This is a genomic window from Paucimonas lemoignei, assembly GCF_004342585.1.
GTDB classification, from domain to species: domain Bacteria; phylum Pseudomonadota; class Gammaproteobacteria; order Burkholderiales; family Burkholderiaceae_D; genus Paucimonas; species Paucimonas lemoignei.
On sequence record NZ_SLZQ01000005.1, the window covers coordinates 56827 to 172169 of the forward strand.

General features: G+C 59.0%; 102 protein-coding genes, 1 tRNA gene and 1 other RNA gene (1 of these 104 running past the window's edge). 35 read left to right on the forward strand and 69 right to left on the reverse strand.

Going from position 1 to position 115343, the window contains the following annotated elements; all coding sequences use genetic code 11:
- Positions 1–30 precede the first annotated feature (30 nt).
- From recQ to EDC30_RS09355, 4 genes are all read right to left on the reverse strand, one after another.
- On the reverse strand, positions 31–1875 hold the full coding sequence (gene recQ / locus EDC30_RS09340; RefSeq protein WP_132258565.1) for a DNA helicase RecQ: 1845 nt from the start codon (positions 1873–1875) through the stop codon (positions 31–33).
- Positions 1854–2699: an undecaprenyl-diphosphate phosphatase gene (locus EDC30_RS09345; protein ID WP_132258566.1), complete on the reverse strand. Its 846-nt coding sequence runs from the start codon at positions 2697–2699 to the stop codon at positions 1854–1856. The genes recQ and EDC30_RS09345 overlap by 22 nt, the downstream gene beginning before the upstream one ends.
- 94 nt (positions 2700–2793) lie before the next feature.
- Positions 2794–3345, reverse strand: a complete 552-nt coding sequence (locus EDC30_RS09350) for a DUF1439 domain-containing protein (RefSeq protein WP_132258567.1) — start codon at positions 3343–3345, stop codon at positions 2794–2796.
- A 20-nt stretch (positions 3346–3365) separates the two neighbouring features.
- Positions 3366–3629: a YkgJ family cysteine cluster protein gene (locus EDC30_RS09355; RefSeq protein WP_132258568.1), complete on the reverse strand. Its 264-nt coding sequence runs from the start codon at positions 3627–3629 to the stop codon at positions 3366–3368.
- Between the two features lie 170 nt (positions 3630–3799).
- On the opposite strand from EDC30_RS09355, the gene EDC30_RS09360 reads away from it, so the two are divergent.
- The 7 genes from EDC30_RS09360 to EDC30_RS09390 all read left to right on the forward strand — a co-directional run bounded on the left by EDC30_RS09360 (position 3800) and on the right by EDC30_RS09390 (position 12454).
- Complete coding sequence (locus tag EDC30_RS09360) at positions 3800–4798, forward strand: extracellular catalytic domain type 1 short-chain-length polyhydroxyalkanoate depolymerase (protein ID WP_165973784.1); 999 nt, start codon at positions 3800–3802, stop codon at positions 4796–4798.
- Positions 4799–4929: 131 nt separating this feature from the next.
- On the forward strand, positions 4930–5589 hold the full coding sequence (locus EDC30_RS09365) for a TetR/AcrR family transcriptional regulator (protein ID WP_132258798.1): 660 nt from the start codon (positions 4930–4932) through the stop codon (positions 5587–5589).
- Between the two features lie 5 nt (positions 5590–5594).
- Positions 5595–6809, forward strand: a complete 1215-nt coding sequence (locus EDC30_RS09370; protein ID WP_243656708.1) for an efflux RND transporter periplasmic adaptor subunit — start codon at positions 5595–5597, stop codon at positions 6807–6809.
- Positions 6810–6830: 21 nt separating this feature from the next.
- Positions 6831–10049 carry an efflux RND transporter permease subunit gene (locus tag EDC30_RS09375; RefSeq protein ID WP_132258571.1) on the forward strand — a complete coding sequence of 1073 codons (3219 nt, stop codon included), beginning with the start codon at positions 6831–6833 and terminating at the stop codon, positions 10047–10049.
- A gap of 59 nt (positions 10050–10108) precedes the next feature.
- Positions 10109–10774 (forward strand): protein-L-isoaspartate O-methyltransferase family protein, encoded by a 666-nt coding sequence (locus tag EDC30_RS09380; protein ID WP_132258572.1) that lies wholly within the window; start codon positions 10109–10111, stop codon positions 10772–10774.
- Between the two features lie 9 nt (positions 10775–10783).
- Positions 10784–11107: a rhodanese-like domain-containing protein gene (locus tag EDC30_RS09385; RefSeq protein WP_132258573.1), complete on the forward strand. Its 324-nt coding sequence runs from the start codon at positions 10784–10786 to the stop codon at positions 11105–11107.
- 39 nt (positions 11108–11146) lie between these two features.
- Positions 11147–12454: a TolC family outer membrane protein gene (locus tag EDC30_RS09390; protein WP_132258574.1), complete on the forward strand. Its 1308-nt coding sequence runs from the start codon at positions 11147–11149 to the stop codon at positions 12452–12454.
- A gap of 19 nt (positions 12455–12473) precedes the next feature.
- On the opposite strand, the gene EDC30_RS09395 is transcribed toward EDC30_RS09390, so the two are convergent.
- Positions 12474–13115: a TetR family transcriptional regulator gene (locus EDC30_RS09395; RefSeq protein WP_132258575.1), complete on the reverse strand. Its 642-nt coding sequence runs from the start codon at positions 13113–13115 to the stop codon at positions 12474–12476.
- A gap of 221 nt (positions 13116–13336) precedes the next feature.
- Between EDC30_RS09395 and EDC30_RS09400 the strand changes: the two genes are divergently transcribed.
- Genes EDC30_RS09400 through EDC30_RS09410 form a run of 3 tightly spaced genes read left to right on the forward strand, consistent with a single transcriptional unit; the run spans position 13337 to position 19121 of the window.
- Positions 13337–14539, forward strand: coding sequence for an efflux RND transporter periplasmic adaptor subunit (locus EDC30_RS09400; RefSeq protein ID WP_132258576.1), 1203 nt, complete (start codon positions 13337–13339; stop codon positions 14537–14539).
- Between the two features lie 23 nt (positions 14540–14562).
- Positions 14563–17715 (forward strand): efflux RND transporter permease subunit, encoded by a 3153-nt coding sequence (locus EDC30_RS09405; protein WP_132258577.1) that lies wholly within the window; start codon positions 14563–14565, stop codon positions 17713–17715.
- Positions 17712–19121, forward strand: a complete 1410-nt coding sequence (locus EDC30_RS09410; protein WP_132258578.1) for an efflux transporter outer membrane subunit — start codon at positions 17712–17714, stop codon at positions 19119–19121. The genes EDC30_RS09405 and EDC30_RS09410 overlap by 4 nt, the downstream gene beginning before the upstream one ends.
- A 46-nt stretch (positions 19122–19167) precedes the next feature.
- Here the strand turns inward: EDC30_RS09410 and waaA are convergent, their stop codons facing one another.
- From waaA to EDC30_RS09425, 3 genes are all read right to left on the reverse strand, one after another.
- Positions 19168–20439, reverse strand: coding sequence for a lipid IV(A) 3-deoxy-D-manno-octulosonic acid transferase (waaA, locus tag EDC30_RS09415; protein WP_132258579.1), 1272 nt, complete (start codon positions 20437–20439; stop codon positions 19168–19170).
- A gap of 144 nt (positions 20440–20583) precedes the next feature.
- The gene (locus EDC30_RS09420) at positions 20584–21960 is read right to left on the reverse strand and encodes a phosphomannomutase/phosphoglucomutase (protein WP_132258580.1); all 1377 of its coding nucleotides are present in this window, start codon (positions 21958–21960) and stop codon (positions 20584–20586) included.
- 26 nt (positions 21961–21986) lie between these two features.
- Entirely contained in the window at positions 21987–23915 is a 1929-nt protein-coding gene (locus EDC30_RS09425) for a polysaccharide biosynthesis protein (RefSeq protein ID WP_132258581.1), read from the reverse strand.
- 267 nt (positions 23916–24182) lie between these two features.
- Between EDC30_RS09425 and EDC30_RS09430 the strand changes: the two genes are divergently transcribed.
- Positions 24183–25004: a symmetrical bis(5'-nucleosyl)-tetraphosphatase gene (locus EDC30_RS09430; protein ID WP_132258582.1), complete on the forward strand. Its 822-nt coding sequence runs from the start codon at positions 24183–24185 to the stop codon at positions 25002–25004.
- 36 nt (positions 25005–25040) lie between these two features.
- On the opposite strand, the gene EDC30_RS09435 is transcribed toward EDC30_RS09430, so the two are convergent.
- The 12 genes from EDC30_RS09435 to EDC30_RS09495 form a co-directional block, all read right to left on the reverse strand.
- Positions 25041–25844, reverse strand: a complete 804-nt coding sequence (locus tag EDC30_RS09435; RefSeq protein ID WP_243656709.1) for a lysophospholipid acyltransferase family protein — start codon at positions 25842–25844, stop codon at positions 25041–25043.
- Positions 25816–27111, reverse strand: coding sequence for a dihydroorotase (locus EDC30_RS09440; protein ID WP_132258583.1), 1296 nt, complete (start codon positions 27109–27111; stop codon positions 25816–25818). The genes EDC30_RS09435 and EDC30_RS09440 overlap by 29 nt, the downstream gene beginning before the upstream one ends.
- 1 nt (position 27112) lies before the next feature.
- On the reverse strand, positions 27113–28075 hold the full coding sequence (locus EDC30_RS09445) for an aspartate carbamoyltransferase catalytic subunit (RefSeq protein WP_132258584.1): 963 nt from the start codon (positions 28073–28075) through the stop codon (positions 27113–27115).
- A complete protein-coding gene (gene pyrR / locus EDC30_RS09450; RefSeq protein ID WP_132258585.1) occupies positions 28068–28574 on the reverse strand; it encodes a bifunctional pyr operon transcriptional regulator/uracil phosphoribosyltransferase PyrR in 507 nt (168 codons plus the stop codon). Before pyrR ends, EDC30_RS09445 begins: the two co-directional genes overlap by 8 nt.
- The gene (ruvX, locus tag EDC30_RS09455; RefSeq protein WP_132258586.1) at positions 28561–28950 is read right to left on the reverse strand and encodes a Holliday junction resolvase RuvX; all 390 of its coding nucleotides are present in this window, start codon (positions 28948–28950) and stop codon (positions 28561–28563) included. Before ruvX ends, pyrR begins: the two co-directional genes overlap by 14 nt.
- 18 nt (positions 28951–28968) lie before the next feature.
- Positions 28969–29628: a YqgE/AlgH family protein gene (locus EDC30_RS09460; RefSeq protein WP_207907250.1), complete on the reverse strand. Its 660-nt coding sequence runs from the start codon at positions 29626–29628 to the stop codon at positions 28969–28971.
- Between the two features lie 116 nt (positions 29629–29744).
- On the reverse strand, positions 29745–35951 hold the full coding sequence (locus EDC30_RS19740; protein WP_243656710.1) for a FimL-related protein: 6207 nt from the start codon (positions 35949–35951) through the stop codon (positions 29745–29747).
- 111 nt (positions 35952–36062) lie between these two features.
- Entirely contained in the window at positions 36063–38372 is a 2310-nt protein-coding gene (locus EDC30_RS09475) for a methyl-accepting chemotaxis protein (protein ID WP_132258801.1), read from the reverse strand.
- A 58-nt stretch (positions 38373–38430) separates the two neighbouring features.
- Positions 38431–39006: a chemotaxis protein CheW gene (locus EDC30_RS09480; RefSeq protein ID WP_132258588.1), complete on the reverse strand. Its 576-nt coding sequence runs from the start codon at positions 39004–39006 to the stop codon at positions 38431–38433.
- A gap of 10 nt (positions 39007–39016) precedes the next feature.
- Positions 39017–39382, reverse strand: a complete 366-nt coding sequence (locus EDC30_RS09485) for a response regulator transcription factor (protein WP_132258589.1) — start codon at positions 39380–39382, stop codon at positions 39017–39019.
- 23 nt (positions 39383–39405) lie between these two features.
- Positions 39406–39807 (reverse strand): response regulator, encoded by a 402-nt coding sequence (locus EDC30_RS09490; RefSeq protein ID WP_132258590.1) that lies wholly within the window; start codon positions 39805–39807, stop codon positions 39406–39408.
- Positions 39808–39957: 150 nt separating this feature from the next.
- Positions 39958–40110, reverse strand: coding sequence for a rubredoxin (locus tag EDC30_RS09495; protein ID WP_132258802.1), 153 nt, complete (start codon positions 40108–40110; stop codon positions 39958–39960).
- Positions 40111–40205: 95 nt separating this feature from the next.
- Here EDC30_RS09495 and thiD point away from each other — a divergent pair, with 95 nt between their 5' ends.
- Together thiD and hemL are read left to right on the forward strand one after the other, a co-directional pair.
- Positions 40206–41060, forward strand: coding sequence for a bifunctional hydroxymethylpyrimidine kinase/phosphomethylpyrimidine kinase (gene thiD, locus EDC30_RS09500; protein WP_132258591.1), 855 nt, complete (start codon positions 40206–40208; stop codon positions 41058–41060).
- A 41-nt stretch (positions 41061–41101) separates the two neighbouring features.
- A complete protein-coding gene (hemL, locus tag EDC30_RS09505; RefSeq protein WP_132258592.1) occupies positions 41102–42385 on the forward strand; it encodes a glutamate-1-semialdehyde 2,1-aminomutase in 1284 nt (427 codons plus the stop codon).
- 109 nt (positions 42386–42494) lie between these two features.
- Here the strand turns inward: hemL and corA are convergent, their stop codons facing one another.
- From corA to mpl, 8 genes are all read right to left on the reverse strand, one after another.
- Positions 42495–43460, reverse strand: coding sequence for a magnesium/cobalt transporter CorA (gene corA / locus EDC30_RS09510; protein WP_132258593.1), 966 nt, complete (start codon positions 43458–43460; stop codon positions 42495–42497).
- A gap of 358 nt (positions 43461–43818) precedes the next feature.
- Positions 43819–44514, reverse strand: coding sequence for a monofunctional biosynthetic peptidoglycan transglycosylase (gene mtgA / locus EDC30_RS09515; protein WP_132258594.1), 696 nt, complete (start codon positions 44512–44514; stop codon positions 43819–43821).
- Positions 44511–45326, reverse strand: a complete 816-nt coding sequence (gene aroE / locus EDC30_RS09520; RefSeq protein WP_132258595.1) for a shikimate dehydrogenase — start codon at positions 45324–45326, stop codon at positions 44511–44513. The genes mtgA and aroE overlap by 4 nt, the downstream gene beginning before the upstream one ends.
- A gap of 40 nt (positions 45327–45366) precedes the next feature.
- Positions 45367–46254 (reverse strand): TonB family protein, encoded by an 888-nt coding sequence (locus EDC30_RS09525; protein WP_132258803.1) that lies wholly within the window; start codon positions 46252–46254, stop codon positions 45367–45369.
- Between the two features lie 64 nt (positions 46255–46318).
- Positions 46319–48403 (reverse strand): ribonuclease catalytic domain-containing protein, encoded by a 2085-nt coding sequence (locus EDC30_RS09530; RefSeq protein ID WP_132258596.1) that lies wholly within the window; start codon positions 48401–48403, stop codon positions 46319–46321.
- 8 nt (positions 48404–48411) lie between these two features.
- Entirely contained in the window at positions 48412–49083 is a 672-nt protein-coding gene (locus tag EDC30_RS09535) for a chorismate--pyruvate lyase family protein (protein WP_279389754.1), read from the reverse strand.
- Positions 49080–49664, reverse strand: coding sequence for a YqiA/YcfP family alpha/beta fold hydrolase (locus tag EDC30_RS09540; RefSeq protein ID WP_132258598.1), 585 nt, complete (start codon positions 49662–49664; stop codon positions 49080–49082). The genes EDC30_RS09535 and EDC30_RS09540 overlap by 4 nt, the downstream gene beginning before the upstream one ends.
- Positions 49665–51056, reverse strand: coding sequence for a UDP-N-acetylmuramate:L-alanyl-gamma-D-glutamyl-meso-diaminopimelate ligase (gene mpl, locus EDC30_RS09545; protein WP_132258599.1), 1392 nt, complete (start codon positions 51054–51056; stop codon positions 49665–49667).
- A gap of 69 nt (positions 51057–51125) precedes the next feature.
- On the opposite strand from mpl, the gene EDC30_RS09550 reads away from it, so the two are divergent.
- The 8 genes from EDC30_RS09550 (at position 51126) to EDC30_RS09585 (ending at position 58227) form a co-directional block, all read left to right on the forward strand.
- On the forward strand, positions 51126–51743 hold the full coding sequence (locus EDC30_RS09550; RefSeq protein ID WP_132258600.1) for a hypothetical protein: 618 nt from the start codon (positions 51126–51128) through the stop codon (positions 51741–51743).
- Positions 51740–52264, forward strand: coding sequence for a TlpA family protein disulfide reductase (locus EDC30_RS09555; RefSeq protein ID WP_132258601.1), 525 nt, complete (start codon positions 51740–51742; stop codon positions 52262–52264). Before EDC30_RS09550 ends, EDC30_RS09555 begins: the two co-directional genes overlap by 4 nt.
- Positions 52265–52342: 78 nt before the next feature.
- Positions 52343–52780, forward strand: a complete 438-nt coding sequence (aroQ, locus tag EDC30_RS09560; protein WP_132258602.1) for a type II 3-dehydroquinate dehydratase — start codon at positions 52343–52345, stop codon at positions 52778–52780.
- Positions 52781–52864: 84 nt separating this feature from the next.
- Complete coding sequence (gene accB, locus EDC30_RS09565) at positions 52865–53338, forward strand: acetyl-CoA carboxylase biotin carboxyl carrier protein (RefSeq protein ID WP_132258603.1); 474 nt, start codon at positions 52865–52867, stop codon at positions 53336–53338.
- Positions 53339–53371: 33 nt separating this feature from the next.
- Positions 53372–54751, forward strand: coding sequence for an acetyl-CoA carboxylase biotin carboxylase subunit (gene accC / locus EDC30_RS09570; protein WP_132258604.1), 1380 nt, complete (start codon positions 53372–53374; stop codon positions 54749–54751).
- Between the two features lie 2 nt (positions 54752–54753).
- The gene (prmA, locus tag EDC30_RS09575; RefSeq protein WP_132258605.1) at positions 54754–55704 is read left to right on the forward strand and encodes a 50S ribosomal protein L11 methyltransferase; all 951 of its coding nucleotides are present in this window, start codon (positions 54754–54756) and stop codon (positions 55702–55704) included.
- A 2-nt stretch (positions 55705–55706) separates the two neighbouring features.
- Positions 55707–57215, forward strand: a complete 1509-nt coding sequence (locus EDC30_RS09580; protein ID WP_132258606.1) for a DUF3426 domain-containing protein — start codon at positions 55707–55709, stop codon at positions 57213–57215.
- Positions 57216–57291: 76 nt separating this feature from the next.
- Positions 57292–58227: a carbohydrate kinase family protein gene (locus EDC30_RS09585; RefSeq protein ID WP_132258607.1), complete on the forward strand. Its 936-nt coding sequence runs from the start codon at positions 57292–57294 to the stop codon at positions 58225–58227.
- A gap of 86 nt (positions 58228–58313) precedes the next feature.
- Here EDC30_RS09585 and EDC30_RS09590 read toward each other — a convergent pair whose 3' ends face one another.
- The 10 genes from EDC30_RS09590 to EDC30_RS09635 form a co-directional block, all read right to left on the reverse strand.
- Entirely contained in the window at positions 58314–58631 is a 318-nt protein-coding gene (locus tag EDC30_RS09590; protein ID WP_243656713.1) for a DUF167 domain-containing protein, read from the reverse strand.
- Positions 58628–59170, reverse strand: a complete 543-nt coding sequence (locus tag EDC30_RS09595) for a YggT family protein (RefSeq protein ID WP_132258608.1) — start codon at positions 59168–59170, stop codon at positions 58628–58630. Before EDC30_RS09595 ends, EDC30_RS09590 begins: the two co-directional genes overlap by 4 nt.
- Positions 59171–59293: 123 nt before the next feature.
- Complete coding sequence (locus EDC30_RS09600; RefSeq protein ID WP_132258609.1) at positions 59294–59755, reverse strand: histone; 462 nt, start codon at positions 59753–59755, stop codon at positions 59294–59296.
- A gap of 499 nt (positions 59756–60254) precedes the next feature.
- Entirely contained in the window at positions 60255–61403 is a 1149-nt protein-coding gene (locus EDC30_RS09605) for a ribonucleotide-diphosphate reductase subunit beta (protein ID WP_132258610.1), read from the reverse strand.
- Between the two features lie 81 nt (positions 61404–61484).
- Entirely contained in the window at positions 61485–64364 is a 2880-nt protein-coding gene (locus tag EDC30_RS09610; RefSeq protein WP_424446912.1) for a ribonucleoside-diphosphate reductase subunit alpha, read from the reverse strand.
- 398 nt (positions 64365–64762) lie between these two features.
- A complete protein-coding gene (ampD, locus tag EDC30_RS09615) occupies positions 64763–65383 on the reverse strand; it encodes a 1,6-anhydro-N-acetylmuramyl-L-alanine amidase AmpD (protein ID WP_132258612.1) in 621 nt (206 codons plus the stop codon).
- Positions 65370–66863 carry a sigma-54-dependent transcriptional regulator gene (locus EDC30_RS09620; RefSeq protein WP_132258613.1) on the reverse strand — a complete coding sequence of 498 codons (1494 nt, stop codon included), beginning with the start codon at positions 66861–66863 and terminating at the stop codon, positions 65370–65372. Before EDC30_RS09620 ends, ampD begins: the two co-directional genes overlap by 14 nt.
- Before the next feature lie 21 nt (positions 66864–66884).
- Entirely contained in the window at positions 66885–68645 is a 1761-nt protein-coding gene (locus tag EDC30_RS09625) for a sensor histidine kinase (protein WP_243656714.1), read from the reverse strand.
- An 11-nt stretch (positions 68646–68656) separates the two neighbouring features.
- The gene (locus EDC30_RS09630) at positions 68657–68905 is read right to left on the reverse strand and encodes a PP0621 family protein (protein WP_132258614.1); all 249 of its coding nucleotides are present in this window, start codon (positions 68903–68905) and stop codon (positions 68657–68659) included.
- Positions 68902–69711: a cytochrome C assembly family protein gene (locus EDC30_RS09635; protein WP_132258615.1), complete on the reverse strand. Its 810-nt coding sequence runs from the start codon at positions 69709–69711 to the stop codon at positions 68902–68904. Before EDC30_RS09635 ends, EDC30_RS09630 begins: the two co-directional genes overlap by 4 nt.
- 154 nt (positions 69712–69865) lie before the next feature.
- On the opposite strand from EDC30_RS09635, the gene ffh reads away from it, so the two are divergent.
- Together ffh and EDC30_RS09645 are read left to right on the forward strand one after the other, a co-directional pair.
- Positions 69866–71233 (forward strand): signal recognition particle protein, encoded by a 1368-nt coding sequence (gene ffh, locus EDC30_RS09640; protein WP_132258616.1) that lies wholly within the window; start codon positions 69866–69868, stop codon positions 71231–71233.
- A 302-nt stretch (positions 71234–71535) separates the two neighbouring features.
- On the forward strand, positions 71536–72021 hold the full coding sequence (locus EDC30_RS09645; protein WP_132258617.1) for an SWIB/MDM2 domain-containing protein: 486 nt from the start codon (positions 71536–71538) through the stop codon (positions 72019–72021).
- Between the two features lie 65 nt (positions 72022–72086).
- On the opposite strand, the gene EDC30_RS09650 is transcribed toward EDC30_RS09645, so the two are convergent.
- The gene (locus tag EDC30_RS09650) at positions 72087–72692 is read right to left on the reverse strand and encodes a lytic transglycosylase domain-containing protein (protein WP_243656715.1); all 606 of its coding nucleotides are present in this window, start codon (positions 72690–72692) and stop codon (positions 72087–72089) included.
- Between the two features lie 73 nt (positions 72693–72765).
- On the reverse strand, positions 72766–74499 hold the full coding sequence (locus EDC30_RS09655; RefSeq protein WP_132258619.1) for a proline--tRNA ligase: 1734 nt from the start codon (positions 74497–74499) through the stop codon (positions 72766–72768).
- A gap of 197 nt (positions 74500–74696) precedes the next feature.
- Between EDC30_RS09655 and EDC30_RS09660 the strand changes: the two genes are divergently transcribed.
- Together EDC30_RS09660 and EDC30_RS09665 are read left to right on the forward strand one after the other, a co-directional pair.
- A complete protein-coding gene (locus EDC30_RS09660) occupies positions 74697–75287 on the forward strand; it encodes an RNA pyrophosphohydrolase (RefSeq protein ID WP_132258620.1) in 591 nt (196 codons plus the stop codon).
- 12 nt (positions 75288–75299) lie between these two features.
- On the forward strand, positions 75300–75896 hold the full coding sequence (locus tag EDC30_RS09665; RefSeq protein ID WP_132258621.1) for a CNP1-like family protein: 597 nt from the start codon (positions 75300–75302) through the stop codon (positions 75894–75896).
- 38 nt (positions 75897–75934) lie between these two features.
- On the opposite strand, the gene proB is transcribed toward EDC30_RS09665, so the two are convergent.
- From proB to rplU, 4 genes are all read right to left on the reverse strand, one after another.
- Positions 75935–77053 (reverse strand): glutamate 5-kinase, encoded by a 1119-nt coding sequence (proB, locus tag EDC30_RS09670; protein ID WP_132258622.1) that lies wholly within the window; start codon positions 77051–77053, stop codon positions 75935–75937.
- A 59-nt stretch (positions 77054–77112) separates the two neighbouring features.
- Positions 77113–78225, reverse strand: coding sequence for a GTPase ObgE (obgE, locus tag EDC30_RS09675; protein ID WP_132258623.1), 1113 nt, complete (start codon positions 78223–78225; stop codon positions 77113–77115).
- Between the two features lie 162 nt (positions 78226–78387).
- The gene (rpmA, locus tag EDC30_RS09680) at positions 78388–78645 is read right to left on the reverse strand and encodes a 50S ribosomal protein L27 (protein WP_132258624.1); all 258 of its coding nucleotides are present in this window, start codon (positions 78643–78645) and stop codon (positions 78388–78390) included.
- A 38-nt stretch (positions 78646–78683) separates the two neighbouring features.
- A complete protein-coding gene (gene rplU / locus EDC30_RS09685; RefSeq protein ID WP_132258625.1) occupies positions 78684–78995 on the reverse strand; it encodes a 50S ribosomal protein L21 in 312 nt (103 codons plus the stop codon).
- 236 nt (positions 78996–79231) lie between these two features.
- On the opposite strand from rplU, the gene ispB reads away from it, so the two are divergent.
- The 8 genes from ispB to yacG all read left to right on the forward strand — a co-directional run bounded on the left by ispB (position 79232) and on the right by yacG (position 86126).
- Positions 79232–80215 (forward strand): octaprenyl diphosphate synthase, encoded by a 984-nt coding sequence (gene ispB / locus EDC30_RS09690; protein ID WP_132258626.1) that lies wholly within the window; start codon positions 79232–79234, stop codon positions 80213–80215.
- A 41-nt stretch (positions 80216–80256) separates the two neighbouring features.
- Positions 80257–80333, forward strand: a tRNA-Pro gene (locus EDC30_RS09695).
- A gap of 290 nt (positions 80334–80623) precedes the next feature.
- The gene (gene pilB, locus EDC30_RS09700) at positions 80624–82354 is read left to right on the forward strand and encodes a type IV-A pilus assembly ATPase PilB (protein ID WP_132258627.1); all 1731 of its coding nucleotides are present in this window, start codon (positions 80624–80626) and stop codon (positions 82352–82354) included.
- Between the two features lie 17 nt (positions 82355–82371).
- A complete protein-coding gene (locus tag EDC30_RS09705) occupies positions 82372–83604 on the forward strand; it encodes a type II secretion system F family protein (protein ID WP_132258628.1) in 1233 nt (410 codons plus the stop codon).
- Positions 83604–84470: a prepilin peptidase gene (locus EDC30_RS09710; protein WP_132258629.1), complete on the forward strand. Its 867-nt coding sequence runs from the start codon at positions 83604–83606 to the stop codon at positions 84468–84470. Before EDC30_RS09705 ends, EDC30_RS09710 begins: the two co-directional genes overlap by 1 nt.
- 5 nt (positions 84471–84475) lie before the next feature.
- Positions 84476–85093: a dephospho-CoA kinase gene (gene coaE / locus EDC30_RS09715; RefSeq protein WP_132258630.1), complete on the forward strand. Its 618-nt coding sequence runs from the start codon at positions 84476–84478 to the stop codon at positions 85091–85093.
- Between the two features lie 86 nt (positions 85094–85179).
- A complete protein-coding gene (gene zapD, locus EDC30_RS09720; protein ID WP_132258631.1) occupies positions 85180–85935 on the forward strand; it encodes a cell division protein ZapD in 756 nt (251 codons plus the stop codon).
- A 14-nt stretch (positions 85936–85949) separates the two neighbouring features.
- A complete protein-coding gene (gene yacG / locus EDC30_RS09725) occupies positions 85950–86126 on the forward strand; it encodes a DNA gyrase inhibitor YacG (RefSeq protein WP_132258632.1) in 177 nt (58 codons plus the stop codon).
- 128 nt (positions 86127–86254) lie between these two features.
- Here the strand turns inward: yacG and EDC30_RS09730 are convergent, their stop codons facing one another.
- The 5 genes from EDC30_RS09730 to EDC30_RS09750 form a co-directional block, all read right to left on the reverse strand.
- The gene (locus tag EDC30_RS09730; protein WP_132258633.1) at positions 86255–86665 is read right to left on the reverse strand and encodes an NUDIX domain-containing protein; all 411 of its coding nucleotides are present in this window, start codon (positions 86663–86665) and stop codon (positions 86255–86257) included.
- Between the two features lie 19 nt (positions 86666–86684).
- Positions 86685–87551, reverse strand: coding sequence for an ATP-binding protein (locus EDC30_RS09735; RefSeq protein WP_132258634.1), 867 nt, complete (start codon positions 87549–87551; stop codon positions 86685–86687).
- Between the two features lie 16 nt (positions 87552–87567).
- A complete protein-coding gene (gene argJ, locus EDC30_RS09740) occupies positions 87568–88806 on the reverse strand; it encodes a bifunctional glutamate N-acetyltransferase/amino-acid acetyltransferase ArgJ (protein WP_132258635.1) in 1239 nt (412 codons plus the stop codon).
- Positions 88807–88915: 109 nt separating this feature from the next.
- Positions 88916–91681 carry a preprotein translocase subunit SecA gene (gene secA, locus EDC30_RS09745; RefSeq protein ID WP_132258636.1) on the reverse strand — a complete coding sequence of 922 codons (2766 nt, stop codon included), beginning with the start codon at positions 91679–91681 and terminating at the stop codon, positions 88916–88918.
- 214 nt (positions 91682–91895) lie between these two features.
- Positions 91896–92852 (reverse strand): M23 family metallopeptidase, encoded by a 957-nt coding sequence (locus EDC30_RS09750; protein ID WP_132258637.1) that lies wholly within the window; start codon positions 92850–92852, stop codon positions 91896–91898.
- Positions 92853–92901: 49 nt separating this feature from the next.
- Here EDC30_RS09750 and EDC30_RS09755 point away from each other — a divergent pair, with 49 nt between their 5' ends.
- On the forward strand, positions 92902–93408 hold the full coding sequence (locus EDC30_RS09755) for a DciA family protein (RefSeq protein WP_132258638.1): 507 nt from the start codon (positions 92902–92904) through the stop codon (positions 93406–93408).
- 118 nt (positions 93409–93526) lie between these two features.
- On the opposite strand, the gene lpxC is transcribed toward EDC30_RS09755, so the two are convergent.
- The 18 genes from lpxC to rnpB all read right to left on the reverse strand — a co-directional run bounded on the left by lpxC (position 93527) and on the right by rnpB (position 113157).
- Positions 93527–94462 (reverse strand): UDP-3-O-acyl-N-acetylglucosamine deacetylase, encoded by a 936-nt coding sequence (gene lpxC / locus EDC30_RS09760; protein ID WP_132258639.1) that lies wholly within the window; start codon positions 94460–94462, stop codon positions 93527–93529.
- 89 nt (positions 94463–94551) lie between these two features.
- On the reverse strand, positions 94552–95058 hold the full coding sequence (locus tag EDC30_RS09765; protein WP_132258640.1) for a peroxiredoxin: 507 nt from the start codon (positions 95056–95058) through the stop codon (positions 94552–94554).
- A 122-nt stretch (positions 95059–95180) separates the two neighbouring features.
- The gene (gene ftsZ / locus EDC30_RS09770) at positions 95181–96377 is read right to left on the reverse strand and encodes a cell division protein FtsZ (protein ID WP_132258641.1); all 1197 of its coding nucleotides are present in this window, start codon (positions 96375–96377) and stop codon (positions 95181–95183) included.
- Positions 96378–96524: 147 nt separating this feature from the next.
- Positions 96525–97757, reverse strand: a complete 1233-nt coding sequence (ftsA, locus tag EDC30_RS09775; protein WP_132258642.1) for a cell division protein FtsA — start codon at positions 97755–97757, stop codon at positions 96525–96527.
- A 1-nt stretch (position 97758) separates the two neighbouring features.
- On the reverse strand, positions 97759–98523 hold the full coding sequence (locus EDC30_RS09780; RefSeq protein ID WP_132258643.1) for a cell division protein FtsQ/DivIB: 765 nt from the start codon (positions 98521–98523) through the stop codon (positions 97759–97761).
- A gap of 18 nt (positions 98524–98541) precedes the next feature.
- Positions 98542–99528: a D-alanine--D-alanine ligase gene (locus EDC30_RS09785; protein ID WP_132258806.1), complete on the reverse strand. Its 987-nt coding sequence runs from the start codon at positions 99526–99528 to the stop codon at positions 98542–98544.
- Positions 99529–99549: 21 nt separating this feature from the next.
- Positions 99550–100950, reverse strand: a complete 1401-nt coding sequence (gene murC, locus EDC30_RS09790) for a UDP-N-acetylmuramate--L-alanine ligase (protein ID WP_132258644.1) — start codon at positions 100948–100950, stop codon at positions 99550–99552.
- Positions 100951–102030, reverse strand: a complete 1080-nt coding sequence (murG, locus tag EDC30_RS09795) for an undecaprenyldiphospho-muramoylpentapeptide beta-N-acetylglucosaminyltransferase (RefSeq protein WP_132258645.1) — start codon at positions 102028–102030, stop codon at positions 100951–100953.
- On the reverse strand, positions 102027–103232 hold the full coding sequence (gene ftsW, locus EDC30_RS09800) for a putative lipid II flippase FtsW (protein ID WP_132258646.1): 1206 nt from the start codon (positions 103230–103232) through the stop codon (positions 102027–102029). The genes murG and ftsW overlap by 4 nt, the downstream gene beginning before the upstream one ends.
- Positions 103229–104728 carry a UDP-N-acetylmuramoyl-L-alanine--D-glutamate ligase gene (gene murD / locus EDC30_RS09805; RefSeq protein ID WP_132258647.1) on the reverse strand — a complete coding sequence of 500 codons (1500 nt, stop codon included), beginning with the start codon at positions 104726–104728 and terminating at the stop codon, positions 103229–103231. The genes ftsW and murD overlap by 4 nt, the downstream gene beginning before the upstream one ends.
- A 19-nt stretch (positions 104729–104747) precedes the next feature.
- A complete protein-coding gene (gene mraY, locus EDC30_RS09810) occupies positions 104748–105917 on the reverse strand; it encodes a phospho-N-acetylmuramoyl-pentapeptide-transferase (protein WP_132258648.1) in 1170 nt (389 codons plus the stop codon).
- 83 nt (positions 105918–106000) lie between these two features.
- Complete coding sequence (locus EDC30_RS09815; protein WP_424446911.1) at positions 106001–107350, reverse strand: UDP-N-acetylmuramoyl-tripeptide--D-alanyl-D-alanine ligase; 1350 nt, start codon at positions 107348–107350, stop codon at positions 106001–106003.
- On the reverse strand, positions 107347–108891 hold the full coding sequence (locus EDC30_RS09820; protein ID WP_132258649.1) for a UDP-N-acetylmuramoyl-L-alanyl-D-glutamate--2,6-diaminopimelate ligase: 1545 nt from the start codon (positions 108889–108891) through the stop codon (positions 107347–107349). Before EDC30_RS09820 ends, EDC30_RS09815 begins: the two co-directional genes overlap by 4 nt.
- Positions 108891–110669 (reverse strand): peptidoglycan D,D-transpeptidase FtsI family protein, encoded by a 1779-nt coding sequence (locus EDC30_RS09825; protein ID WP_132258650.1) that lies wholly within the window; start codon positions 110667–110669, stop codon positions 108891–108893. The genes EDC30_RS09820 and EDC30_RS09825 overlap by 1 nt, the downstream gene beginning before the upstream one ends.
- Positions 110666–110938 carry a cell division protein FtsL gene (gene ftsL / locus EDC30_RS09830; protein WP_132258651.1) on the reverse strand — a complete coding sequence of 91 codons (273 nt, stop codon included), beginning with the start codon at positions 110936–110938 and terminating at the stop codon, positions 110666–110668. Before ftsL ends, EDC30_RS09825 begins: the two co-directional genes overlap by 4 nt.
- The gene (rsmH, locus tag EDC30_RS09835) at positions 110935–111903 is read right to left on the reverse strand and encodes a 16S rRNA (cytosine(1402)-N(4))-methyltransferase RsmH (protein ID WP_132258652.1); all 969 of its coding nucleotides are present in this window, start codon (positions 111901–111903) and stop codon (positions 110935–110937) included. Before rsmH ends, ftsL begins: the two co-directional genes overlap by 4 nt.
- A gap of 6 nt (positions 111904–111909) precedes the next feature.
- Positions 111910–112338, reverse strand: coding sequence for a division/cell wall cluster transcriptional repressor MraZ (mraZ, locus tag EDC30_RS09840; protein ID WP_132258653.1), 429 nt, complete (start codon positions 112336–112338; stop codon positions 111910–111912).
- Between the two features lie 463 nt (positions 112339–112801).
- An RNA gene (gene rnpB, locus EDC30_RS09845) (RNase P RNA component class A) lies at positions 112802–113157 on the reverse strand.
- A gap of 164 nt (positions 113158–113321) precedes the next feature.
- Here rnpB and cls point away from each other — a divergent pair.
- A complete protein-coding gene (cls, locus tag EDC30_RS09850) occupies positions 113322–114617 on the forward strand; it encodes a cardiolipin synthase (protein ID WP_132258654.1) in 1296 nt (431 codons plus the stop codon).
- 42 nt (positions 114618–114659) lie between these two features.
- Here cls and minE read toward each other — a convergent pair whose 3' ends face one another.
- Complete coding sequence (gene minE / locus EDC30_RS09855; protein ID WP_132258655.1) at positions 114660–114923, reverse strand: cell division topological specificity factor MinE; 264 nt, start codon at positions 114921–114923, stop codon at positions 114660–114662.
- Position 114924: 1 nt separating this feature from the next.
- On the reverse strand, positions 114925–115343 hold the 3' portion of the coding sequence (gene minD, locus EDC30_RS09860) for a septum site-determining protein MinD (protein WP_132258656.1). Its footprint extends 397 nt past the window's final position; only the last 419 of its 816 coding nucleotides appear in the window; the start codon falls outside the window, past its right edge; the stop codon is at positions 114925–114927.

Here is a 115343-nt window from a genome sequence, read left to right on the forward strand (position 1 = left end):
GATTGAGGCGAGGCCGGTAGATTAGCGATATCAAGCCAGCTCGGCCATCAGCGCAATGATTTCCGCGCCATAGGTTTCCAGCTTTTTCTCGCCCACGCCCGAGACATGGCGCAAATCATCCAGGGAAGACGGCTTGGCCTTGGCGATTTCGCGCATGGTGGCGTCATGGAAGATCACATAGGCGGGCACATTATGCTTGCGCGCCGTTTCGACGCGCCACCAGCGCAGCTTGTCGAAGACGGTCTGTTCCTCTGCCGACAGATCGCTTTCCACATAGCCTTTCGGCTTGACGGCTTTCTTGCGCTGGCTGACCGGTTTCTGGTATTCGCGCAGCCGGATCTTTTGTTCGCCACGCAGCACCGGCCGCGCCGCCTCGGTCAAGCGCAGGGCATTGAAGCCGTCATGGTCGACCGCCACCAACCCCAGGGCAATGGCCTGGCGCAGGATCGCCCGCCACTCCGCATCGCCGCGATCGGCGCCGATACCAAACACCGTAAGCTTCTCATGTTCCCATTGCTTGACCTTGTCGGATTCCACGCCGCGCAGCACATCCAGCACATGCATGGCGCCAAAGCGCTGCTCGACGCGATAGATCGTGGACAATAACTTCTGCACCGGCACGGTCGCATCGAACGACACCGGCGGCTGCAGGCACGTATCGCAATTGCCGCAAGCAGTCGCGCTCTGGCCGAAATACTCCAGCAACCGCACGCGCCGGCACGACAGCGTTTCACACAACCCGAGCATGGCATCGAGCTTGGCGCTCTGCACGCGCTTGAAGCTGTCGTCGGCTTCGGATTCCTCGATCATGCGGCGCTGCTGCACCACGTCCTGCAAGCCGTACGCCATCCAGGCATTGGCCGGGGCGCCATCGCGTCCGGCACGCCCGGTTTCCTGGTAATAGCCTTCGATACTTTTCGGCAGATCGAGGTGTGCGACGAAACGCACGTCCGGCTTGTCGATCCCCATGCCGAACGCGATGGTCGCCACCATGACGATGGCGTCTTCGCGTAAAAAACGGGATTGATTCGCGCTGCGTTTCGCGGTATCCATGCCAGCGTGATACGGCAAGGAATTGATGCCATGTGAATTCAGGAATTCCGCGACTTCCTCGACCTTCTTGCGCGACAGGCAATACACAATGCCGGCGTCGCCGCTATGCTCGCTTTCGATAAAGTCGAGCAACTGCTTGCGGGCGTTGGCTTTTTCAACGATCTGATAACGGATATTCGGACGATCGAACGACGAGACGAATTGCGCCGCATCCTGTAGCTGCAAACGCTCGATGATTTCCTGGCGCGTCAGCTGATCAGCAGTGGCCGTCAACGCGATGCGCGGCACATCAGGAAAGCGTTCATGCAATACCGATAGCCGGATGTATTCCGGGCGGAAGTCATGTCCCCATTGCGATACGCAATGCGCCTCATCGATGGCGAACAGGGCGATCTTCGTCGACTCGAGCAACTCCAGGCAACGCGAGGTCATCAGCCGTTCCGGCGCGACATACACCAGGTCCAGCTCACCTCGGCGTAGCCTGCGCTCGGTCTGCACCATTTCATCAAAACTTTGCGAGGAATTCAGGAAGGCGGCGCGCACGCCCAGTTCAGCCAGGGCATCGACCTGGTCCTGCATCAGCGCAATCAGGGGAGACACCACCACGCCGACTCCATCGCGCAGCAAGGCTGGAATCTGATAGCACAGCGACTTGCCGCCGCCGGTCGGCATCAGCACCAGGGCATCGCCGCCCAGCGCCACCTGCCTGACGATATCTTCTTGCTGTCCGCGAAATGCCGGATAGCCAAAAACGCTTTCAAGGACGTGCTGAGCGCGCGTCCCTATGTCATCCTGTTCCATCAATGCGACCAGTTCACCCATCCCTGGAATGCGGTTACCAGGATGATCACACCGAACACGATGCGATACCAGGCGAAGAAAGTGAAATCATGCGTGCTGATATAGCGCAGCAGCCAGCGCACGCACAGGAATGCCGATACCAGCGCAGCGAAGCCGCCGATGCCGAACAGCGGCAAGTCCGCCGCCGACAGAATTGCACGCTCCTTGTACAGCGAATACACGCCGGCGCCGAACAGAGTCGGCATTGCCAGGAAAAAGGAAAACTCCGTGGCAGCCTTGCGCGACATGCCGAATAACATGCCGCCGATGATGCTGGCGCCGGAACGGGATGTGCCCGGAATCAGCGCAAAAGCCTGCGCGCATCCCACCTTGAATGCATCCATCAAGCGCATGTCGTCCACCGTCTCGATACGTACCGCTACCGGATTGACGCGATGGCGACGCTCCACCCAAAGAATGACGAAAGCGCCGACGATGAAGGCAATGGCGACCGGAACCGGGTGAAACAATGCGGCGGTAATGGCCTTATGAAAGAGCAAAGCCAGAATGACCGCAGGAAGAAAGCCCACCAGTACGTTCAATGCCAATCTCTGTGCTTTCACGTCAGAGAATATGCCGGCCAGGACGTTTCCTATCCTGACCCGGTATTCCCACACCACGGCGAGCATGGCGCCCGACTGGATCGCAATCTCGAAGACCTTGGCCTTTTCGCTGCTGATATCGGTGCCGAAATCCAGCAGGCTGCCGGCCAGGATCAGGTGGCCGGTCGAGGAAATCGGCAGGAATTCCGTCAAGCCTTCGACGATGCCCATGATCAGGGCTTTCAGTGCGATCATTAAATCCATTATGGCGCGTAAAGAGTAGGTGAAAGGTCAACAAAAAACCCGCGGGAACATGCTGCGCGGGCTCTGGAGGAGGCCAGACAAGATCTGCAAGGCGCTATTTTACCGGCTCAAAGGTTACCACGAGTCCATTGCTCTGCGTATTGATTTTCGTGGGGAAGAAAGATGTGCCGCCATATCGAAAATCTTCCGGTTGAAAGGTGTACAAGGGCATGTTGCGAAAGACTTCTTCGGTTAGCAAACTACTGACCTTCGTGAGCTGGCGGGCATATTTGTCATCCAGGCCATTGATATTGAGAGATTCCACGCGCGGGTCGGTCAACACCACGGCATTTTTCGCCGGATCGACCGCCAGCACGCCAGACAGCGCAAAGTTGCCTTGCCAGCTACGCTTGAGCCAGGCCGGTGCGATGGAGGCATCGAAACTGGTGACCACGCGATTGCCGTTCGGCTGCAGGCTCAGACGCGGCGAGCTTAACTGAATATCGAACAGTTCCAGATAGCGACTATTGAAAGGAAAGCGTTTTTCCAGCGATGCCTGCAACTTCGACAGCGGCACGTCAACATCGCGCGGCCCCAGCATGCCGGCGCAGGCGGTCAGGAACAGCGCCAGCAGGATGGTAGAAAAACGGAAAAACAATCTTGTCATACACACCTCTCGGTACAGGTTCAGGCAGCGGTCAGGCGTTCAAGCCGAGTCAGGTAAATCATCGCCTGTTCCGTCGTCACGCCGCACATCTCGGCGGACGGCTGCAGACTGGAACAAACGGCCGGACGGCGCGGGTCGCCAAATATCCTGCAACGATTTTCCTCATCCAGCTGTACGCAGCGCACGCCGGCTGGCTTACCCGCGAGCATGCCGGGAATGGCCGAAGATATTGAGGGAGCGATGCAACAGGCGCCACACCCGCTGCGACAGGAAAATGCCTTCATGATAAAAAATGCGCGATACGGTGACAACAACGGTGACAAGTTGTTATCGCCGCGTACAATAGCGTTGCAAAATAAATAGCCAGATGCAGCAGGCCACTCGCATGTCGTGCCGCTGCAAGGCAGCGAGTACTATAACACCGGCTTCATGCAGCCTAGCGAGGCAACTACCCATGCTTATCCACTTACCGAACATTGTACGCGCGCTGCCGCTATTGCTGGCAAGCGCCAGTGCCCTTGCCGCTCCGCTCAGGGCAGGTAGCTGGAACGAAAGCGAGCAAACCTATGGCTTGTTTGGCGTGCGCATCTACATGCCGGAAGATAGCAAGCCCAAACCTGGCAAGCAGCGCGCGCTGATGGTGGTATTGCATGGCTGTGGTCAGACCGTCTATGGCGACATCGTGGACAAGCGCGCCGGCTGGGAAAAGGTCGCCGCGCAATATGGCATGGTCGTCGCTGCCCCGGACGTTCCCGAAACGAATACGCCGGGCTCGCGCCTGTATAAAGGTTGCTGGGACTGGTTTGGCACCCAGCATGAACGCGGCGGCCGCGACATCGGCCCGCTGGCAACCATGATCAAGGGCTTGCAGGAACGGCGCGACCTGAACGTCGACCCGAAACAGGTGTATGTCGTCGGTATGTCTTCCGGCGGTGCAGTCGCGCAAATCCTGGCATGCGCCTACCCCGAACTGGTTGCCGGCGTCGGCGTGCATTCAGCGCCGGCAATGGGATCGAATGTCATGGATGCGCGCACCACACCAAAAATCGCCGCTACGGAAATCGCCGACAATTGCCGACGCTACGCCGATAGCCAGCAACAGGCTTTCGCCACCCAGATCGCCAGCATCATTCACGGCAGCGAAGATCACATGGCACATCCGGCGCATGCCGAACGCAACCTGGAAGCGTTGCAAATCCTGTACAGGACGCAGCAGGAAGCCGGCGACATTGCCGAGACCAACGGCAGCAATGGCAAGCTGTACAAGGATGACAAGGGCCGCGTGCGCATGGCGCATATTCAAGTCGAAGGCATGGGCCATGCATTTTCTGCCGGTGATGGTGGCAGCGGCGGCGGAACTTTCGGCAACATGTTCCATGACTATACACATATCAATTACCCGGCCTGGGTAACGCGTTTCTTCTTCGATAACAATCTGCGTGTAAAGCGCTAGGCAAGTTGCAAAGACTCTCCAGGTCAGCGCTTGGCGGACTGGGCCCGGAAATTGATCTCGCACAGTAACTTGACGACTAGGCAAATGCCTACTACATTACTGACTCGTCAGTAAGTTACTCGTTTTTGATGATGCAATGCCCTTTGAAAAGCAAGCGCTGGGAGCGCCGCAAGGAAGCCCGTCCGCAAGAATTGCTGGCCGCGGCGCTTGATCTGTTTGTCGAGCGCGGCTTTGCCGCCACCCGCCTGGATGATGTCGCCGCACGCGCAGGCGTCTCCAAGGGCACCTTGTACTTGTATTTCGCTAACAAGGAAGAATTATTCAAGGCCGTCATTCGCGAAAACATGCTGCCGGCACTGGATGAAGCGGAAGACATCGTCAAGCAGCACAAGGGCGACAGCGCTTCCCTGTTCGAGGAAATCATGCTGGGCTGGTGGGAACGCATTGGCCTGACCAAAGTATCCGGCATTTCCAAGCTGATCATGGCCGAATCCGGCAATTTCCCCGAAGTGGCGCGCTTCTATTATGAAGAAGTGACTTCCCGCGTGCATGGCATGATTGTCAGCATGCTGGAACACGGCATCGCGCGCGGCGAATTCCGTCCGATCGATACCAAGGAAGCCATGCGCGTCGTGGTCGCGCCGATGGTCATGCTGATGATGTGGAACCAATCCTTCGGCGCCTGCAGCATGGAGCCGATTTCGCCGCAAAGCTACCTGCGCACTTATCTTGACATTGTCCTGCACGGCCTTCTGCGAGAGCCTGCCGTGTCCTCTTCTCCCCGCAAATGAACACTATGCTGAAACGTCGTACCGTCTGGATCGTGTTGCTGGTCGTCTTGCTAGGCGCCGGCTTTGGCATCACCGCCATGAAAAAACGGCAGACGCCCGCACCGGGAACGGCGGCGCATGCCGCGCAGAGCACGCCGGCCAAGGCGCCGCCGAGCCTGGAATTCCTGCCCAGCGACGTGACCCGCGTGCAAGCCGGCGAATTGCGCCAGATTCTGCAATTGTCGGGGGCGCTGCGTGCCGTCAATCAGGCGCAGGTCAAGGCCAAGGTTGCCGGCGAAGTCCGCGAAGTGATGGTGCGCGAAGGCGAAACCGTCAAAGCCGGACAGATCCTCGTGAAAATGGATGCCAGCGAATACCAGGCACGACTGGAACAGGCCAGGGGCAGCCTGGCAGCCGCGCGCGGCCAACTGGCGATTGCCACCAAGGCGCGCGACAATAACCGCGTGCTGGTTGCCAAAGGCTTCATTTCGCAAAATGCCTTCGACAACGCCGCCAGCCAGTACGATATCGCCCGCGCCAATGTCGAATCCGCACAGGGTGCGCTGGACGTGGCGCAAAAGGCACTGAACGATACGGTGATCCGTGCCCCCATCGATGGACTCGTCGCCAGCCGCTCGGTGCAACCAGGCGAGAAGGTGTCAACCGATAACCGCCTGCTGGACCTGGTCGACCTGCGCCAGATGGAACTGGAAGCGGCGGTGCCGACCGCCGATATCCTGCAGCTGCGTCCTGGACAGCCAGCCCAGGTGACTATCGAAGGTTTGCCGGCGCCGCTGACCGGCAAGATTGCCCGCATCAACCCGGCGACGCAATCCGGTTCGCGCTCCGTGCTGACGTATATCCAGGTCGAGAATCCGGAAGGTTTCCTGAAGGTCGGCATGTTCGGCCAGGCGCAAGTCACGCTGGCGAGCAAATCCGATGTGCTCAGCGTGCCGGGCACGGCCATCCAGGACCAGGGCGGCTCGCCGATCGTGTATGCCATCGATAACGGCACGCTCAAGCAGCAAGCGGTCAAGCTCGGCATGCGCGGACACGATGGCAAGGGCGAAGCGGTGGAAATTATCGACGGCCTCGCTTCCGGCACCGTCATCGTAAAAAGCAATCTCGGCAAGCTCCCCGCCGGCACCAGGGTTCGCATGATCCAGGCAGATGCCTCTGCGGCATCCTCGCCCGCCTCCAGCACTGCTGCCGCCGAGAATGCGGCGCAGGCGGCACGCTGATCTTCATGAAAGTCTGAACATATGTGGTTTACCCGCATTAGCATCGGCAACCCGGTCCTGGCCACCATGATGATGATGGCCTTCGTGGTGCTCGGCCTCTTCTCCTACAAGCGCCTGCCGGTGGACCAGTTCCCGGACGTGACATTTCCGGTGGTCGTGGTGCAGACCGACTATCCCGGCGCTTCGCCGGAAACGGTCGAGTCCGACGTCACCCGCAAGGTCGAGGAGGCGGTCAACACCATTAACGGCATCAACAGTCTGACCTCGCGCTCCTATGAAGGCTCGTCGGTGGTCATCATCGAATTCACCCTGACGGTCGACCCGGCCCAGGCGGCGCAGGATGTGCGCGAAAAGGTGGCGCTGGTCAAGGCGGCATTCCGCGATGAGGTCAAGGAACCGCGCGTGACGCGTTTCGACCCGGCGGACCGGCCGATCTATTCGGTCTCGGTTGCCAATGACGGCAGCGCCACAGCGCACAGCATGCGCGAGCTGACGGTGATTGCCGACCAGGTGGTCAAGAAGCGCCTGGAAAATGTCCGCGGCGTCGGCTCGGTGACGCTGGTCGGCGGCGTCATGCGCGAAATTAACATCTATATCAAGCCGACCGAAATGGAAGCGCTCGGCATCGGCGTCGACCAGGTGATCCAGGCCTTGCGCAATGAAAACCAGGAATTGCCTGCCGGCGCCGTGCGTACGCAAAGCAATGAAAACGTCGTGCAGATCCAGGGCCGCATCAAGGACCCGGCCGATTTCAACCGACTGATCGTCGCCCGCCGCGGCGGCCAGCCGGTATTGCTGTCGCAGATCGCCACCGTGGTGGATGGCCAGCAGGAGCAGGAAAGCCTGGCGCTCTATAACGGCCAGCGCACCCTGGCACTGGATATCCTCAAGGCGCAGGGCCAGAACACCATCGAAGTCACCGATGGTCTGGATGCCGCCATCAAGGAGCTCCAGCCAACGCTGAAGGCGCTCTACCCTGGCGTGAAGCTCGAAGTCATCAAGGATAGTTCGCGCCAGATTCGCACCGGCGTACAGAATGTGCGGCAGACGCTGTTCGAAGGCGCGATCCTGACCATTCTGATCGTGTTCCTGTTCCTGAACTCCTGGCGCTCGACCGTCATCACCGGCCTGACCCTGCCGGTGGCGCTGATCGGCACCTTCCTGTTCATGTACATGTTCGGCTTCACCATCAACATGATCACCCTGATGGCGCTGTCGCTGTGCGTGGGGCTGTTGATCGACGATGCGATCGTGGTGCGGGAAAACATCGTGCGTCACGCCGGCATGAAGGTCAACGGCCGCTACAAGAGCCACCGCACCGCTGCTCTCGAAGGCACTAAGGAAATCGGCCTGGCCGTGCTGGCGACAACCTTCTCGATCGTCGCTGTGTTCCTGCCGGTCGGCTTCATGGGCGGCATCATCGGGCGCTTCTTCCACCAGTTCGGCATTACCGTGACGGCGGCCGTGCTGATCTCGATGTTCGTCTCCTTCACGCTGGACCCGATGCTGTCTTCCATCTGGCCCGATCCCGCGGTGCATGGCCGCCAGGGTCCGCGCCGCGGCTGGTATGCGCACACCATCGGTCGCGTGCTGGAACAGTTCGAGCGTTTCGTGCAATGGCTGTCGGTAACGTATCAAAGCTTGCTGAAATGGTCACTCCGGCATCGCAAGGCCACACTGGCGATCGCCGCGGCCACCTTCTTCGGCGGTTTCCTGATTCCCGCTACCGGCCTGATCGGCTCGGAATTCGTGCCGCAGGCCGATTATTCGGAAACCGGCGTGACATATAACACGCCGGTTGGCTCCTCGCTGGAATTCACCGAGACCAAGGCGCGCCAGGTCGAAGCGGTTTTGCGCGAATTCCCGGAAGTGCGCGACCTCTACACGACTATCAACACCGGCGCCGCCCAGGGCAAAAACTACGTCACCACCTTTGTCCGCCTGAAGCCGCGCAGCGAGCGCACACGCAGCACGATCCAACTGGCGCAACCGTTGCGCCAGCGTCTCTCTCAGGTAGCCGGCATCACCGTCACCCACATCGGCTCGCTGGATGGCGTCGGCGGCGACAACAAGCAGATGCGCCTGTCCATTCTTGGGCCGGACCTGAACCAGCTGGCGCGGTTGTCCGAGCAAGTCCAGGACAAGATGCATGCGATTCCCGGCGTGGTCGACCTGGACTCCAGCCTGAAAGCGCAAAAGCCCACCATTTCGGTCGTGCCCCGGCGTGAAATCGGCGCCGACCTCGGCGTGGGCGTGGCACAGATCGGCATGGCGCTGCGCCCCTTGCTGGCAGGCGAAGCAGCCAGCAGCTGGCGCGCCCCAGATGATCAGAACTACGACGTCAACGTGCGCCTGGCGCCGGACGAGCGCCGCGATATCGACGACCTGTCGCGCCTGATGCTGGCCAGCAGCCAGACCAATGCCGACGGCACGCCGAAGATGGTGCCACTGCGCCAGGTGGCAGACATCACGCCATCGCTGGGCGCCAACCAGATCAACCGGCGCGATCTGAACCGTGAAGTCGAACTCTCCGCCAACGTGGTCGGCCGCTCGGCGGGACAAGCCAGCGCCGATGTCAAGGCGGTCCTGGATGCCATGGCTTGGCCGCCGGGCTATCGTTACCAGATCGGCGGCGCCACCAAGAGCATGAACGAATCCTTCGGCTATGCCCTGGCAGCGCTGTTACTGGCAGTGATCTTCATTTACATGATCCTGGCTTCGCAATTCGCCAGCTTCCTGCAGCCGATCGCCATCATGTCTTCGCTGCCGCTGACACTGATCGGCGTCTTCCTGGCACTGATGATGTTCCGCTCGACGCTGAACATGTTCTCCATCATCGGCTTCATCATGCTCATGGGCCTGGTGACCAAGAATGCCATCCTGCTGGTGGATTTTGCCAATCAGGCAAGAAAACAGGGCATGGAGCGCGGCGCCGCATTGCTGGAAGCGGCTCACGTCCGCCTGCGCCCGATCCTGATGACGACGCTGGCCATGGTGTTCGGCATGGTGCCGCTGGCTTTCGGCATGGCGGAGGGTTCCGAGCAGCGCGCGCCGATGGGCCAGGCTGTCATCGGCGGCATCATTACTTCGTCGCTGCTGACGCTGGTGGTGGTGCCGGTGATTTATACCTACCTGGACGATTTCACGGTCTGGGCCAAGGCCAGGCTGGGCATTCGCCAGAGCAGCGGCGCCGCCAGCCTGGAAGCCCTGCCGCAGTCGCGCCACGAGGACCCCATTTGATAGAATGAGAGGTTGTTTCAGCAAGCCCTAATTTTATTTTTTCGCAGTGAGCCAAAACCATGAACATTGAACAAGCCCGCTTTAACATGATTGAACAGCAGATCCGCCCCTGGGATGTGCTGGACCAGGAAGTCCTGGATACGCTGCTGGTCGTCAAGCGTGAAGATTTCGTGCCGGCCGATCACAAGAACCTGGCGTTCATGGATACCGAGATTCCCCTGCCGTGCGGGCAAAACATGTTCACCCCCAAGCTGGAGGCGCGCATCCTGCAGGAAGTCGCGCTCAAGAAGCATGAAAACGTGCTGGAAATCGGCACCGGCTCCGGCTACATGGCCGCACTGCTGGCACACAAGGCACGCCATGTCACCACCGTCGAGATCGAGCCGGAGTTGAAGGCACTGGCGGAAAAGAACCTGGCAGCCAACGGCATTACCAACGTCAAGGTGGAACTGGGCGACGGCGCTCGCGGCTGGGCCGGTTCCGGCAGCGATGCGGCGCCATATGACGTGATCGTCGTGTCGGGCGGCTTGCCGGTACTGCCGGAAAGCTTCCTGCAACAGATCAAGATCGGCGGCCGCATCCTGGCCATAGTCGGCTCGGCGCCGGTCATGTCGGCCGAACTGGTCACCCGCGTGTCCGACACGGCGTACAACACCGTCAAGCTGTTCGAAACCAACGTCAAGCCGCTGAAGAACGCGGTCGCTCCTTCGCAATTCCGCTTCTAGGACATCACTATGCAGCATCTCACCGCACCCGAATTGGCAGCCTGGCTGGCGGACGACTCGCGCGAAGCGCCGCTCCTGCTGGATGTGCGCGAACCCGATGAGTTCGCCTATTGCCATATCGAGGGTGCGGTGCCGATGCCGATGCAAACCGTACCGGCGCGAATGGGCGAACTGGATGACGAGGCCACCATCGTCTGCATCTGCCATCACGGCATGCGCAGCATGCAGGTTGCCCGTTTTCTCGAGCAGCATGGCTATGCCAACATCCTGAACCTGACCGGCGGCGTTCATGCCTGGGCGCAGCAGGTCGACCCCGAAATGCCCACGTATTAACCGGATTCGAAAGCCGGATCGCCCTACGGAGAACAAGTAATGCGCCCCACCCTGATTGCCTCGCTGCTCGCCGGCAGTTTCCTGTCATTGTCTGCCCATGCGCTCGACCTGCTGCAGGTCTATCAGCAGGCGCTCGCCAATGACCCGGTCTATACCAGCGCACGGGCCACGCTCGCGGCCGGCCAGGAACGGGAGACGCAAGGCCGCGCCGGCCTGCTGCCCACCATCGGAGCGTCCGGCAGCTATACCCGCAGCGAGATCGATTCGCCCGCCTTCGGGCGCAACGTGCGCACTAATAACTACGGCATTTCCCTTTCTCAGCCGCTGTTTCGCTGGGCGAACTGGGAACAGTACCAGCAAAGCAAACTGTCGGTAGCCGCCAGCGAAGCGCAATTCGCCCAGGCCCAGCAGGATTTGATCGTGCGCGTTTCGCAAGCCTACTTCGACGTGCTGGCCTCGCAGGATACGCTGACGTCGCTGCGGGCGCAAAAGACAGCCATCTCCGAACAGCTGGCCTCGGCCAAGCGCAATTTCGAGGTCGGCACCGCCACCATCACCGATACCCAGGAAGCGCAAGCCCGCTACGACCTCACGATCGCGCAGGAACTGGCGGCGCAAAACGACCTGGATATCAAGCGCAATGCGCTGCAGCAGATCATCGGCAAGCCGGCCGGTGACCTCGCAGGACTGCGCCCGGGCGTGCAAATCAATGCGCCGGCACCAGCCCAACTCGACCAGTGGGTGGAAAGCGCCGAAAAACAGAACTACAGCGTCATCGGCCAGCAACTGGCCCTGGAAATTGCCCATCGCGAGATCAGCCGCAATCGCGCCGGCCACTTGCCGACTGTCGACCTGGTGGCGTCCCGCACCCGCAACAACCAGAGCGTCAGCACCCTGACCACGCCAAGCGGCACGACCGACAGCACCAGCGTCGGCGTGCAATGGACCATTCCGATCTTTTCGGGTTTCGGTACCACCAGCCGGGTACGCGAAGCGATTGCCCTGGAAGACAAGGCTAGAAGCGACCTGGAAAACATCCGCCGCACCGCCGCCCAGTCCGCGCGCCAGGCTTATCTTGGCGTGACCAGCGGCCTGGCGCAGGTAAAGGCGCTGGAAGCGGCGGAACGCTCCAGCCAGCTGGCGCTGGAATCGAACCGCCTGGGCTACCAGGTAGGCGTTCGCATCAATATCGATGTGCTCAATGCGCAACAGCAGCTCTACACCACCCGCCAGAACCTGGCCAAGGCGCGCTATGACACCATCGTCAATGGCTTGCGGCTCAAGTCCGCCGCCGGCACGCTCAAGGAAGAGGACCTGGCAGCGGTCAACACCCTGTTGCAGCCTTAAATCTTCTTAAGTCTCTTCACTAACCTGCGCTGCGCCGCAATGACGGCGCTTGCTGCAGGCTATCCATGCAGGCATCAACCAGGCGCTGGGCATCTCGCGCCAAATCGAAGCTCTCCGGCGAGATCAGCCAATTACTGAGCAAACCGCGCCAGCTGGCGTGAAACAGGATGGCGGCCAGCTTCGTATCCAGGTCAGGCGACAGCTGGCCGTGCGCAACAGCGTTTTTGAGCGTGCGTTCGATATTGCGTGCGCCGGTATTCAGCGTATCCTGCTGCAGAGCGATGAATTCCTGGGCGGTATCGCTGTATTCGCAACGGTGAAACAGGATCGCGAACACCTTGCGCGCATGCGGGTTAACGGCAGTCTCGCGAAGAACGAACAGACAAGTTACCTGTAATTGGCCCAGAGGATCGTCGCCAGTGCCCTCCGCGCTTTCCCGCACCATTTCCACCATCGGCAGGCGCACCCGTTCACACATCGCGTTAAACAACTCCAGCTTGTTCTTGAAATGCCAGTAAATCGCGCCGCGCGTGACATTTGCCGCTTGGGCAATTTCCGCCAGCGAAGTGCGCGCCACGCCCTGCCGGTGAAAGACATCCTCCGCCGCATCGAGAATCCGGCTGCGCGTTTCCAGCGCTTCTGCTTTGGTTGCTCTTGCCATATCGTGTTAATTATCCGGAAACTGCATGCACAGGCAGCGCATTACAAGCTATATCGCAAGTTACAACAGCCGGGGAAAATTTACATACAACAGTGAATGTATATATATAATACCGCCAAGCCAGTCATTACCAAAATAGAATAACCGGCTCACTTCAGCAGCATTGTCACGCCGACCGGCGACCGTGCCCGGCGGCTTCATCATTTTTGTACGAGCTAGCCATGAATTCACTCGGCCGTTTCACCCCGTTCGCCATTCTTGCCGTCTCCGCCATGTTAAGCGCCTGTGTCGATCAGGCCGGTGCAGCCAAGGCTCCCGCTGCGCCTCCTCCCGCTGAAGTGGCCGTGCTTACCGTGGCGCCGCAGCGCGTGGCCCTCAGCACCGATCTGCCGGGCAGGCTGGAAGCGGCGCGCATTGCGCAAGTTCGTGCGCGCGTACCCGGTATCGTGCTGCAGCGAGCCTTTCATGAGGGCAGCGATGTCAAGGCTGGAGACGTACTGTTTCGCATCGACGATGCGCCATTCCAGGCGACTTTCCAGAGCGCCCAGGCAGCTCTGGCCAAGGCTGAAGCCAACCTCGCGCAAATCACCCTGAAGGCACAACGCTATGCCGCGCTGGTGGATACCAATGCCATCAGCAAGCAGGAATTTGATGACGTGACGGCGGCTCAAAAACAGGCTGCCGCCGATGTCGCCACCGCCAAGGCGGCACTGGCGACGGCACGCCTGAATCTCGGATACGCCACGGTGACGGCGCCGATTACCGGCCGTATCGGCCGTGCTCAGGTCACCGAAGGCGCGCTGGTCGGGCAAAACGAGGCCACGCCTCTGGCCACGATCCAGCAACTCGACCCGATTTACGTCAATCTGACCCAATCCAGTTCCGAAGTGCTGCAGCTGCGCCAGGCATTGGCAGCTGGCCAGTTGAAAAGCGTCGGCCGCGGCGAAGCCAAGGTGAGATTGCTGATGGAAGATGGCCGTCCCTATCCGCATCCGGGCAAACTGCTGTTTTCCGACATGACGGTGGATGAAAGCACCGGGGGAGTCATCGTGCGCGCCGTGTTTCCGAATCCCGACCGCCTGCTGATGCCGGGGCTGTTCGTGCGTGCGCAACTGGAACAGGCGGTCAGCGAAAACGCCATCGTGGTGCCGCAGCAAGCGGTGCAACGCGGCGCCGACGGCGCCAGCGTGATGGTGGTGGATCCCAACAACAATGTCGCCGTCAAGCCGGTCAAGGCCGACCGCAGCCAGGGTGATGCGTGGATCGTCAGCGAAGGATTGAAGCCGGGCGACCGCATCATCGTCGAAGGCGTGCAAAAAGTGAAGCCAGGGGCAACCGTCAAAGCCGTGACGTGGACGCCTGGAGATGCGGGCAAGGCCGCCAAGGATGGCAAGCCGGTCGCCTTGCAGGTTAAGGCCCAATAAAGCAACCGCACAGGAACCCCGTCATGGCAAAATTTTTTATCGACCGCCCGGTTTTCGCCTGGGTGATCGCGTTGTTCATCATGCTGGCCGGCCTGCTGTCGATCCGCGGCCTGCCGGTAGCGCAGTATCCGACCATTGCGCCGCCTTCGATCGTCATCACTGCCACGTATCCCGGCGCGACCGCGAAAATCCTGGACGAAAGCGTCACCAACATCATCGAGCAGGAAATGAACGGCGCCGATGGCTTGCAATACATCGAATCGGAAAGCCAGTCCAATGGCGTGGCCATGACCACGGTCACGTTCGTGCCGGGCACCAATCCTGATCTCGCCGCTGTCGACGTGCAAAACCGTATCAAGCGCGTCGAGCCCCGCCTGCCGCAGGCCGTTCTGCAGCAAGGCGTGCAGGTCAATAAGGCGCGCAGCAACATCCTGCTGTTCATTACCCTGACCACCACCGATGGCAGCCTTGACCCGGTTGCGCTGGGCGATTACCTGTCGCGCAATGTGCTCAACGAAATCAAGCGCGTGCCCGGCGTCGGCCAGGCGCAACTGTTCGGCACCGAGCGCGCCATGCGTGTCTGGGTTGATCCCGCTAAATTGGCTGGGCTGAAGCTGACGCCTGCCGATGTCACCAATGCCATCCGCGCGCAGAATGCGCAAGTTTCGGGCGGCACGCTGGGCGATCTGCCCAGCCCCGGCACGCAGCAAATCGCCGCCAGCGTCATCGTCAAAGGCCAGCTTGGCAGCGCCGAGGAATTCGGCAAGATCGTCCTGCGCGCCAATCCCGATGGCTCGGTGGTGCGGCTGGCTGACGTCGCCAAGATCGAGATCGGTGGACAGACTTACGCCACTTCGGCGCGCACCAACGCCAGCCCCAGCGCGGCGATCAGCGTACAGCTTTCGCCGACCGCCAATGCGCTTGGCACCGCCACGGCGATTCGCGCCAAGATGGAAGAGCTCAAGCGCTACTTCCCGGCCGGCATGAAGTACGAGATCCCTTACGACACCTCGCTGTTCGTCAAGATTTCTATTGAAGAAGTGGTCAAGACGCTCTTCGAAGCCGTGCTGCTGGTGTTTTTGGTGATGTACCTGTTCCTGCAGAATATCCGCTACACGCTGATCCCGACCATCGTCGTGCCGGTCGCGCTCTTGGGTACGCTGGCGACCATGCTGGCCTTCGGTTACTCGATCAATGTGCTGACCATGTTCGGCATGGTGCTGGCGATCGGCATCCTGGTCGACGATGCCATCGTGGTGGTGGAAAACGTCGAGCGCATCATGAGCGAGGAAGGCTTGTCGCCGCGCGATGCCACCCGCAAGGCCATGGGCCAGATCACCGGCGCCATCATTGGCATCACGCTGGTGCTGATCGCGGTGTTCATCCCGATGGCTTTCTTTGGCGGCGCGGTCGGCGCGATTTACCGGCAATTCTCGCTGTCGATGGTGGCATCGATGGTCTTTTCCGCGCTGATGGCGCTGACGCTGACGCCAGCTTTGTGCGCCACGCTGCTGAAGCCCATCGAGCCCGGACACCATCATGAAAAGAAAGGCTTCTTCGGCTGGTTCAACCGCCGTTTCCATAGCGCTTCCGTCGGCTACCAGGGCATGGTTGCGAAAATGCTCGGCAAATCGATGCGTTACATGGTGATCTATGCGGCAATCATCGGCTGCGTGGCGTTGATGTACTCCCGTCTGCCGTCATCCTTCCTCCCCAGTGAAGACCAGGGGTATGTGATGACGAACATCCAGCTGCCGCCTGGCGCCTCCACCGGCCGCACGTTGGAAGTGATCAAACAGGTAGAAGACTATTACATGAAGCAGCCCGCGGTAGACCATGTCATTGCGGTGCTCGGCTACAGCTTTTCGGGACGCGGCCAGAATGCCGGCCTGACTTTCGTGTCGCTGAAGGATTGGAAAGAACGCGGCCCGAACGACTCCGCACTTGCCATCGTTGAGCGCGCCAAGGGAGAGTTGTCGAAGATCCGCGACGCCATCATCTTTCCGGTCAATCCGCCGCCGATCCGCGAACTGGGCAATGCCTCCGGCTTTACCTTCCGCCTGCAAGACCGTGCCGGCCTCGGCCCGGACGCCTTGCTGGCCGCGCGCAACCAGCTCCTGCAACTGGCGGCCAACAGCACCGTGCTCAAGGGCGTGCGTCCCGAAGGCCTGGAGCATACGCCGCAGCTGCAACTGGACATCGATCGTGACAAGGCCAATGCGCTCGGCTTGAGCTTTGCCGATATCAACGCGACCATCTCGACCGCGATCGGCACCAGCTATGTCAACGACTTTCCGAACCAGGGACGCCAGCAACGCGTCATCGTCCAGGTCGATGCGCCGCAACGCCTGCAGCCGGAAGACTTGATGCGGCTGTACGTGCGCAACAATCGAGGCACGATGGTTCCGCTGTCATCCTTCGCCACTTCGCGCTGGACCACCGGACCGGTGCAGCTGGTGCGCTTCAACGGTTATCCGGCCTACCGCATCTCGGGTGAAGCCGCGCAAGGCCGCAGCACCGGCGAAGCGATGGAAGAAATGGAAAAACTGGCGGCGCAACTGCCGGCCGGTATCGGCTACGAGTGGACGGGCCAGTCTTTCGAAGAAAAAACTTCCGGCTCGCAAGCGCCGGCATTGTTCCTGCTGTCCTTGCTGGCGGTGTTCCTGGTGCTGGCCGCGCTCTATGAAAGCACGTCGATTCCGCTGGCGGTGATGCTGGTGGTGCCGCTCGGCATTCTCGGTTCGCTCCTGGGCGCGTCGATACGCGGCTTGCCCAACGATGTATATTTCAAGGTGGGCCTGATCGCCATCATCGGCTTGTCGGCCAAGAACGCTATTCTGATCATCGAATTTGCCAAGGATTTGCATGCCCAAGGCAAAGGCTTGATCGAAGCGACCCTTGAAGCGGCGCAACTGCGCTTCCGCCCGATTATCATGACTTCGCTGGCATTCATCCTCGGCGTCTTGCCCCTGGTGATCGCATCAGGGGCCGGTTCGGCCAGCCAGCGCGCCATCGGGACCGGCGTCATGGGCGGCATGATCACCGCGACGGTCCTGGCGGTGTTCCTGGTGCCTGTCTTCTTTGTCGTCGTCAGAAGAATTTTCAAGGGAAGCGAGCGGCAGCGCCGCATGTATGCCGCACACCTGGAAGAACAGAAGGAAGGAGAAGTTGTATGATCAAACCTGCCCTTTGCCTGCTCGCGGCAAGCCTGTTGGCGGGCTGCACGCTGGCGCCGCGCTACGAGCGCCCGGCAGCACCGGTAGCGGCAAGCTTCCCCGCCGACACCGCCGGCACAGCACGTAAAGCCAATGAACTGGGATGGCGCGAATTCTTTACGGATGCCCGCCTGCAGGCATTGATCGCCTCGGCGCTCGAAAACAACCGTGACTTGCGCACAGCCGCCCTGCGTATCGAAGAAGCGCGTGCGCTCTACAATATTCAGGCTGCAGATCTGCTCCCCAACCTGAACGGCGTGGTATCCGATTCGAATGCACGGATATCGACCTCGCAGTCTCCCGCTGGCGTATCGGCGGTCACGCGCAGTTACCAGGTCGGTCTCTCGCTAGCATCCTTCGAGCTGGACTTCTTCGGCCGTGTACAGAGTCTCAACGAGGCCTCGCTGGCGCAATACCTCTCCACGGAGGAAGCGCGCAAGGCTGCCCAGATCAGCCTGATCGCGGAAGTTGCCAAGGCTTACCTTGCCGAACGGGCGTTCGACGAGCAATATGCATTGGCCAAGAAGACGCTGGAAGGCCGGGAAGAAGCCTTCCGCCTGGCCAAGCAGCGCTTTGACGTCGGCGCTTCCTCCGCGCTTGATCTGCGCCTGAACGAAACCCTGGTCGGTTCGGCGCGCGTGGCACTGGCGACACTGGCCCGCCAGCGTGCGCAAGCCGGCAATGCGCTGGCACTTTTGGTTGGCAATCCGCGCACTAACCTGTCCGCAGCTCAGCCTCTGGAATCGCAAGGCATCGTGACGGAATTGCCTGCCGGTCTGCCGTCGGACTTGCTGACGCAGCGCCCGGATATCCGCGCCGCCGAACAACGCCTGCTGGCCGCCAACGCCAACATCGGCGCCGCGCGTGCTGCATTTTTCCCGCGCATTTCGCTGACTGCAGGGCTGGGCACCGCCAGCAATACCTTGTCGGGCTTGTTCGATGCCGGATCGCGCACCTGGTCCTTCGTACCGCAGCTGACCTTGCCTATTTTTGACGCAGGCCGCAACAGTGGCAACCTGGATCTGGCGCATGTCCGCAAGAACATCGCCATCGCCGACTATGAAAAATCCATCCAGGTGGCATTCCGCGAAGTGGCCGATGCGCTTGTCGCCCGCGGCACGCTGAACGAGCAGCTCGATGCGCAACAGGCCGTCACGGCTGCGCAGGCCGAACGCCTGAAACTGGCCGACCTGCGCTTTCAGAATGGCGTCGCCAATTCGCTGGAAGTGCTGGATGCGCAACGCGAGTTGTTCAGCGCGGAACAGACGCTGGTACAAACCCGGCTGCTGCGACTGACGAATGCCATCGACTTGTACCGCGCGCTTGGCGGCGGCTTGCTGGAAAACGCTGCAGTTGCTGCGAAATAGGCCTCAACCTGTCGCCTTAGTCATGGCGCCATCACGTTGCCGGCGATTATTTGATCAGCGGTTCGAGCAGCGCCATCGTCCTGGCAGTGGCGCCCCGGTGCTGCTCCGCAAAGGCCTTGGCCTTGGCACCCATGACGATGCGCTCTACATCCGAATGCAGCAGACGCGATGCCTGCTGCAGCATGGTTGCCGCATCGGGAATGCGGATGGCGGCGCCGGCATTCACCGCATCTTCGCTGATCATGAGGAAATTATGGGTGTGCGGACCGATCAGCACGGGCTTGCCAAGCGCACAGGCCTCGATAAGGTTCTGGCCGCCCAGCGGTAGCAGGCTACCGCCGATGAATGCCACGTCGCAGGCGGCATAGTAAGCGAACATCTCTCCCATCGAATCACCCAGCAATACCTGCACCTCAGGGCCGATCCAGTTCGTCCCCAGCTCCGAACGACGGCATAGCATCATGTTGCGCAGGGCAATCATGCGCGCCACCTCGTCGAAGCGCTGAGGATGGCGCGGCACAATGATGACCAGCACCTGCTGCATATCGCACTGCGCCATGGCATCCAGGATCAGCTGCTCTTCCCCCTCGCGCGTGCTGGCGCACAGCAGGACCGGGCGCGTGCCGATCTGGGCACGCAGCGCAGTACCGCGAATCAGAATTTCCGGAGGCGGCGTGACGTCAAACTTGATGCTGCCGGTGACATGGACGTTCGCTGCGCCCATCTGGCGCAAACGCGCCGCATCGGCCTCGGTTTGCGCAGCGATGCAGGCAAAACCCCTGGCTGCTTCTTCCATCAGGCTCGACAGGCGCTTCGCCCGTTTTAGAGAACGTTCAGACAGGCGCGCATTTATCAACGTGACTGGAACCTGCCGGGCAACGCATCCGGCAATCAGGTTGGGCCACACCTCGGTTTCCATCAGCATGCAAATGCGCGGCTGAAAATGCTTCAGAAAGCGACGTACCATCCAACCGGTGTCATACGGCGAAAAAGCCTGGATCACGCGACTACCATGCTTGCCAAACAAGGCCTTGCCGGTGGCACGCCCGGTCGGTGTCATATGGGTCAGCAAAATATCGGCGTCCGGATAGGCAGCCAGCAGGCTATCGATCAACGGTTCGGCAGCCCTGGTTTCACCGACGGAAACCGCATGCACCCACAACAGGCGGCGTTGCGAATCATGCCCGATATTGCCGTAAAAGCCGAGCCGCTCGGCAATGTGCTGCCGGTAGCCAGGCTCATAGCGGCCGCGCCAATACAGACGCAGCAGAACGAGCGGCAAGACAAGCCACCAGGCAAGCGTGTATAAGCGGCGCATCAATGGAAAAAGCGGCCTGCAGACCGCTTAGGAAAAGACCTTGCCGACGCGGCAAAGCCGATGGGGAAATGCATGCTTGTCATCGGCCTTATTATGCCGCCTGTCCGTTTGTTGCGCCCGGTTCCGGCGATTGCAGCTGACGCATCAGTATGGAAGCACAGCGTCGGGCTTGGCGCCGAGAATGACACGCTTGAACTCACCCTGAATGCGCTGCAAGGCTTCCAGCGACTCTGCTTCGAAACGCATCACGATCACCGGCGTGGTATTGGAAGAACGCGCCAATCCGAAACCGTCCGGGTATTCGACGCGCAAGCCATCGATCGTGATGACCTGATCGGCGCCGGGGAAGCGCGCCTCGCCTTGCAGCTTGCTGATCAGCGTGAAGTTTTCGCCTTCCTGCAATTTCAACTGCAGCTCCGGCGTCGACACCGATTGCGGCAAGGCATTCAGGATGGCGGAAGCATCCTTCTGCCGGCTCAGCAATTCCAGCAGGCGCGCACCGGCATACAAACCGTCGTCGAAGCCGTACCAGCGATCCTTGAAAAAGATGTGGCCGCTCATCTCGCCGCCCAGCGGTGCGCCGGTTTCGCGCATCTTGGCCTTGACCAGCGAGTGACCGGTCTTCCACATCAGCGGCTGGCCGCCGCGCTGGCTGATCCATGGCGCCAGATGGCGGGTGCATTTCACGTCATACAAAATCTGTTGCCCCGGATTGCGCGACAACACCTCTTCGGCAAACAGCATCAATTGCCGGTCCGGGTAAATGATTTGCCCATCCTTGGTCACGACACCCAGACGGTCGCCATCGCCATCGAAAGCCAGGCCGATTTCCGCATCGCCATCCTGCAGGCAGCGGATCAGGTCTTGCAGGTTTTCCGGATGGGCCGGGTCGGGATGATGATTGGGGAAATTGCCATCGACTTCGCAAAACAGTTCAGTGACTTCACAACCCATGGCGCGGAACAGATCGCCCGCGAAGGCGCCGGCCACGCCATTGCCGCAATCGACGGCGATCTTCATCGGCCGCGCCAGCTTGACGTCGCTGACGATCCGCTGCAGATAGGCATCCTTGAGATCATGCTGACGATAGTTGCCCTCACCCGTCGCGAACTCGCTCTTGACGATGGTTTGATACAGGGCCTGAATGGCGTCGCCATAAATGGCGTCACCAGCCAGCACCATCTTGAAACCGTTGTAATCGGGAGGGTTGTGGCTGCCGGTGACCATGATGCCGGAACGCGCATCCAGCACCTGCGTGCCGAAATACACCAGCGGCGTGGCCACCACGCCAAGGTCGATGACATTGATGCCCGTCGATTGCAATCCCTCGGCCAAGGCGCTGGCCAGTTCCGGCCCTGACAGGCGGCCGTCACGGCCGATCACGACAGTCGATTCACCCTTGGCGCGCACCGCGCTGCCGAATGCCTGGCCAATTTTTCTGGCGATGCCGGCATCCAGGGTTTTGCCAATGACGCCGCGAATATCGTATGCCTTGAAAATGCTTTGCGAGAGATTCACCATGTCGACTTTCGTTGAAGAGTATTAGGTCAGTGCAGCGTGGAGTTTACTGCCGATAGCGACACCTGATTTTGCGTACGCCAAATCAAGTCTTCGATACCGCATTGCGGCGTATAGCCCGGCACCATTTGCAACAACAACTCGCGCACGGCTTCGTGATCGTACTGGGCGCATGCCACCTCCAGTTTGGTGAGCAGTTCCTGCAGCAAGTTCCAGGGAATTTCCGCTTCCTGCGCGCGCATGATCAACGGATGTTCGGTGCCTTCGACATTCGAGCCGATCAACAGCTCTTCATACAGCTTTTCACCTGGCCGCAAGCCGACATGGCGAATTTCGATGGTGCCGTCCGGCGTCTCGTCGCTCTTGATTTCAAGGCCGCTCAGGTGCACCATGCGTCGCGCCATATCGATGATCTTGACCGGCTCGCCCATGTCGAGCACAAAGACATCGCCGCCTTCGCCCATGGAGCCCGCCTGCAGCACCAGTTGCGCCGCTTCCGGGATCGTCATGAAGTAACGGGTAATTTCCGGATGGGTCAAGGTAATCGGGCCGCCTGCCATGATCTGCTTGCGGAACAATGGCACCACCGATCCGGACGAACCCAGGACATTCCCAAACCGGACCATGCAGAAACGCGTGCCCTTTTGCTGGCGCGAGAAGGCTTGCATGATCAATTCCGCCAGCCGCTTGGTCGAGCCCATCACATTGGTCGGGCGCACGGCCTTGTCGGTCGATATCAACACAAAGCATTTCACGCCTGCTGCGACTGCGGCTTTCGCCATGCTCAGCGTGCCCAGCGCGTTGTTGCGGATGCCGTCGATCGGGTTAAATTCGACTAGCGGGACATGCTTGTATGCGGCGGCGTGATAAATCGTTTCGACGCCAAAATTGCGCATGATGCGCTCACACTTTTCCTGGTCGAGCACCGAGCCAAGGAAGGGCAACACTTCGATATCGAGATGCAGGCTTTTCCGCAAGCCCTGCAATTCCTGTTCGATCGAGTAGAGCGCGTATTCGGAAAGTTCAAACAAAACCAGCCGGCTAGGCTGCAGCTTGATGATTTGCCGGCACAACTCGGAACCGATCGAACCGCCTGCGCCACTTACCATGACGCTTTTGCCGGTAATGCACTTGGCAATCAGGTCGGGATTGGGCGCCACCGGATCGCGTCCCAGCAAATCCTCGATTTCGATTTCGCGCACATCTTCTACACGCGACGTCCCGGACATCAGACTTTCCATAGGCGGCATCACCCAGGTTTTGAGCTTCAGGGGCTCCAGCTTGTCGATGATGCGTCGCTGTTCTGCCTTGGATTGCGAAGGCATGGCCAGCACTACCCCGTCGATTTTTTTCTTGGCTACTAATGTCGCCAAATGATGGGTAGCGTAGACTTTCACCCCGCCAATGGTCGCACCTTGTAATTCATGCTTATCGTCCACGAATGCCACCGGCAGGTAATGTTGGCTAGCACGTAGCGCACCCAGCAACTGCATGCCGCCGCTACCAGCACCGTAGATTGCCACCCTGGGAATATCTGTTCCAACGGTGCTTGCATGAAGAAAGTAACTTCTCGCGACAAAGCGGCTGGCAACGACATATAAAATCGCTATCACCCAGTATATTCCTAGGGCTCCGCGTGAGATGCCGACATGATGCGTCATGGTTGCCAGTGCCGCCATAAGGATGACTGCAACACTAACTCCGCTTATAACGACATAGACAATCTTATGGTCGATAAAACGTACTACGGCACGGTAAAGCCCTATACGAATAAATATTGGAATTGAAATCGCAGGGGCAGCAACAAAGAGTGGAAAGTATTGTGCAAACAAGGTCGAGGTCATTCCCTCGTAGCGCAAGACGACTGCAACATAAAATGCCAATGGCAAAAACACCAGATCTGCCGCCACGGCGACCAATTTTTTGTAAAGCCGTGGTAATTCGAGAAACGATTTCATGCTGCAAAAACCATCTTATTATTTAAATTGCAATTTAAAAGCCAAGTAAGGGACTATACCATTCAGTCACAATTATTTCTCTACATACAAGGTAAATACCTGATCCTACGCAGAATATTTGCAACTGCGTTAATCAATGATGGCATTACAACTTGTTGAGAAATACGTTTCTGCCTAGAAGCAAGAATTCTAAAGGGAGTGCCGATACAAATCCATGCTCTCAGCAAGGTAGAATGCTTCAATCACCATCATTCCATCCGCTTCTTTATGCCCACATATGCCATCGGCGACCTGCAAGGATGCCGTCCAAGTCTGGATTTATTACTTGGAAAGATTGAGCAGGAAACACCTCAGGCTCGCCTGATTTTTGTGGGCGACCTTGTCAATCGCGGCCCGCAGTCTCTTGACACGCTACGCACCGTGCGGAACCTGGGAGACCGCGCCGTCGCCCTGCTGGGTAACCATGACCTGCACTTGCTGGCAGTGTCCCAAGGCATTCGCAAGGCGCATGGTAGCGACACGCTGGACGACATTCTGCATGCGCCGGATAGCAAAGAATGGATCGACTGGGTGCGCAGCCGCCCGCTGGTCCACATGGAAAATGAGCATTTGATGGTCCATGCCGGCGTGCTGCCGCAATGGACGGTGGAACAGACCCTGAGCCTGGCACAAGAAGTGGAAACTGTACTGCGCGGGCCGGACTGGGCTGACTTCCTGCGTGACATGTATGGCAACAAACCGGCCAAATGGGACGACAGCCTTACCGGCAGTGATCGGCTGCGCTGCATCGTCAATGCCCTCACCCGCATCCGGCACTGCACGTCAGACGGCGCAATGGAGTTGACCAACAAGGAAGCCTTTGGTCCGCACCTAGAAGGGTTTTTGCCCTGGTTCGCCTTGCCGGAGCGGCGCACGGCGGGCACGACGATTGTTTTCGGCCACTGGTCAACGCTGGGACTGGTGCTGCAGCCGAATCTGATCGGCCTGGATACCGGCTGCGTATGGGGCGGCAAATTGACGGCGCTGCGCCTGGAGGACCGCGCCACTATACAGGTGACTTGCCCACAATATCAGCGGCCCGGAGAATGACACACGCCTGGTCCAGCATGGCATGGCTACCAGCCGTCACGCGGCGCGACGCTCCGGCTCGATGGCAAGTTCCGACGCGATGGCATCTTGCGCCAGCTGTGCCAGCTCGCGCCTATGGCGGCCCGCCGTTTCGATAAGCGGCAACCTCACCAGCTCGGCACGGATCTTTTCACCTTTCAGTATGGTGAGCATGCTGTCGACGAAAGTCATGTCGCCAACGAAGGTAACAGAAGGATGGTAACGCCCATCCTGCCGCAGGTAGCGCAGCACGACTGGCTGAATCGGCACTTGCGCCTCGACCGCCGACTCGAACAGGTTGGAGTGAAAAGGCAATAGCTTGCCCTGTTCCGCTGTCGTTCCCTCGGGGAAGAAAGCCACTCGTTCGCCAGCCTGCAAGCGATGCACCAGCCCTTCATAAATGCGCCGGACGGCACGCAGATTGCCACGCTCGATAAAGATCGTGCCCGCCTTGTCGCATAGCCACCCGAGCAGGGGCCAGCCACGGATATCCGATTTGGCCACGAATTGGCAAGGCGTCCAGGAATTGATGACAAATATATCCAGCCACGAAATGTGATTGGCAACGACCAGCGCATGCACCGGCGCATCAGGCTTCGGATCGACCATCTCGACCTGCACTCGGCACAGGGCAAGCAGCTTGACCGACCAGCGGCGAATGAGGCGGCTACGGCCGGTTTCGCCGGCCAGGGAGAACAACAGCGCGCAAGTCAGCAATCCCGCCAACAGGTGCAGGCAGAGGCGCGCCAGCCTCAATGCCGTCATACGGCGACGCCCGATGATGCCGGCATGTTCAGACAGCGCCGCGTTCGAAAGCGACATGGCCGCCAACAATGGTGGCACGGACCTTCCCGGCGAGTTCATAGCCCAGGAAAGGCGTATGTTTTCCTTGGCTGGCGAGGGCCTTGGCTTCCACTTTCCAGCGCGCGTCGGGATCGAACAGGCAAATATCGGCTGCGCTTCCCACGCTCAGGCTGCCAGCTTTCAAGCCCGCCACCTTTGAGGCTTCGCTGGTGACCTTGCCGACCGCTCTGGACAATGCCTGGGAATCGGCGCCGCCGGCTTCCTGCACCCACTTCAGCGTCAGCGCCAGCAAGAGCTCCAGTCCCGTTGCACCCGGCGAAGCTTCACCGAAAGGCAGCATTTTTTCATCGTCATCGACAGGCGTATGGTCGGAGCAGATCGCATCGATGGTGCCGTCTGCCAGCGCCTGGCGAATCGCATCGCGGTCGCGCTGCGCGCGCAACGGCGGCGTCATGCGCGCATTCGGATCGAAGAAACCGATATCCATGTCGGTCAGATGCACGTGATGCACGCCGACGTCGCAAGTGATGGCCAGCCCTTCCTTCTTGGCCGCGCGCACCAGTTCCAGGCCCGCAGCGGACGACAGGCGGCACAGGTGCACGCGCGCGCCGGTCGAACGCATCAGCTCGAAAATCGTGTGCAAGGCCACTGTCTCGGCCATGACCGGCACGCCAGACAAGCCAAGACGCGAAGCAACGGCGCCGCTGTGCGCGATGCCGCCGCGCCCCAGGTGCGGATCCTGCGGACGCAGCCATACGGTATAGCCAAAAGTTTGCGCATACTGCAAGGCGCGCAGCAGCACCGTCGTGTCGAGGATCGGCTTTTCCGCCTGAGAGAAGCCGATGCAACCCGCTTCTGTCAGTTCGGCCATCTCGGTCAGCGCTTCGCCCTTCAGATCCATGGTCAGCGCGCCGAGGGGATAGACGTTTGCCTGATTGAGCAGGCGTGCGCGATGCTTGAGCATTTCCACCAGGCCCGGTTCATCCAGCACAGGATCGGTATCCGGCGGGCAGATCAGGCTGGTGACGCCACCCTGCACCGCCGCCTGCATTTCCGATTCCAGCGTAGCCTTGTATTCGTAGCCGGGTTCGCGCAGTCGCACGCTCAAATCCACCAGTCCCGGGAGTACCAGCAAGCCTTGCGCATCGATGGTGCGTTCGGCGGAAAAACCGGCAGGAGCGGAACCGATGCCGGCGATCTTGCCATCGGCGACATACACGTCTTGCTGCGCATCGATACCATTGGCCGGATCGATCACGCGGCCATTCTTGATATGGAGTTTCATACTAGTTATTACCTGCCAAAATACTCATTACCGCCATGCGCACCGCGATCCCGAAAGTCACCTGCGGCAGAATCACAGCCTGGCTGCCGTCGGCCACTGCCGATTCGATTTCCACGCCACGGTTCATCGGGCCCGGATGCATCACGATGGCATCGGGCTTGGCCAGCGCCAGGCGTTCGGTGGTGAGACCGTAGCTCTTGAAAAATTCCTGCGCCGACGGCAGCAAGGCGCCGCTCATCCGCTCGTTCTGCAGGCGCAGCATGATGATCACGTCCACGCCTTTCAAGCCTTCAGCCATGTCGGTGAACACCCGCACGCCCATCTGTTCCAGACCGCTCGGCAGCAGCGTGCGCGGACCAATCGCGTGGATTTCCGGCACGCCCAGCGTAGTCAGCGCATGGATGTCCGAGCGTGCCACGCGGCTGTGCAGGATGTCGCCGACGATGGCCACCGTCAGGTTGGAGAAATCCTTCTTGTAATGCCGGATGGTGTACATGTCCAGCAAGCCCTGCGTGGGATGCGCATGGCGGCCGTCACCGGCATTCACGACATGCACGTGATGCTGCCCACTGTCGTTCAAATGCTTGGCGATCAGATACGGCGCGCCGGACTGCGCATGGCGCACCACGAACATGTCGGCATGCATGGCCGACAGGTTGTCGATGGTATCCAGCAGCGATTCGCCCTTAGACGTGCTGGACGCGGCGATATTCAGGTTAATGACGTCGGCCGACAGGCGCTTGGAAGCGATCTCGAAGGTGGTGCGGGTGCGCGTGGAGTTCTCGAAGAAGAGATTGAACACGCTCTTGCCGCGCATGAGCGGCACCTTCTTGACTTCGCGGTCGCTGATGCTGACGAAGGAAGACGCAGTATCGAGGATGTGCGTGACGACGCTGCGCGGCAAGCCTTCGATGGTCAGCAGATGCTGCAGCTCGCCGTTTTTGTTAAGTTGCGGATTATGCATGTTTGATCGAAAGAGTGAAACTGCCGTCATCGGCGCGTTGCAGAAGCAGCGTTTCGCTGGCTTCGAGCTCGACGGTAGCGGCGATAAAATCTGCGGCGATGGGCAACTCGCGCCCGCCGCGGTCAACTAAGGCAGCCAGCACGATCCTGGCAGGCCGGCCATAGTCGAACAATTCATTGATGGCGGCGCGGGTCGTGCGACCGGTGTAGAGCACGTCATCGACCAGCAGGATCGTCGCGCCCTCTACCTCGAAAGGAATTTGCGTCGGCTTGACCGAAGCCGGCAAGCCCTTCTCGGCATAGTCGTCGCGATAAAAGGAAACATCGATAAAGCCGAGCCGGCCGTCGAGTTGCAGTTCCGCGGCCAGGCGCTCGGCCAGCCACGCACCGCCGGAGTAAATGCCTACCAGGGCCAGACGATCGGCGCTGCCAAGCGCAGCTTTTACCTTTTCGGCTAGCGCCCGGTACAAAGCTTCCGCATCCAGTTCAAGTTTCGCCATGTTGGTCAAAGTATTGTTGCAAAATAATTGCCGCAGCCTGGTCATCGATCCTGCTGCCGCGCTCGCTGCCGATAACCGACGACGAGTATCGCTCGTCCACCAGCACAGCCGGAATGCCGAAGCGCCCGTGAAGCTGGTTGGCGAAGCGCCGGCAACGCAGCGTCATCTCGTGTTCGGCGCCATCCGGGTGCAAAGGCAGACCGACGATGCAGCGCGCAGGACGCCATTGTTCTAGCAGGCTGGCAATCGCGGCGAACTTGCCATCATTGGTCGGCTCGTTAATGATCGTCAGCGGCTGTGCCTGCCTGATGAGCGTATTGCCGACCGCCACACCGATGCGCTTCAGGCCAAAGTCGAATCCAAGAATCGTTTCCACCGGGCGTACTCAAACTAGTCAGGCATGTCCTGCCACGCCGGCCAGCATTGCGGGATCAATCCCCAGCAATTTCATGGCGGCGGCAAAACGTCGATCGATCGGCACGTCGAAAACGATGCCCGGATCGGCCGGCACCGTCAACCAACCGTTGCGGGCGATTTCCTCTTCCAGTTGCCCAGCGCTCCAGCCGGCACAGCCAAGCGAGACCAGCATCTTTTCCGGCCCCTTGCCGGCAGCCGCCGCTTCCAGAATATCCTTGGAAGTCGTCAAGACGACGTCGTCTGCCACCCGCATGGTGGAAGAATAAGTGCCTGCCGGACTATGCAGCACAAAGCCGCGCTCCACCTGCACGGGGCCGCCGAACAGAACGGGACGTCCGCCACCGGCTTGCGGCGCAATATCGATTTCCAGCTCGATTCTTTCAAACAAGGTGTCCAGATCCATATCGGTCACCTTGTTGATAATCACCCCCAGTGCACCCTGGGCATTATGCTCGCAGAGATAAACGACCGCGCCACCGAATACCGGATCCAGCATGGAAGGCATCGCAATCAGGAAATGGTTCGCCAGATTCAATGCCGGAATCGTGCTTGCGTCAGCCATGGTGGAAGGGTTCGATATATCCTCGGAAATGCCGCTTTGCGGGGGAGTTGGTCGGGTCTTGCTGGGATTTGCCATAGTGCGCATTTTACCAGTTTTACCTGGCTGGCACGAAACTTCGCCGACGACATTCAGTCGATAAAAAACCCGCATGCCTTGCGGGATGCGGGTTTATCGGCTCAGGGGCTACGCGCTCAGCTGACCGAGGCTTCCTTGCTGATGAAGCCGGCGATCGACTTGAGCAAGTCGTCTTCCTGGTATGGCTTGCCGAGGTACTCGTTGACGCCCAGTTCCATCGCATAGTTGCGGTGCTTCGTCGCAGTACGCGAGGTGATCATGATGATCGGGATATGCCGCGTGCGCTCGTCGCCGCGAACGTTACGGGTCAGGTCGAAGCCATCCATGCGCGGCATTTCAATATCCACCAGCATCACGTCCGGCGTCACTGCCTGCAGCTGCTCCAGCGCATCGACGCCATCCTTGGCCAGCACCACCTGGTAACCTTCGCGCACCAGCAGACGTTGCGTCACGCGGCGCACGGTCAGCGAATCGTCGACCACCATGACGATATTTTGCGTGCGCAAGCCCTGTACCGCATCGGACTTCGGCGCCGACGGCTTACCAACCGCCATCTCTGCCACCGCCCCCATGTTTTCAGGAGCATCCGAGGGCACCAGGCGCGGCGCGCGGATATTTTCCTGCGCGGCACGCTGCGCCAGCGGCACCGGGTTCAGGATCAGCACGATATCGCCGGAACCGAGCACGGTAGCGCCGGCAACGCCGATCATCCGCGCCAGTTGCGGGCCGATGTTCTTCACGACCACTTCTCGGTTGCCGATCACTTCGTCGACGTGCAGGGCGACGCGGTCGCTGCCGCTCTTCATGATGACCAGCGGCGTGTATTGCTGCGCCACGGCGGTGGCATCGCGGTCGCCCAACAGGGTCGACAGGTAGTGCATCGGCACGCGCTGTCCCTGCCACATGACCGCGCCCTCGTTGTAAGCGGCGGTCAGCATGTTGGTCTTCAGCTGCTGCACTTGCTCGACCAGCACCGACGGCACGGCAAACACCTTGCCGCCAGTCGACAGCAAGACCACCTGCGTCACTGCCAGCGTCAGCGGCAGGTGAATGGTGAATTGGGCGCCCTTGCCCGGATCGGACTTGAGCGCCACCCGGCCACCCAGCGCGGCGGCTTCGGAACGCACCACGTCCATGCCGACGCCTCGGCCGGCCAGCTCGGTGACCGATTCGGCGGTCGAAAAGCCCGGGTGGAAAATCAGGTCAGTGATTTCGCTCTCGCTCATGCCATCGCTGAGCAAGCCTTGGGTCTGCGCTTTTTCACGGATACGGTCAACGTTCAAGCCCTGGCCGTCATCGGTGAACTGAATGACGACTTCGTTACCTTCCTGGCGGATTTCAATCAGCAGTTCGCCGATTTCATTCTTGCCCGAAGCGCGGCGCTTGTCCTTGGACTCGATGCCGTGGACGATCGCGTTACGCAGCAAGTGCTCGAACGGACCGGCCATGCGTTCTAGCACGCTGCGATCCAGTTCCACCGTGCCGCCGCGGATATCCAGGTTGACGCGCTTGTCGAGCTCCTTGGATGCCTGGCGCGTAACACGGAACAAACGCTCGGAAATGCTGGCGAACTGCACCATACGCACGCGCATCAGGTCCTGCTGCAGGTCACGCGTCAAACGCGCCTGCGAGACCAGGTCGTTGCTGGCGCTGTCAACCGTGCGCAGCAGGTTTTGCTGCACCGAGCTGACGTCGTTGACGCTTTCGGCCATCATGCGGGTCAATTCCTGCAGGCGGGTAAAGCGGTCGAATTCCAGCGGGTCGAAATCGCGCTCGCCGGTTTGAGACATGCGCGAGGAAATCTGCGACTCGGCCTGCATCTCGATCTCGCGCAGCTGAGTACGCAAGCGATTGATGTTTTCAGTCAGTTCCGCCAACGAGCCTCGCAGCGTGCCAACCTCGGTCTCCAGCTTGGAACGGGAGATCGACACTTCACCGGCCTGGTTGACGAGGCGGTCCAGAATGTCGGCACGAACACGCACCAGCGGAGCAGCCGCACCTGCAGCAACCGCCTTTTGCGCAACCGGCGCAGGTGTGGCGGCAAAACCGGCCGGTCGTGCAGGAATAATCGAGTTCAGCTCAACCAGCCTGGTCGGGCTGGCGGCCGGAGCGCCGGATTCGGCTGCCACAGCCACCTCCGCCGCCGGATCGATTGCCACCGGGCGCGCTGCGTCCGGATTCTGCAGCACTTCAAACAGCTGCAGGCCATAGTCGTAACGTGCCAGCAAATCATCCAGGGACTGCGCCGACGGCAGGCCGGCATGCATGATGGCTTCGATACGGGTTTCCAGTTCATGCATGTGCTGGCCAAGTTCCATCGCGCCGGCCATGCGGGCACTGCCCTTGACCGTATGCAGCAAACGGAGCAAAGCTTGCGGCAAACTTGTATCGACCGGAGTTTGCTGCCAGGCGCGCAGCTTCTCGCCCACCTCGGGCAACATGTCGCGGCCTTCTTCGAGGAATACCGGCAGCAGATCAGCGTCGAGCTCATCCTTGATGACAATCGCCGGCGCGACGGCATCGTTTTCAGCCGGCTTGGCGATGATATCGGCAGGCTGCGGTTCGAAGCTGCTTAATTCCGGCACCACCGGCATCGGCTCGACAGGCAATGAAGTCAGCTGTGGCGCTGCCTCGGGCACAATTTGCACTTCCGGTTCGGACGCCGCAATTCTTTCTGCCTGCGCTTCCTGCGCCTCCAGTTCGGCCAGGGTCGGCTCTACAGCTATTGGATCCAAAGCGTCGGCAACCGTCTCGACCGGCAGGTCGGCAGTGCGCGTCTCTATGGCCTGACGCAAGTCTGCCAGCGCCTGGACCATTTGCGGTTCATGCGCTGGCATCTCGCCCAGCGCGAACATTTGCAGCATGGCTTTCAACTGCTCGATGCTCGCTTCCAGGACGCCGAACTCTTCGTCGGACAGGAGAGTGGGCTTGCGTGACAGGCATTGCAAGGCCATTTCGAGACCATGCGCCACTTCCTGCAAGGCCTGGAAGCCGACTGTAGCCGAACTTCCTGCCAGCGAGTGGGCAGCGTGCACCGCCAGAATATTGACTTCCCGCTCCGGCTCATGGCGCCACTCGGCGATATCGTTGGCGAGCATACGCACCAGATCATCCGTCTCGGCCAGATAGATATTGTGCAACGGCACGCTGATTTCCAGGTCGCCGATGTACTTGACGCCGTCGTCGCGTGCAGCAAGCGGCGCCTGCATCGTGGGGAATTCGATGACTTCTGCTACCGGCGCCGGCTGCGGCAGTTCGAACTCCTCCAGCAGCAAGTCATTTTGCGGTTCTTCGGCGATACTTGCCGCCTCATTCTCCGGCAGGTCAATCGTCAGCTCAGGCATTTCCATCTGCGCGAGGGCTTCGTCGATGGCAAGCCCGTCAACAGCCTGAGCAGCGTTATCTTCAGTAAGCGCGTCGAATTCAACGGTTTCGATTACCGCACCGGCTTCGATCGGCTCAGCCGGTTCAAATGCCTGCAAGGCTTCGGTAAGTTCGATTGCACCGCCTGCATCGGTGGCTTCAATGACTTCATCGACCTGGGCAAACATGGTTTCTGCGGGCGCGACTTGATCCGCTGTCTCGTCTTCAAGCGGAGCAAGCGCTTCAACGTCGGCCAACTCGGGCGACTCATCCAGATAGTCCGCCGGCACAACAGCCTCGCCTACGATGACCTCCTCGGCGGCGTCATCTTCATTCGCCGGCGGCATCGTTGCATCGGCCGCGGCTTCCGCTGGCGGGACTGGCTCCGCAGCTACTTCTTCATAGCTGAAGGGCTCGCGATTCTTGACGCGCTCTGCTGCGGCAATCAGCGCATCTGGACGACGCGCCGACCTTCCCTGGGTCTGCAAATCCTCAACCCATACCGCCAGCAGTTCAGCCGCCTTTTCCAGCAAAGCATACAGCTGGGCGTCACCGCCGGCCCCATCTGCCAGGCGCAAGTTCATGACCTGCTCGATGCTCCACGCGGCTTCGCCGAAGGCGGTCAAGCCGACCATGCGTCCACTGCCTTTCAGCGTATGGAAAGAGCGGCGCAGCGTCGTCAAATGCTCCTGATTCTTTGGCTCATGCCGCGACAAGGGAATTGTGGAGTTGACGCAGGCAAGCACTTCTTCTGCCTCGAACAGGAAAATCTCCAGCAGCTCAGCATCCACTTCCTCATCCGAGGCTTCGGCAACCGGCACTGCTGTCGGGGTCGCCACCGGTTCCGAAACCGGTACGGCGTCGGCAGCAGCCGGCACGAGCGTTGCCAGCGCGTCTTCCGCAGTGGCATTTTCAAGCAAGTCCATGGCTGCGCGGGCGCGCTCGCCCGCTTCCGGATTGTCCACCAGCGCTGCAGCGAGTTGAACCTGCTCGAGCGATTCTTTCAGTTGTTCCTGGAGCCGGGTGTCAGTTGGCTCTGCTGAAAGACACCTCGCTAATTCTGCCGACTGCTTCTGGTGCAGCTCGAGCTCCTGTTCAACGGTAGGCAAAACCTCTTCAGCAGCTTCGCTTAACGCCGCCGGATCAGACACGTCTCCCTGATTTTCTTCCAGGGCTGGAACCACGACCACTTGCTCGCCGACGTCATCCTGCTCATCGCGTTCCAGCAATTTGGCGCAGAACATGCCTTTGTCCGCATCGAACGAGAAACGCTGCTTGGCACTTTCCGGCTGCAGCTGCAAGGTTTCGATAAAGAAGCTCAACGCACCGACATTCTGCGCCACGTGACGGAATGCCTCGACGTCTGGCGCGGAGTCTTCCGGGCTATCGATGAAGTTACGCACCGCTTCCTGGGTATGCTCGACGGCGCGCAAGGCGTCGTCCTGATCCAGGATCGCCAGCGCACCGCTGATCTGATGCAGGATCGGCTCGATCTGCGTGAGCGCGCTACGCTGTTCCGGCTCGCGGAAATAATCATCCAGCAGTTTTTCGACCTGGCGCAGGCTGTTCTGCATTTCGCCGCCCAGCGCAGCCATGGTCTGGCGCTGCTGCGCCTCGCGCGACATTTCATCGAACCAGGGGGCCGATTCGGTCGGCGTCTCGCCAGCCACAATGGACAACAGCCGCGCTGTCATGGCATCGGCACGCGTCGTAAAGTCTTCCGGCAAACGGCTGATATTGCCAAGCGCATTCTCGACGAACAACAGGCAAGTCGCCATTTCGAGGCCGAGCGCGCCGCCAGATTGCGACGTTGCCGCGGCATGACGCGCGATGCCGTTCAGTTCGCGCAGCAGCTTCAGCAAGGATGGCGAACCAAGCTTGCTGACCGTTTCAGTCAAGCCCTTCATTTCCGCGCCAAAAGCATCTGCCACGGCCGCATCGCCAGCGACAATACGGTTCCACAGGTTCTTGGCCTGATTCAGCCGGCTCTTTGCCAGCGCCAAGGCTTCGGTATCAATCTGGCCGTAACGCTTTTTATCGTAATCGACCGGCACCAAACCATCCAACTGGTAGGCGGCGCGCACTTGCGCTGCCCGCGGCGAAGGTTTTTCCACCCGGGCGATAAAGAACAAGGCATCGCGCAAGAGACGCTCGGCGATGCTGGCCGAGCCTTCGGAAAGCCGGCGAATTTGCAAGTTAATACGTGCAAACAGCTGCTTGACGTAGATTTCCTTCGGAATTTGTCCGGCCGCGACTGCTTCCGCGAGGGCGTGCAAAACCCACCAGAAAGCACGCGACTGCTGGTTGCTTTGCGTGCGTTCGACCTGCGCGACGATGTCGAGCATCGCACGGGCATTGGCAGCTTCCGAAGCCGGATCGTTCTTGCGCAGGAATGGCAGCAATGCCTTTTCAAAACGCTGGCGCAGGCCGACATAATCGATCGACTCCGAGAAAGCAGCGGCATCGATCGGCGGCAACTGGGGACGGATCGCCAGGTTGGGGAAGAACAAGTCAGCCGGATGAACACGCTCGGCGCCGCGTGCTTCCAGCAGCGATTTATAGTAGGGGAACAGGCGCACAGGCTGGTGCGATGCACCGGACAGCAGTTCTTCCAGATATTCGGTCAGCGCCTGATAGGCGTTTTCGATGACATGGGCGATATCGTCGCTCAGCTCGATCTGCCCCGATTCCAGGCGGTCGAGCAAGTCTTCCGTAGTTTCGGTGATGATGGCGACGCCATCGATGTCAACGATCTGCAATGCCCCGTGCGCCTGGTGCAAAAAGGTTTTAGCCTGGCGCAATGAAGTGGACCGGGCATCCGCGTCTTGCGCAACAGCTTCGAAGATCGCGGTCTTGGAGCGGCCCAACGCTTCGCGGATTTCTCCCATCACCCAGGACAGGGAACCGGCATCGAAGTTGTCTCGGGTGCCTTGCGGGGGGGCCGAAGAATGGGTGGTCATGACTACCTCGCGGAAATTCTTAAGTGGCGGGCCGGCCCGCCACCATGCATCACTAACGGCCCTGCCTCAGCAGGGCAACAAGTCTGGTCAGGCAGAGAGTGTGTCCCGCTGTCAGGCAGCCACACGGAATCGCGACACCGAGTTCTTGAGTTCTTCGGCCAGCCTGGTCAGCTCGCGAATCGACTCCGCAGTCTGCTGGGTACCAGCCTGGGTATGCTCGGTCACCGTCAGGATGTTCTGGATGCTCTGCGCCACGCCGTTGGCTGAAGTAGCCTGATGTTCCGTTGCGGCAGAGATGCCCTGAATCAGTTCTGCGAGCTGGTTCGACACGCGGCGAATATCGGACAGCGCGGTACCGGCAGCGTCGGAAAGCTTGGCACCTTCCACCACACCCTGCGTGGATTTTTCCATAGCGGCAACCGCATCGTGGGTATCGGTCTGAATGGTACGCACCAGCGCACCGATCTGCTTGGTCGCTTCAGCCGAGCGTTCCGCCAGTCGCTGCACCTCTTCCGCAACCACCGAGAAGCCGCGGCCCGCTTCGCCTGCGGACGCCGCCTGGATCGCTGCGTTCAGCGCCAGCACGTTGGTCTGTTCGGTAATGTCGGAAATCAGTTCGGTGATTTCACCAATCTCCTGCGAGGATTCGCCCAGGCGCTTGATTCGCTTGGAGGTTTCCTGGATCTGTTCGCGGATTTCATTCATGCCCTTGATGGCGTTTTCCACCGCACGTGCGCCTTCTTCCGCCGCCGTCACCGACTGGCGCGCAACTTCGGCGGATTCGTTCGCGGACCTGGAAACATCGGTAATCTGCGTCGCCATTTCCAGCACGGCCTGGCCGGTTTCCTGAATGTCGCGGGACTGCTTTTGCGACGCCACCAGCAATTCATCCGAAATGTTCTGCGCTTGCGTGGACGCGGTCGTAACCTGTTCTGCGGTATTGGTCACGCGGCCGACCAGGATGCGCAGCTCTTCCACGGTGTAGTTAACCGAGTCGGCGATCGCACCGGTGATGTCTTCCGACACCGTTGCCTGCACCGTCAAGTCACCGTCCGCCACTTCTTGCAGTTCGTTCATCAGTCGCAGAATCGCGGCCTGGTTCTGGTCGTTGGTGCGCTTGGCTTCCTCTTCCTGCATCTGCGCTTGCAGACGCTGGTTTTCCGCTTCCTTGCGCTGTTCTTCCGCTTCGCGGGTACGGTTGGCGGTATCCTGCAGCACGACCAGTGCCACGCCAACAGCGGCAACGAGGGCCAGGACCACGAACAGACCCATGGCGAAGAACGACACGCTGAACGAATTCTGGTCGGCGCGATAGGCTTCCTGCAGAGTCGTCAGGCTTTGCTTCAATGCCTCGTTCTCGCTAAAGATTTCCTGCTCCGCCTTCTTGGCAGCGACGAAGTTTTGCACGTTGCCGCGGATGCTGGCCACCGCCTTCTGGTATTCGCCAAAGACAGCCTGCAGTTCCTGCAGTTTTTCTCGGGTATCGGCATCACGAGCTGCGCCGAGACGCATCACTTCGCTACCGTTCAGCAATCCATCAATGATGTCGTGGAAAGTGTTGGTATCCTTACCCAGCTGGAATGCCGTTTCCGGGCTCATGCCTTGGGAGGTCAGGAAAGAGTTCGCGCTACGGGCCAAACGCTGGGTCAACATCACCAGCTGGCTGGCCGAAGAAATCTCACGCGCCGGCGCGCCGGCTTGGGCCTTGAGGGTAGCGATCTGTTCAGCCAGTTCCAGCATGTCCGGAGAAATGCTGTTCATTTTCTTCAGCGTGGTGCCGAAACCGGTCAGTTCAGCTTGCAGCTTCAGGATCGTGGAAGCCGATCCTTCAGTCTTGTCCCAGGCATGCAGGGTATCTTCCACCACGGTCTTCATCGCCTGGCCCGGCGCGCCGATGGTGCGTCCCTGATACTGGCCGCCATTGTTCAAGATATTCAAGTTGCTTTGCAGCGAGTCGCGGCTGTCACGCAACTGGCGGAAGGCTTCCGCATTACCTTGGATTGCATTTGGCGCCGCCTTACCGATACGCTGCGAGTGCATCAGCGCTTCTGCAGCAATTTGCGTCTGGGTCGCTGCCAGCGAAGTGCTGCGCGAATTGGCCCAGGCAAAAATCGCCGCCAGAACCAGCGACAGGCCGAGCACCAGCAGCAGGATACGCAACTGTTCCTGCAGCGGCATCGTGCCGATGAACGGCAGGCGGATGTTGCCGCTCTTTTGCAGCACGTCGCCGATGAAGGTTGCATCCGGATTGGGCGTGGACTGGTAGGTGTAGCTGGCCTTGGGCTCGGCCGCAGGCTGGCTGGCAGCATTACTCAGCGGCTTGTATTCGGCAATGTGCTCGTCAGACATATCGTCATCATGCCCGGCAGCTTCATCAACCTGCGCTGCTTTTTTGGATAAAAATGGTACCTTGAACGCCATTGCCATTACTGAGTCTCCTAAAATCCAGTTGTGCTGCCGCCGAGCCCGTAGCCCGGTCTTATAACCCTACATGCAAAAATTGCGCATCCTGCACAATCAGCGATAGATCGATTTCAGTCCATACCTGCGAGTCGCGATCGACATATTGGCGCGGCGCCCAGGGAGTCGCGGATTGCGCATCCTCTTCCTGGACACGCATTTCCGTGACATTTCGCAAGCCAAGCACGCGCGACACCAGAATCCCGCTGTTGAACGAAAGCGAAGGTGCAAACACCACGATCCTGCTCTCGCGGTCGACCGGCGTCACGCCCTGCCCCTGAAAGCGCGCCAGATCGATCACGCTGACCAAGCTACCGCGGACGTTGGTCAGACCGAGAAACCAGTCTTGCGTGAGCGGCACGCTGGTGATGCCGCCGACAGAAATGATTTCGCCGGCCTCATGCAAATTCAACAGGCACTGGCGCTGGCCGATCTGCACGCCGAGCTTGCTGGCGTACGGGCTGGCGTTGGTGCGCGCAGCCTGCATGCGCTCCACCAGCTGCGCCTGAAATTCACGCAAGCGGGTGCGGCGCGCCAGCAAGTCGGGCTTGGCGGCGGTCTTATCCGATACGAGGTCCGGGATAGGCTGGGTCATGTGCAGTCAATCAGCCGAGTGCGGCAATCTTCGACAGGAGTTCCTGCGGGTCGACCGGCTTGACCACGTAGTCGCGGGCGCCCTGGCGCAAGCCCCAGATGCGATCGGTTTCCTGATTTTTGCTGGTGCAGATGATGATCGGCACATCCTGGGTTTCCGGATCGCGAGCGATGGCGCGGGTTACCTGGAAGCCGTTCTGGCCCGGCATCACCACGTCCATCAGGATCAGGTGCGGCTTGTCCGCCTTGATCTTGACGATGGCTTCCTCACCGTTCTCGGCAGTCGAAACCGAAAAGCCGTTCTTGACCAGGATATCCGTCAGAAAGTAGCGCTCTGTCGGCGAATCATCCACGATAAGAATCTTTTTGATAGACATCTTCAACCTTTGTGTCAAAAAATTTACTTGGAAAGTGCTTGTGCGGTATGTTCGCGTACGGTCTTGAGCAGACTGTCCTTGGTAAATGGCTTGGTCAAATAAGCGTCCGACCCGACCATCGCGCCGCGCGCCCGGTCGAACAAACCATCCTTGGAAGACAGCATGATCACGGGCGTTGCGTGAAACTTCGCGCTTTTCTTGATGAGGGCGCAGGTTTGGTACCCGTCCAGCCTTGGCATCAGGATGTCGCAGAAAATCAGCGATGGCTTGTGATCATTCATTTTGGCCAGCGCATCAAAACCGTCTTCGGCAAGAACCACCTGATAGCCAGCCTGCCCCAGAAAAATTTCGGCGGATCGGCGAATCGTGCTGCTATCGTCAATCACCATAATCTTGATGCCGGCGTTGTCCTGCGGTGCTGTCATGGCGTCTTATTCTCTATAAATTTTGTCCAATATACGATCCCACTGTAACAAAAAGCAAGATGCTTTAGAACAACGTTTAACCAGAGTTTTCCTTGGCCGTGGTTTTTATACCAAAAATACTTGAATAAACCGCAACAATGTGCTTTTTGGTTAAATCACCACCATTTCGAAATCTTCCTTGCGCGCGCCGCATTCCGGGCAAGTCCAATTCATCGGCACGTCGGCCCAGCGGGTCCCCGGCGGAATGCCTTCGTCCGGCAAACCGGCGGCTTCGTCATACACCCAGCCGCAGATCAGGCACATCCAGGTTTGGAATTCTTCGTTCGATGTTACGTTACTCACTTTAACTGCCCTTCAATCAAGTAAAATGGAAAGTCGGATATCTTAATCTACTGGCCGTGCAAAACCAAACTTCCCCTCTCATCCTGAGCTTTAATGCCAGCGATCCGGTCGGTGCCGTCGGCCTGCAAGCGGATTTAGCCTCGTTTGCCGCCATGGGCTGCCATGGCCTGTCGGTCGTAACCTCGATTCTTATCGGCGACACGACCCGCGTCGAGGACGTGCAAGCCATCGATGCAGATACCGTGGCCGACCAGGCGCGCGTCGTGCTCGAAGACATGCCGGTGGCGGCATTCAAGGTCGGCGCCGTCGGCAGTGTCGAAAATGTCTCCGTCATTGCCGAAATCGCCTCGGATTACCCGGACATTCCGCTCGTGCTGGATCCTTTTCTTTCCGCTGTGCTCGATCAGGGCGAGGAAAGCGAGGATTTGCTGGTGGCCATCCGCGAACTGCTGATCCCGCAGACCACGCTGTTGTTGGCATCAACGGTCGAACTGGGACGCCTGGCCGAAACCTGGCGCGATCCCTCCACCGGCGACACCCTCACGGCGGACGCCATGCGCGTCATCGATTTGGGTTGCGAATACCTGTTCGTCACAGGGACACCGACCGATGTGCATGACGTTGCCAATACGCTGTTTTCCGATGCCGGCGTGGTACGCCAGGATAACTGGCAGCGCATTTCCGGATCGTTTGCCGGCGCCGGCAGCACTTTGTCGGCCACGATTGCCGCCCTGCTCGCCAATGGCCTGGAAATGCCGGAAGCGATTTTCGAGGCGCAGGAATTCACGATCGCCTCGCTTGCCAATGCTCACCGCCTGGGCATGGGCAAGCTGGTGCCAGACCGCTATTTCTGGACGCGCGAGCCGGATGAAAACACCGGTGAAGGCGCGGAAGGAAGCCCGGCGCAATAAGCCCACCGCATCAACCATTTCAGACATTCATTGACATACGCATGACTTCCAAAAACGATACCCTCATGGAGCGCGCACAGCGCACCACCCCCGGCGGCGTCAATTCTCCCGTACGCGCCTTCCGCTCGGTCGGCGGCACGCCGCGTTTCATCACCCATGCCGACGGACCCTATGTCTGGGACGCCGATGGCAAGCGCTATACGGATTATGTGGGCTCCTGGGGACCGGCAATCGTCGGCCACGCGCATCCTACCGTCGTCAAAGCCGTGCAGGAAGCGGCGGCGAAGGGCTTGAGCTTCGGCGCGCCGACCGAGGCTGAAATTGAAATGGCAGAGGAAATCTGCCGCTTGGTGCCGTCGATCGAGCAAGTGCGCCTGGTCTCGTCCGGCACCGAGGCCACCATGAGCGCGCTGCGACTGGCGCGCGGCGCCACCGGCCGCGATTTGATCGTCAAGTTCGAAGGCTGCTATCACGGCCATGCTGATTCCTTACTGGTGAAAGCCGGCAGCGGCCTGCTCACGTTCGGCAACCCGACGTCGGCAGGCGTGCCCGCCGACTTCGTTCAGCACACGCTGGTGCTCGAATATAACAATACGCAGCAACTGGAAGACGCCTTTGCCGAAATGGGCGATGACATCGCCTGCGTGATCGTCGAGCCGATCGCCGGCAACATGAACCTGGTGCGCGCCACGCCGGAATTTCTCAACACCATGCGCAAGCTCTGCTCCCAGTATGGCGCCGTGCTGATTTTCGACGAGGTCATGTCGGGCTTCCGCGCCGCGCTGCATGGCGCGCAATCGCTGTACGGCATTACGCCGGATATCACGGCGCTGGGCAAGGTGATTGGTGGTGGATTGCCGGTGGCGGCATTCGGCGGCAAGGTCGACATCATGAAGCACATGGCGCCTATCGGCCCCGTCTACCAGGCAGGCACCCTGTCCGGCAATCCGGTCGCCGTGGCTGCCGGCATGGCAACGCTGAAGCTGATCCAGGAGCCGGGCTTTTTCGAATCGCTGACGCGCCAGACCAGCCGCCTCGCGCAGGGCTTGAGCGCTGCCGCAGCCGAGGCTGGCGTCGGATTCTGCGCCGATTCCGTCGGCGGCATGTTCGGGATTTATTTCCTGGATCAGAAGCCCGACAGCTATGCCGCGATGATGCGCAGCGATATTCCGAAGTTCAACCGTTTCTTCCACGCGATGCTGGATGCCGGCCACTTCTTTGCGCCGGCCGCGTTCGAAGCGGGATTCGTATCGGGCGCCCACGATGATGCCATCGTTGATGAAACGGTAGAGGCCGCGCGCAAGGCGTTTGCGGCACTGGTCTAATCACGCCCCATTCGGCGCCGCACATCGGCGGCAAAAACGACAACACAGCCCGGCTGGCATCCTGAATCGATGCCAGCCGGGCTGTTTTTTGATGTGCGTGACTAGCCGCTTAGTTCAGCCAGCCGCGCCGCTTGAAATAGGCAAATGGCGCAATCGCGCTTGCCAGCATCAGTCCGAGTGCAAACGGATATCCCAGAGACCAATCCAGCTCCGGCAGGAACTTGAAGTTCATGCCGTAGATACTCGCGATCAGCGTCGGCGGCAGGAAGGCAACCGAGGCCACCGAGAAGATCTTGATGATCTTGTTCTGGTTGATGTTGATGAAACCGACGGTGGCATCCATCAGGAAGTTGATCTTATCGAACAGGAAGGCGGTGTGGCCATCCAGCGATTCGATATCGCGCAGGATTTGTCGCGCTTCGTCGAACTGCTCGGCATTGAGCAGGCGACCGCGCATCAGGAAGCTGACCGCGCGCCGGGTATCCATCATATTGCGGCGGATACGACCGTTCAAGTCTTCCTCATGGGCGATGGCATTCAGCGCAGAAGCTGCATCCTGGTCGGTGAAGCCTTTCTTCAGCACGCTGCGGCTGACGTCTTCCAGGCTTTGGTAGATGCCTTCCAGCGCGTCAGCAGAGTATTCTGCGTCAGTCGCATACAGGTCGAGCAGGACATCCTTGTAATCAGCAATCGAGCCGGGACGCGAGCGCGCGCGCAGACGCACCAGGCGGAACACCGGCAGATCATCCTCGTGCATGGAAAACAGCATGTTACGGGCCAGGATGAAGGCAACCGTGATGACGCGCGCCGGCCCTTCATCCTCGTCCAGCAGAAAGTCGGTGCGCAAGTGCAGATCGCCGTTTTCCGCTTCGTAGTAACGGGCTGACGCTTCGATATCCTTGACTTCGTCTTCGCCCGGCAGGATGACGCCATAGATGCTCTTGACCCAGGCGCGTTCTTCATCGGTCGGGTCGGTCAAATCGACCCACACCGGCGCCAGCTTCTCCAGATCGGCGCGGCTGTCGATATTGACCTGATTCAGGCGGCCGTTTTGCAATACGAATACATTGATCATGCACACTCCCGGCCGTTGGCGAAAAAGCCAACGACTTATCCTGCAGGCTAGCCTGCAAGTCAAATAACCCTGGGGAACGCGGCCGAGCATCGGCCTGGACGCGCCTCCCCGCGCAAGGAAATGCCTTTTCCGGCAATTCCAATGGCGAGAGGCGCTTAATGAACATCAGGTGAAGCGCCGTCTCGCCGACCAGCCGCTAGTTGTCGGCCAATCACTGAATATAGGACTACCCAAGTCGGGTCTCCAGAATACGAAAACAGCGCAAGTGTACGTTTAACGATCCCGGCAGGCAAGCACTCTCAGTAGTTATATGCGGCATTCTTCCTATATGTCAGTATCAGCGTACGGCCTGACAGCATCAAGGCAATTCAGCCGACCCCATGCGACGCAAAATCAGCCCTGCGCGACGGGTGAGATAGCCGGAATTGCGATGCTTGTCATAGAAACGCGGATTGGGCAGCATGACGGCCAGCCGCGCAGCCTGGCTTGCCGTCAGGTTGGCCGCGCTGGTGCCAAAATAATGGCGTGCAGCCGCTTCGGCGCCGAACACGCCTTCGCCCCACTCCACGACATTCAAGTAGATTTCAAAAATCCGTTCCTTGCTCATCCAGAATTCGAGCATGTAAGTGATGACGAATTCCTGAGCCTTGCGCAAATAGCTGCGCTCACCCGACAGGAAAAGGTTCTTGGCCAGCTGCTGCGTGATGGTCGAGCCGCCGGCCACGACCTTGCCTTTCTTGATGTTTTTTTCGTAGGCCTTTTGCAGGGCATCCCAATCCACGCCTTCATGCTCGGAAAAGTTCGCATCTTCGGAAGCGATGATGGCGCGCTTGAGATTGCGCGAAATTTGCGCATACGGCACCCACTTGTGCTTCAGCTTGAAGTTCGGGTTCTTTTCTTGCAGGATGTTTTGCTGCTGGCGCATGAAAGCGGTCGAGCCCGGGTTGAAATACACCCACCAGCCAATCTGCAGAAAAAAATATAGCTGCGCCAGCAGCACCAGCAGTATTGGCGCGGCGATGATCCAGAACAGCAGCTTGCGCGGCAACCTCATTGCGCCTGCAATTGCTGCCGCAGCGCCTGATACACCGAAGCTGTGGCGGGACGCACGCCGCGCCAGATGAAGAATGCCTCGGCGGCCTGCTCCACCAGCATGCCCAGCCCGTCACGCACGGCAGCACCCTGCTGCGCGGCGAAACGCATGAAGGCAGTTGGTTCTTTCCCGTACATCATGTCGTAGGCCAGTGTCTGCTTGCCGAATAGCGCGGGCGCCAGCGGCGGGATATCGCCGGCCAGGCTGGCCGACGTGGCATTGATGATCAGGTCGAATTCGCCCTGGATCTCATCGAAACTGCGAGCTTGGATACGGCCGCCGAATTGCGCGGCAAGCTCCTGCGCACGGGCAGCGGTACGATTGGAAACAACCAGCTCCGCCGGCGAATGCTCTAGAATCGGCAGGATGACGCCACGTGCAGCACCGCCTGCCCCCACCAGCAAGACCCGACGGTTGGCAATCGGTTGTCCTGCATTGGTGACGATATCGGTTACCAGGCCGATGCCATCGGTATTGTCGCCACGGATAAGGTCGTCATCGAAGACCAGGGTATTGACCGCGCCGGCCACCTGGGCACGCGCAGTCAGCTCGGTGGCCAAGTCATACGCTTCCAGCTTAAATGGCACCGTCACGTTGGCGCCCTTGCCGCCAGCCTGGATGAACTCCTGCACGCTCAGGGCAAAGCCATCGAGCGGAGCAAGAATGCGCTCATAGTGCAAATCCTGGCCTGTCTGGGCAGCAAAGCGGGCATGGATTTCCGGCGACTTGCTGTGGGCGATCGGATTGCCGAAGACGGCGTAGCGGTCTGTCATGGTTAGCTTCGATGAAAGTTGGAGCAACGCGGGATGATGATCAATTGCCTCGCAATTCCGTCTCGAGCGCTTCCTCTCGGGTGAACTTGAACCTGGTGTACACCACCCACACATCGTCCTTGTCGGTCGAACGCATGTTGTTGGGGAAGCGCGCAAATGGCGCGGCACGACGGACGATGCGCACCGCGGCCTCATCCAGCGCCCGGTTGCCGGAAGAATGCTCTACCTGCGGCCCACCCTCTTTTTCGTAAATGCTGCCATCCTGGAAAATCGGGATCGAGACCACCAGTTCGCCATACAGCTTCTTGCCATCCTTTTGCGGGAAATTCAGGGTGCCGATCTTTTCGATGCGCTGCTTGACCCCATCGTAGTACATGGCATACCCGACTTCCTGGGTGCTGGGGCTGATGCGGGTCTTGCGCGGACGACTGTTCTCATCCTGGATTCGCCGATTGATTTCGGCTTCCTGGCGCGCCAGCATGCGCGCGCTGTCGAACATATCGGCGCCGTTCGGCTGCGGCAGTTCGCGCGGCTTGACGGTTTCGGTGACTTGCGGGACGGCTAAGGGCGCCTTCTTGTGCATCTGCTCGAGCAGCTTGCGCTGCTGCTCTTCCAGCTCGACGATGCGCCGCTTGGCAGCCTTGGCATTTTCACCATCTTCGGATTTTTGCATGTCCGGCAAGGGCGAACTGGCTCGGCCGGCATCGGCATTGCCGCCGCCGTCGAGGTTGGCTTGCGCCAGCGCCTGGGCCTTGACCGGCTTCTTGTCATGCTTGGCATTGACCAGGATTACTTCGAGTCCGGGATCGGCCGGCTTGAGCTTGAATGCGTCCGGCGCGGTAAAACGCACTGCCAGCAGAGCGGCATGCAGGGCCACGGAAACGGTGACGGCAATGGTGAGCGGCAGGTTTTGCGATAAAGACTTCACACGCACACTGAAAGGCAATTGGAACAGGGATTTTACGATAAAGCCTGGCGATTCATGCCAGACTTTATCGATTGTCGCCTTGCGGCGCCAGATCTGTAGCTGAAGTGACACTATTCTGTCCATCGGCCGGCGACGGAGATTCAGAAGCTGTAGTCACTTCTGCATCAGCTTCCGCCTCCACGAGGGCTTCGGCAGGTTCATCCTGCACCGCTTCTTCGAGCACCTCTTCAGCCAAGGCAGCATCGGCCTGCACCTGCAGCACTTCCACCAGGCGCGCCTCGACGGACAGATCCACCTCATCCCAGCGCAGCAGATCCAATACCACCTGGCTGCCGCGCGGCGTGGCCGGCATGCCGGGCAAGCGAATGATCAAGGGAATATCGACGAGGCGCAGCACGTCATCCTTCAGCACCACGGCATTGACCCGCGTGGCCTTCTCCTGCCCCAGCCATCGCAAACACCAGTAACGCTCCATATTGGTCTGGAAATCGGCATAGCCCGCGTATGCCGCGTCGAACGCGGAAACGATGGCGAACAAATCGGCATCCTTGGGCTTGAACGGCGCAGCCAGCGGCGCGGCCACGCCATGCTCGACACAGGCCAGGATTTGCCACTGGTTGACGAGGTCGGTGTAGCGCCGCAGCGGCGAGGTGCTCCAGGCATACTGGTCCACGCCCAGGCCCTGGTGGGGCGCGGCATGAGTCAGCATACGCACCTGCATGCGCGCAGCCCAGCCGCCGTTGCCGCCGCCTTGTGCGCGATAAATGCCGGGCACGCCATGGTCATGCATCAGCTTGCCCCAGGTGCTATTCGCGAAAATCATCAGCTCGGCGACGATCTTGTCGAGCGGCGCGCCGCGCTTCCTGCGCAAGATCGTGACGATGTCGTTTTCGACATAGAAATTGAAATCGACGCGATTGGCCTGTTCAGGCTTCAGGCCGAAGCTTTCGCGCTTGGCCATGCGCCCTTTTTCCAACACCTGCGCCCATTGCCACAATAGCGAGAGTTCATGCTTGTAGGGATAGTCGCCGCTACCGGCTGCCAGCGCCTCTTCCGTGACCTGGTCATCGAGCTCGTTGTGACGCAGGTTGGCGGCAATCGGCACCAGTTCGGCGCGGGTTTCCGTGGACAGCACGCTCCAGTCGCCCGGGTCCAGCGTGGCATACAGCGATACGGCCGGGCGCGGCGCTCCTTCCGCGAGGGTAAAGGCATCGACGACTTCATCCGGCAGCATGGTAATTTTGTCACCGGGCATATACACCGTCGACATGCGCTGGCGGGCGATGGCTTCGATGGCATCGTTGCGCTGGATGCCCAACGCCGGCGCGGCGATATGAATACCGATCTTCAGCTTGCCATCTGCCAGCGCGGTGACCGACAAGGCATCGTCGATTTCCGTGGTCGTGACATCGTCGATGGAAAACGCCTGCACATCGGCAGTCGGCAACGACGACATGGCAGGAATCTGCACCGTCGGGAAGCCCGTGCCTTTCGGGAAATGCTCGAACAGGAAGCGGGAAAGATGCAAGTCCTTGGGCGAAGCAATGCCGCCAACGGACAGCATCAGCCTTGCCGGGCTGGTTTGCAGCTCGGCGCAGGCCGCTTCCAGGGCCTTGTATTCAATACTGTTCTTGTCCGGCTTGTAGAGCAGTTGCATGGCCAATGGCCGCATGGCTTCCGGCAAGCGCCCGGCCTTGAGTTCATCGACGTACTGTGCCTGCACCAGGGCCTGCTGTTTTTTCTTTTCGATGCCCGCCAGCGCCGCCTTCAGGGATGCTTCCGGCGCCGCCTTGTAGCGTCCCTTGCCCTTGCGGTAGAAGTACATCGGCGCGCCATGCAGCTTCATCAGCAAGCCGGCGGCTTCATGCGGCAACGGCGCATGGCCGAAGTATTCGGCGCCCAGCTCGGCGAATCCGAATTCATCCTGCCCTGCCACTTCCCACAGGAAGTCGAGATCGAGTTCATCACCCAGCACCTGCGCCTGCCGCATCAACTCCGCGGGATCGGGCGACGCAAACTGCAGCAGCACATCCTTGGCCTTGACCTTGGCGCGCTTGCCGCTTACCAGTTCGACCTGGTAAGCCTCGCCCTGTTGGGCAAGCACGGTGCCTGCCTTGAAATCGCCGGATTCTTCAAAAAATAAATTCATTGCGTGCTCTAATTATGGGTGGCGGCGAGTTCGCCAGTAGCCACCGGGGCTGGTATGGTAGGGCTGCTGGCCTTGCGCATTTCACGCAATATCTGGCCGGCATGCCGCAGGCTGTCCTGCAAAGGTGAGAGATGATTCAGCGCCGGCAGAAATACTTCCGTCACCAGCAACGTCCCGTTTCGCCGCCGGAACAGGCAGCGCCTCGCCAGTAGTGACTGAGGGAATTCGGTAACGCCAATAGCCGCGGCAGCACGCTGCCACAACGGGTGGCCGGCACGCAAGCGGGCATACATCAGCTCGCCGCGCTCGACTTGCGGATCGCAAAACAAAGTAAAACCCAGCGAACGCTCGCCCAGGTTGCCGAAAAATGGCCAGTCGTTGGCAGACGCATGAAGCGGCACGACGGTATGAGCGAACACGACTGGCGCACCATCGCAACGCAGCAAGACTTCACGCTCCTGCACGCCGATGCGACGCGTTAATTCCAGCTCGCGATATTCGTCGGCCAGCACCATGCCGCGCCGCTGATGCAGGCGTTGCACGCGGAATTGCCGGCAATGCGCCGCCAGCTTCACCGTCAACGACACGCGATCGGTGAGCCAATGACGCATATGCGCTGGCGGATTGACCCCATTGACATGTGAAACCCATGCTGCATGACTGCTTGCATGCAAGATCACTGACTGCCTCCGCCGGCGATGCCGCAAAACGCCAGCACGTCATCCATATAGTCGGCAAAGTCGGACAGTCCATGATCGCTGCCCTCGATGACATGTTGCCGCGCCGACGGGTAATGCGCCGTCATCTCGCGCCAGTCGAGCACTTCGTCACCGGTGGCGGCGATCAGAAAATAGCGCTGCGGCCGAGTGGTAGCCGACACCGCTAATGCCTGCAGCTCGGCGATGTATTCATGCTTGAATTCGAACGGCTCATCGGAATGGTATGCCGTGGTCACACCGACATAGCGCTCCAGATCGCGCGGCGGCTTGACCGCGGGATTGAGCAGCACCGCGCGGCAGCCGGTCTGCTCAGCCAGCCAGGTGGCGTAGAAGCCGCCCAGCGAGGAACCGATCAGGGTCAATTCTTGCGGCGGCACACCCTTGATCAATTGCTGCGCCAGTTCGATTGCCTGACGCGGCGAGGCTGGCAATTGCGGGCAGACATATTCATTACCGCGCCCGAGTTCGCGCAAACGCTCACCCAAAAGGCGCGCCTTGAACGATTGCGGGGACGAGCGGAAACCGTGCAGATACAGAATCATTTACTTTTGCGTTGCGGCCCCGAGGGCGTCCAGCAGTTTCTGATGCACGCCGCCGAACCCGCCATTACTCATGACCAGGATGTGGTCGCCGGGACGAGCGGCATACGAGACAGCCGCAACCAGTGTGCCCAGCTCGTCAAACGCTTGCGCCTTGGCGCCCAGCGGCGAGAGTGCCGCGCCCAGATCCCAGCCGAGCGCATCCTTGCCGCTGCCCTTGGCGCCGTAGCCGAAAACCAGGTCGGCGTCGGTCAGGCTGCCCGGCAAGGCATCCTTCATCGTGCCCAGCTTCATGGTATTCGAACGCGGCTCGAGCACGGCCAGAATACGTGCCCTGCCGACCTTCTTGCGCAAGCCCGCCACCGTGGTGGTGATCGCGGTGGGATGGTGCGCAAAGTCGTCGTAGACGGCGATATCGTTGACGGTGCCGCGCAATTCCATGCGCCGTTTGACATTCTCGAAACGTCCCAGCGATTCGATCGCCTGCGCCACCGGCACACCGACATGACGCGTGGCGGCGATCGCTGCCAGGCCATTCATGCGGTTATGCGCGCCGGACAGCTCCCAGCGCACCGTGCCGGCCTTCTCGCCCTTGAAGATCACATCGAAGCTGCCATCGGCATGTTCGGTCAGCGCCCAATCGTTTTGCGCATCATCGCCGAACCATTCCGCGTCGCTCCAGCAGCCGCGCTGAATCACACGCTTGAGCGATTCTTCATTGCCATTGACGACCACTCGACCAACACCGGGCACAGTGCGCACCAGATGGTGGAACTGGGTCTCGATGGCCGCCAGGTCCGGGAAAATATCGGCGTGGTCGTATTCGAGGTTGTTCAGAATGGCGGTCTTGGCGTGGTAATGGACGAACTTGCTGCGCTTGTCGAAAAATGCCGTATCGTATTCATCCGCTTCGATGACGAAAAACGGTGAAGCGGCATCCGCCCCACCAAGACGCGCGGAAATCCCGAAATTCATCGGCACGCCGCCGATCAAAAAGCCCGGGGCATAACCGGCATCTTCCAGAATCCACGCCAGCATGGAAGACGTCGTAGTCTTGCCGTGCGTACCCGCCACCGCCAGGACCCATTTGCCTTGCAGGATATGCTCGCCGATCCATTGCGGACCGGAGGTATAGGGCAGACCGCGGTTGAGGATTTCTTCCATCAGCGGATTGCCGCGCGAGACCACGTTACCGATGACAAACAGGTCCGGCTTCAGATTGATCTGCTCCGGCCCGAATCCCTCGATCAATTCGATTCCCTGAGCTTCGAGCTGGGTGCTCATTGGCGGATAAACGTTGGCGTCACAACCGGTTACCTTATGGCCGGCCTGTTTGGCCAGCACGGCGAGGCCTCCCATGAAGGTGCCGCAAATGCCGAGGATATGTATATGCATGTCGAAAACCAGTGAAAAACAAGATTCTACCCGAGCCGCGCCTTGCCATTGGTCGGGTATCATGTGGATATGGCTTCTCCATTCTCTTCTGATACCGAATTGCTGCGCGCGGAAATCGCCGCCGCCGCTGCCCGCCTGATTGCAGAAGACGGGCTTGATTACAATACGGCAAAACGTAAAGCTGCCAAGCAGATTCTTGGAAATAACAAGGTGCGAGGCGATATCTTGCCAGACAATGCCCAGCTTGAAGAAGAAGTCCGTGCGTATAACGCGATATTTTTTGGCGATACCCAGCCGGCCAGGCTATTACATCTGCGCCAGGTGGCATTGGCTTTGATGCAAGAGTTGGGACAATTCGGCCCCTACTTGACCGGCGCAGTATTGAATGGCACAGCCGGCGAACATTCCGACATTCACCTGCACTTATTTGTAGACAGTCCCAAAGACGTTGAAATATTCCTATTAAATAAAGGGGTGCAGTTCGAAGTGAGTGAAGCGCCGCATCCGGTCTCCCGCCGCGATCCCATTGAAACCCTGAGCTTCATGTGGCGGCGGGAAGGCGCGCACCTCACCTTGTATCCTGCTGAAGACATGCGACAAGTTAAAGCAGCAAGAGATGGCCGCATCATCGAGCGCGCCGATATCGAGGGCGTGATCGCCTTGCTGAATGAAAGTGAAAATCAATGAAAAAAGAAATCTGGCTGCTTGGGATCGTTGCTTTGGTTTGCGGGGCAATCGGTGTATTTGTCGGGCTTCACAAATGGCAAGATCCTTCTCCCCCTGCCGGAACATCGCACTACTTTTTTAACCAGGCTTTGCCGGACTTGGAGAATAACAACAAGAAACTGTCGGAATTTCAAGGCAAGCTGCTACTTGTTAACTTTTGGGCAACATGGTGTGCGCCGTGTGTAGAAGAGATGCCCGAATTGTCTGCGTTGCATGACTCGGCAGAATTCAAGAATTTGCAGGTTGTCGGCATAGGCATCGATTCGGCCAACAACATGAAGGAATTTGCCGGCAAATATAAGATTTCCTATCCTATATATGTAGCAGGCATGGCTGGAATCGATATGGCCAAGAAAATGGGAAATCAACAGGGTGGGTTGCCTTTCACGATCCTGTTTGCGCCGGACGGCAGTGTTAAAAAGACTTATCTTGGCCGCCTCAATATGGAAACAGTCCGCAAGGATCTCGCCTCTTTTTCCTGATTTGTGCTTTTCTTCTTGCCAATGCACGCCATTTAACGGCAAAATTCGCCCCACCTCGTCAAATGAAGTCATTATTTAATGGCAAAAAAGTTATTACTTCTTAATGGTCCCAACCTGAATCTGCTCGGTACTCGCGAGCCGGAGATTTATGGCTCGACTACTTTGACTGACGTGGAAAAGTTTGCGCAGGAAACTGCACAGAAAGCTGGTGCATCGCTGGTTTGCTTTCAAAGCAACCATGAGGGCGCACTGATTGATCGCATCCATGCTGCCCGCACCGAAGGAATTGATGCCATCGTTATCAATCCAGGCGGATTGACCCATACCAGTGTGGCCTTGCGCGACGCCTTGGCCGGAGTCGCGCTCCCCTTTGTGGAAGTTCATATCTCGAATATCCATCAACGGGAAGCATTCCGGCATCACTCTTTTCTTTCCGATATTGCCCGAGGCGTCATATGCGGCCTGGGTATCGACGGTTACAATGCGGCAATCGAATTTGCCGCCAAAAAGCTATAAGTTCCCTCATTTGTTGCCAAGTATCTTATAATCGCGACAATCTTGGGTTTTAAAATTTTGCAGAATTACGCTAAGGGATATGCCATGGACCTCAGAAAACTGAAAACCTTGATCGATTTGGTCGCTGAATCGGATATCGCCGAACTCGAAGTGACCGAAGGCGAAAGCAAGGTCCGCATCGTCAAATCAGGCGGCGCGCCGCAAAACCAGGTCGTGATGATGCAGCCGCAGGCGGCGCAATTCCCATCGTCCGCTCCGGCCAGCGCCCCCGTGGCAGCTGTGCCGGCCGCACCTGCAGCCGCTCCGGCCGCAGAAGAAATCCAGGGCCACGTCGTGAAGTCACCGATGGTCGGCACTTTCTACCGAGCTTCCTCCCCGGGCGCGGCACCGTTCGTGGATGTAGGTTCGTCCGTCAAGCAGGGCGACACCCTGTGCATCATCGAAGCCATGAAATTGCTGAACGAGATCGACGCCGAAGTCTCGGGCGTGGTCAAGCAAATTCTGGTCGAGAATGGTCAACCGGTTGAATTCGGCCAACCACTGTTCGTTATCGGCTAAGCCGCTGCTCCTTGATGCTCACCTCTGTTTACTATGTTTGAAAAAATCCTGATCGCCAATCGCGGCGAGATTGCCTTGCGCATCCAGCGCGCCTGCCGTGAAATGGGCATCAAAACCGTGGTCGTCCATTCGGAAGCCGACCGCGAAGCGAAGTACGTGAAACTGGCCGACGAATCCGTCTGTATCGGCCCCGCCCCTTCGCCGCAAAGTTACCTCAACATGCCGGCCATTATCAGCGCTGCTGAAGTGACCGATGCCGAAGCTATCCATCCCGGCTATGGCTTTTTGTCGGAAAACGCCGATTTCGCCGAGCGTGTCGAGCAATCCGGCTTTGTCTTCATCGGCCCGCGTCCGGATTCGATCCGCATGATGGGTGACAAGGTCACGGCCAAGCAGACCATGATCAAGGCCGGCGTGCCGTGCGTACCCGGCTCCGACGGCGCCTTGCCGGACGATCCGAAGGAAATCGTCCGCATCGCCCGCAAGATCGGCTATCCGGTCATTATTAAAGCGGCCGGCGGCGGCGGCGGACGCGGCATGCGCGTGGTGCATACCGAAGCCGCGCTGCTCAACGCCGTGACCATGACCAAGACCGAAGCCGGTGCTGCCTTTGGCAATCCGGAAGTCTACATGGAGAAATTCCTGGAAAATCCGCGCCACGTGGAAATTCAGATTCTCGCGGATGAATTCAAGAATGCGATCTGGCTGGGCGAACGCGATTGCTCGATGCAGCGCCGCCACCAGAAAGTGATCGAGGAAGCGCCCGCCCCGGGTATTCCGCGCAAGATCGTCGAGCGCATCGGCGAACGTTGCGCCGATGCCTGCCGCAAGATGGGTTACCGCGGTGCCGGCACCTTCGAGTTCCTGTATGAAAACGGCGAATTCTATTTCATTGAAATGAATACGCGCGTCCAGGTCGAGCATCCGGTCACCGAAATGATCACCGGCGTGGATATCGTGCAGGAACAGATCCGTATCGCTGCCGGCGAAAAGCTGCGTTACCGCCAGCGCGATATCGTTCTGAACGGCCATGCGATCGAATGCCGCATCAATGCGGAAGATCCGTTCAAGTTCATTCCGTCGCCCGGCCGCATCACCAACTGGCACGTTCCCGGCGGCCCCGGCATCCGTGTCGACTCTCATGTCTATGCCGGCTATTTCGTGCCGCCGAATTACGACTCGATGGTCGGCAAGGTGATCTCCTACGGCGCCACTCGCGATCAGGCGATCAAGCGCATGCAGATCGCCCTGTCGGAAATGGTGGTCGAGGGGATCCAGACCAATATCGCGCTGCACCGCGAACTGATGGTCGATGGCCGCTTCATTGAAGGCGGGACCAACATCCACTATCTTGAACATAAGCTGGCCAACAAGCCGGATTTGCCCAAGACTCCGGAAGCCAACAAGGCATAAGCATGAGCTGGACTGAAATCGTCATCGACGTTCCCCTCCATCAGGCTGAGGCCCTGTCCGACGCCCTGATGGAAGTCGGCGCGCTATCGGTGTCGGTGGAGGACGCCGACGAAGGCACGGACGCCGAACGCCCGCTGTTCGGCGAGCCCGGCATGGAACCGGAGCAAACCGCCTGGGAACATAGCCGGGTCGTGGCATTGGCGCCACTGGAAGCGGATCATGCCGCCCTGCTGGCGGAAGCACAGGCATTGTGCGAACCGCCCTTGCAAACGGCAAAACTCAATTACAGCCTGCGCTCGGTGGCCGACCAGGACTGGGTGCGGCTGACGCAATCGCAGTTCGAGCCTATTCATATCGGCAAGAATATCTGGGTCGTGCCGAGCTGGCACGATGCTCCCGATCCGAACGCGCTGGTATTGGAACTCGATCCCGGTCTCGCTTTCGGCACCGGCAGCCATCCCACGACTCGCTTGTGCATGGAGTGGCTGGAAACCCATGCGCCGGCCGGACAGTCGGTCCTCGACTATGGCTGCGGCTCCGGCATCCTGGCGCTGGTCGCCAAGAAACTTGGCGCGCGCGAAGTCGCCGGTGTCGATATCGATGCGCAAGCCATTGAGGCGGCCCGCCACAACAGTCAGCGCAACGGCTGCGAAATCGATTATTTCCTGCCGGACGACTTTACGACGGCGCACCCGCATACGACCTTCGATGTTGTGGTCGCCAACATCCTGTCCAGCCCGCTGAAGCTGCTGGCACCCATGCTGTGCGGACGCGTGACTCCGGGCGGCCGACTGGTGTTATCAGGCGTCCTGGCGCGGCAAGCCGATGAAGTTGCGGCAGCCTACGCTCCTTTCATGAAAATGGATGTCTGGGCCGAGCGCGAAGGCTGGGTTGCCCTTTCCGGCACCCTGCCCGATCAGCCGCCGACATCGGACGATGCCACGCGTGCCTGACGATGGCCCTCGCGACCCAGTGCCCGCACTGCCATACCACCTTCAGGGTCGCCCATGACCAGCTGAAGCTGCGTTCGGGCCTGGTACGCTGCGGCGCCTGCAAGCAAATATTCAACGGTATCGAAAACCTGGTGGCGCCGGATCAGGCAAGCCCGAGTGCGCCGCCATCCGCGCCCGTCAAACCCTCGGTAGCGCCGGCCGCGCCATCGCCGGCGGCACCTGTCAAACCAGATTCATCCCTGGCCTCATCAGCGGTTTCCAATGCGGTCACGGCTATTTCTCAAGAAGAAGCCGAGCCGGCCGAAACACCCAAGCCGCAGCCAAGTGAACGATCCGCTATCAATACGCTTGAGTTCGTGCCGGTCGATGATCCGGAAACGCAAACTCGTATCCTCGCATCGGAATCAAACCCCGGCCAAGCTCCGGCACGCGAACAAATAGCCGCAACGGAACCGCAAGCTATAGATGACGATCCGCTGACGCGCATGACGCTGGTGGATTTCAGCTTGTTTGAAGAGGATATCGAGAAGGAAGCCGAGCCCGAAATTTCGGAAGTCCCTCCTGCATCGCCCCCGTCGACGCAAGAGATCTGGCCGAATACCACGGAACTGGTCGAAGCGGAATCTGCCGAACCCCACGTGGACATCGAACCCGCCACGCCGGTCGAGCAGGACGCAGCGGATGCTTCCGCTCCTGAACCGGTCACCGAACCCATACCTGCCGCAGAACCCGAGCCGGCACTCGCAATCGACGCTCAGCCGCTGCCTGTTGCGGAAGAACCGGTTGAAGACGATACAGTTCCCAATACTCGGGTCGATGCAACGACGGCCATCATGGCGGACACTACGCCGCCGCAGGACATCGACACCGTCGCACCCGTTACGGCAGGAGTGGCACTTCCCGCCAGCGCGACTACAGAAGAAATACAGCCCCAAGAATACAGCGAAAGCGAAATTGAAGAGTCCTCTGCCGCCACGGAAGACGAAGAACCAAGCTTCGTCACCAGCGAAAGGCGTCGGCAGCGTCGCCGACGGGCCATGCACATATTCATGGCGGTTGCTTCGATCCTGCTCTTTGCTGCCGTGCTGTTCCAGGCCGCTTACGTCTTCCGCAACCAGCTCGCTGTACGTTTTCCGCAAACCAGGCCATTGCTTTCCCAGCTATGCAATGTAGCCGGATGCCAGGTGCAATTGCCAGCGCAAATTGACCAGGTTTCCATCGAGTCCAATGAATTGCAAATGGCTGCGGCGAACAAGAATGTGTTCATGCTCAGCCTGCTGTTACACAACCGTAGCTCGCTCCCGCAATCCTGGCCATACATCGAACTGACCTTGAACGACAAGGAAGGCAAAGCGCTCGTGCGCCGAGTCCTGACACCGAAAGAATATCTACCCGCAGACAAGAAGCTGGCGGATGGCATAGCCGCCCGTTCCGAACAGGCGGTCAACGTTTCCTTCGAGCTGAACCAATTGCAGGCTTCGGATTACCGGGTTTATCTGTTTTATCCCTGATGCGCGAAACAATGGCTGAATTGCCAGCCAGCGGGCGCAGAGCCGATACCATTCCCACATAGACTGGAACTCCTTTATGACATCACTGATTTGCGGCTCGCTCGCCTTCGACAGCATCATGCTGTTTGGCGGGCGCTTTTCCGAGGCACTCCTTGCCGACCAATTGCACCAAATTAACGTCTCATTCTTCGTGCCAGAAATGCGCCGCGAATTTGGCGGCTGCGCCGGGAATATCGCCTACAACCTGAAACTGTTGAATGGCGATCCGCTCATCATGGCCACGATCGGCAAGGATGGCGGCGTGTATCTGGAACGGCTGGAGGCATTGGGGATCAGCACTCGCGCAATCCGCACGGTCGACTCCACCTTTACCGCACAAGCCTTCATCACGACCGATAGCGGCAACAACCAGATCACTGCCTTTCACCCAGGCGCGATGACCATGTCGCACCTGAACAAGGTTGCGGAAGCCGGTCCCGTGAAGCTCGCCATTGTCGCCCCAGACGGACGCGACGGCATGCTGCAGCACGCTGCCGATTGCGTAGCGCTCGGCATTCCTTTCATTTTTGATCCGGGTCAGGGCTTGCCCATGTTTAATGGACAGGAACTGGAGCACTTCATCGACCTGGCCAGCTATGTGGCCGTGAATGATTACGAAGCAGCGCTGCTAATGGAGCGAACCGGCCTGACGCTGGCGCACATCACCCAGCGCGTGAATGCATTGATCGTCACCCGTGGCGAACTGGGAGCGGATATCTACGTCAAGGGTGAGCATATCGCCATTCCGCCGGTGCAGGCCGAAGCGGTAGCGGACCCTACGGGTTGTGGCGACGCATTCAGGGCCGGCATCCTGTATGGCCTGACCAATGGGCTCGATTGGCCGACCACTGGCCGCTTGGCGAGCCTCATGGGCGCCATCAAGATTGCCCATCAGGGCGGACAGAATCATGCCCCGAGCCGCGAAGAAATCGAAGAGCGCTTCGAACGGGCTTTCGGCTACCGCTTCTCATAAGCCTTGCCTTCTCAAGCCTGATTCGACCATCAGGCTCGCGCAATTGCACTGCGATTGGAGGAACGACGCGGACTCCTGCGCTTGCTTTAGTCAGGGGCGGCAAGCGCCAGCAGCGCTTTCAAGACACTGTCGGCTGTCATGGCAGGCGCGGCAATCTCCAGAAGCTTGCGCCTGGACGTCTGGCCATGCGCAACGCTGACAGCGCTCTTGGACAGTTTCAGCGCTTCAGCAACAAATTTGATCAGTGCCTCGTTCGCCTTGCCTTCGATCGGCTGTGCCTGCAGGCGAATCTTCAGCGCGTCACCATGCATGCCCGCGACGCCTGTGCGCTTCGCATTGGGCATGACTTGCACCTGCAGCCGGACGCACTTCTGTTCCGGCGTGCTCGCATCCTTGCGGCTCACATCATTCCCGGCAGGATTGCACTCACCACCCGCAAGCCAATCTGCAGCAGCAGCAGCGCCACCAGCGGACTGAGGTCGATATTGCCGATCAACGGCAGCACACGGCGCAGCGGCCGCAAGAGCGGCTCGGTCAGTGCACCGACAAATGGCGCCAGGGGTGCATGCGGATTGACCCAGCTGAAAATGACTTCAACGATGATCAAACCCATGAAGCCGTAAAAGATCCACTGGATAAACCGCAGCAAGGACAGCAGCAGCACTAGTTGCACCGACAGAGGGAAAAACAGCCAGACAGTAACGATTATCGACAGCAGCGCGATCAGAAACGCGCCCAGCAAGCTGGCCCAGTCGTACCCACCGGCACCTGGAACGATCCGCCGCAGCGGCTTGACCAGCCAATCGGATAATTTGAAAGTAAAGTGGGCGACCGACATAGGGGGCCGCACGCGCACCACCTGCATCCAGAACCGCAGCAGCAGCACCACAGCGAGCAAACCGGCAATAGTATCGACAATCAACGTGACTATGCTCTGCAGCACGGCAGCTCCTCCTTGATGAAATGCGTTCCAGTCAAAAGCGCGAAATAAAATCCCGCTGTAAAGCGCGAAGCCCTACAGCGGGATTGTGCCTGAACTTAATCAGGCTTCCAAGTCGGACTTGGATTACGGACGGGTGCCGGTCGGAAACGGCCAAGCTGCTGCCGGGTTCAGCACAGTCTTGACAGCAGGTGCTGCGGCTTTCTTCGCTGCCGGCTTTTTAGCGGCTGCTGCCTTCTTCGGTGCTGCGGCTTTCTTCGCTACCGGCTTCTTGGCGGCTGCTGCCTTCTTCGGTGCTGCGGCTTTCTTCGCTACCGGCTTCTTGGCGGCTGCTGCCTTCTTCGGTGCTGCGGCCTTCTTCGCTACCGGCTTCTTGGCGGCTGCTGCCTTCTTCGGTGCTGCGGCTTTCTTCGCTACCGGCTTCTTGGCGGCTGCTGCCTTCTTCGGTGCTGCGGCTTTCTTCGCTACCGGCTTCTTGGCGGCTGCTGCCTTCTTCGGTGCTGCGGCTTTTTTGGCTGCTGCAGGTTTAGCAGCTGCCTTCTTTGCAGCGGTCTTCTTCGCTGCGGTTTTTTTAGCGGCTGTTGCCATTTGTTTCTCCTTCACGTGATGGAAAATATCAAGCTACTTTGAAACCCGCATAATGCATCGCGATGCACCATGCGGATTATTCATCGGCACAAGCAAGCCTCTGCTTGCGCTAATGAATTCGGCACCAGCTGAACTGCTGCATCCCCTCACCTATGCAGCACTTCAGCCTTTTTGGTCGACTTCCAAGACACGTTTCACGCATCCTTGAGGCCGCGCCATTCACGACGCGGCGAACAGCCAAGCTGCTCCGACCTTAAAAAGACGCCGGCGATACGCCAGCGTCGGAATTCGACTTGAGAAGAATCGAACGAAATTCCAAAGAAAAAGCCGCCTTGCCCGGATTAACCGGGAAAAGCGGCATCGACAGATTAGCTCGATTCGTTCTTCGACTATTCATTAATTCGGGTAATGCCTTTCTGAGTTGCGGCCTTATTTTTATGTGACCGCTCTTTGCATTCTCTCCGCTTCAGCTTTGTTCGAGTACTCGGTATTGAACTTCTCAATCCCAGCTAAGGGCGCCACCGGTTTGATATTCGATTACGCGGGTCTCGAAAAAGTTTCGTTCCTTTTTCAAATCGATCATCTCGCTCATCCACGGGAAGGGATTTTCCTCCTGCGGGAACAACGCTTCGAGTCCGATCTGTTGCGCGCGACGATTCGCGATGAAGCGCAGATAACCCTTGAACATCGGTGCATTCAAACCTAGCACACCACGCGGCATTGTATCCTCTGCGTAACGATATTCCAACTCCACCGCGCGTAAAAACAACGATTTAATCTCGTCGCGGAATTCAGGAGTCCACAAATGCGGATTCTCCATCTTGATCGAGTTGATCAAGTCGATTCCGAAATTGCAGTGCATCGATTCATCACGCAAGATGTATTGATACTGCTCCGCTGCGCCGACCATCTTGTTCTGGCGGCCGAGCGCGAGAATTTGCGTGAAGCCGACGTAGAAGAACAAGCCTTCCATCAGGCACGCGAACACGATCAGCGAGCGCAGCAGCGTTTGATCCGCTTCGACCGTGCCGGTCTTGAATTCCGGATTGGTAAGCACATCGATGAACGGGATCAGGAATTCATCCTTGTCACGGATCGACGCAACTTCATGGTAAGCGTTGAAGATCTCCGCTTCATCCAGGCCGAGCGACTCGACGATGTACTGGTAGGCGTGCGTGTGGATCGCTTCCTCGAACGCTTGGCGCAGCAGGTACTGGCGGCATTCCGGCGCGGTGATGTGGCGATAGGTGCCCAGCACGATATTGTTGGCGGCCAGCGAGTCGGCGGTGACGAAGAAACCGAGGTTGCGCTTGACGATGCGGCGCTCGTCTTCGGTCAGGCCGTTCGGATTCTTCCACAGCTCGATGTCGCGCTGCATGTTGATTTCCTGCGGCATCCAGTGATTGGCGCAGCCGGCCAGGTACTTGTCCCAGGCCCACTTGTATTTGAACGGCACCAGCTGGTTGACGTCGGTCTGGCCATTGATGATGCGCTTGTCGGCCATATTAACGCGGCGCTCGGCGCCGCCTTCGACAGCATCCGGACGTGCGACCAGCGCCGGGTTCAATGCGACATCCGCTTGCGGGCGGCTTGGCGCCGCCGGTTGCAATGCAGGCTGAGCTGCGGTTTCTTCGTCCCAACTTAACATATGTATTCCTGTTTGATGTCTGTTTAAATGTGGGCGCGATCTGCTCGAATACAAGCAATGATCGCGCACGTTCAAAACAAATTATTGACAAGCCTCACACTCTTCAAAGCCCGGATCGCCTGGACGCATCGTGCAGACCGGACCAGCGAGCTGATCTTCCGGAATCGGACCTGACGCAAATCCTCCCGCAGCACTGCCGACAGTCGGATCGGCCGACACGGCATTCAGTGCGCCGGCACGCGAGGTCGATTTCTCGGCGTGGGTCGCGGCGATGGTGCGCAGGTAGTATGTCGTCTTCAAACCGCGCAGCCAGGCCAGCTTGTAAGTCTCGTCGAGCTTCTTGCCGGAGGCGCCTGCCATATAAATATTGAGCGACTGCGCCTGATCGATCCACTTCTGGCGGCGCGAGGCGGCCTCGACCAGCCACTTCGGCTCGACTTCGAAAGCCGTGGCGTAAATCTCGCGCAAGTCTTGCGGAATGCGGTCGATCTTCGCCAGGCTGCCGTCGAAGTACTTGAGGTCGGAGATCATGACTTCATCCCACAGGCCACGCGCCTTCAGGTCACGCACCAGGTACTCATTGATCTCGGTAAATTCACCCGACAGATTCGACTTCACATACAGGTTCTGGTAAGTCGGTTCGATGCAAGCCGACACGCCGATGATGTTGGAAATCGTCGCCGTCGGCGCAATCGCCACGCAGTTCGAGTTGCGCATGCCGTGCTGCTTGATGCGGGCACGCAGCGACGACCAGTCCATGGTTTCCTTGGTATCGACCTCAAGGTAGCCGCCGCGTTCCTCGGCCAGCAGCTTCAGGGAATCCTGCGGCAGGATGCCGCGGTCCCACAGCGAGCCCTGGTAGGAGCTGTAACGACCACGCTCTTCAGCCAGTTCGGTCGACGCCCAGTAAGCGTAGTAGCACACCGCTTCCATCGAGCTGTCGGCGAATTCCACTGCCTGCTGCGAAGCGTACGGCACGCGCATCATGTGCAGGCAATCCTGGAAACCCATGATGCCCAGGCCAACCGGACGGTGACGCAGGTTGGAGTCACGCGCCTTCTTCACTGCATAGTAGTTGATGTCGATGACGTTATCCAGCATGCGCATGGCGGTGCGGATGGTCTTTTGCAGCTTTTCCACGTCCAGCCGCAGTTCGCCATTGACGTTCTTCATGTGCGCCGGCATGTTGACCGAACCCAGGTTGCACACCGCGATTTCGGAATCGTTGGTGTTCAGGGTGATTTCGGTGCACAGGTTGGAGCTGTGAACCACGCCGACGTGTTGCTGAGGCGAACGGATATTGCACGGATCCTTGAAGGTGATCCAGGGATGGCCGGTTTCGAACAGCATCGACAGCATCTTGCGCCACAGGTCCAGCGCCTGCACCTTCTTAAAGAGCTTCAATTCGCCGCGTGCCGCCTTGGCTTCGTAACCGAGGTAAGCCTGCTCGAAGGCCTTGCCGAACTTGTCATGCAGATCCGGCACATCGCTCGGCGAGAACAGGGTCCACTCGCCTTTTTCCATGACGCGCTTCATGAACAGGTCGGGAATCCAGTTCGCCGTGTTCATGTCGTGGGTACGGCGGCGGTCGTCGCCAGTGTTCTTGCGCAGGTCGAGGAATTCCTCGACATCCAGGTGCCAGGTTTCCAGGTAGGCACAGACCGCGCCCTTGCGCTTGCCGCCCTGGTTGACCGCGACAGCGGTGTCATTGACGACCTTCAGGAACGGCACCACGCCTTGCGATTTGCCGTTGGTGCCCTTGATATGGGCGCCGAGTGCGCGCACCGGGGTCCAGTCATTTCCCAGGCCGCCGGCGAACTTGGCCAGCAAGGCATTTTCCTTGATCGCTTCGTAGATGCCGTCGAGGTCATCGGACACGGTGGTCAGGTAGCAGGACGACAGCTGCGAACGCTGGGTGCCGGAGTTGAACAGGGTCGGCGTCGAGCTCATGAAGTCGAACGACGACAGCAGGTTGTAGAACTCGATGGCGCGCGCTTCGCGATCCGCTTCGTTCAAGGCCAGGCCCATCGCTACGCGCATGTAGAATGCCTGTGGCATCTCGATGCGGATGTCGCGGATATGCAGGAAATAGCGATCGTACAGGGTTTGCAGGCCGAGGTAACCGAACTGCAGGTCACGTTCCGGCTTCAGGGCCAGCGCCAGCCTGTTCAGGTCGAACTCGGCCAGCTTGGCATCGAGCAGCTCGGCTTCGATACCCTTCTTGATGAATTTCGGGAAGTATTCAATATAGTGAGCCGGCGCATCGGCTTGCGCGACTTCCTGGCCGAACACTTCCTTGCGGATGGTATGCATCAGCAGGCGTGCGGTCACCAGGCTGTAGGCCGGGTCCTTTTCCATCAGCGCGCGCGCGGCCAGGATGGCGGACTTGTACAGTTCCTCGACCGGCACGCCGTCGTACAGGTTTTTCAGGGTTTCGGAAAGGATCGCTTCGGCATCGACATGCTTTTCCAGGCCGGTGCCGGCAGCGCTGATCATCGCGCGTACTTTATCCATGTCCAGCGGACGGCGCTGGCCGTCTTCGATGACATGCAGTTGCGGCGCGTCGACCGCCGGCTTGGCAGCCTGCTGCTGCGCGCGCTCTTCCATGCGCTTGGCGCGGTACAGCACGTATGCACGCGCGACATCATGTTCGCCGGAGCGCATCAACGCCAATTCCACCTGGTCCTGCACGTCTTCGATATGAAAAGTGCCGCCGGCCGGCTGGCGGCGCACCAGGGCAGCCACCACGTTCGATGTCAGTTGCTCGACCAGCTCACGCACGCGCGCCGAAGCGGCACCCTGGCCGCCATTCACGGCCAGAAATGCCTTGGTCATGGCAACGGCAATCTTGGCCGGTTCAAATCCGACCACGGCGCCATTACGGCGAAGAATGCGGTATTCACTGTGTGCGGCCAATGCCGCAGCAGCCGGTGCCGACACACCAACTGCGGGAGATGTCATACCGAGATCGACGGGGGACTGAGTGGAAATTTCTTGGGTTGATTGCACTTGGCCTCCTAATGCTAACTTGCCAACAGCAAAATGCCATCGGCGGTTGTATTGAAAAGCCCGCCATGCAACGAGCTTCCCCCCTTGATAAATTTGAATTTGCTTTTGCCCGAACACATGGACATCGCCATGCTCCAACCCGGGCGCTTTTGAAGAGATAGGTGCTGCTTTAACCGCAAGGCGCCTCAATAGGCATTGCCAAGGGTAAATGGCTCTTCAAAAGTATCACCACTATATCTAGTGGTTTTATTTGTGAGACAAACTAATTCTAGTGCCTGAGATAGCACGGCGCAATACATTTTTGCATTCAAAAAAATAATTTTTTGCTGTAGCGCAGTTGACAATCGGCATTACTTAGATTCTAGAACCGGAAAGCGCAGAACCCGCTGACAGACATGATCCTCGTCCTGCTGCTTAATGAGTGAGCAATAGGATTCCCAGTCAAAGAAAGGACCGGGATCGGTCTTGCGGCCTGGCGCAATATGCTCATGTCCCGTTACTGCGCGAAGCGGGTGACGGCGCTGCAACGCCGCCGTAAGCGCAGCAAGCGTCAGATACTGCGGCGCCTCAAATGGCACAAAGTCGCTGCCCTCCAGTTCGACCCCGATGGAGAAATCATTGCAACGCTCCTTTCCCTCGAACTTCGACAAGCCGGCATGCCAGGCGCGGTCGTTGGTGGAGACAAACTGGATGAGGCTGCCATCGCGCCGAATCAGGAAATGGGCGGATACGCGCAAAGTCCGCAGCTGATCGAAGTACGGATGGGCGTCGCAATCGAGGCAATTGCCAAACAAATCAGCGATATAGGACCCGCCAAACTGCCCCGGCGGCAGGCTGATGTTGTGAATGACCAGCAAATCGATAGCTGACGAATCCGGACGCGCGTCAAAATTGGGCGACGGTTGGCGCTGCGCTTGCTCGCACCAGCCGGTGTCGTCAATGCTCAGGAACGGCAAGTCAATCCGGCTCATGAATATTCAACCTTTGCATCCGGTAGCGCAACTGGCGAAAACTGATGCCCAGCAGTTCGGCAGCCTGCGTGCGATTGAAGCGGGTTTTCCCCAGCGCCTGACAAATCATTTCGCGCTCGATCTGGTCAAGGTAATCGGGCAGCATGATGGGCAAATCCGGAAGGGATGGCTTGCCTGATTGGGAATCGACGGTGATAGTCTCGGCCTCGCTTATTATATCGGGCAAGACTGGCTGTTCCGTGACTGGCGGCGCAACGGCTGGCTGCGGCGCCGAGACAACTGCGGCTGGCGGCTCCGCATCATGGTTGACGGTGGCCGAGGGTTTCAATGCCAGGTCTGCGACTTCGATCACATCCTCATTGGCGAAGGCCAGAGCGCGCTCCAGGATATTTTCGAGTTCGCGCACGTTGCCAGGGAACGCATAGCTGCGCAAGGCCGCCAGCGCTTCCGGCGTCAAGTGCGCTTTTTTCCCCTCGGGTCCGGCAAGCTTGGCAAGGATCGCATCGGCGAGCAAGCCGATATCCTCAAGCCGCTCGCGCAATGGCGGCAGTCGCAGCTCAATCACATTCAGCCGGTAATATAGATCCTGCCTGAACTTGCCCTTTTCGACACATTCCGCCAAGTTCTGGTGGGTCGCGCTGATCAGGCGGACATCGACCGGCTCTTCAATCGTTGCGCCCACCTTGCGCACCCGGCGCTCCTGGATGGCGCGTAACAGCTTGACCTGCATGGCCAATGGCAGGTCCGCCACTTCATCGAGCAGGAGCGTGCCGCCGTTGGCAGCCTGAAAAAAGCCGTCACGATCTTCCGCAGCGCCGGTGAATGCGCCCTTGCGGTAGCCGAAGAACTCGGCTTCCATCAAGGCTTCCGGTATCGCGCCGCAATTGACGGCGATGAAAGGCTTGTCCGCGCGCGCACTTTGCGCATGGATATCGCGTGCTGCCAATTCCTTGCCGGTGCCAGATTCGCCGGTAATGGCGATCGGCGCCATGCTGCGCGCCAGACGCACGATCTGGGTGCGCAAATCGCGCATCAGCGCCGATTCCCCCATCAGGCGCAGGGCGGTGCCGTTTGATGCCGTTGCGGCAACCTTGCCCGGTGCCGGCGCCGCCGTGCTGATCCGCAAGGCGGATTGCACCAGCAGGCGCAATTGATCCAGGCCGACCGGCTTGCTGAGATAATCGAAAGCGCCGGCCTTGAGCGCGGTGACGGCATTCTCGGCGCTGCCGAATGCGGTAATGACGGCAATCGGGATATTTTTCGCCCCGCCGGTGACTTCGCGCACCAGTTCGATGCCCAGCCCATCTGGCAGGCGCATGTCGGTCAGGACCAGCGCATAGTCATGCTGTTGCAAGAATGCGCGGGCAGTCGACAAGCGATCGGCGCTATCCACATCGAGCCCCATCTTGAGCAGAGTAATCTCGACCAGTTCGCGCAAATCCGCTTCATCGTCAACAACGAGTATCCTGGGTACAGTCATATTCAATTCTTGTTATCAGAGTCAATGCGTACTTGCCATGGCCAGCGTGATGACGAAACGTCCACCAGCCGTTTCCGTGCTGCCGTCGCGGGCGTAGTACTCGTAATCCAGCATGGCGCCATTGTTCAGGCAAAGTTCCCGAGCCAGGTAAAGTCCGAGACCGGTTCCCTTGTTGGAGGTCGTATAAAAAGGCTCGAACAGATGTGCCCTCACCTCGGGAGAGATGGGTACACCATCGTCCTGCACATGCAACTCCAGGCGGCCTGCCAGGCCGGGGGCAGCATGAATACGGATGCTGCCGCTGCGGCCGCTTGCATAGCGCATGGCATTGGACAGCAGGTTGACGATGACTTCCCGCAAATGCAGCGGATCGAACCAGACCTGCAATCCCGCCATATTGCCAAGCTTGATCAAGTCAGGCGCCAAACTATGCGTCTCGCGGAATTCCGCCAGCGTTTCAGCGATAAAGTCAGCTAGCACGAGCGGCGACGTCTGCGGCTGGGCCTTGCGCGACAGCTTCAGGATATCTTCGATCATGCAATTCAATCGCTTGACGTTGTCGCCGACGATGCTCAGGAGGCGAGCCTGTGCCGGATCCACTTGTTCTTCCGCAAGCAATGCTGCGGCATAAGAAATCGCCGACAAGGGGTTGCGCACCTCATGCGCAATACTCGCCGTCAGGCGCCCCATCGATGCCAACTTCAATTGCTGCGCCCTGTTTTCGATCTCGGTGACATCTTGCAGGAAAATCACGGCACGATCATCCAGCCCCTCCTCGGCATATACCTTGGCAAAACGCAGTTTGAGATGCGCCGCAAGGTCGCGCCGCATGCCGCGCAAGGCACTGCCCGTATAAGACACCATGTCTTCCGGCGGCTTGATTGTCACAAATGCAGCCTGCTCATCCGAGACACGCTGATCTGTTCTCTGTAATGGGGCATGCCCTTGCCACTTAAAGAAGGCCTCTGCCAACGGCGTCAGCGTTACGGTTTCATGCAACCTCACACGTGTCGAGGTATCCATGCAGGCAATGCCCAGCATGCGTTCGGCCGCCGGATTGGCAGTCAGGATCGTGCCGCCGGATGACACCACCAGCACGCCGTCATCCATGTCGGCGATCACCATGCGGTTGATTGCTTCCTGCAGTTGCAAGTCCTTGCCACGCTGCGCCGCAATCTCTTCCTGATGAATGAGCTTGGCCGCCAGCCGGTTGATGACAACGACTGCCGCAAAAAAAGCCGCGCCGTACAAGCCCGCCTGGGAAATGGACACCTCTGCCGATTCGGTCGCCAGGCGGAAGGCGTTTTCCCCCAGCAGGATCAGGCTGACCAGTGAAGTGAAAAACAGCGCCCACACCAGCGGTGCCAGGATGGCGCAGCCGGCCAGCGGAAACAGATACAGGATCGCCAGCCCGCTCTTGCCGCCGCCTGCACTAATATAGAGCACGGAAATAACAGCGACATCGATCAGGATTTGCGACAGCAGCTGCAAAAGAAAGCGTCGCTTGAAATTCGTGGCCAGCACGATCAATCCAAGCGCCAGCAACAGATAAATCAAACCGGCAGCAAGATCGAACAGGCGATCCATTTCCAGGAAAGTCTTCTTACCATTCAGGCTGATATAAATCAGCAACACGATGGCGATGACGACCCGTGTCAGGGAAAAGGTTTGCAGCGAACGCCAGAAGGTATCGCGCGACGCCGGGCCATGCGGTGCAGCGGCCAGCCTTCCGGTTGGTAAAACTAGGCGCTTGAGGTCTTGCGATTGCAAATAGGTATTCAAGACATTCCCGTTCACGTGCCCGGACCAGCCTGACGTCGGTGCTCGTCACAACAATACACCGCGCCGGAAGCATGTCTGACGGCTTCCGAAGCAGGAATGTAGAGGCCGCAATGGCTGCATGGCAGCATTCCTTCCGGTTTGCCTTGATGTCCGGGCGACCGGGATTCCATTTGGCCGGCGCCTTGACTCGCCTGCTGCTTGCTGCGCATGATCCAGGCCACCACCAGGATCACGATAACCATCCAGATTAATAGCTTCATGCCAATCCCCGGTGCAGCACCACTTCCATTACAAAACGACTACCTACGTAGGCAAGCAACAGGGTGGCAAAACCGCTCAGGGTAAAGCTCAGTGCCGTCTTGCCGCGCCAGCCGCGCCAGCGCCGGCCGACCAGCAGCAATCCGAACATGAACCACGACAGCATGGTGAACACTGTTTTATGGTTCCATTTCACTGGCATGCCGAACAATTGTTCCGAGAATATGATCCCCGAAAAAACCGTCAAGCTCAGCAGGATGAACCCGAGTGTAATCAGACGGAATAACAGCTTTTCCATGGTTAACAGCGCCGGCAAGCGATCCAGCGCCGCCGAGAACCAGCCGCCCTGGTTGGCTGGCGATCGTGTATGCAGCTTTGACTCCTGCAATGCCATCAGCACGGCATGGAAGGCGGCAATGGTCAGGGTGCTGTAGGCAAGCAGGGAAATGGCAATATGCCAGGCAAACGACACCGACTTGCCTTCCAGCGACACCACGCTGCCGGGGAAAATCGCCGGCAACAATACCGCGACGGCCGCGCTGGGCAAGACCAGCGCACGCAAGCCATCCAGCGACAAGTTCCGGCTCTCGAGCCAATAGACCGCCACGGAAATCCACAAGGTAGCCGACAGCATCACGGCGAAACCGACTCGCAGGGAAGCAGGCAGCAACACATCCAGCGCCAATGCTGTCCCATGCAGCAACCAGCCAAGCAAGACGCCGATGTCGGCTGCGCGGCGCTGGCGAATTGGCAGCATGGCGCATGCGGCATACAGTAGCGCTGAAAGGAAGAAGATAGTGTTCTGCATCGGTTTAGTTTACACCATGTAACGCGCCGGTCCAGCGCCTTCGTTGTCGCATTCCGGCATCAGGTAAAATGTCGGATCTGCTCCCGGCGGACATGTCTTAAACATACTTGTCCGGCTCCGGCCCTTTTCTGTTTTACATTTTCGCATTCTACCCATGCTCGACAATCTGACCCAACGCCTTGCCAAAGCCGTCAAGACCATGCGCGGCGAAGCGCGCCTGACCGAGTCCAATACCGCCGAGATGCTGCGTGAAGTGCGGCTGGCCCTGCTGGAAGCCGACGTCGCGCTGCCGGCAGTGCGTGAATTCATCGCCAAGGTCAAGGAAAAGGCCATGGGCGAGGAAGTCATCGGCTCCCTGACGCCTGGCCAGGCGCTGGTCGGCGTGGTGCAACGCGAGCTGGCCGCGCTCATGGGCGCCGACCTCGGCCCCGAAGCCAGCCAGCTGAATTTCGCCACGCAGCCGCCGGCCGTCATCCTGATGGCTGGCCTGCAAGGCGCCGGCAAAACCACCACGGTCGGCAAACTCGCCAAATATCTGCGCGAACAAAAGAAGAAAAAAGTCCTGACGGTGTCCGCCGACGTCTACCGCCCGGCGGCAATCGGCCAGCTGCAGACCGTGAGCGGCCAGGTCGGCGCCGACTTCTTTCCTTCCCAAGCCAGCGATCAACCGGTGGCAATCGCCCTGGCGGCACTCGACTATGCCAAGAAGCACTACCACGATGTCCTGATCGTCGACACCGCCGGCCGCCTCGGCATCGATGAAGCCATGATGAAGGAAATCGCCGCCATCCATGCCGCGGTCAAGCCGATCGAAACCCTGTTCGTGGTCGATGCCATGCTGGGCCAGGATGCGATCAATACCGCCAAGGCATTCAACGACGCGCTGCCGCTGACCGGCGTGGTGCTGACCAAGCTCGACGGCGACGCCCGCGGCGGCGCCGCGCTATCGGTGCGCCACATCACGGGCAAGCCCATCAAGTTCGCCGGCGTGGCGGAAAAACTCGATGGCCTGGAAGCCTTCGATCCGCAACGCATGGCCAACCGTATCCTCGGCATGGGCGATATCCTGGCGCTGGTCGAGGAAGCCAAGAAAGGCGTGGACATGGCCGCCGCCCAGGATCTGGCGCAAAAGATCAAGGGCGGCGGCAAGTTCGACTTGAACGACTTCAAGGCCCAGCTGAGCCAGATGAAAAAAATGGGCGGCCTGTCCGGACTCATGGACAAGCTGCCGGCCCAGTTCCAGCAAGCCGCATCCGGCGCCAACATGGATCAGGCTGAAAAACAGGTGCGCCGCATGGAAGGCATCATCAATTCCATGACCCCGGCGGAACGCGCCAAACCTGAATTGATCAAGGCAGCACGCAAGCGCCGGATTGCCACTGGCGCCGGCGTCCAGGTCCAGGAAGTCAACCGCATGCTCTCGCAGTTCGAGCAAATGCAATCGATGATGAAGAAGCTCAAAGGCGGCGGCATGATGAAAATGATGCGCGGCATGAAAGGCATGTTGCCCGGCATGCGCTGACAGATTTCAGCTTTCTTTAGCAGGCCGGCAGTCCAGGCGGTGCAAGTGCACTGACGTGGACTGCCGGTTTCTTTTTCTGCATAGCGCAGGCTTCGTTAACACCCTCTTCACCGTTGCTCAGCCGAGGCACACTGCCCCGCTTGAACGCCTCCCCGATTCCGCCAGCCCTTAACGTGGCGGCCCGCCTACAAAATCTTGTCAAAAGCAGTAAAAAACACTTGCATCCCTTATAAAACGCTACCACTATTAGCGGTGCGTGAAATGGCGCATTTCCCAACACTTATTGTGAAGGAGGTCTCAAGATGGCAACAGCCAAGAAAACCGCGGCCAGCAAGCCGGCCGCCAAGAAGCCAGCAGCAAAGAAGCCAGCAGCAAAAAAAGCCGCTCCAGCCAAAAAGGCAGCCCCGGCCAAGAAAGCAGCCACTAAGCCAGTAGCCAAGAAAGCCGCTCCAGCCAAGAAGGCAGCGCCGGCCAAAAAGGCAGCTCCAGCTAAGAAAGCCGCACCGGCCAAGAAAGCCGCCAAGGCAAAAACCGCCCGCAAGCCTAACGCAGCTTTCATGAAACCGCTGACCCCGTCGGCCGATCTGGCAGCCGTCATCGGCGCCACTCCGCTGCCGCGCACGGAAGTCACCAAAAAGGTGTGGGAGTACATCAAGAAGAACAAGCTGCAGGATGAGGCCAACAAGCGCAACATCAATGCAGACGACAAGCTGAAAGCAGTCTTCGGCGGCAAGAAGCAAGTCTCCATGTTCGAGATGACCAAACTCATCGCCGGCCACTTGAAATAAGTTTTTTCAGGTGCCAAACAAAAACGCCCGCTTCGCGCGGGCGTTTTTGTTAGTGGGCATACGACCTATTTTTGGCTCAGCACCGGCTCGTCGCGCGGACTGTGCTCAAACTCCCACTTCTTCCAGGCGGCCAGTACTGCATTCGGATATTCCGGCCTGCCGCGACTGCCGTTGTAGCGGCCAAGCGCCAGATACAGATTGCCCTTTTCCATATCGATATACATGCGCAGAATCGAACAGCCGTAGCGCAGGTTGGTCTGCATGTGGAACAGCTTGCTGCGCTCACCATCGCCGATGACTCGTGTCCAGAACGGCATCACCTGCATATAGCCATGCGCCCCCACCGGGGACACCGCATACTTGCGAAATGCCGACTCCACCTGGATCAAGCCCAGCACCAGCGCCGGATCCAGGCCGGCACGCCTGGCTTCGTACCAGGCGGTGCTCAGAAATTCCAGCCGAACCTGCGAGTCCGGGATTTTCTTCTTCAATCGATCCGACATCTCCCCCAGCCAGTGGAGATACTTGATGCGCTCATTGATGTCGTCAAACTGCGGCTTGGGCGGCGCACTGTCCGTGATTGCACGCGACAGCGCGATCCGCACCGAATCGGCCAGCGCTTCTTCCTTCTGATTGCCAGCGTGGGCGGAACCGGCAATACTCAGCAGCATGGCCAAGGCCGCGCTTGCCAAGCATGGCCGCACACATGTTCGGTCAAACCTCATCGACTACTTCACTCCCTGTTCAGCCCGCCAGCTTCGCCTTCATGAATTCCGCCATCTCAGCCAGCGGCACGCTGGTCGCCTCAACATCGCGCCGCCCCTGGTATTCGAGCTTGCCATCCTTGAGGCCGCGCTCGCCAATGACGACCCGGTGCGGCACGCCGATCAACTCCCAGTCCGCGAACATGACGCCGGGACGCTCGCCACGGTCATCAAGAATCACGTCCATGCCGGCGTCCGTCAGCTGCTGATAGAGGCGATCGGCTTCTGCTTTCACCGCCTCGCTGCGGTCATAGCCCATCGGGCAAAGCACCACTTCAAATGGCGCGATCGATGCCGGCCAGATGATGCCCTTGTCATCGAAATTCTGTTCGATCGCCGCACCCAGGATACGGGTAACACCGATGCCGTAGCAACCCATTTGCATCAATTGTGGCTTGCCTGCCTCATCCAGATAGGTGGCATTCATGTCTTGGGAATAACGGGTGCCGAGCTGGAATACGTGGCCCACTTCGATGCCGCGCTGGATGGCCAGCGTGCCTTTTCCATCCGGAGAAAGATCGCCCGCCACCACATTGCGCAAGTCGGCCACCGTCGACTCGGGAATATCGCGCCCCCAATTGGCGCCCGTGTAGTGGTAACCAGCCTCGTTGGCGCCGCAGATGAAATCGCTCATTGCCGCTACAGTGCGGTCGGCGACGATCGTTACCGGCTTGCGGGTGCCGATCGGCCCCAGATAGCCTGGCGGCGTGCCGAAGTATTCAATGATCTCGGCTTCCGTCGCAAAGCGGAAATTGGCGAGGCCCGGCACCTTGGCTGCCTTGACCTCGTTGAGGTCATGGTCGCCACGCAACAGCAGCAGCCAGATTTGCGTCATCTTCTTGCCATCATTTTCTGCATCCACTGCCAGCACGATGGATTTCACCGTGGTGGTCAGCGGCAGGCCCAGGAATTCGGCCACATCTTCGCACCGGCTTTTTCCAGGTGTCGCGGTTTTGGTCAACTCGGCGCCGGCAGCAGCGCGCGATGTTGACGGCGCCAGCGCCTCGGCTGCCTCGATGTTGGCGGCATAATCAGATTGCGGGCAGTACACCAGGGCATCTTCGCCGGTGTCGGCAATGACGTGGAATTCGTGCGAGCCCGAACCGCCGATGGCGCCATTGTCGGCTGCCACGGCACGGAATTGCAGACCAAAGCGGTTAAAGATCCGCACATAGGCGTCATACATGATCTGGTACGACTGCTGCATGCCGGCGACATCGCGATCGAAGGAATAGGCATCCTTCATGGTGAATTCGCGGCCGCGCATCAAGCCGAAGCGCGGGCGGCGTTCATCCCGGAATTTGGTTTGAATGTGGTAAAAATTGATCGGCAACTTCTTGTACGACTTGATTTCCGAACGCGCCACATCGGTCACGACCTCTTCCGAAGTTGGCTGAATGGCAAAATCGCGGCCATGACGGTCTTTCACCCGCATCAATTCCGGCCCCATCTTGTCCCAACGCCCGGTTTCCTGCCAGAGTTCTGCCGGCTGGACGACCGGCATCAGCATTTCGATGGCACCGGCGCGGTTCATTTCTTCCCGGACGATGTTTTCCACCTTGCGAATGACGCGCAAGCCCATCGGCATATAAGTGTAAATGCCCGAACCGAGGCGTTTGATCATGCCTGCCCGCATCATCAGTTTATGGCTAATGATTTCGGCGTCGGCAGGAGCTTCCTTGAGCGTAGAGATAAAAAATCGTGATGCGCGCATGTCGTTGAATTCTTTTTTAAAAATAGAGGGTTATAATCACCTTCAATTTTAAAGGATTAGCTGGTCGATGCGCCCATTCTTCGCACATTTGATTGTTTTTGCCTGCCCACCACCCGTTTTCGCGGGCGGCTGGACTTAAAAACCTTTGCTGCATGCCTGAACAGGTGCGTTGACCGCGGAAAGTTTGAGGTGTAATCATGCTGGATCGTGAAGGCTTCCGCCCGAACGTCGGCATTATCTTGCTAAATGCACATAATCAGGTGTGGTGGGGAAAGCGCGTGCGAGAGCATTCGTGGCAATTTCCACAAGGCGGGATTAAGTACGGCGAAACCCCGGAACAAGCGATGTACCGGGAACTACAGGAAGAAATCGGCCTGCGTGCCGAACACGTAAAAATCATTGGACGCACGCGCGACTGGCTGCGCTACGAGGTGCCAGACCATTTCATCAAGCGCGATATCCGCGGACATTACCGTGGCCAGAAACAGATCTGGTTCCTGCTACGCATGGTCGGGCGCGATTGCGACATCAACCTGCGCTTGACCGACCATCCGGAATTCGATGCTTGGCGCTGGCATAACTATTGGGTGCCGCTGGAAGTCGTCATCGAATTCAAGCGTGACGTCTACCAGAAAGCGCTGCAGGAATTGTCCCGCTATCTCGTCAAATCCGGTCAGCGACACCATCATCACGGGCGCCAGGCAAAACAGTCGAGAGAGACCAGGACGTCTCAGGCTTCCGAGCCGGCAGAATCGGCTCACTCAGCCATCGAACACCATAACGAATGAACAAATAGGTTCATGAACGACTTTATCTCACTATTAGTGCGTAACACTACATCACTCGATGCACCGAAAACCTTGGGCACTGGGCGCTTCTTAGCTGGCGTCCTAGCATGTCTCGTTGCAGGTAGCGCGATAGCGCAAGCGCCGACTGGCCTGAACACCAATTTCGAAGACAATAGTCAACCTTGGCAAGAGAGCGCCATTCAATTGCCTGCGGCGCCTAACAAGGCAGATCTGCTGGACTTTGACGTTGGCGGAACCACGACCATGCGCTTTGCTGTGGATGCCAAATCGCTCTCAGTCGGCAATGATGGCGTAGTGCGCTACACCTTGGTAAGCCGAAGTGCGTCCGGCGCGGAAAATGTCAGTTACGAAGGCATACGGTGCGAATCGTATGAAAAAAAATTGTATGCATTCGGCCAAAAGGATGGCAGCTGGTCCCGCTCACGCCGTGACAAATGGGATGCAATAACAGGTACCGCAGCTAACCGGCAGCATGCGGTTCTTGCAAAAGAATATTTTTGCAGGCACAAAATTGTGGAAGGAAATGCCAAGCAAATTATCGATCGCATTCGCTACAATCAGCCGCTGATTGGCGAGCCTGCGCGATAGACTTTGTGCCCGTTTGCCGTATTTCTTTGTTTTCCGATTTACAGCAAGACCAGATTATCCCGGTGAATCAGCTCAGGCTCCTCGACATAGCCAAGAATCGCGGCAATCTCGCCTGAAGCATGGCCGATGATCCGGCGCGCTTCGGAACTGGCGTAATTGGAAATGCCACGTGCCACCGGATTCCCGTCCTGATCGGTGCAGGTAATCACGTCGCCACGCCCGAACTTTCCGGAGACTTTCGTCACGCCGATCGGCAATAGCGACTTGCCTTCAGCCGTCAGCTTTTGCACCGCCCCGGCATCGAGCATGACCTTGCCTGCGGTATGAAGGTGATTGCGCATCCATTGCTGGCGCGCGGTCAACTGTGCCGTCTGCGCAAGCAATTGCGTACCGATTGCTTCACCTGATGCCATGCGGGTCAGCACGTTGTCTTCACGCCCCCAGGCAATCACGGTATGCGCGCCCGAGCAGGCGGCACGCTTGGCGGCCAGGATCTTGGTCAACATGCCGCCCCGGCCAATGCTGCTGCCGGCGCCGCCTGCCATCGCTTCCAGCGCCGGATCACCGGCCTGCGCTTCATGCACGAATTCCGCTTCAGGATTCTTGCGCGGATCGGCGGTGTACAGGCCTTTCTGATCGGTCAGGATGATCAGTGCGTCAGCCTCGATCAGATTGGCGACCAAGGCACCCAGCGTGTCGTTATCGCCAAACTTGATTTCGTCGGTAACGACCGTATCGTTCTCATTGATGATCGGGACAACACCCAGGTGCAGCAAGGTGAAGAGGGTCGAGCGGGCATTCAGATACCGCTCGCGGTCGGCCAAGTCGGCGTGGGTCAACAAGACTTGCGCGGTACGCAAACGATGTTCGCGAAAGCTCGATTCATAGATTTGCGCCAGCCCCATCTGACCGACCGCCGCACAAGCCTGAAGCTCGTGGACACCGGTCGGACGCTTGTCGAAACCCAGCCGCTGCATGCCTTCCGCAATGGCGCCGGAACTAACCAGCACCACTTCCTTGCCCATCTGGCGCAGGTGCGCGATCTGCGCTGCCCACTTGGCGATCGCGGCGGCATCCAATCCTTTGCCATCATTGGTGACCAGGGACGAACCCACCTTGACGATCAACCGCTTGGCATTCTGTATGACAGAGTTCATTTTTCTTAAGCAGAGGCATTCAAGCCGGGCTCCGCTCGGCCATGTTGCGCATGAAATGTTTAATTATCGGCCACCTTGAAGCGCGGATCATCCGGATCAATCGAAATAATGCCGCGCGCTTCCTCAACCATGTGCGCCTCTTCCGCGCGCTGGGCTTGCTGGCGTTGTTCAGCCAGATAATCGTAGATTGCCATGATCAAATCTTCGCAACCTTCGCGCGTCAGCGCCGAAATTTCGAACACCGGACCTTTCCAGGCGAAGCGCTTGATGAAATCCTTGACCCGCTTGGCGCGCTCGGCTTCCGGCACCACGTCCAGCTTGTTCAGCACCAGCCAGCGCGGCTTGTTGTACAGGGTTTCGTCGTACTTCTTCAACTCCTTGACGATCGCCTTGGCTTCCTTGACCGGATCGACATCGTCATTGAACGGTGCCAGGTCAACGATGTGCAGCAAGAGGCCAGTGCGTTGCAGATGTCGCAGAAATTGCGTGCCCAAGCCGGCGCCTTCGGCCGCGCCTTCGATCAAGCCGGGAATGTCGGCGATCACAAAACTCTTTTCGTGCGACACGCGCACCACGCCCAGATTGGGATGCAGCGTGGTGAAAGGATAATCGGCGATCTTCGGCCGCGCATTCGACACGGCGGTGATGAAAGTCGATTTGCCGGCGTTTGGCATGCCCAGCAAGCCGACATCAGCCAATACCTTCAACTCGAGTTTCAGCTCGCGGCGTTCGCCTTCCTTGCCATCGGTTTTCTGGCGCGGCGCACGGTTGGTCGACGACTTGAAATGGATATTGCCCCAGCCGCCCTCGCCACCTTTGGCCAGCAGCGCGGTCTGGCCATGCTCGGTCAGGTCGGCGACGATTTCGCCCGATTCGAAATCGGTGATCAGTGTGCCGACCGGCATGCGCAAAGTGACATCGTCCGCGCCCTTGCCGTAGCAATCGGAACCGCGGCCGTTTTCGCCGTTCTTGGCCTTGTGCAGCTTGGAGTAACGGTAATCCACCAGGGTATTGATATTGCGGTCGGCCACCGCCCAGATGCTGCCGCCCTTGCCGCCATCGCCGCCATCCGGACCGCCGAACGGCCGGAATTTTTCGCGGCAAAAGGAAGCAACGCCGTTGCCGCCATTGCCGGCAATGACTTCGATTTTCGCTTCGTCGATGAACTTCATAATTTTGCCGTCTAAATTCCAGACTTGAATAAGATTGGGGACTGATGAAAACCACGTTTTTATGGTTTATAAAGCTGTCCCGCAAGAAGAAAAAAGGCCCTACCCGATGGCAGAGCCTTTCACTGCAAGGCTTGCGCCTCGTGTATGGATTGTCGCGCGGCCTTAGGCCGGCACTACAGTTACCATGTGACGCTTGAGCGCGCCCTTGGTAACAAATTGTACCTTGCCGTCGATCAGCGCGAACAAGGTGTGATCCTTGCCCATGCCGACGTTTTCACCAGCGTGCAGCTTGGTGCCGCGTTGACGAACGATGATGCCACCAGCATTGATGACTTGACCACCGTAGACCTTGACGCCCAGTCGTTTCGACTCGGAATCGCGGCCGTTGCGCGTAGTGCCGCCGCCTTTTTTGTGTGCCATTTCAGACTCCTAGGTATTTCGTGATTAGCTCGCCCGGCTTAGCCGTTGATCGAGACGATTTGCAATTCGGTGTAATTTTGGCGATGGCCTTGACGCTTCTGGTAATGCTTACGACGACGCATCTTGAAAATCTTGACCTTATCGTGGCGACCGTGCGCCAATACCTTAGCCTGGACCGTGGCACCTTGAACCAGCGGCGCACCAAATTTAATGGTGTCACCAGCACCCACTGCGAGTACTTGATCCAAAGTGATGTCGGCGCCAATGTCTGCAGGTATCTGTTCTACTTTGAGTTTTTCGCCAGCAGCAACTTTATATTGTTTGCCGCCGGTTTTTATGACCGCGTACATGGTGAACCTCATCAATTGGTTAAAAAATCTTTTTCTTTCACCCCTGGCAATTCAGGCCAAGAATTAGGAAAACCCCTGATTATACATGCACTTAGATTCGCCGTCAAAAGCAATGAATCGGCAAAAATTCCCGGCTTCTTTTGCCCCTCGAAACCATGACCTATTCCACCTAATCGGATTGCCATCATTTCTCATCGTATAATTCGACAAATATTCATGATTCTGCAGGTTTTCTCTTGTCTCCTACGCCAATAACTCAAGCAAGCATCGTTGAGCCGATTTCTTCCGACATGGAAGCGGTCAACCACCTGATCCGCCAGCAACTGAATTCCGATGTGCCGCTGGTTAGCCAGATCTCCGAATACATCATCAGCGCCGGCGGCAAGCGCATCCGGCCCATGCTGGTATTGCTGGCAGCGAATGCTCACGCCTATCAAGGCACAGCCCATCACACCTTGGCCGGCCTGATCGAATTCATCCATACCGCCACCCTGCTGCATGACGACGTGGTGGATGAGTCTTCGATGCGACGCGGACGTCAGACGGCGAACGCCCTGTTCGGCAATGCCGCATCGGTGCTGGTCGGCGACTTCATCTATACGCGCGCATTCCAGATGATCGTCTCGGTCGGCGATATGCGTATCATGCAAATCCTCGCCGATGCCACCAACGTCATTGCCGAGGGAGAGGTCCTGCAGCTGCTGAATATGCATGACCCGGACGTCAGCGAAGAGCGCTATCTGCAGGTGATTCGCTCCAAGACCGCCAAGCTGTTCGAAGCGGCATGCCAGATCGGCGCGCTTATTGCCGGCGCATCGGATACCGACGTTGAAAAAGCCGCTGAATACGGTCGCTCGCTGGGCACGGCCTTCCAACTGATCGATGACGTGCTGGATTATTCGGGCAACGCCGAAGAAATCGGCAAGAATGTCGGCGACGATCTCCGTGAAGGCAAGCCCACGCTTCCGCTGATTTATCTGCTGCAGAATGGAACGCCCGACCAGCGAGAATTGGTGCGCACCTGCATTGAGCAAGGTGACGAGTCCCGTTTTTCCACCATTCTCGACGCCATTACGACTTCGGGCGCGCTCGACTACACCAAGCGCGCCGCCGAACAAGCTGCTCGCGAAGCCGCCGATGCAATCAAGGGCTGGAATGATAGCCAAGCGAAAGAATCTCTGCTAAACTTATGCGCTTTCGCGGTTGGCCGTAATCATTGAGCAACGGATCCGTCAAGGATAGCTCGGAACGCCACTGCAATCGGGGTGTAGCTTAGCCTGGTAGAGCGCTACGTTCGGGACGTAGAGGCCGGAGGTTCGAATCCTCTCACCCCGACCAGATCTCAGAAAATGCATCTCTTCGGAGGTGCATTTTTTTTTGCCCATGGCGTACGAAACCTCGCCAACCAGAATAATAAGTATTAAAAATTTGCACTCACCCTTCTGCGCATATTGCACTCACCCTTCTGCGCATATAGTGCACTTTATTTATCACAAGCAATAAAAAGTGTATCGATTCGCACACTCTCCAGTTAACAAAAAATCACAATATCTTTACAAATCAGATGCCTATAGGCATTATCTAACGCTACTTGGACGATTCCCTGGCAATTTCTTCACAACAACTTTATGGCGGCAGTTTTCCCTAATACGGTAACCAGCACGGCAATGCCGGCCTTGGCCAGGGTATTGCTTCAAGCAGGACATCTTTCCGCGCAGCAAGTTGAAGTTTTGACCAAGCGGATACAGGCTGAAAAAATCGCTTTTATTGATGCGCTTGTGCAAAGCGGGCATATGAATCCACGGGCGCTGGCGGCGTTCTGCGCAGAGACCTATGCCTGCCCGCTGTTGGATATTTCCAGCTTCAGCATGAATACGCGCCCGGATGGATTAATCGACGCCAAGCTGATGCAAAGCCAGCGGGTCATCGCCCTGGCCAAGCGTGGCAACAAGATTTCAGTCGCGATTTCCGACCCGACCAATACGCAGGCGCTGGATCAGATCAAGTTCCAGACACAAATGTCGGTCGAGCCGGTTGTCGTCGAGCATACGGCCCTGCTGCAGCTGATAGAAAAGGTGGGCCAGAGCGCCGAGCAAAACCTGAATGAACTGATCGGCGACGATCTGGATATCGACTTCAGCGATGTCGATACTGCGGCAGCGCCTGCAGACAATGGCCCGACTGCCGATATCGACGATGCGCCTGTCGTCCGCTTCCTGCAAAAAATCCTGATCGATGCGATCAACATGGGCGCATCGGACTTGCACTTCGAGCCCTTCGAAAAGTTTTACCGCATTCGTTTCCGTATCGACGGCGTCTTGCGTGAAATGGCGCAGCCGCCGCTAGCCATCAAGGAAAAGCTGGCCTCGCGCATCAAGGTGATATCGAAACTCGATATTTCGGAAAAACGCGTGCCGCAGGATGGACGCATGAAGCTGGTGGTATCGAAGACCAAGTCGATCGACTTCCGCGTCAGCACGTTGCCGACCCTGTTTGGCGAAAAGATCGTCATGCGTATTCTGGACGCTACCCAGGCGCAGATGGGCATCGATTCGCTCGGCTACGATCCGGACCAGAGAGAAATTCTGCTCAAGGCAATCGAACGCCCCTATGGCATGGTGCTGGTGACAGGGCCGACCGGCTCGGGCAAGACGGTGTCGCTCTACACCTGCCTGAATATTCTCAACAAGCCGGGCATTAACATCTCGACCGCCGAAGATCCGGCTGAAATTAACTTGCCCGGCGTGAACCAGGTCAACGTCAATGACCGTGCCGGCCTTACCTTTCCGGTCGCGCTGAAAGCTTTCCTTCGCCAGGATCCGGACATCATCATGGTGGGTGAAATCCGCGATCTGGAAACGGCGGATATTGCGATCAAGGCAGCGCAAACCGGCCACATGGTGTTCTCGACCCTGCATACGAACGATGCGCCGGCCACCCTGACCCGCCTGATGAACATGGGCGTCGCGCCTTTCAATATTGCGTCTTCCGTGATCCTGATTACGGCGCAACGCCTGGCGCGGCGCCTGTGCACCTGCAAGCAACCAACGACCATTCCGGAAGAAGCGCTGATCGAAGCCGGCTTCAAGGAAGAGGAACTGGACGGCACATGGCAGCCATATAAGGCGGTCGGATGCGAACGCTGCAGCGGCAGCGGCTATAAGGGCCGTGTCGGCATATACCAGGTCATGCCGATTTCCGAGGAAATCGAACGCATCATTCTCGCGCATGGCACCGCTCTGGAAATAGAAGAACAATCGCGGCACGAAGGCATCCGGACCTTGCGGGAATCCGGCCTGGTAAAAGTCAAGCAGGGTTTGACTAGCCTGGAGGAAGTCCTGGGCTGCACCAACCAATGATACAGAGGGGATAAAGCATGGCTACAGCCGCACGCAAAACTGCAGTCTCGGGTTCGGTGAAGGAAGCCGTCTATGTCTGGCAAGGCAAGGACCGCCAGGGGAAGATCGTCAGCGGCGAGATGCGGGCCAATGGCGAATCGGTGGTCAATGCCACGCTGCGCCGCCAAGGGATCATGGTTACGAAGGTCAAGAAACGTTCCTTCAGTAGCGGCAAGAAAATCACCGACAAGGACATTACGCTGTTTACCCGTCAGCTGGCGACCATGATGAAGGCTGGCGTGCCGCTTCTGCAGTCATTCGAGATCGTGGCAAAGGGCCACGCCAACCCTTCCGTGTCCAAGCTGCTCCTGGATATCCGCGGCGACGTGGAGACCGGCACCAGCTTGAATCAGGCATTCCGCAAATATCCTCTTTATTTTGACGCGCTGTTTTGCAATCTAGTGAGCGCCGGTGAGCAGGCAGGTATCCTGGAAGATTTGCTGGCCCGCCTGGCGACCTACAAGGAAAAAACGCTGGCGATCAAAGCTAAGATCAAGTCGGCACTTTTCTACCCGATTTCCATCCTGGTCGTGGCGTTCGTCGTGACCTCGGTGATCATGATTTGGGTCGTGCCGGCATTTAAGGAAGTTTTTACCAGTTTTGGCGCCGACTTGCCAGCGCCCACCCTGATGGTAATGGCCATATCGGATTTCTTTGTCGCCAACTGGTATCTCATATTTGGCGGATTGTTTGCTGCGCTTTACATTTTCTTCCAATCCTGGAGACGCTCTCCCAAAGTCCAGCACTTCATGGACCGTACCCTGCTTAAAGCACCAATCTTTGGTGACGTCATTCGCAAAGCAACAATTGCGCGCTGGACCAGGACGCTCGCCACGATGTTTTCTGCGGGCGTGCCCCTGGTGGAGTCACTTGACTCTGTCGGCGGCGCCTCCGGCAACGCAGTATATGTCGATGCAACCAAAAAGATCCAGAATGAAGTCAGCACCGGTACCAGTCTCACTGCCGCAATGCAAAATGCAAATGTATTTCCTTCCATGGTCACACAAATGGTGGCAATCGGCGAGGAATCCGGCGCACTAGACTCGATGCTGAGTAAGGTTGCAGATTTCTATGAAGCTGAAGTGGATGAAGCCGTCGCCTCGTTGTCGAGCCTGATGGAACCCTTGATTATGGCAATCCTGGGTGTATTGATTGGTGGCCTGGTGATCGCCATGTACCTTCCGATTTTCAAGCTGGGTGCCGTCGTCTGATGTGGGATTATCTTTTGTTCGCGGCGCCTGGCAGCCTGGCCAGCGCCGTCGTGGCAGGTGTGCTCGGCCTCCTGATCGGCAGCTTTCTGAATGTGGTTATCCATCGGCTGCCAAAAATGATGCAGCGCGAATCGGACAACTATGTGGCGCATGAAAGCGGCAAGCCGCTTCCGCATCAGGACCGCTATGACCTCATCATGCCCCGCTCCGCGTGCCCGCACTGCGGCCATGCAATCAAAGCTTGGGAAAATATCCCGGTTATCAGCTACCTGGTATTGCGCGGCAAATGCATCGAATGCAAAGCGCCGATTTCGCCGCGTTATCCAGCCGTTGAATTACTTACTGGAGGATTGTCCTTCTATCTGATCTGGCATTTCGGTAGCGGCGCAGCGGGCTTGTCCAGCCTGCTGTTTGCCTGGCTGTTGATTGCCATGACATTTATCGATGCGGATACCCAACTGCTGCCTGACGACCTTACTTATCCGCTGCTATGGGCAGGCTTGCTGATTAATTTGCAGGGCACGTTCGTGCCACTTGCCGATGCCGTCATCGGTGCGGCTGCCGGTTATCTTGTACTATGGTCAGTCTATTGGCTCTTCAAATTGGCAACGGGTAAAGAGGGCATGGGGTATGGTGACTTCAAGCTGCTGGCGGCGCTCGGTGCCTGGCTTGGATGGAAGATGCTGCCGGTCATTATCCTGCTGTCTTCCCTGGTAGGCGCCGTAGTCGGCATTGCCTTGATCGTACTGAGCAAGCATGGCCGCGAAAAACCGATTCCGTTTGGCCCTTACCTGGCGGCTGCGGGCTTGATCGCCATGCTCTATGGCAGCGCCATTACTGAAGCGTATCTCGAATACCTCGTCTGATTACCATGGCTACCGCAGCGTTTACAGTCGGCTTAACCGGGGGGATTGGCTCTGGAAAGACCACGGTGGCCAACATGTTTGCCGCACGCGGCGCAGCCGTCATCGATACCGACCAGATTGCGCATCAGTTGACCAAGCCGGGAGGCATTGCCATCCCCGCCATCGCTGCGCAATTCGGGCAAGACTATATTGCATCCACTGGCGCGCTCGACCGTGCTCGCATGCGTGAGACAGTATTCGCCGATCCGGCGGCAAAGCAGCGCCTTGAGGCCATCCTTCACCCATTGATCCGGAGTGAATGCGAGCGCGAAGCATTGGCAGCGCAAGGCCCTTACACCATGCTGGTGGTTCCGCTCCTGGTCGAATCCGGTGATTGGAAAAAGCGCGTTGCGCGGGTGCTGGTCGTGGACTGCCCGGAAGAACAGCAAATCGTCCGTGTCATGGATCGCAACGGGTTGAGCGAAGCGCAAGTGCGCGCCATCATGGCAAACCAGGCGACACGGCAGCAGCGCTTGGCTGCGGCCGACGATGTGATCCTCAATGACGGCGACGCGGCTGCTCTTGAACCGCAGGTTGAACGCTTGCACACCTTGTATTCTGCTCTGGCGCAGGCGATATCTTAAAAAATTGCTGCAGCATTTGTAATTTTGCGCCGCTTCGTTCAGAATCTCAATCTATTGGGCCTGCACAATTTTGAGAGGACGCTACCTTGATCGTTTACGAATACCCTTTCAACGAGCGTATTCGCACCTTGTTGCGGCTGGAAGACCTGTACGAGAAATTTAATTTCTTCTACCACCAGACTCATCCTCTGCAACATCACGCCGCACTCGCCACGATTTTCGAGATGCTCGAGGTGGCTGGCCGCGCCGATCTGAAATCCGATTTGCTGCAGGAGCTCGAAAGGCAGAAGCAGACGCTGCTCAGCTTCAAATCCAATCCCAATGTACAGGCCGACATGCTCGACGCCATCCTGAGCGAAGTCGACCGCACCAGCAGTGCGCTCATGGCATCCCAGGGCAAGACCGGACAGAACGTGCGCGAGAATGAATGGCTGATGAGCATTCGCGGCCGCACGATTATCCCGGGCGGCGCCTGCGAATTCGATCTGCCATCCTACTATGCATGGCAACATCGCCCGGCGGAAGCGCGCAGCGCAGACATCGCCACCTGGTTTGCGCCACTGGCACCGTTATTCGAAGCGATTTCGCTGGTGCTGCGCCTGCTGCGTGAGTCGGGACGCCCGGCAAAAATGATCGCGCAATCCGGCAGCTATCAGCAAATGTTGCAGGGCAAGGTATATCAGATGCTGCGCCTGGCCATCGATGAAAGCATCGGAGCCATTCCGGAGATCTCCGCCAATAAATACATGCTCTGGATTCGCTTCACTTCGCAAGACGGCGACATGAAACCCAAGCCTCTCGAATCCGATGTACCATTCGATCTGACTCTCTGTAATTTCTGATTTTCGGATTGCTTATGGCTACGACAGTGAATTGCCCGACCTGCGGCAAAAAAGTCGAGTGGAGCGAAAAAAACAAGTTCCGTCCATTCTGCTCGGAACGTTGCAAACAAATTGATTTGGGCGCATGGGCGGAAGAGAAGTACTCGATTCCGGCAGTGAATCCGCCCAAGGATTTCGACGACCAGGAATAAGGCGTGGCCGCTTACATGGGAGCCAGTGCAATCCTAGGCAGGACGTGCTGCCAAAAATGGACTGACCAACTCCGCTTTGCATAGGGCTTGCTGCACCAGGCTCATTGAGCAAGCATTACGGAAGAAGCTTAAGTCTCGTAACGCACCTTATCCAGCCACTCAAGCAAAGGAATCGTGGCCGGCAGGATCGGCTCCAGCTGCACGCTCCCCTGCCAGGCAAATGCTTGTCCTTCCAGGCTCTGCGGCTCACCACGCCATTCGCGGCTGATGTAAAAGTGAAGCCTCACATGGGCATGCGGATACACATGCTCGACGCCACACCATGGTTCGGCAGTGAGAATTTCCACGCCAAGCTCTTCCTGAAACTCCCGCTTCAAGGCATCGATAATCGCTTCGCCAGGTTCGACTTTACCGCCCGGGAATTCCCAGTAACCGGCATAGGGTTTGCCGGGCGGCCGCTGGGCGAACAAGATATCGCCGTTAGGTTTCATCAGGATGCCGACCGCCACATCGATCGGCGCTGGAACGGATTGCGTCATTCGGCCACTCGTATTGTTCTCAGGCCTGACTACGGCCGGCGTAATCCCGGGCAAATTGCCAGGCCACGCGACCCGAACGCGAACCGCGTTGTAAGGCCCAGCGCAAGGCATCTGGCCGTGCAGCCTCGATTTGCGCGGCATTGCAGCCGAAATGGCTAAGCCAGTGCGTGACGATATCCAGATAGTCGTCCTGCTTGAAAGAATAGAACGAAACCCACAAGCCGAAGCGCTCGGACAAGGAAATTTTTTCTTCCACCGTTTCGCCGGGATGCAAGTCACCGTCGTCACCATGCGTATAACCGGCATTGTCGGACATCCGTTCCGGAAGCAGATGGCGGCGATTGGATGTCGCGTAGATCTGCACATTGTCCGACTGCGCCGAGATACTGCCGTCCAGCGCCACCTTGAGCGCTTTGTAGCCGCCCTCGCCTTCCTCGAACGAAAGGTCATCACAGAAAATGACAAAGCGCTCCGGCCGGCCGGCGACCAAGTCGACGATGTCCGCCAGGTCTGCCAGATCGGTTTTATCGACCTCGATTAATCGCAGCCCTTGCGCCGAAAACTGGTTCAGGCAAGCCTTGATCAACGATGACTTGCCGGTGCCGCGTGCTCCGGTCAGCAAGACATTGTTGGCTGGCTTGCCCTCGACGAACTGGCGGGTATTTTGTTCGATCTGGCCCTTTTGCGGGCCGATGTGCTGCAGGTCATCCAGACGGATCGCCGAGACATGCAAGACCGGCTGCAGGTAGCCGCGTCCGCCCTTCTTGCGCCAGCGCCATGCCGTGGCCGCCGTCCAGTCAGGCTCGGGATGCGATGGAGGCAGCAAGCCTTCCAGGCGCTCAAGCAGGGATTCTGCGCGTGCGAGGAATTGGTCCAGTTGCGTCATGCTTTCCTGCCTCGCCTTACGAGCGGTAATCCGCGTTGATCGACACGTAATCGTGGGATAGGTCGCAAGTCCAGATGGTGGCGGCAGCGTCGCCACGGGCCAGCTTCACGCGCACCGTGATTTCGCTTTGCTTCATCACGCGCTGGCCGTCTTCTTCGCGGTAGTCGGGATTGCGTCCGCCATTCTTCGCCACCCAGACATCGTCCAGATAGAGATTCAACTTGCTGACGTCGAGGTCATCCACGCCGGCATAACCGATGGCGGCGAGGATACGGCCAAGGTTGGGGTCCGAGGCGAAAAAGGCAGTCTTGACCAGCGGCGAGTGACCGATCGAATAGGCGATCTTGCGGCACTCCTCGACGGAGCTGCCCTCCTCGACCGTGATGGTGATGAACTTGGTGGCGCCTTCGCCATCACGCACGATCATTTGCGACAGTTCTTGCGACAGGCCGGTCACGGCTTCGAGCAGCGCTGCGTATTCCGGCGAATCGATCTCGCTGACTTCCAGCGCCGCCGTGCCCGTAGCGACCAGCATGAACGAGTCGTTGGTGGAAGTGTCACCATCGATGGTGATGCAATTGAAGGATTTGTCGGCCGCTTCCTTCACCATGTGCTCCAGCACCGGCTGCGCCACCTTCGCATCGGTCGCCATAAAGCCGAGCATCGTGGCCATGTTCGGCTTGATCATGCCGGCGCCCTTGCTGATGCCGGTCAGGGTGATCGTCACGCCATTGATGGTCACCGTGCGCGACGCTGCCTTGGGCTGCGTATCGGTGGTCATGATCGACTCGGCGGCGTTGTACCAGTTATCTTCCTTGAGGTTGGCGATTGCCTGCGGCAAGCCAGCCTTGATGCGGTCGACAGGCAGCGGTTCGAGAATCACGCCGGTGGAAAACGGCAGAATTTGCGACGGCTCGCAACCGAGCAGATCGGCCAACGCGGCGCACGTGGCATTGGCATTGATGAGCCCCGCTTCGCCGGTGCCGGCGTTGGCATTGCCGGTATTGATCACCAGCGCGCGGATCGGCGCATCCGAAAAACGCAGCGCTTCCAGGTGGGCTTTGCAAACCTGGACCGGGGCCGCGCAGAAACGGTTAGTGGTAAATACGCCGGCAACGCTTGCGGTAGGCGCCAATCGCATGACCAGCAAATCCTTTCGGTTGGCCTTGCGCACGCCGGCTTCGGCGTGACCGAGTTCGATGCCGGCTACCGGCTTCAGATGGGCGGGAACGGGAAGGGGAAGATTGACGGCCATGGCTTTCTATACTCTCAATAATCAACGTTGGTTGGCGCAGCGGGCTTCGGCATGCGCCAAATGAAATGAACCCGCTACCGCGGGTCCATTTCGACTTGCAAGCTTTTGCTTATGCCAGCTTGCCGTGGCATTGCTTGTACTTCTTGCCGCTGCCGCACGGGCACGGGTCATTGCGGCCGACCTTGGGCAAGGCATTCACCATCGGCTGCCCCCGTGCCGATCCTGCTTCAGCTTCAGGCGCCAGCAAGTCTTCCGGCGCGGCGTTGGGGTTGAAGTCGGCGTGCTGGTAGTGCACGTTGGCGAGCTGCGGCTGCGCCAGTTCCTGCTCGACGGCGTCGATTTCCTCGCGCGACTGGATGCGCACGGTTGTCACGACCCGCACCACTTCATTACGCACCAGGTCCAGCATCTGGGCGAACAATTCGAATGCCTCGCGCTTGTATTCCTGCTTCGGATTCTTTTGCGCATAGCCGCGCAAATGGATACCCTGGCGCAGATGGTCGAGCGCCGCCAAATGGTCGCGCCAGTGACGGTCTATGCTCTCCAGCATGACGCTGCGCTCGAATCCGGCAAAGGCTTCCTTGCCGACCACTGCCACCTTGGCAGCGTAGTTATCTTCGGCAGCCTTCAGCACGCGCTCAAGCAAATCTTCGTCGGAGAGATTCGGCTCGGCTTCGAGCATGGTGGTCAGCGGAACCTCAAGCTGCCACTCGGACGCCAGCGTCGTTTCGAGGCCCTTGATATCCCACTGCTCTTCCATCGAGCCTTCCGGCACGAAGGTGCGGAATACATCGGTGAACACGCCTTGTCGCAGCGAAGCGATCATGTCCGAGACATCGGTCGCTTCGAGCAGCTCGTTACGCTGCTGGTAAATCACCTTGCGCTGATCATTGGCGACGTCGTCATACTCAAGCAACTGCTTGCGGATATCGAAGTTGCGTGCCTCGACCTTGCGCTGCGCCGACTCGATCGAACGCGAGACGATGCCAGCTTCGATCGGCTCGCCTTCCGGCATTTTCAGGCGATCCATGATCGCGCGCACGCGGTCGCCGGCGAAGATGCGCAGCAAGGGATCATCCAGCGACAGGTAGAAGCGCGAAGAACCCGGATCACCCTGGCGGCCGGCACGGCCACGTAACTGGTTGTCGACCCGGCGCGACTCATGGCGCTCGGTGCCGATGATATGCAAGCCGCCGGCGGCAACCACTTGCTCATGCAGGGATTGCCATTCGTCACGCAGCTTTTGCGCGCGTTGCTGTTTCTCTTGCTCGCTCAGTGCTTCATCGGCTTCGATGAACTGGATCTGCTTTTCGACATTGCCGCCCAAAACGATGTCGGTGCCACGTCCAGCCATGTTGGTGGCGATGGTGATCATCTTCGGACGTCCCGCCTGAGCGATGATTTCCGCTTCACGCGCATGCTGCTTGGCGTTCAAGACATTATGCTGCAGCTTGTGCTTGTCAAGAATGGACGACAGCAGCTCGGAATTCTCGATCGAGGTGGTGCCGACCAACACCGGCTGGCCGCGCTCCTGGCATGCCAGGATATCGTTGACCATTGCCTGGTATTTTTCCTGTGCCGTCTTGTAGACCTGGTCGTGCAAGTCCTTGCGCTGGCTCGGACGGTTCGGCGGAATCACCACGGTTTCCAGGTTATAGATCTGCTGGAATTCGTAGGCTTCGGTATCGGCGGTACCTGTCATGCCGGACAGCTTGCCGTACATGCGGAAGTAATTCTGGAAAGTGATCGACGCCAGGGTCTGGTTTTCCGCCTTGATCTGGACGCCTTCTTTTGCCTCGACAGCCTGATGCAAGCCATCGGACCAGCGGCGGCCGGACATCAGGCGGCCGGTGAATTCGTCGACGATGATGATTTCGCCGTTCTGCACCACGTAATGCTGGTCGCGGTGGTAGAGCGCGTGCGCGCGCAGCGCCGCGTACAGATGGTGGATCAGGCTGATGTTGGCCGGGTCGTAGAGCGAGGCGCCTTCCGGCAGCAAGCCCATGCGTGTGAGGATCTGCTCGGCTTTCTCGTGACCGGCCTCGGTCAGCAGCACCTGGTGCGCCTTTTCATCCTTGGTATAGTCGCCCGGGACTTCCACCTTGCCCTTGCCGTCCGGGGTTTCTTCACCGACCTGCAGCGTCAGCAGTGGCGGCACGGCATTGATCTTTTGGTACAGGTCGGTGTGGTTTTCCGCCTGGCCGGAGATGATCAGCGGCGTACGGGCTTCATCGATCAGGATCGAGTCCACTTCATCGACGATGGCGAAATTCAGCGCGCGCTGCACCCGCTCGCGACTGTCATACACCATGTTGTCGCGCAGGTAGTCGAAGCCGAATTCATTGTTGGTGCCGTAGGTGATGTCGGATGAATAAGCAGCCTGCTTGGTGTCATGCGGCATTTGCGACAGGTTGATGCCGGTCGTCATGCCGAGCCAGCCGTACAGGCGTCCCATCCATTCGGCGTCGCGCTGGGCCAGGTAATCGTTGACGGTGACGATATGCACGCCCTTGCCGGACAGGGCATTCAGGTATGCCGGCAGGGTCGCCATCAGGGTTTTGCCCTCGCCGGTCGCCATTTCGGCGATCTTCCCATAGTGGAGGGTCATGCCGCCGATGAGCTGCACATCGAAATGGCGCATCTTCAGCACGCGCTTGCTGGCTTCGCGGCAGACCGCGAAGGCTTCAGGCAGAATCTGGTCGAGCGTTTCACCCTTTTCCAGGCGGGCCTTGAATTCAGGCGTCTTGGCCTGGAGCTCCGCATCCGACAGTTTTTCCATTGCCGGTTCGAGGGCATTGATTGCGCGAACGGTTTGCTGGTACTGCTTGATCAGCCGCTGATTGCGGCTGCCGAAAATCTTGGTCAGGAATGACATGCTCGATTTGTTATAAAAAACGCCGTAATAAACTCCCGTACACCCTTTCGGGCCCGGGGCGGATTGAGCCAAATTGAAGATTTTATCATGCAGGCTGCCAGGAGCGGCCATCCTTGCGTTACTACAGGGAAGATGGTGGCCAACGCGGCGGAATTCATGCCATTTCCGCCACACTGTCCGACTGATAGCCGGTAATTTGACAGTGCAGGCCGGCCTATTTTGAGACCAGCTTGGCGTTTTTTTCCTGTGCCGCGCCAGCCAGGAGAAATTTATGCGGGTCTTGCTGCGCGCCTTTGACAAGCACCTCGAAATGCAGATGCGCGCCGGTCGAACGGCCAGTCGAGCCGACATCGGCGACATGCTGGCCGCGTTTGACGATATCGCCCACCTGCGCATGCAGCCTTGAGGCGTGAGCATAACGGGTCGTCAGCTGGTTGCCGTGGTCGATTTCCACCATGTTGCCGTACTGGTGATGATATTCCGCCGCAATCACCACGCCGCCAGCAGCTGCAACGATCGGCGTACCTGCGGGGGCGGCAAAATCGATCCCCTCGTGGAAGGTGCTGCGGCCGGTGAACGGATCGAGACGCCAGCCGAAAGTGGAAGCGTTATAGCTGGCATTCACTGGTTTGACGGTAGGAAGCATCTTGAACTTGATCTTTTCCGCCATGAGAGCGGATTCGACCACGTTCAGGTAGTCGGCGCGATGCTCCAGATCTTTCGAGAGAGCATCCAGGGTTTGCTGAAATTCCTGCATGCTCAATTCATGCGATGCGCCAGACCCGTTGGCCGCGCCCGGGTCGATGCCGCCGCGCGGCGGCTTTTCCTTGAAATTGAATTCTTCCGGCTTGACGCCGGCCAGGCCCTGCACCCGCTCGCCCAAGGCATCCAGGCGCATCAGCTGTGCCTGCATTTCTCCCAGCTTGACGGCCATGGCGTTGAGGTTTTCGCGGACATACCGCTCTTTGCGAGCGGCGTCATCCTGGCCCGAAGCGGCAAGCGACTGCGGCAGCAAGGGAAAGCTGCCCGCATGCGAAAGCATCAGGTAGTAGAGCAGAAATGCCAGTGTGATAATGGCGCCGAAAAAAAGTGCAACGCCGAAAATTAGATGGCGGGTAGTCAGGGTCACCGTCTTCGCATTGAAGCGCGGGTGTAAGACTATAACTTGCATCTGACCTCCATGACTCCCTCTCCCTGGTGAGGTGTGATAAGGTTGGGAAATGGCTTCCTCTTCTTCATTTCCTTATCCACCCAAGCGCCCGGGCAGCGGGTCATTTAACCGGACTGCGCGAGGTATTACCGACATTTTGCAGGGCCACGACAAACTCGGCATGCTGTTGCCGGCTGTCGCGCGCATGAACGCGCTGACACACGCTTGTTCTGCTGCTTTGCCAGGCTTGCTTGATACTTGTTCCGTGATGAATTTCGAAGCCGGGCAGCTGGTATTGAGCGCACCGAATGCAGCGCTGGCCAGCAAATTGAAACAACAATTACCGAAATTGCAAAAAGCCTTGCAAACTCAAGGATGGCAGGTTAACGCAATCCGAATTAAAGTGCAAGTAAGCAAATTCCAAGACAAATCAAGCACTTCCAAGCAAATCTCATTGTCAAATCGAGCTTTGGCAGCATTTGCCGCACTGGAAGAAAACCTGGATTCCTCGGGCCGCAATTCCGGTTTAAAAGCCGCCTTGCAGACAATGCTCAATCGCCATCGCAACGGCGGCTGAAACGGAAACGCCCGCTCCACAGCATTTCAGCCCAAATAATTTATAGGCTAGCTGCGCATCCTTTCGAGGCGCAGCACACTTACAACGAATTCAAAACAATCAAGACCTGGAAAGGCGCTTATGCAAGCGCCCATTCTTCGTCTGCATTCAGGCTGTAACTGCGCGGCGCCTTTTCAGCCGAATCGAAGGTGACGATCTCGTAGGCGTCGGGCTGCGCCAACAAGGCTCGCAGCAACTGGTTGTTCATGCCATGGCCTGATTTGTGCGCAACATACGAAGCGAGCAAGGGATGCCCCACCAGATACAGGTCGCCGATGGCATCCAGAATCTTGTGACGCACGAATTCGTTCTCATAGCGCAGGCCGTCAGGATTGAGGATGCGGTACTCGTCCATGACGATCGCATTTTCCAGCGACCCGCCACGCGCCAAGCCCATGCCGCGCAAGGTTTCCACGTCTTGCATGAAGCCGAAAGTGCGCGCACGCGCAATTTCCTTGATATAGGATTCGGCCTCGAAATCGACTTCGGCAATCTGCCCGGTACGGTCCACGGCTGGATGATTGAATTCAATGAAGAATTTCAACTTGAAGCCATTGTATGGCTCCAGGCGTGCCCATTTGAGCTTGTCGCCTTCGCCTTCGCGCACTTCGACCGGTTTCTTTACGCGAATGAATCGCTTGGGCGCATCCTGTTCCTGCAAGCCAGCTTGCTGCAACAGAAACACAAAGGAGGATGCCGAGCCATCCATGATCGGAATTTCTTCCGCTGTCAGGTCGATATACAGGTTATCGATGCCGAGGCCGGCGCATGCCGACATGAGATGCTCGACGGTCGATACTTTCACGCCATTCTTATCCAGCGTCGACGCCATGCGGGTATCGCCGACGCCAACGGCGCTGGCTGGCAACTCAACCGGCGGCACCAGATCGACGCGGCGAAACACGATGCCGGTATCTGCCGGCGCCGGGCGCAGCGTGAGATCGACGCGGGTCCCGGAATGCAGGCCGATACCGATCGTCTTGACCAGTTGTTTGATGGTGCGTTGTTTCAGCATGCTTTGATTATAGCGGCTTAGCCAGAAGCGAGTTGTAACGAAAAGAAACTACGTCTCTGGCAAGCCACATGGACAACGATGCGTCCTGATCAACCCAGTTGCGCTAGCAGGGTTTCGGCGTTGGAAGCTTCAAACTTTCCTGGCTGTTCGACATTCAACTGGCGCACCACGCCATCTTCCACGAGCATCGAATAACGTTGCGAACGGATGCCGAGGCCAGCCTTGCTGAAATCCGCATCCAGGCCCAGCGCCTTGGTGAATTCGGCACTACCGTCGGCCATCATGCGCACGGCGCCGGCGGCATTCAACTGGCGGCCCCATGCGCCCATCACGAAGGCATCGTTGACGGCAATGCACCAGATTTCGTCGACGCCGCGGGCTTTGAAAGCGTTAGCATGCTGAATGAAACCGGGAGCATGCTTTTCCGAGCAAGTGGGCGTGAAAGCGCCGGGCACGGCAAAGATCACGATTTTCTTGCCTTTGACGAGGTCGCCGACGTTGAACTTGTTGGGGCCCAGGGTGCAACCTTCAGTCTCGACTTCGATAAATTCGCGCAGTTCGCCCTCAGGCAAGCGGTCACCGATCTTGATGGTCATGCGGATTCTCCTTTATGAAATAAAAAAGCCGCGCCACCGGCCCGGTATCCCGGACGGGGCGCGGCGCATGAACCGCAGTATGCCTTGTTCCGCAGTTTCCTGCAGAGCAAAGCATGCCTGCATCAGTCAGCTTGCTTGCGCAGGAAGGCAGGAATGTCGTAGGTTTCCATGCCATTCTTTTCCAGAGCACGCACGGTTTCCGAAGCCGACTCGCGACGCCACACGGCCGGCGCCTTCAAGCCTTCGAATGCCGGCGTGGCTGCGCCTTGCATCATGCCGCCGTTGGCTTGCGCGCCGCCCATGGCTGCGATCGGCGCATTGTCGGTGCCGGTGCGCAGCATCGGAGTTTGCACCAGTTGCACGTTCTTGCGCGCACGGCCCAGGCCGGTTGCGACCACGGTCACGCGGATGTCGTCACCCATGGCGTCGTCGTAGGCGATACCCTGAGCGATGGACGCGTCCGGAGCAGCGAAGGCACGCACGGTAGCCATGACTTCCTTGATTTCCTTACCCTTCAGGTTACGGCTGGCGGTCACATTGACCAGCACGCCGCGCGCGCCGGACAGGTCGATGCCGTCCAGCAGCGGCGAGGCCACGGCTTGCTCGGCAGCGATGCGGGCGCGATCGATGCCGGACGCAGTCGCGGTACCCATCATCGCCTTGCCCTGCTCGCCCATGATGGTCTTGACGTCGTTGAAGTCGACGTTGATATGACCCGGCACGTTGATGATCTCGGCGATACCGGCAACGGCGTTGTTCAGCACATCGTCGGCATGCTGCAGCCATTCGATCATGCTGTCGTCTTCGTAGATCTCTTCCAGCTTTTCGTTGAGGATGACGATCAGGGAATCGACGTGCTGGCTCAGGGCTTCGAGGCCTTCGTCAGCGATTTCCATGCACTTCTTGCCTTCATAGGAGAATGGCTTGGATACCACGGCCACGGTCAGGGCGCCGAGTTCTTTGGCGACTTGCGCGACGATCGGCGCAGCGCCGGTACCGGTGCCGCCGCCCATGCCAGCGGCGATGAAGACCATGTGCGCGCCGCGCAGGGCATCTTCGATGCGGTTGCGCGAATCTTCCGCCAGCTGACGGCCGACTTCCGGCTTCATGCCGGCGCCCAGGCCGGTTTCGCCGATCTGGATGACATTGTGTGCCTTGGATTGCGTCAGCGCCTGCGCGTCGGTATTGGCGGCGATGAATTCCACGCCGCTGACACCCTTGTTGATCATGTGCTGAACGGCATTGCCACCGGCGCCGCCGACACCCACGACCTTGATCACTGTTCCCAGAGATGCGTTATCCAGCATATCGATTTCCATGATGACTCCCTATTATTAATATGCAGTTTCCAGTCGTTAGGCACCACGTGAGTGGCGACTAGCAACTGCTAACTGCGAGTGGTTAAATAAAAAACTTCAAAACAGAACTGCTATCTTTTTCTGATTAGTTGTTCACAGCATGCTTAATCAGAAGTTACCCAAAAACCATTCCTTCATGCGCTGCCAGACTGCCTTTACCGAACCATCCTGACGCGTGACGATGTGGCCACGCAGGTATTGCTTCTTCGCTTCCAGCAAGAGGCCCAGCACGGTGGCATAGCGCGGGCTGCGCACCACGTCCGCCAGCTGGCCGCTGTATTCCGGCGTGCCGAGGCGCGTCGGCTTCAGGAAAATATCTTCGGCCATCTCGACCATGCCCGGCATCATGGCCGAACCGCCGGTCAGGACGATGCCGGATGACAGGACTTCCTCGTAGCCCGATTCGCGCACCACCTGGTGGACCAATGCAAACAATTCCTCGACCCGCGGCTCGATCACCGCCGCCAGCGCCTGGCGCGACAAGGTGCGCGAACCGCGGTCGCCGAGGCCCGGCACTTCCAGCGTATCGTTCGGGTCGGCCAGCACTTGCTTGGCGACGCCATAGCGCAGCTTGATTTCCTCGGCTTCCGCGGTCGGCGTGCGCAACGCCATGGCGATATCGTTGGTGATCTGGTCGCCGGCAATCGGAATCACGGCCGTGTGGCGGATCGCTCCTTCGGTGAATACCGCAACATCGGTGGTGCCGCCGCCGATATCGACCAGCACCACGCCGAGTTCCTTTTCATCCGACGTCAGCACCGCCTCGGCCGAAGCCATCGGTTGCAGGATCAGGTCAGAGACTTCCAGGCCGCAGCGGCGCACGCACTTGACGATGTTCTGCACTGCCGACACCGCGCCAGTGACGATATGCACCTTGACTTCCAGGCGGATGCCGCTCATGCCGATCGGCTCGCGCACGTCTTCCTGGCTGTCGACGATGAATTCCTGCGGCACGGTGTGCAACAGTTGCTGATCGGTGGGGATATTGACCGCCTTGGCCGTCTCGATCACGCGGGCGACGTCGGTGGCGGTGACTTCCTTGTCCTTGATCGCCACCATGCCGCTGGAATTGAAACTGCGGATATGGCTGCCGGCGATGCCGGTAAAGACATTGCGGATCTTGCAGTCGGCCATCAGCTCGGCTTCTTCGAGGGCGCGCTGGATCGATTCGACGGTGGCTTCGATATTCACCACGACGCCTTTTTTCAAGCCCTTCGATTCATGCTGGCCAAGGCCAATCACTTCATGTCGGCCATTGGGCATCACTTCGGCCACGACTGCCACCACCTTGGATGTGCCGATGTCGAGACCGACGATCAGATTTTTTGCGTCTTTTGTCATGTTATTTCGTTTTCCCCGTTCCCAATGCCAGACCACCTGCCTTCAATGCCATGCCGTTCGGATAGCGCATGTCGACGTTTTCGATCCGGTCCTGCAGCCTTGCCACCAGTTGCGGATATACCGCCACCAGGCGCTCGACTCTTTCCTTCAGCGTGGTGCTGCTCTGCTCGCGGCCCAGCTCCACGGTCATGCCATTGTTCAGTTTTATCGTCCAGGCATAACGATTGGACAGTTGCACGACCTCCGGCACCAGGCTAACAGTGGCAAACCAGTCCTGCAGCTCGCGGTAGCGCGCCAGCACTTCCTTTTCCGTGCCATTCGGCCCGGCGAATTCGGGCAGATCGCCGTCTTCCTCCGCTTCCGCCAGATTGGCGACGAAGACTTCGCCCTGCACCGACAACAGGCGTCCATCCTGCCCCCATGTCGCCAGCGGCACGTGCTCTTCCAGCGTCACCACCAGGCCGTTGGGCCACTCGCGCCGCACCGCCGCCTTGCGCACCCAGGGCACCGCTTCGAATGCGGCCCGCACTGCCGTCAGATCGGCAGTGAAAAAATTGCCCTTGATGCGGGGCACTGCCGTGCTGCGGATGGTCGATGTGCTCACCTTGCGCAATTCCTTGCCATCCGCACTTTCGATGCGAATTTCCGTCAGCGTGAACATCGGCCGCTGCGCCACCCACCACAGGCCGCCGCCAAGCAATGCGAGCACGAACAGGCCGAACAAGGTGCCAGCTGCCGCATTCAACATTTTGACGTCGTGCCACATGATGGTTTCGCTCTGCCCTTATTCCGCTTTCCAGTCTTGCGAGGCGTGCAGCTCCAGCGCCGCCGAACGCAAAATCTCCGCGCACAAATCTTCGTAGCTGATGCCGGATGCCTTGGCCGACATCGGCACCAGCGAGTGGCCGGTCATGCCGGGAGACGAATTGAGCTCCAGCAGGAATGGCTCGTTATCGGTCGCGCGCAGCATGAAATCGACACGTCCCCATCCGGCACAACCGACGGCGTTGAATGCACGCACGGCGATGGCCTGGATCTTCTGTGTCAATTCCGCATCCAGCGGCGCCGGGCAGAGATACTGCGTATCGTCGCTGAAGTACTTGTTCTGGTAATCGTAGTTGCCTTGCGGCGCGCGGATTTCCACGATGGGCAGCGCGCGGGCATTGCGGCCTCGGCCTAGCACCGGCACGGTCAGCTCACGGCCGGTGATGAATTCCTCGGCCAGCACTACCTCGTCATACTTGGCACAATAGGCAAATGCCGGCGTCACTTCTACCCCACTGTTAACTTTTTTGATGCCGATGGTCGAGCCCTCATGCGGGGCCTTGAGCATCAGCGGCAAGCCAAGCTCATCGGCAGCCAGCTGCAAATCAGCAGCCGACGTCGACTGCGAGTCGAACACCCTGAATCCGGGCGTCGGCAGGCCGTTCGAGAGCCAGATGCGCTTGGTCATGACCTTGTCCATGGCGATGGCCGATGCCATCACGCCGGAGCCGGTGTATGGGATTCCCAGTTGTTCCAGCGCACCCTGCAGCGTGCCATCCTCGCCGTAGCGGCCATGCAGCGCGATAAATACGCGATCGAATTTTTCCGCTGCCAGCTCGGCAATGCTGCGCAGGCCCGTATCGAAGCCATGCGCATCGATGCCCTTGCTCTGCAAGGCTTGCAGCACGCCGGCGCCCGACATCAGCGAGACTTCGCGCTCGGCTGAACGACCGCCGTACAGCACGCCGACTTTTCCGAATTCCTTTGACATGTTCTTGTCATCCATATTCATTTGCGTTTCACTTGCTCATGCGCTTTGCGCGAGCTTCCCCGGCACGGCGCTGATCGAGCCTGCGCCCATGGTGATGACCACGTCGCCGTCGCGCACGACATCCAGAATGGTGTCTGGCATCTCGACGATGTTTTCAACAAAGACAGGCGCCACTTTTCCGACGACACGCAAGGCATGTGACAACGCGCGTCCGTTGGCGGCGACAATCGGCTGTTCGCCTGCCGCATACACTTCACTCAACACCAGCGCATCCACGCTCGACATGACCTTGACGAAGTCTTCGAACAGGTCGCGCGTGCGCGTATAGCGGTGCGGCTGGAAAGCCAGCACCAGGCGGCGGCCGGGATAAGCGCCGCGCGCTGCCGACAGGGTTGCCGCCATTTCCACGGGATGGTGGCCATAATCATCCACCAGCGCGAAGGTGCCGCCCTCCTTGCCATCGCGCGCGGGAATCGCGATTTCGCCATAGCGGGTGAAACGGCGGCCAACGCCGCGGAATTCCGCCAGCGCTTTCTGCGTCGCGGCGTCATCCACTTCCAGCTCGCGTGCGATTGCAATCGCCGCGCAGGCGTTTTGCACGTTATGCATGCCGGGTTGATTCAGACGCACCGGCAGCGGATCGTAGCCGTCCTGCAGCACGGTGAATTCCATGTGACCGTCGGCTGCGCGCGCATCGACCGCGCGCACCTGCGCATCTTCATGAAAGCCATAGGTCATGACCGGCTTGGAAATCTGCGGCATGATCTCGCGCACATGCGGATCGTCCAGACACAGCATGGCCACGCCATAGAACGGAAGGCGCTGCGTGAACTCCACGAAGGCTTGCTTGAGCTTGCCGAAGTCCTGGCCATAGGTTTCCATATGGTCGGCATCGATATTCGTGATCACCTCGATGCATGGCGACAGGTTCAGGAACGAGGCATCCGACTCGTCGGCCTCTGCCACGAGGAAGTCGCCTGAACCCAGCTTGGCATTGGCGCCTGCGGAAGTCAGGCGGCCGCCGATCACGAAAGTCGGGTCCAGCCCGCCTTCGGCCAGCACGCTGGCCACCAGGCTGGTCGTCGTCGTCTTGCCGTGGGTGCCAGCGATCGCAATGCCCTGCTTCAGGCGCATCAGTTCAGCTAGCATGACGGCGCGCGGCACGATCGGGATACGCTTTTCGCGTCCTGCGATCACTTCCGGATTGTCCGCTTTCACCGCCGTGGATGTGACGATGGCATCCGCGTCGCCGATGTTTTCCGGCGCATGTCCCAGCACCACGCGTGCGCCAAGGCTGGTCAGGCGCTGCGTCGCGGCGTTGCTGCCCAGATCCGAGCCAGACACGGTATAGCCGAGGTTGAGCAACACCTCGGCGATGCCGCTCATGCCGCTGCCGCCGATGCCGACGAAATGGATGCTTTTGACTTTATGTTTCATTCAATCTCGCTTTGATGCGACTTGTTCCAATACCTGCGCAATCGCCTGGTTGGCGTCGCGCCGGCCGTTTTCATAGGCTGCCTTGGCCATGTCAAGGCAATCTTCCCGTGTCAGTTTCTTCAGCAGCTGCGCCAGGCTTTGCGGATTCAATTCCGTTTGCGCCAGGTGAATGGCGGCTTGTTGCTGCGCCATCCAGACGGCGTTGTCGCGCTGGTGCGTCGTCGTCGACGCCAGCAGCGGCACCAGCACGCTGGCCACGCCGGCTGCAGTCAGCTCCGACACCGTAATGGCGCCGGCTCGGCAAATTACCAGGTCGGCCTCGGCATAGCGGCGCGCCATGTCATCGATAAAGGGCAGGACTTCCGCCTGCACGCCTGCCGCCTCATACGACGCACGCAAAGCCTCGATATGCTGCTTGCCGGACTGATGCACCACCACCGGGCGCGACTCGGCGGGAATCATTGCCAATGCCTGCGGCACGCACTCGTTCAACACCTTTGCGCCCAGGCTGCCGCCGACTACCAGAATACGCAGCGGGCCCGTACGCCCGGCATAACGCTCTGCCGGAGACGGCAAATTCAAAATTTCTGCACGCACCGGATTGCCGGTGACTTCCGCCTTGCCGGCGGCTTTGCCGAAGTCAGCCGGAAAGCCGAACAACACCCGATTCGCCGAGCTGGCCAATGTCTTGTTCGATAGCAGCAGCGCGGCATCAGCATTCACCAAAACCAGCGGCACGCCACGCAGCTTCGCCATCAGGCCGCCCGGCACCGTCACGTAACCGCCCATGCCCAACACCACGTCCGGCTGCCTGCGCCCGATGATGCGGAAGCATGAAACAAAACTTGCCGCCATCTTTGCCATGCCGGACACGGTATGGCGCAATCCCTTGCCGCGCAGGCCGGCGAAGTGAATGGCATCCATCTCGATGCCATGCCTGGGCACCAGGTCGCGCTCCATGCCGTGCGCCGTGCCGAGCCAGGACACTTCCCAGCCGCGCTCGCGCATGGATTGGGCGATCGCCAGGCCCGGGAAGATGTGCCCGCCGGTGCCGGCTGCCATGATGAGCAGGCGTTTCATACGCGGCCTCCGCGCATGAGAACCCGGTTTTCAAAATCTATTCGCAGCAAAATCGCTAAACCCACACAATTAATCAGCACTCCCGATCCGCCATAACTCATCAGCGGCAAGGTCAATCCCTTGGTCGGCAACAGTCCGAGGTTCACGCCCATGTTGATGAACGCCTGCACGCCGATCCAGATGCCGATGCCCTTGGCAGTCAAGCCGGCGAAAGTCTGGTCGACGGCGATCGCCTGGCGGCCGATTTCGAAAGCCCGCTTGACGATCCAGTAAAACATCGCCACCACCACCATGACACCAACGAATCCGAGCTCTTCTCCGATGACAGCCAACAGAAAATCTGTGTGCGCTTCGGGCAAATAGTGGAGTTTTTCGACACTGCCGCCGAGGCCGACGCCGAACCATTCGCCGCGGCCAAAGGCAATCAGCGAGTGCGACAACTGGTAAGCCTTGCCCAGGGCGTTTTCCTCTTCCCACGGGTTGAGGTAGGCAAAAATCCGTTCGCGCCGCCAGGGCGACAGCAGGATCACCATGGTGAACATCCCTACCAGCGTAGCGGCGATACCACCGAACCAGACGCCGTTGATCCCGCCCAGGAACAGGATGCCCATGGCGATACAGACGATCACGCCGAATGCGCCGAGGTCCGGCTCCAGCAGGAGCAGCAAGCCGACGAAGCCGACCGCCGCCATCATCGGCAGAAAGCCTTTGGTCAGCTTATGCATGTATTCCTGCTTGCGCACCGTGTAGTCCGCGGCATACAGCACGATGACCAGCTTCATCATTTCGGAAGGCTGGACATTAAAGACCTTCAGCGACAGCCAGCGTTTGGCGCCATTAACGCCCTTTCCCAAGCCCGGGATCAGGACCATGACCAGCAGGACCAGTACGCCGACAAACAGGTAGGGCGCGAGCTTCTGCCAGGTTTCGATGCGAACCCGGAAAGCAAACAAGCCGGCGACCAGGGCGACGCAGATAAAAGCTGCCTGCCGCACGAGGAAGTGGTAGTTCTTGTAATTGGCGTACTTGTTCGAATCCGGCAAGGAGATCGATGCCGAATACACCATCACCATCCCCAGCAGCATCAGCAGCAATACCACCCAAACCAGCGGCTGGTCATATTCCATCATGCGCGAGCGCTGCACCATGCCGGGAACCGGCTTGGCGGCGGCGCTGGCAAAGGATGGCAGGGCGAATTTCATACCAGCACCTCGCCGCGCGCAGCCGCGATGTCGCGCACCGTGTCGATGAATACTTCCGCCCGATGAGCATAGTTCTTGAACATATCCAGGCTGGCGCATGCCGGCGACAACAGCACCGCGTCGCCCGGTTGCGCCAGTTCGGCCGCACGCATGGTCGCTTCCCGCAGGCTGGCGAAATCCGCCATTTCCACGTTTGTCTCGCTCAATGCAGCGCGAATGGCGCCGGCATCCTTGCCGATCAACATGACGGCACGCACATAGCGAGCCACAGGCTCGGCAAGCGGCGCAAAATCCTGACCCTTGCCGTCACCGCCGGCAATCAGCACCAGCTTTTTGCCGCTGTCGACCATGCCGGAACCAAGGCCGACCAGCGCAGCGACGGTGGCGCCGACATTGGTGCCCTTGCTGTCGTCGTAATAATCCACTTCACCGATGCAAGCCACCGGCTCGACGCGATGCGGTTCTCCTGCGTATTCGCGCAAGCCATGCAAGAGCGCCGCCAAAGGCAAGTCAATCGCCCGACACAGGGCCAATGCTGCCAGCGCATTCAGGGCATTGTGACGACCGCGAATTTTCAGCGCATCGGTGGGCATCAGGCGCTTCACTGCCAGCTGCTGCTCTTCCTCGCTGCCCTTCCTGCGGCGTTTCTTTTCGCTTTCCTCGGCGGCTTCAGCCATGGCCAGCCACTGCATGCCATTTTCCTCGATGAGGCCAAAGCTGTTGGCCTCATCCGGCGCGCCTGCACCAAAGCTATGCACGACGCTTTGCGGCGATGCCATGCGCATTACCCAGGCATCGTCGCGATTGAGCACGCGCACCGTCGTCGCGCCGAAAATCCTCGCCTTGTCGGCGGCATAGGATTGCATGTCGCCGTGCCAGTCGAGATGGTCTTGCGTGACATTGAGGACGGTCGCGGCATCCGCCTGCAGGCTGTAGGTGCTGTGGAGCTGAAAGCTCGACAATTCCAGCACCCAGGCTTGCGGCAGGCTGTCGTTATCCATGGCATCGCGCAACACATCGAGCGCAGCCGGGCTGATGTTGCCGGCGACTTGCACGCTCAGGCCGGCACGACGGCACAGTAAGCCGGTCAGGCTGGTGACAGTTGTCTTGCCATTGGTGCCGGTGATGGCGATGACCTTCGGCGCATAAGCACGCTGTTCTTTCAGTGCCGCCAGCGCCTGGGCAAACAATTCAATCTCGCCCCACAGCGGTATGCCGCGCTCGGCAGCAACCGGCACAATCTCCGCCAGTTCCCGGTTTGGTGCAAGGCCCGGGCTCAGCGCCACGAAATCGACTTCATCCAGCAGAGCGGCCACGAATGGACCGGCCACGAATTCAGCCGACGGGATTTGTTCCTGCAATGCCGGCAAGCGTTCCGGCGTGGGACGCGTATCGGCAACGCGCACGGCGGCGCCGCAGCGCGCCAGCCACAGCGCCATCGCCAGGCCCGATTCACCGAGCCCAAGTACCAGAACTTTTTTGCCTTGATAATCCACTTGCCTGTCCTTAGCTTTTTTATCGCAACTTCAAGGTAGACAGCCCAAACAACACCAGCATCATGGTAATGATCCAGAAGCGCACGACCACTTGCGTCTCTTTCCAGCCCTTTTGCTCATAGTGATGATGCAGCGGCGCCATCAGCAGGATGCGGCGGCCCACGCCATAACGCTTCTTGGTGAACTTGAAATAGGCAACCTGCACCATCACCGAAATCGTTTCGACCACGAAGATGCCACCCATGATGAAGAGGACGATTTCCTGGCGCACGATCACGGCGATGGTGCCCAGCGCGCCGCCCAATGCCAGGGCACCGACGTCACCCATGAAGACTTGCGCCGGATGCGCGTTGAACCAGAGGAAAGCCAGGCCGGCACCAGCCATCGCCCCGCAGAAAATCAGCAGCTCGCCTGCACCCGGAATATGCGGAATCAAAAGGTACTTGGCATAGGTAACACTGCCGGTAAGATAAGCAAACAAACCGAGCGCACTACCCACCATCACGGTCGGCATGATGGCCAGGCCATCCAGGCCATCGGTCAGGTTAACCGCATTGCTGGTGCCGACGATGACGAAATAGGTCAACGCAATGAAGCCCCAGACGCCCAGCGGATAACTGATGGTTTTAAAGAATGGCACGATCAGGTCGGCTTTGGGCGGCAGGTCCATGCTGAGGCCCGACTTCACCCAGGCGATGAACAGCTCCCACACGCCGCTGTTGCCCGGTGCCGACACGGAAAATGCCAGGTAAATGGCGGTCGCAATGCCGATCAGCGATTGCCAGAAATACTTCTCTTTCGAGCGCATGCCGTTCGGGTCTTTGTAAACCACCTTGCGGTAATCATCGACCCAGCCGATGGCGCCGAAACCCAGCGTCACGATCAATACCGGCCAGATGAAACGGTTGCTCCAGTCGGACCACAACAGCACAGAGATGCCGATGGCGATCAGAATCAGGGCGCCGCCCATGGTCGGCGTGCCGCTCTTGATCAAATGCGTCTGCGGGCCGTCGGTGCGTACAGCCTGACCGACCTTCAGGCGAGTCAGCATGCGGATCACCGCCGGGCCGGCGACCAGGCCGATGAGCAACGCCGTCAGCGTGGCGAACACCGCGCGGAACGTGATGAAGTTGAACACTCGGAAAGTGCCGACGTCCTGTTGAAAATATTGTGCTAACCAGAGCAGCATGCTGTTGAACTTCCTAATTGATCTTTAAATTTAATTATTTAATAAAGGGCAGAGTACTGCTGCGCTTTACCCTGTCCTGCAATTCACGAAATCAGATAATCCACCACGCGTTCCATTTTCATGAAACGCGACCCCTTGATGAGCGCGGTAGCCTCCGGCATCAGCGCCGCTTTGGCGGCGGCATTCAATTCCTCGATGTCGGCAAAATGCATGGCGCCATTGCCGAATGCGGCACTGGCGTGCTGCGCCAGCTCACCCAGAGTCAACAGACGCTCGATGCCGCGCGCAGCGGCATACGCGCCGACTTCCTGGTGAAATTGCGGTCCCTGATCTCCCACTTCCCCCATGTCCCCCAGCACCAGCAAGCGTGTCGCTTTTGCTTGCGCCAGCACATCGATGGCGGCACGCACGGAATCCGGATTGGCGTTATAGGTGTCGTCGATCACCAGCGCGCCATTGCCTGCCACCTTGCGCTGCAGACGGCCCTTGACCGGGGCAAAGGATTCCAGGCCGCGCTTGACGCCATCAGCGTCGATGCCGATGGCCAGCGCACAAGCGGCCGCCGCCAGTGCATTGCGCACGTTATGCTCGCCTGCTGCGGCCAGCTTGACGCCAAATGACTGTCCCTGGAAGGTAATCGTCACATCGCTGCCGAAGGTATTCGGCACATAACTGCCGCGCACTTCCGCTTCCGGATTGAAGCCAAAACTCAACACGCGGCGGCTGCCGGCATAGCCGCGCCACAGCGGAGTGAATGGATCGTCGGCGGGGAATACGGCTACGCCATCTTCCGGCAAGCCGCGAATCACCGCGCCGTTTTCCTCGGCGACTGCCGCCACGCTAGCCATGAATTCCTGGTGCTCGCGCTGGGCGTTATTCACCAGGCCGACGATCGGCTGGGCGATTGCCGAAATGACGGCGATTTCACCCGGATGGTTCATGCCCAGCTCGATTACCGCCGCGCGGCAGCCGGCATCCAGCCGGAACACCGTCAGCGGCACGCCGATATCGTTGTTCAGATTGCCGCGCGTCGCCAGGATATGCTCGGCGCCATGCGCCGCAGCCAGGATCGAGGCAATCATTTCCTTGACGGTGGTCTTGCCATTGCTGCCGGTGACACCGATCACCGGCATGCTGAACTGCCGGCGCCACCAGGCAGCGATTTCACCCAGCGCCACGCGCGTATCCGGCACGATCAGCGCCGGCAGCGAGAATCCTTCCGGCACCCGCTCCGCCACCACAGCCGCCGCACCCTGTGCCGCCACCTGCTCGAGGAATTCATGGGCGTCGAAACGCTCGCCCTTCAGCGCCACGAACAGATTGCCGGCAGCGACATTGCGGCTGTCGGTCGATACGCCGGCAACAGCGACATCCTGCGTTAGGCGGGCACTGGTCAGGTGCGGCAATAACTGGGTCAATGTCGCGCGCATCATGCTCCGGCTCCTTGCATGGCGCGCGTGGCCAAAGCCAGCGCGGCGTGATCGGCATCGAGGAATGGCAGCTTGCGCCCCTTGATTTCCTGGGTAGTCTCGTGGCCTTTGCCGGCCAGGAGAATCACATCGTTTTTCTCTGCGTGCTTGACTGCCCACAGGATGGCGCCGGCGCGATCTTCGATCGCTTGCGGCGCATGCTTCATTGTTTCCAAACCTTCCATTCCTTGCATGATTTGCGCAATGATGTCCGCCGGCTCTTCGCTGCGCGGATTGTCGCTGGTAACGACCACATGGTCGGCCAGCATGGACGCCTTGCCCATTTGCGGGCGCTTGCCCGGATCGCGGTCACCGCCGCAGCCGAATACGCACCACAACGCGCCATGGCGCTCCTGGGCGATCGGCCGCAACGCCGCCAATGTCTTCTCCAGCGCATCCGGCGTGTGGGCGTAATCGATCACCACCAATGGCGCATCCTGTCCGCCAAGCTGCTGCATGCGGCCGGGCACTGCGTTCAAGGCTTCGACCGCTGCAATGGCCGCGCGCCACTCCACGCCTTTGGCCAGCAAGGAGCCGATAATCGCCAGCACATTGCTGACATTGAAATGCCCGACCATCTGTGTCTTGACCAAGCCTGAGCCGAACGGCGAGTCCAGGAAAAATGCCGTGCCCGCATGTGTAGTGCGGATTTCGCTGGCCTGCAGCACTGCGGCGCCTTCTGCTGTCGCACCATTCAGCGTGTAGCCGATGATCGCGGTCTCGGACTTTTTCTCGCGCACATGATTCACCAGGCGCTGCCCCATCTCGTCATCGAGATTCAATACCGCGTGGCGCAAGCCCGGCCAATTGAACAGCATGGTCTTGGCCCCTTCATAAGCCGCCATGTCGCCGTGGTAGTCCAGATGGTCGCGCGTCAGATTCGTGAACACTGCCACGTCCACGTGCATGCCTGCCATGCGTCGTTGCAGCAGCCCGATGGAGGAAGCCTCGATCGCCAGCGCCGTCGCGCCTTCGTTACGCATGCCATGCAGGCAGGATTGCAGCAGCAAGGCGTCAGGCGTCGTATTGCCGGTCGTAGAAAATTCCGGCACATTGCCGCCACGGTAGATACCGGTGCCGAGCGTACCGATCACGCCGGTCGGCATGCCCAAACGCGACAGCGCCGCGCCCAGCCATTGGGTGCAAGAAGTCTTGCCATTGGTGCCGGTCACCGCGACCACGAACATATCGCGGTCGGGTTGGGCGTAATAGGCATTCGCAATGTCACCAGCACGGTCTTTCAATCCGCCGACTGCCAGATGCGGCAACTGCCATTCATCTTTCCACGCAAAATCCTTGGCTTCGTACGCTACTGCGGCAGCGCCGGCTGCAATCGCCTGCGCGATGAAACGGCGCCCGTCCGCTGCCTCGCCCGGATAGGCGAAAAATACGTCACCCGACGCAATGGCACGCGAATCGGCTGCAAGTCGCGCAGCCGGCGCGACACTGCGCAGCCATGCCGTCACATCGTCTTTGCACATAGTTGCCAGCATCGTCGCGCTCATCACAAGCTCTCCTGCACTGTGTCTTTCGGCACGATGATGTCGGTCACCGTCGAATCCGGCGGCACATTCAACGCCCGCAGCGCATTGGCAGCCACCGCCGCGAACACAGGCCCCGCGACAGTGCCGCCGTAATAGGATTTGGCGGTAGGTTCATCGATCATCACTGCGACCACGATGCGCGGATTGGAAACCGGTGCAAAGCCGACAAAGGACGCCACATATTTCTTCACGTAGTGGCCACCGACGATCTTGAGCGCGGTACCGGTCTTGCCGGCCACACGGTAGCCCGGCACCTGGGCCTGCGGCGCGGTGCCGCCGGGTTGCGTTACCGATTCCAGCATGGCGCGCATGTCGCGTGCCGTTTTTTCGCTAAAGATGCGATGTCCAACCGGCGGCTCGGCAAGCTTTTGAAAGGTAACCGGAATGAGGTCGCCGTCGCGCGCAAACACGAGGTAGGAGCGCGCCAGCTGCAGCAGCGACACCGACATGCCGTGACCGTAGCTCATGGTCGCCTGCTCGATTGGCCGCCACGACTTGTAGGGACGCACGCGACCCGCCACCGCGCCCGGAAAGCCGACGCGCGGCTGTTGGCCGAAGCCGAGCGTGGTGAACATCTCCCACATTTCCTGTGGCTGCATCTGCAGCGCCAGCTTGGCGGTGCCGACGTTGGAGGATTTCTGGATCACTTCCGACACCGACAGGACGCCATGCGGATGCGCGTCGCCGATGGTCGCCGTGCCGATCGTCAGGCGTCCCGGCGCGGTCTGGATGGGGGTCGAGGGCGTCACCAGGCGATGTTCAAGGGCCAGCGCCACGGTGAAAGCCTTCATGGCCGAACCCGGCTCGAAAGTATCGGTCAGCACGCGGTTGCGCAGCTGCGCGCCGGTCAGGCCGGAGCGCTGGTTCGGGTTATAGGTCGGCAGGTTCGCCAGCGCCAGAACCTCGCCAGTCTTCACGTCCAGCACGACGACGCCGCCTGCCTTGGCATTGTTCTTTTCGACCGCTTCTTTTAATTGCGTGTGGACGATGTACTGGATCTTGCTGTCGAGTGACAGCACCATGTCCTTGCCGTCATGCGGCTCGCGGATCGCTTCGATATCCTCGACGATGCGCCCTAACCGGTCCTTGATAACGCGGCGGCTGCCGGTGGTGCCGGCCAGGCTCTTCTGCGCCGCCAGCTCGATGCCTTCCTGCCCCACATCCTCGACATTGGTAAAGCCGACGATATGCGCCATCACTTCGCCCTGCGGGTAGAAGCGCTTGTATTCCTTGCGGGTATAGATGCCGGAGATGCCGAGCTTGACGATCTTGTCGGCGATATCCTGCTCGACCTGGCGCTTGAGATACACGAAGCTGCGGTCGGAATCGAGCTTGGATTGCAGATCGCGCTCGTTCATCTCCAGCAAGCGCGCCAGCTCGCGCAGCTTGTCCTTCGGCGCTTCAGACACATCCTCGGGAATCGCCCAGATCGCCTTGACCGGCAGTGAAGAGGCCAGCACCTGGCCGTTGCGATCGGTGATCTTGCCGCGCGTGGCCGGAAGCTCGAGCGTACGGGCATAGCGAACCGCACCCTGCTTTTGCAAAAACTCGTTGGAAATCCCCTGTAGCCACAAGGCGCGCCCGATCAGCGCGACAAATGCCGCGAACAGCAGGAACAACACCAGGCGCGAGCGCCATGACGGCAGCTTCACCGCCAATACCGGGCTGGAAGAGAAAGGCAATCCCTTGGAAGCCGCCACGCGGGATGCGCTACCGGAACGTGTCGTCGCCCGCGTCATCGCGTCCCCGCCGTCAGGTATTGGGCACGCGCCGGCGTCAGCGCCACCATGCCGAGGTCGCGCCGGGCATTGGCTTCGATGCGCGCATGCTTGCCCAGCGTGGATTGATCGAGCTGCAATTGCGCCCACTCGATATCCAGCTGGCGCGCCGCAGCCTGCGCGCGTTCCAATTCGATGAAGAGCTGGCGCGCCTTGTACTGCGCAGTGACCACGGAAAGCGCGCAGCCGACCAGCAAGGCAGTCAGCAAGAGGTTGATGCGGCCGCTCATGCCCGCCCTCCAGTCTCAGGCAGGCGCTCGGCCACGCGCAGCACGGCTGAGCGCGCGCGCGGATTGGCGGCGACTTCGGCGTCGGAGGGCTTGGCCTTACCGAGCAGTTTCAGCTTCGGCTGGGGAAGGTCGATTGCACGAATCGGCAGGCGACGGTCGGGCTGCGGCAGTCTGGCCTTGCCGGCCATGAACTGCTTGACAATCCGATCCTCCAGCGAATGAAAGCTGATCACTGCCATTCTCCCCCCTGGCGCCAGAAGCTGGAACGCCGCTTCGAGCCCTATTTCGAGTTCTTCAAGCTCTTTATTGATGTAAATCCGGATAGCCTGAAATGTGCGAGTTGCCGGGTCCTTGCCCTTCTCGCGGGTTTTGACGGCGTGTGCCACGATCTCGGCAAGCTGTCGTGTGCTTGAAATTGGCTCGATTGCCCGGCGAGCAGTAATCGCCTTTGCAATCTGAAAAGCATACCGTTCTTCCCCATAGTCCCGTATCACTTTCTCGATAGTTCGTTGGTCTTCGACCGCCAGCCATTCCGCCGCCGACATGCCGCGTGTGGTGTCCATGCGCATGTCCAGCGGGCCGTCCGCCCGAAAACTGAAACCCCTTGCCGCATCATCGACTTGCGGCGAAGAGATGCCCAGGTCCAGCAATACCCCTTGCACTTGCCCTACACCACGCTCCCCTAGCGCTTCACGCATGCCCGCAAAACTGCCGTGCACGATTGCAAAGCGCGGATCGGCGATCGTCTTTGCCGCCGCGATCGCCTGCATATCCTTATCGAAGGCCAGCAAGTGACCATTCGCATCCAGATTCGCCAGAATGCGGCGACTGTGGCCGCCACGCCCGAAGGTGCCGTCCACATACCAGCCAGCCGCACGCGCGCCGGCGATATCCAGCGCATCGACCGCTTCTTCCAACAGTACCGTACGGTGCTGGAATCCTGGCACCGCTTGCTCAGCGTTCATCTCGGTCTAGAAGGAAAAATCGTTCAACACGTCCGGCATGCCATTGGCGACTGCTTGCGCTTCGCTCTCGGCCAACTTGGCCGCATCCCAGATTTCAAAATGACTGCCCATACCCAGCAGCATGACGTCACGCGTCAGGCCCACTGCACTGCGCAATTCGGGGGCGATCAGAATGCGCCCGGCGGAATCCATTTCCACGTCCGAGGCATTGCCCAAAAAGATGCGCTGCCAGGCGCGCGCCGACATCGGCCAGGCAGCGATTTGTTCGCGATGCTGTTCCCACACCGGGCGCGGAAACAGCAGGAGGCAACCATGCGGATGCTTGGTCAGGGTAATGCGGCCTTCGCACTGCACCGTCAGGGCGTCACGATGCCGGGCCGGAATCGACATCCGTCCCTTCGCATCGAGATTTAACGCTGACGCACCCTGAAACACTGCAAATATCCTCACTCTTTAGTGGTTAGGCATGGTTGCCTGATCTTTTTGGGGATGCTCGTTCGGCTAAATTTATCCCACAAAAATACACTTTTTGACACTTCCACCCACTTTAGAGGAGGAGCTTTTTGCGGTCAAGTAATATTCAGCGACCAAATTGATATTTTTTTCTTTGAAGTCAAACACTTAGCGCACTTCCTTGATGCACCATAGCAAGGGTTTTTTCAACAAAATGAAGTACTTACCGAAAAGTATGAAAGTAGGGTCTTAGCTAAACACATGTGTTTCTAACTGCAACAGCGTTTTAGCCAGAAGTTCCAAGCGGAAATAAATGCCGAACCCGCGAATTTGCAAGCCTTGCACGACCACGGCAGGCGCGAACGATTGTGGGGATGAGACTGGGGGGGCGAGAAGCAGGTTCCCAGAAGAAATGAATCTAAGCGGAAATAGAATGAGATGTGAAAAGTGAAGCAAGCCGATAGGCCGGATTCTGTTACGGCCGACAAGTTGCCCTGCCGGCTATGACAGCCATTCCTCTAGGCCGTGAATTACTCCACGGCTCAAGCTTCCTACCCGCACGCTCCGCGAGCAACATCAATGCGTGCCTATTTGGAATTGCTCCGAGTGGAGGTTACCGCGTTTCACCGTAACTTAATACGCTCGTCTCTGTGGCCCTATTCCTCGCCTTATACCCTTCCGGCTTGCGCCGGGCAGGCTTTCAGCGGACGGCCGTTAACCGTCACCCTGCTCTGTGGAGTCCGGACCTTCCTCCCGCCAGCGATATGAATATCGCTGACCAGCGGCTGTCTGGCTTGCTTCAGGCGGGCATTGTACCTTGCCATCGGGAGAGACGCTGCAAGGATTTATGCAAGAGCACGACTGCGGGCTTGATTTTCTCTTCCTGATTGCAAGGATTGACAGATGCCAACGCCATATGAGTTGGCGTGGTTTAGTGTGGAATCACATCTACTCCACTCATCATCATGCCGGGGAAAACGCCTTCCGCCACAAACAAAATCGCCGTCATCATCGCCGCCGCCGTCGGCATCCTGCTTGCCTTACTCGTCGTGATTAACTTCACCCTGGGTGAAAAGAAGGTGCAGCGCGATATTCCGCATCTGCATTCCATCCATGATGAGCAGTTCCTGCGGATCATGGGGGTCATGATGGGTCCGACTATCGCGCGCGGCAACCGTATCGAAGCGCTGCTCAATGGCGACCAGATTTTCCCGGCCATGCTGCAGGCAATCCGCTCGGCCAAGCAAAGCATCATGTTCGAAACCTATATCTATTGGTCGGGCGATATCGGCCGGGAATTTGCCGACGCCCTGGCCGAACGCGCCCGTGCAGGCGTTCGGGTGCATGTCCTGCTGGACTGGGTCGGCAGCAGCAAGATGGATGATGAGCAAATCGACGCCATGCGCGAAGCAGGCGTAGAAATCCTGAAATACCGGCCACTGCGCTGGTACCACATCAGCCGCCTCAATAATCGCACCCACCGCAAGCTGCTGATTGTCGACGGCCGCGTCGGCTTCACCGGCGGAGTAGGCATTGCCGACAAATGGAAGGGAAATGGGCAGGATCCGGAGCATTGGCGCGATTCGCACTTCCGCGTCGAAGGCCCGGTCGTGTCGCAAATGCAGGCTGTAGCGATGGACAACTGGATGCAAACCACCGGCAAGGTCTTGCATGGCACCGACTATTTTCCTGCGCTGGAGCCTGCCGGCACAAGTCCGGCGCAGGTATTTTCCAGCTCGCCTTCTGGCGGAAGCGAGAGCATGGAATTGATGTACCTGCTGGCGATCACGGCCTCGACGAAGTCGATCCACCTGTCGAATTCCTATTTCGTGCCGAACGACCTGGTGATACGCGCGCTGCTCGGCGCGGTAAAGCGCGGCGTCAAGGTGAAAATCATCGTGCCCGGCAAGCACATCGACACGGAAACCGTGCGCCGCGCCTCCCGCGGACGATGGGGCGAACTGCTCAAGGCGGGAGTGGAAATCTATGAATATCAGCCGACCATGTTCCACTGCAAGGTCATGATCGTGGATGGCTTGCTGGTCTCGGTCGGCTCGACCAATTTTGACGACCGCTCGTTCAGGCTGAACGACGAAGCCAACCTGAATGTCTATGACGAGGTTTTCGCCAGCAAGCAGCAGGCCATTTTTGAAAAGGATTTACAGCAGTCACGCCGCATCACGCTGGAGCAATGGCAATCGCGGCCGCTATGGGAAAAGATTGTCGAACACACGCTGGCGCTGGCCAGTCCGCTGTTGTAAAAGCGCCGGGCGGCATTATTCACGCCGCCCGGTTGACTAGGCTTATTTTGCGGTTACCGCATCCGGCAAGATCACGTTCACATCCAGCACTTCCAGGTTGCCCTGGCGGTCCAGCGAGATCTTGATGTCTTCCTGGCTGACCTTGGTGTACTTGGAAATCACCGCGATCAGTTCCTGCCGCAGTGCCGGCAGGAAATCCGGTCCGTTACGGTCGTTGCGCTCGTGGGCGATGATGATCTGCAGGCGCTCCTTGGCGGCGACTGCCGATTTCGGTTGCTTGTTGAAGAGGAAGGAAAGGAGAGACATGTCACTTGCCTCCAAAAATACGCTTTAACAAGCCCGGCTTTTCGTAATCGGTAAAGCGCAGGGGCACATCCTCGCCCAGGAAACGCGAGACCACATCCTGGTAGGCTTGCGCCACATCGCTACCGGCGATATGGATTGCCGGATTGCCCTGGTTGGAAGCATGCAGCACCGATTCCGACTCCGGGATGATGCCCAGCAGCGGAATGCGCAGGATTTCCTGCACGTCGGTGTACGACAGCATTTCGCCCGCCTCGACACGCTTAGGCACGTAGCGGGTAATCAGGAGATGCTCCTTGACCGGCTCGCCGCCGCTCTGGGCACGGCGCGACTTGGCCTGGATGATGCCCAGGATGCGGTCGGAATCGCGCACCGACGACACTTCCGGATTGGTGACGACGATGGCTTCGTCGGCGAAGGTCA

Bases quoted from the DNA above. Each gene is read 5' to 3' on its own strand.
- recQ (WP_132258565.1), bottom strand. From the start codon at position 1,875: ATGGGTGAACTGGTCGCATTGATGGAACAGGATGACATAGGGACGCGC.
- EDC30_RS09345 (WP_132258566.1), bottom strand. From the start codon at position 2,699: ATGGATTTAATGATCGCACTGAAAGCCCTGATCATGGGCATCGTCGAA.
- EDC30_RS09350 (WP_132258567.1), bottom strand. From the start codon at position 3,345: ATGACAAGATTGTTTTTCCGTTTTTCTACCATCCTGCTGGCGCTGTTC.
- EDC30_RS09355 (WP_132258568.1), bottom strand. From the start codon at position 3,629: ATGAAGGCATTTTCCTGTCGCAGCGGGTGTGGCGCCTGTTGCATCGCT.
- EDC30_RS09360 (WP_165973784.1), top strand. From the start codon at position 3,800: ATGCTTATCCACTTACCGAACATTGTACGCGCGCTGCCGCTATTGCTG.
- EDC30_RS09365 (WP_132258798.1), top strand. From the start codon at position 4,930: ATGCAATGCCCTTTGAAAAGCAAGCGCTGGGAGCGCCGCAAGGAAGCC.
- EDC30_RS09370 (WP_243656708.1), top strand. From the start codon at position 5,595: ATGCTGAAACGTCGTACCGTCTGGATCGTGTTGCTGGTCGTCTTGCTA.
- EDC30_RS09375 (WP_132258571.1), top strand. From the start codon at position 6,831: ATGTGGTTTACCCGCATTAGCATCGGCAACCCGGTCCTGGCCACCATG.
- EDC30_RS09380 (WP_132258572.1), top strand. From the start codon at position 10,109: ATGAACATTGAACAAGCCCGCTTTAACATGATTGAACAGCAGATCCGC.
- EDC30_RS09385 (WP_132258573.1), top strand. From the start codon at position 10,784: ATGCAGCATCTCACCGCACCCGAATTGGCAGCCTGGCTGGCGGACGAC.
- EDC30_RS09390 (WP_132258574.1), top strand. From the start codon at position 11,147: ATGCGCCCCACCCTGATTGCCTCGCTGCTCGCCGGCAGTTTCCTGTCA.
- EDC30_RS09395 (WP_132258575.1), bottom strand. From the start codon at position 13,115: ATGGCAAGAGCAACCAAAGCAGAAGCGCTGGAAACGCGCAGCCGGATT.
- EDC30_RS09400 (WP_132258576.1), top strand. From the start codon at position 13,337: ATGAATTCACTCGGCCGTTTCACCCCGTTCGCCATTCTTGCCGTCTCC.
- EDC30_RS09405 (WP_132258577.1), top strand. From the start codon at position 14,563: ATGGCAAAATTTTTTATCGACCGCCCGGTTTTCGCCTGGGTGATCGCG.
- EDC30_RS09410 (WP_132258578.1), top strand. From the start codon at position 17,712: ATGATCAAACCTGCCCTTTGCCTGCTCGCGGCAAGCCTGTTGGCGGGC.
- waaA (WP_132258579.1), bottom strand. From the start codon at position 20,439: ATGCGCCGCTTATACACGCTTGCCTGGTGGCTTGTCTTGCCGCTCGTT.
- EDC30_RS09420 (WP_132258580.1), bottom strand. From the start codon at position 21,960: ATGGTGAATCTCTCGCAAAGCATTTTCAAGGCATACGATATTCGCGGC.
- EDC30_RS09425 (WP_132258581.1), bottom strand. From the start codon at position 23,915: ATGAAATCGTTTCTCGAATTACCACGGCTTTACAAAAAATTGGTCGCC.
- EDC30_RS09430 (WP_132258582.1), top strand. From the start codon at position 24,183: ATGCCCACATATGCCATCGGCGACCTGCAAGGATGCCGTCCAAGTCTG.
- EDC30_RS09435 (WP_243656709.1), bottom strand. From the start codon at position 25,844: ATGTCGCTTTCGAACGCGGCGCTGTCTGAACATGCCGGCATCATCGGG.
- EDC30_RS09440 (WP_132258583.1), bottom strand. From the start codon at position 27,111: ATGAAACTCCATATCAAGAATGGCCGCGTGATCGATCCGGCCAATGGT.
- EDC30_RS09445 (WP_132258584.1), bottom strand. From the start codon at position 28,075: ATGCATAATCCGCAACTTAACAAAAACGGCGAGCTGCAGCATCTGCTG.
- pyrR (WP_132258585.1), bottom strand. From the start codon at position 28,574: ATGGCGAAACTTGAACTGGATGCGGAAGCTTTGTACCGGGCGCTAGCC.
- EDC30_RS09460 (WP_207907250.1), bottom strand. From the start codon at position 29,628: ATGGCAAATCCCAGCAAGACCCGACCAACTCCCCCGCAAAGCGGCATT.
- EDC30_RS19740 (WP_243656710.1), bottom strand. From the start codon at position 35,951: ATGACCACCCATTCTTCGGCCCCCCCGCAAGGCACCCGAGACAACTTC.
- EDC30_RS09475 (WP_132258801.1), bottom strand. From the start codon at position 38,372: ATGGCGTTCAAGGTACCATTTTTATCCAAAAAAGCAGCGCAGGTTGAT.
- EDC30_RS09480 (WP_132258588.1), bottom strand. From the start codon at position 39,006: ATGACCCAGCCTATCCCGGACCTCGTATCGGATAAGACCGCCGCCAAG.
- EDC30_RS09485 (WP_132258589.1), bottom strand. From the start codon at position 39,382: ATGTCTATCAAAAAGATTCTTATCGTGGATGATTCGCCGACAGAGCGC.
- EDC30_RS09490 (WP_132258590.1), bottom strand. From the start codon at position 39,807: ATGACAGCACCGCAGGACAACGCCGGCATCAAGATTATGGTGATTGAC.
- EDC30_RS09495 (WP_132258802.1), bottom strand. From the start codon at position 40,110: ATGTGCCTGATCTGCGGCTGGGTGTATGACGAAGCCGCCGGTTTGCCG.
- hemL (WP_132258592.1), top strand. From the start codon at position 41,102: ATGACTTCCAAAAACGATACCCTCATGGAGCGCGCACAGCGCACCACC.
- corA (WP_132258593.1), bottom strand. From the start codon at position 43,460: ATGATCAATGTATTCGTATTGCAAAACGGCCGCCTGAATCAGGTCAAT.
- mtgA (WP_132258594.1), bottom strand. From the start codon at position 44,514: ATGAGGTTGCCGCGCAAGCTGCTGTTCTGGATCATCGCCGCGCCAATA.
- aroE (WP_132258595.1), bottom strand. From the start codon at position 45,326: ATGACAGACCGCTACGCCGTCTTCGGCAATCCGATCGCCCACAGCAAG.
- EDC30_RS09530 (WP_132258596.1), bottom strand. From the start codon at position 48,403: ATGAATTTATTTTTTGAAGAATCCGGCGATTTCAAGGCAGGCACCGTG.
- EDC30_RS09540 (WP_132258598.1), bottom strand. From the start codon at position 49,664: ATGATTCTGTATCTGCACGGTTTCCGCTCGTCCCCGCAATCGTTCAAG.
- mpl (WP_132258599.1), bottom strand. From the start codon at position 51,056: ATGCATATACATATCCTCGGCATTTGCGGCACCTTCATGGGAGGCCTC.
- EDC30_RS09550 (WP_132258600.1), top strand. From the start codon at position 51,126: ATGGCTTCTCCATTCTCTTCTGATACCGAATTGCTGCGCGCGGAAATC.
- EDC30_RS09555 (WP_132258601.1), top strand. From the start codon at position 51,740: ATGAAAAAAGAAATCTGGCTGCTTGGGATCGTTGCTTTGGTTTGCGGG.
- aroQ (WP_132258602.1), top strand. From the start codon at position 52,343: ATGGCAAAAAAGTTATTACTTCTTAATGGTCCCAACCTGAATCTGCTC.
- accB (WP_132258603.1), top strand. From the start codon at position 52,865: ATGGACCTCAGAAAACTGAAAACCTTGATCGATTTGGTCGCTGAATCG.
- accC (WP_132258604.1), top strand. From the start codon at position 53,372: ATGTTTGAAAAAATCCTGATCGCCAATCGCGGCGAGATTGCCTTGCGC.
- prmA (WP_132258605.1), top strand. From the start codon at position 54,754: ATGAGCTGGACTGAAATCGTCATCGACGTTCCCCTCCATCAGGCTGAG.
- EDC30_RS09580 (WP_132258606.1), top strand. From the start codon at position 55,707: ATGGCCCTCGCGACCCAGTGCCCGCACTGCCATACCACCTTCAGGGTC.
- EDC30_RS09585 (WP_132258607.1), top strand. From the start codon at position 57,292: ATGACATCACTGATTTGCGGCTCGCTCGCCTTCGACAGCATCATGCTG.
- EDC30_RS09600 (WP_132258609.1), bottom strand. From the start codon at position 59,755: ATGGCAACAGCCGCTAAAAAAACCGCAGCGAAGAAGACCGCTGCAAAG.
- EDC30_RS09605 (WP_132258610.1), bottom strand. From the start codon at position 61,403: ATGTTAAGTTGGGACGAAGAAACCGCAGCTCAGCCTGCATTGCAACCG.
- EDC30_RS09610 (WP_424446912.1), bottom strand. From the start codon at position 64,364: ATGACATCTCCCGCAGTTGGTGTGTCGGCACCGGCTGCTGCGGCATTG.
- ampD (WP_132258612.1), bottom strand. From the start codon at position 65,383: ATGAGCCGGATTGACTTGCCGTTCCTGAGCATTGACGACACCGGCTGG.
- EDC30_RS09620 (WP_132258613.1), bottom strand. From the start codon at position 66,863: ATGACTGTACCCAGGATACTCGTTGTTGACGATGAAGCGGATTTGCGC.
- EDC30_RS09630 (WP_132258614.1), bottom strand. From the start codon at position 68,905: ATGAAGCTATTAATCTGGATGGTTATCGTGATCCTGGTGGTGGCCTGG.
- EDC30_RS09635 (WP_132258615.1), bottom strand. From the start codon at position 69,711: ATGCAGAACACTATCTTCTTCCTTTCAGCGCTACTGTATGCCGCATGC.
- ffh (WP_132258616.1), top strand. From the start codon at position 69,866: ATGCTCGACAATCTGACCCAACGCCTTGCCAAAGCCGTCAAGACCATG.
- EDC30_RS09645 (WP_132258617.1), top strand. From the start codon at position 71,536: ATGGCAACAGCCAAGAAAACCGCGGCCAGCAAGCCGGCCGCCAAGAAG.
- EDC30_RS09650 (WP_243656715.1), bottom strand. From the start codon at position 72,692: ATGCTGCTGAGTATTGCCGGTTCCGCCCACGCTGGCAATCAGAAGGAA.
- EDC30_RS09655 (WP_132258619.1), bottom strand. From the start codon at position 74,499: ATGCGCGCATCACGATTTTTTATCTCTACGCTCAAGGAAGCTCCTGCC.
- EDC30_RS09660 (WP_132258620.1), top strand. From the start codon at position 74,697: ATGCTGGATCGTGAAGGCTTCCGCCCGAACGTCGGCATTATCTTGCTA.
- EDC30_RS09665 (WP_132258621.1), top strand. From the start codon at position 75,300: ATGAACGACTTTATCTCACTATTAGTGCGTAACACTACATCACTCGAT.
- proB (WP_132258622.1), bottom strand. From the start codon at position 77,053: ATGAACTCTGTCATACAGAATGCCAAGCGGTTGATCGTCAAGGTGGGT.
- obgE (WP_132258623.1), bottom strand. From the start codon at position 78,225: ATGAAGTTCATCGACGAAGCGAAAATCGAAGTCATTGCCGGCAATGGC.
- rpmA (WP_132258624.1), bottom strand. From the start codon at position 78,645: ATGGCACACAAAAAAGGCGGCGGCACTACGCGCAACGGCCGCGATTCC.
- rplU (WP_132258625.1), bottom strand. From the start codon at position 78,995: ATGTACGCGGTCATAAAAACCGGCGGCAAACAATATAAAGTTGCTGCT.
- pilB (WP_132258627.1), top strand. From the start codon at position 80,624: ATGGCGGCAGTTTTCCCTAATACGGTAACCAGCACGGCAATGCCGGCC.
- EDC30_RS09705 (WP_132258628.1), top strand. From the start codon at position 82,372: ATGGCTACAGCCGCACGCAAAACTGCAGTCTCGGGTTCGGTGAAGGAA.
- EDC30_RS09710 (WP_132258629.1), top strand. From the start codon at position 83,604: ATGTGGGATTATCTTTTGTTCGCGGCGCCTGGCAGCCTGGCCAGCGCC.
- coaE (WP_132258630.1), top strand. From the start codon at position 84,476: ATGGCTACCGCAGCGTTTACAGTCGGCTTAACCGGGGGGATTGGCTCT.
- yacG (WP_132258632.1), top strand. From the start codon at position 85,950: ATGGCTACGACAGTGAATTGCCCGACCTGCGGCAAAAAAGTCGAGTGG.
- EDC30_RS09730 (WP_132258633.1), bottom strand. From the start codon at position 86,665: ATGACGCAATCCGTTCCAGCGCCGATCGATGTGGCGGTCGGCATCCTG.
- EDC30_RS09735 (WP_132258634.1), bottom strand. From the start codon at position 87,551: ATGACGCAACTGGACCAATTCCTCGCACGCGCAGAATCCCTGCTTGAG.
- argJ (WP_132258635.1), bottom strand. From the start codon at position 88,806: ATGGCCGTCAATCTTCCCCTTCCCGTTCCCGCCCATCTGAAGCCGGTA.
- secA (WP_132258636.1), bottom strand. From the start codon at position 91,681: ATGTCATTCCTGACCAAGATTTTCGGCAGCCGCAATCAGCGGCTGATC.
- EDC30_RS09750 (WP_132258637.1), bottom strand. From the start codon at position 92,852: ATGCAAGTTATAGTCTTACACCCGCGCTTCAATGCGAAGACGGTGACC.
- EDC30_RS09755 (WP_132258638.1), top strand. From the start codon at position 92,902: ATGGCTTCCTCTTCTTCATTTCCTTATCCACCCAAGCGCCCGGGCAGC.
- lpxC (WP_132258639.1), bottom strand. From the start codon at position 94,462: ATGCTGAAACAACGCACCATCAAACAACTGGTCAAGACGATCGGTATC.
- EDC30_RS09765 (WP_132258640.1), bottom strand. From the start codon at position 95,058: ATGACCATCAAGATCGGTGACCGCTTGCCTGAGGGCGAACTGCGCGAA.
- ftsZ (WP_132258641.1), bottom strand. From the start codon at position 96,377: ATGGAAATCGATATGCTGGATAACGCATCTCTGGGAACAGTGATCAAG.
- ftsA (WP_132258642.1), bottom strand. From the start codon at position 97,757: ATGACAAAAGACGCAAAAAATCTGATCGTCGGTCTCGACATCGGCACA.
- EDC30_RS09780 (WP_132258643.1), bottom strand. From the start codon at position 98,523: ATGTGGCACGACGTCAAAATGTTGAATGCGGCAGCTGGCACCTTGTTC.
- EDC30_RS09785 (WP_132258806.1), bottom strand. From the start codon at position 99,528: ATGGATGACAAGAACATGTCAAAGGAATTCGGAAAAGTCGGCGTGCTG.
- murC (WP_132258644.1), bottom strand. From the start codon at position 100,950: ATGAAACATAAAGTCAAAAGCATCCATTTCGTCGGCATCGGCGGCAGC.
- murG (WP_132258645.1), bottom strand. From the start codon at position 102,030: ATGAAACGCCTGCTCATCATGGCAGCCGGCACCGGCGGGCACATCTTC.
- ftsW (WP_132258646.1), bottom strand. From the start codon at position 103,232: ATGAAATTCGCCCTGCCATCCTTTGCCAGCGCCGCCGCCAAGCCGGTT.
- mraY (WP_132258648.1), bottom strand. From the start codon at position 105,917: ATGCTGCTCTGGTTAGCACAATATTTTCAACAGGACGTCGGCACTTTC.
- EDC30_RS09815 (WP_424446911.1), bottom strand. From the start codon at position 107,350: ATGATGCGCGCGACATTGACCCAGTTATTGCCGCACCTGACCAGTGCC.
- EDC30_RS09820 (WP_132258649.1), bottom strand. From the start codon at position 108,891: ATGAGCGCGACGATGCTGGCAACTATGTGCAAAGACGATGTGACGGCA.
- EDC30_RS09825 (WP_132258650.1), bottom strand. From the start codon at position 110,669: ATGACGCGGGCGACGACACGTTCCGGTAGCGCATCCCGCGTGGCGGCT.
- ftsL (WP_132258651.1), bottom strand. From the start codon at position 110,938: ATGAGCGGCCGCATCAACCTCTTGCTGACTGCCTTGCTGGTCGGCTGC.
- rsmH (WP_132258652.1), bottom strand. From the start codon at position 111,903: ATGAACGCTGAGCAAGCGGTGCCAGGATTCCAGCACCGTACGGTACTG.
- cls (WP_132258654.1), top strand. From the start codon at position 113,322: ATGCCGGGGAAAACGCCTTCCGCCACAAACAAAATCGCCGTCATCATC.
- minE (WP_132258655.1), bottom strand. From the start codon at position 114,923: ATGTCTCTCCTTTCCTTCCTCTTCAACAAGCAACCGAAATCGGCAGTC.